The sequence below is a fragment of the Pseudomonas sp. LB3P31 genome (assembly GCF_054897945.1).
In genome coordinates this window covers 459,540-574,882 of the sequence record NZ_CM142710.1, presented here as the reverse complement: position 1 = coordinate 574,882, position 115,343 = coordinate 459,540, and the positions used below count along the sequence as shown (strand labels likewise).

At 59.6% G+C, this 115,343-nt stretch carries 96 protein-coding genes and 2 pseudogenes (2 of these 98 cut by a window edge); 45 read left to right on the top strand and 53 right to left on the bottom strand.

Features of this window, described 5'->3' with window-relative positions; translation table 11 throughout:
* From ACYZTK_RS02460 to ACYZTK_RS02450, 3 genes are all read right to left on the bottom strand, one after another.
* A protein-coding gene (locus ACYZTK_RS02460; RefSeq protein WP_462012973.1) for a DUF1345 domain-containing protein crosses the window boundary here: on the bottom strand, positions 1–143 show its beginning. The gene continues 499 nt to the left of window position 1, outside the view; the window shows 143 of its 642 coding nt (coding positions 1–143); it begins with the start codon at positions 141–143; its stop codon lies off the left edge, out of view.
* A 169-nt stretch (positions 144–312) separates the two neighbouring features.
* Positions 313–3,408 carry a multidrug efflux RND transporter permease subunit gene (locus ACYZTK_RS02455; protein ID WP_462012972.1) on the bottom strand — a complete coding sequence of 1,032 codons (3,096 nt, stop codon included), beginning with the start codon at positions 3,406–3,408 and terminating at the stop codon, positions 313–315.
* Between the two features lie 15 nt (positions 3,409–3,423).
* The gene (locus tag ACYZTK_RS02450; protein ID WP_462012971.1) at positions 3,424–4,581 is read right to left on the bottom strand and encodes an efflux RND transporter periplasmic adaptor subunit; all 1,158 of its coding nucleotides are present in this window, start codon (positions 4,579–4,581) and stop codon (positions 3,424–3,426) included.
* A gap of 294 nt (positions 4,582–4,875) precedes the next feature.
* Between ACYZTK_RS02450 and ACYZTK_RS02445 the strand changes: the two genes are divergently transcribed.
* Entirely contained in the window at positions 4,876–5,577 is a 702-nt protein-coding gene (locus ACYZTK_RS02445) for a response regulator (RefSeq protein ID WP_462012970.1), read from the top strand.
* Positions 5,578–5,581: 4 nt separating this feature from the next.
* The gene (locus ACYZTK_RS02440) at positions 5,582–6,883 is read left to right on the top strand and encodes an ATP-binding protein (RefSeq protein WP_462012969.1); all 1,302 of its coding nucleotides are present in this window, start codon (positions 5,582–5,584) and stop codon (positions 6,881–6,883) included.
* Between the two features lie 159 nt (positions 6,884–7,042).
* On the opposite strand, the gene ACYZTK_RS02435 is transcribed toward ACYZTK_RS02440, so the two are convergent.
* The 4 genes from ACYZTK_RS02435 to ACYZTK_RS02420 all read right to left on the bottom strand — a co-directional run bounded on the left by ACYZTK_RS02435 (position 7,043) and on the right by ACYZTK_RS02420 (position 9,729).
* A complete protein-coding gene (locus ACYZTK_RS02435; RefSeq protein WP_462012968.1) occupies positions 7,043–7,576 on the bottom strand; it encodes a tetratricopeptide repeat protein in 534 nt (177 codons plus the stop codon).
* Between the two features lie 149 nt (positions 7,577–7,725).
* Positions 7,726–8,751 carry an alpha/beta fold hydrolase gene (locus ACYZTK_RS02430; protein ID WP_462012967.1) on the bottom strand — a complete coding sequence of 342 codons (1,026 nt, stop codon included), beginning with the start codon at positions 8,749–8,751 and terminating at the stop codon, positions 7,726–7,728.
* Between the two features lie 97 nt (positions 8,752–8,848).
* Positions 8,849–9,283 carry a YqaA family protein gene (locus tag ACYZTK_RS02425; RefSeq protein WP_462015002.1) on the bottom strand — a complete coding sequence of 145 codons (435 nt, stop codon included), beginning with the start codon at positions 9,281–9,283 and terminating at the stop codon, positions 8,849–8,851.
* Complete coding sequence (locus tag ACYZTK_RS02420) at positions 9,283–9,729, bottom strand: DUF411 domain-containing protein (RefSeq protein WP_462012966.1); 447 nt, start codon at positions 9,727–9,729, stop codon at positions 9,283–9,285. Before ACYZTK_RS02420 ends, ACYZTK_RS02425 begins: the two co-directional genes overlap by 1 nt.
* Positions 9,730–10,064: 335 nt before the next feature.
* On the opposite strand from ACYZTK_RS02420, the gene ACYZTK_RS02415 reads away from it, so the two are divergent.
* Positions 10,065–10,253 (top strand): hypothetical protein, encoded by a 189-nt coding sequence (locus ACYZTK_RS02415; RefSeq protein ID WP_462012965.1) that lies wholly within the window; start codon positions 10,065–10,067, stop codon positions 10,251–10,253.
* 20 nt (positions 10,254–10,273) lie between these two features.
* On the opposite strand, the gene ACYZTK_RS02410 is transcribed toward ACYZTK_RS02415, so the two are convergent.
* Complete coding sequence (locus ACYZTK_RS02410) at positions 10,274–10,645, bottom strand: fe2+ zn2+ uptake regulation protein (protein WP_462012964.1); 372 nt, start codon at positions 10,643–10,645, stop codon at positions 10,274–10,276.
* 259 nt (positions 10,646–10,904) lie between these two features.
* Between ACYZTK_RS02410 and pvdQ the strand changes: the two genes are divergently transcribed.
* Positions 10,905–13,214, top strand: a complete 2,310-nt coding sequence (pvdQ, locus tag ACYZTK_RS02405; protein WP_462012963.1) for a bifunctional acylase PvdQ — start codon at positions 10,905–10,907, stop codon at positions 13,212–13,214.
* Here the strand turns inward: pvdQ and ACYZTK_RS02400 are convergent.
* Together ACYZTK_RS02400 and ACYZTK_RS02395 are read right to left on the bottom strand one after the other, a co-directional pair.
* Positions 13,211–14,215 (bottom strand): FecR family protein, encoded by a 1,005-nt coding sequence (locus ACYZTK_RS02400; protein ID WP_462012962.1) that lies wholly within the window; start codon positions 14,213–14,215, stop codon positions 13,211–13,213. The two genes, pvdQ and ACYZTK_RS02400, sit on opposite strands and share 4 nt — an antisense overlap.
* 149 nt (positions 14,216–14,364) lie before the next feature.
* Complete coding sequence (locus ACYZTK_RS02395) at positions 14,365–19,161, bottom strand: dermonecrotic toxin domain-containing protein (protein ID WP_462012961.1); 4,797 nt, start codon at positions 19,159–19,161, stop codon at positions 14,365–14,367.
* A 238-nt stretch (positions 19,162–19,399) separates the two neighbouring features.
* On the opposite strand from ACYZTK_RS02395, the gene ACYZTK_RS02390 reads away from it, so the two are divergent.
* Positions 19,400–20,431 (top strand): Ldh family oxidoreductase, encoded by a 1,032-nt coding sequence (locus ACYZTK_RS02390; protein ID WP_462012960.1) that lies wholly within the window; start codon positions 19,400–19,402, stop codon positions 20,429–20,431.
* Positions 20,432–20,618: 187 nt separating this feature from the next.
* Here the strand turns inward: ACYZTK_RS02390 and ACYZTK_RS02385 are convergent, their stop codons facing one another.
* Positions 20,619–20,936: an ElaB/YgaM/YqjD family protein gene (locus ACYZTK_RS02385; RefSeq protein WP_462012959.1), complete on the bottom strand. Its 318-nt coding sequence runs from the start codon at positions 20,934–20,936 to the stop codon at positions 20,619–20,621.
* Positions 20,937–21,100: 164 nt separating this feature from the next.
* On the opposite strand from ACYZTK_RS02385, the gene ACYZTK_RS02380 reads away from it, so the two are divergent.
* The gene (locus ACYZTK_RS02380; protein WP_462012958.1) at positions 21,101–21,352 is read left to right on the top strand and encodes a hypothetical protein; all 252 of its coding nucleotides are present in this window, start codon (positions 21,101–21,103) and stop codon (positions 21,350–21,352) included.
* A gap of 41 nt (positions 21,353–21,393) precedes the next feature.
* Here ACYZTK_RS02380 and ACYZTK_RS02375 read toward each other — a convergent pair whose 3' ends face one another.
* A complete protein-coding gene (locus ACYZTK_RS02375) occupies positions 21,394–21,867 on the bottom strand; it encodes an LEA/WHy family protein (protein WP_462012957.1) in 474 nt (157 codons plus the stop codon).
* A gap of 59 nt (positions 21,868–21,926) precedes the next feature.
* Positions 21,927–23,399: a nucleobase:cation symporter-2 family protein gene (locus tag ACYZTK_RS02370; protein ID WP_462012956.1), complete on the bottom strand. Its 1,473-nt coding sequence runs from the start codon at positions 23,397–23,399 to the stop codon at positions 21,927–21,929.
* Between the two features lie 215 nt (positions 23,400–23,614).
* On the opposite strand from ACYZTK_RS02370, the gene zapE reads away from it, so the two are divergent.
* From zapE to ACYZTK_RS02355, 3 genes are all read left to right on the top strand, one after another.
* Entirely contained in the window at positions 23,615–24,733 is a 1,119-nt protein-coding gene (gene zapE / locus ACYZTK_RS02365; RefSeq protein ID WP_462012955.1) for a cell division protein ZapE, read from the top strand.
* A 19-nt stretch (positions 24,734–24,752) separates the two neighbouring features.
* Positions 24,753–25,334 (top strand): DinB family protein, encoded by a 582-nt coding sequence (locus ACYZTK_RS02360; RefSeq protein WP_462012954.1) that lies wholly within the window; start codon positions 24,753–24,755, stop codon positions 25,332–25,334.
* Between the two features lie 178 nt (positions 25,335–25,512).
* The gene (locus ACYZTK_RS02355; protein ID WP_462012952.1) at positions 25,513–26,004 is read left to right on the top strand and encodes a GNAT family N-acetyltransferase; all 492 of its coding nucleotides are present in this window, start codon (positions 25,513–25,515) and stop codon (positions 26,002–26,004) included.
* Between the two features lie 45 nt (positions 26,005–26,049).
* On the opposite strand, the gene ACYZTK_RS02350 is transcribed toward ACYZTK_RS02355, so the two are convergent.
* The 3 genes from ACYZTK_RS02350 to ACYZTK_RS02340 form a co-directional block, all read right to left on the bottom strand.
* A complete protein-coding gene (locus ACYZTK_RS02350) occupies positions 26,050–28,290 on the bottom strand; it encodes a TonB-dependent siderophore receptor (RefSeq protein WP_462012951.1) in 2,241 nt (746 codons plus the stop codon).
* Between the two features lie 114 nt (positions 28,291–28,404).
* Positions 28,405–30,138, bottom strand: a complete 1,734-nt coding sequence (locus ACYZTK_RS02345; protein WP_462012950.1) for a phosphoethanolamine transferase CptA — start codon at positions 30,136–30,138, stop codon at positions 28,405–28,407.
* Positions 30,139–30,418: 280 nt separating this feature from the next.
* Complete coding sequence (locus tag ACYZTK_RS02340) at positions 30,419–30,592, bottom strand: DUF6026 family protein (protein WP_462012949.1); 174 nt, start codon at positions 30,590–30,592, stop codon at positions 30,419–30,421.
* A gap of 272 nt (positions 30,593–30,864) precedes the next feature.
* On the opposite strand from ACYZTK_RS02340, the gene gnd reads away from it, so the two are divergent.
* Both gnd and zwf read left to right on the top strand, forming a co-directional pair.
* Complete coding sequence (gene gnd / locus ACYZTK_RS02335) at positions 30,865–31,845, top strand: phosphogluconate dehydrogenase (NAD(+)-dependent, decarboxylating) (protein ID WP_462012948.1); 981 nt, start codon at positions 30,865–30,867, stop codon at positions 31,843–31,845.
* Positions 31,842–33,365 carry a glucose-6-phosphate dehydrogenase gene (zwf, locus tag ACYZTK_RS02330; protein WP_462012947.1) on the top strand — a complete coding sequence of 508 codons (1,524 nt, stop codon included), beginning with the start codon at positions 31,842–31,844 and terminating at the stop codon, positions 33,363–33,365. Before gnd ends, zwf begins: the two co-directional genes overlap by 4 nt.
* A 13-nt stretch (positions 33,366–33,378) precedes the next feature.
* On the opposite strand, the gene nhaB is transcribed toward zwf, so the two are convergent.
* The 3 genes from nhaB to ACYZTK_RS02315 form a co-directional block, all read right to left on the bottom strand.
* Entirely contained in the window at positions 33,379–34,881 is a 1,503-nt protein-coding gene (nhaB, locus tag ACYZTK_RS02325; RefSeq protein ID WP_462012946.1) for a sodium/proton antiporter NhaB, read from the bottom strand.
* A gap of 219 nt (positions 34,882–35,100) precedes the next feature.
* Positions 35,101–36,390, bottom strand: a complete 1,290-nt coding sequence (locus ACYZTK_RS02320; protein WP_462012945.1) for a delta-60 repeat domain-containing protein — start codon at positions 36,388–36,390, stop codon at positions 35,101–35,103.
* Positions 36,391–36,658: 268 nt separating this feature from the next.
* Complete coding sequence (locus ACYZTK_RS02315; protein WP_462012944.1) at positions 36,659–36,925, bottom strand: hypothetical protein; 267 nt, start codon at positions 36,923–36,925, stop codon at positions 36,659–36,661.
* 343 nt (positions 36,926–37,268) lie between these two features.
* Between ACYZTK_RS02315 and ACYZTK_RS02310 the strand changes: the two genes are divergently transcribed.
* Positions 37,269–38,594, top strand: coding sequence for a sigma-54 dependent transcriptional regulator (locus ACYZTK_RS02310; protein ID WP_462012943.1), 1,326 nt, complete (start codon positions 37,269–37,271; stop codon positions 38,592–38,594).
* A 152-nt stretch (positions 38,595–38,746) separates the two neighbouring features.
* Here ACYZTK_RS02310 and ACYZTK_RS02305 read toward each other — a convergent pair whose 3' ends face one another.
* From ACYZTK_RS02305 to ACYZTK_RS02265, 9 genes are all read right to left on the bottom strand, one after another.
* Positions 38,747–40,027, bottom strand: a complete 1,281-nt coding sequence (locus ACYZTK_RS02305) for a coiled-coil domain-containing protein (protein WP_462012942.1) — start codon at positions 40,025–40,027, stop codon at positions 38,747–38,749.
* 44 nt (positions 40,028–40,071) lie between these two features.
* A complete protein-coding gene (locus ACYZTK_RS02300; protein ID WP_462012941.1) occupies positions 40,072–40,875 on the bottom strand; it encodes a hypothetical protein in 804 nt (267 codons plus the stop codon).
* 33 nt (positions 40,876–40,908) lie between these two features.
* The gene (locus tag ACYZTK_RS02295; protein WP_462012940.1) at positions 40,909–41,589 is read right to left on the bottom strand and encodes a C39 family peptidase; all 681 of its coding nucleotides are present in this window, start codon (positions 41,587–41,589) and stop codon (positions 40,909–40,911) included.
* Positions 41,590–41,651: 62 nt separating this feature from the next.
* Positions 41,652–42,995, bottom strand: a complete 1,344-nt coding sequence (locus ACYZTK_RS02290) for a heme utilization protein (RefSeq protein WP_462012939.1) — start codon at positions 42,993–42,995, stop codon at positions 41,652–41,654.
* Positions 42,996–43,050: 55 nt separating this feature from the next.
* A complete protein-coding gene (locus ACYZTK_RS02285) occupies positions 43,051–43,623 on the bottom strand; it encodes an adhesin (RefSeq protein WP_462012938.1) in 573 nt (190 codons plus the stop codon).
* A gap of 1 nt (position 43,624) precedes the next feature.
* On the bottom strand, positions 43,625–44,062 hold the full coding sequence (locus tag ACYZTK_RS02280) for a hypothetical protein (protein ID WP_462012937.1): 438 nt from the start codon (positions 44,060–44,062) through the stop codon (positions 43,625–43,627).
* Positions 44,063–44,391: 329 nt separating this feature from the next.
* The gene (locus ACYZTK_RS02275) at positions 44,392–44,916 is read right to left on the bottom strand and encodes an AAA family ATPase (RefSeq protein WP_462012936.1); all 525 of its coding nucleotides are present in this window, start codon (positions 44,914–44,916) and stop codon (positions 44,392–44,394) included.
* Positions 44,913–45,476 carry a nicotinamide riboside transporter PnuC gene (pnuC, locus tag ACYZTK_RS02270; RefSeq protein WP_462012935.1) on the bottom strand — a complete coding sequence of 188 codons (564 nt, stop codon included), beginning with the start codon at positions 45,474–45,476 and terminating at the stop codon, positions 44,913–44,915. The genes ACYZTK_RS02275 and pnuC overlap by 4 nt, the downstream gene beginning before the upstream one ends.
* Positions 45,477–45,534: 58 nt before the next feature.
* Positions 45,535–47,169, bottom strand: a complete 1,635-nt coding sequence (locus tag ACYZTK_RS02265; RefSeq protein WP_462012934.1) for a methyl-accepting chemotaxis protein — start codon at positions 47,167–47,169, stop codon at positions 45,535–45,537.
* 301 nt (positions 47,170–47,470) lie between these two features.
* On the opposite strand from ACYZTK_RS02265, the gene ACYZTK_RS02260 reads away from it, so the two are divergent.
* Both ACYZTK_RS02260 and ACYZTK_RS02255 read left to right on the top strand, forming a co-directional pair.
* On the top strand, positions 47,471–48,301 hold the full coding sequence (locus tag ACYZTK_RS02260; protein ID WP_462012933.1) for an undecaprenyl-diphosphate phosphatase: 831 nt from the start codon (positions 47,471–47,473) through the stop codon (positions 48,299–48,301).
* Complete coding sequence (locus tag ACYZTK_RS02255) at positions 48,298–48,705, top strand: DUF1294 domain-containing protein (RefSeq protein ID WP_462012932.1); 408 nt, start codon at positions 48,298–48,300, stop codon at positions 48,703–48,705. The genes ACYZTK_RS02260 and ACYZTK_RS02255 overlap by 4 nt, the downstream gene beginning before the upstream one ends.
* Here ACYZTK_RS02255 and ACYZTK_RS02250 read toward each other — a convergent pair.
* Both ACYZTK_RS02250 and ACYZTK_RS02245 read right to left on the bottom strand, forming a co-directional pair.
* Complete coding sequence (locus ACYZTK_RS02250) at positions 48,702–49,061, bottom strand: MmcQ/YjbR family DNA-binding protein (protein ID WP_462012931.1); 360 nt, start codon at positions 49,059–49,061, stop codon at positions 48,702–48,704. The genes ACYZTK_RS02255 and ACYZTK_RS02250 overlap by 4 nt on opposite strands.
* Complete coding sequence (locus ACYZTK_RS02245) at positions 49,058–49,966, bottom strand: LysR substrate-binding domain-containing protein (protein ID WP_462012930.1); 909 nt, start codon at positions 49,964–49,966, stop codon at positions 49,058–49,060. The genes ACYZTK_RS02250 and ACYZTK_RS02245 overlap by 4 nt, the downstream gene beginning before the upstream one ends.
* A gap of 129 nt (positions 49,967–50,095) precedes the next feature.
* Between ACYZTK_RS02245 and ACYZTK_RS02240 the strand changes: the two genes are divergently transcribed.
* A complete protein-coding gene (locus tag ACYZTK_RS02240; protein ID WP_462012929.1) occupies positions 50,096–50,707 on the top strand; it encodes an FMN-dependent NADH-azoreductase in 612 nt (203 codons plus the stop codon).
* Positions 50,708–50,875: 168 nt separating this feature from the next.
* Positions 50,876–51,913, top strand: a complete 1,038-nt coding sequence (locus tag ACYZTK_RS02235; RefSeq protein ID WP_462012928.1) for an alpha/beta hydrolase family protein — start codon at positions 50,876–50,878, stop codon at positions 51,911–51,913.
* Positions 51,914–51,940: 27 nt separating this feature from the next.
* On the opposite strand, the gene ACYZTK_RS02230 is transcribed toward ACYZTK_RS02235, so the two are convergent.
* The 4 genes from ACYZTK_RS02230 to ku all read right to left on the bottom strand — a co-directional run bounded on the left by ACYZTK_RS02230 (position 51,941) and on the right by ku (position 56,957).
* Positions 51,941–52,384 carry a tail fiber domain-containing protein gene (locus ACYZTK_RS02230; protein WP_462012927.1) on the bottom strand — a complete coding sequence of 148 codons (444 nt, stop codon included), beginning with the start codon at positions 52,382–52,384 and terminating at the stop codon, positions 51,941–51,943.
* 158 nt (positions 52,385–52,542) lie between these two features.
* Complete coding sequence (locus tag ACYZTK_RS02225; protein WP_462012926.1) at positions 52,543–53,739, bottom strand: MFS transporter; 1,197 nt, start codon at positions 53,737–53,739, stop codon at positions 52,543–52,545.
* A gap of 276 nt (positions 53,740–54,015) precedes the next feature.
* On the bottom strand, positions 54,016–55,605 hold the full coding sequence (locus tag ACYZTK_RS02220; protein ID WP_462012925.1) for an ABC-F family ATPase: 1,590 nt from the start codon (positions 55,603–55,605) through the stop codon (positions 54,016–54,018).
* A gap of 479 nt (positions 55,606–56,084) precedes the next feature.
* Positions 56,085–56,957: a non-homologous end joining protein Ku gene (ku, locus tag ACYZTK_RS02215; RefSeq protein ID WP_462012924.1), complete on the bottom strand. Its 873-nt coding sequence runs from the start codon at positions 56,955–56,957 to the stop codon at positions 56,085–56,087.
* Between the two features lie 204 nt (positions 56,958–57,161).
* On the opposite strand from ku, the gene ACYZTK_RS02210 reads away from it, so the two are divergent.
* Together ACYZTK_RS02210 and ACYZTK_RS02205 are read left to right on the top strand one after the other, a co-directional pair.
* A complete protein-coding gene (locus ACYZTK_RS02210) occupies positions 57,162–57,518 on the top strand; it encodes a hypothetical protein (protein ID WP_462012923.1) in 357 nt (118 codons plus the stop codon).
* 39 nt (positions 57,519–57,557) lie between these two features.
* Positions 57,558–58,709: a PQQ-dependent sugar dehydrogenase gene (locus ACYZTK_RS02205; protein ID WP_462012922.1), complete on the top strand. Its 1,152-nt coding sequence runs from the start codon at positions 57,558–57,560 to the stop codon at positions 58,707–58,709.
* 20 nt (positions 58,710–58,729) lie between these two features.
* On the opposite strand, the gene ACYZTK_RS02200 is transcribed toward ACYZTK_RS02205, so the two are convergent.
* Positions 58,730–59,065 carry a DUF2834 domain-containing protein gene (locus ACYZTK_RS02200; protein ID WP_462012921.1) on the bottom strand — a complete coding sequence of 112 codons (336 nt, stop codon included), beginning with the start codon at positions 59,063–59,065 and terminating at the stop codon, positions 58,730–58,732.
* Between the two features lie 345 nt (positions 59,066–59,410).
* Between ACYZTK_RS02200 and ilvA the strand changes: the two are divergent.
* Positions 59,411–60,406: pseudogene (ilvA, locus tag ACYZTK_RS02195) on the top strand (threonine ammonia-lyase, biosynthetic); the annotation flags it as partial.
* A 23-nt stretch (positions 60,407–60,429) separates the two neighbouring features.
* On the opposite strand, the gene eco reads toward ilvA, so the two are convergent.
* Positions 60,430–60,912, bottom strand: a complete 483-nt coding sequence (gene eco / locus ACYZTK_RS02190; protein ID WP_462012919.1) for a serine protease inhibitor ecotin — start codon at positions 60,910–60,912, stop codon at positions 60,430–60,432.
* 307 nt (positions 60,913–61,219) lie between these two features.
* On the opposite strand from eco, the gene ACYZTK_RS02185 reads away from it, so the two are divergent.
* Positions 61,220–61,489: a DUF1652 domain-containing protein gene (locus ACYZTK_RS02185; protein WP_462012918.1), complete on the top strand. Its 270-nt coding sequence runs from the start codon at positions 61,220–61,222 to the stop codon at positions 61,487–61,489.
* 64 nt (positions 61,490–61,553) lie between these two features.
* Here the strand turns inward: ACYZTK_RS02185 and ACYZTK_RS02180 are convergent, their stop codons facing one another.
* From ACYZTK_RS02180 to ACYZTK_RS02165, 4 genes and pseudogenes are all read right to left on the bottom strand, one after another.
* Positions 61,554–61,820 (bottom strand): DUF2790 domain-containing protein, encoded by a 267-nt coding sequence (locus tag ACYZTK_RS02180; protein ID WP_462012917.1) that lies wholly within the window; start codon positions 61,818–61,820, stop codon positions 61,554–61,556.
* 125 nt (positions 61,821–61,945) lie between these two features.
* Positions 61,946–62,533: pseudogene (locus tag ACYZTK_RS02175) on the bottom strand (PfkB family carbohydrate kinase); the annotation flags it as partial.
* 49 nt (positions 62,534–62,582) lie between these two features.
* Positions 62,583–63,878 (bottom strand): glycosyltransferase, encoded by a 1,296-nt coding sequence (locus ACYZTK_RS02170; RefSeq protein WP_462012916.1) that lies wholly within the window; start codon positions 63,876–63,878, stop codon positions 62,583–62,585.
* A gap of 92 nt (positions 63,879–63,970) precedes the next feature.
* The gene (locus ACYZTK_RS02165) at positions 63,971–64,339 is read right to left on the bottom strand and encodes a response regulator (RefSeq protein ID WP_462012915.1); all 369 of its coding nucleotides are present in this window, start codon (positions 64,337–64,339) and stop codon (positions 63,971–63,973) included.
* Between the two features lie 259 nt (positions 64,340–64,598).
* On the opposite strand from ACYZTK_RS02165, the gene ACYZTK_RS02160 reads away from it, so the two are divergent.
* From ACYZTK_RS02160 to ACYZTK_RS02140, 5 genes are all read left to right on the top strand, one after another.
* Positions 64,599–68,093, top strand: a complete 3,495-nt coding sequence (locus ACYZTK_RS02160; protein ID WP_462012914.1) for a response regulator — start codon at positions 64,599–64,601, stop codon at positions 68,091–68,093.
* Positions 68,093–68,908, top strand: a complete 816-nt coding sequence (locus ACYZTK_RS02155) for a CheR family methyltransferase (protein WP_462012913.1) — start codon at positions 68,093–68,095, stop codon at positions 68,906–68,908. The genes ACYZTK_RS02160 and ACYZTK_RS02155 overlap by 1 nt, the downstream gene beginning before the upstream one ends.
* A complete protein-coding gene (locus ACYZTK_RS02150) occupies positions 68,905–69,486 on the top strand; it encodes a chemotaxis protein CheB (protein ID WP_462012912.1) in 582 nt (193 codons plus the stop codon). Before ACYZTK_RS02155 ends, ACYZTK_RS02150 begins: the two co-directional genes overlap by 4 nt.
* Positions 69,480–70,661, top strand: a complete 1,182-nt coding sequence (locus tag ACYZTK_RS02145) for a hybrid sensor histidine kinase/response regulator (protein WP_462012911.1) — start codon at positions 69,480–69,482, stop codon at positions 70,659–70,661. The genes ACYZTK_RS02150 and ACYZTK_RS02145 overlap by 7 nt, the downstream gene beginning before the upstream one ends.
* A gap of 77 nt (positions 70,662–70,738) precedes the next feature.
* Positions 70,739–71,116, top strand: a complete 378-nt coding sequence (locus tag ACYZTK_RS02140) for a response regulator (RefSeq protein WP_462012910.1) — start codon at positions 70,739–70,741, stop codon at positions 71,114–71,116.
* Between the two features lie 120 nt (positions 71,117–71,236).
* Here ACYZTK_RS02140 and ACYZTK_RS02135 read toward each other — a convergent pair whose 3' ends face one another.
* From ACYZTK_RS02135 to ACYZTK_RS02095, 9 genes are all read right to left on the bottom strand, one after another.
* Positions 71,237–72,889, bottom strand: coding sequence for a response regulator (locus ACYZTK_RS02135; protein WP_462015000.1), 1,653 nt, complete (start codon positions 72,887–72,889; stop codon positions 71,237–71,239).
* A 14-nt stretch (positions 72,890–72,903) separates the two neighbouring features.
* The gene (locus ACYZTK_RS02130; protein ID WP_462012909.1) at positions 72,904–74,406 is read right to left on the bottom strand and encodes an ATPase domain-containing protein; all 1,503 of its coding nucleotides are present in this window, start codon (positions 74,404–74,406) and stop codon (positions 72,904–72,906) included.
* Between the two features lie 304 nt (positions 74,407–74,710).
* Positions 74,711–75,766: a tetratricopeptide repeat protein gene (locus tag ACYZTK_RS02125; RefSeq protein ID WP_462012908.1), complete on the bottom strand. Its 1,056-nt coding sequence runs from the start codon at positions 75,764–75,766 to the stop codon at positions 74,711–74,713.
* A 260-nt stretch (positions 75,767–76,026) separates the two neighbouring features.
* Positions 76,027–77,448 (bottom strand): efflux transporter outer membrane subunit, encoded by a 1,422-nt coding sequence (locus ACYZTK_RS02120; protein WP_462012907.1) that lies wholly within the window; start codon positions 77,446–77,448, stop codon positions 76,027–76,029.
* Entirely contained in the window at positions 77,445–80,624 is a 3,180-nt protein-coding gene (locus tag ACYZTK_RS02115) for an efflux RND transporter permease subunit (protein WP_462012906.1), read from the bottom strand. Before ACYZTK_RS02115 ends, ACYZTK_RS02120 begins: the two co-directional genes overlap by 4 nt.
* Before the next feature lie 15 nt (positions 80,625–80,639).
* On the bottom strand, positions 80,640–81,893 hold the full coding sequence (mexE, locus tag ACYZTK_RS02110) for a multidrug efflux RND transporter periplasmic adaptor subunit MexE (protein WP_462012905.1): 1,254 nt from the start codon (positions 81,891–81,893) through the stop codon (positions 80,640–80,642).
* Positions 81,894–82,195: 302 nt separating this feature from the next.
* The gene (locus ACYZTK_RS02105) at positions 82,196–82,810 is read right to left on the bottom strand and encodes a Fic/DOC family protein (protein ID WP_462012904.1); all 615 of its coding nucleotides are present in this window, start codon (positions 82,808–82,810) and stop codon (positions 82,196–82,198) included.
* Positions 82,807–82,974, bottom strand: a complete 168-nt coding sequence (locus tag ACYZTK_RS02100; protein WP_462012903.1) for a YhfG family protein — start codon at positions 82,972–82,974, stop codon at positions 82,807–82,809. Before ACYZTK_RS02100 ends, ACYZTK_RS02105 begins: the two co-directional genes overlap by 4 nt.
* A 77-nt stretch (positions 82,975–83,051) precedes the next feature.
* A complete protein-coding gene (locus tag ACYZTK_RS02095) occupies positions 83,052–83,981 on the bottom strand; it encodes a LysR family transcriptional regulator (RefSeq protein ID WP_462012902.1) in 930 nt (309 codons plus the stop codon).
* A gap of 266 nt (positions 83,982–84,247) precedes the next feature.
* Between ACYZTK_RS02095 and ACYZTK_RS02090 the strand changes: the two genes are divergently transcribed.
* The 4 genes from ACYZTK_RS02090 (at position 84,248) to pgm (ending at position 90,433) form a co-directional block, all read left to right on the top strand.
* Positions 84,248–85,270: a zinc-dependent alcohol dehydrogenase family protein gene (locus tag ACYZTK_RS02090; RefSeq protein WP_462012901.1), complete on the top strand. Its 1,023-nt coding sequence runs from the start codon at positions 84,248–84,250 to the stop codon at positions 85,268–85,270.
* A gap of 564 nt (positions 85,271–85,834) precedes the next feature.
* Positions 85,835–87,289 carry a hypothetical protein gene (locus ACYZTK_RS02085; protein WP_462012900.1) on the top strand — a complete coding sequence of 485 codons (1,455 nt, stop codon included), beginning with the start codon at positions 85,835–85,837 and terminating at the stop codon, positions 87,287–87,289.
* Positions 87,290–87,294: 5 nt separating this feature from the next.
* Positions 87,295–88,686: an aminotransferase-like domain-containing protein gene (locus ACYZTK_RS02080; RefSeq protein WP_462012899.1), complete on the top strand. Its 1,392-nt coding sequence runs from the start codon at positions 87,295–87,297 to the stop codon at positions 88,684–88,686.
* A 100-nt stretch (positions 88,687–88,786) separates the two neighbouring features.
* Positions 88,787–90,433: a phosphoglucomutase (alpha-D-glucose-1,6-bisphosphate-dependent) gene (gene pgm / locus ACYZTK_RS02075; protein ID WP_462012898.1), complete on the top strand. Its 1,647-nt coding sequence runs from the start codon at positions 88,787–88,789 to the stop codon at positions 90,431–90,433.
* 65 nt (positions 90,434–90,498) lie between these two features.
* Here pgm and ACYZTK_RS02070 read toward each other — a convergent pair whose 3' ends face one another.
* On the bottom strand, positions 90,499–91,194 hold the full coding sequence (locus tag ACYZTK_RS02070) for a pirin family protein (protein WP_462012897.1): 696 nt from the start codon (positions 91,192–91,194) through the stop codon (positions 90,499–90,501).
* Between the two features lie 233 nt (positions 91,195–91,427).
* Here ACYZTK_RS02070 and ACYZTK_RS02065 point away from each other — a divergent pair, with 233 nt between their 5' ends.
* Positions 91,428–93,902: a UvrD-helicase domain-containing protein gene (locus ACYZTK_RS02065; protein WP_462012896.1), complete on the top strand. Its 2,475-nt coding sequence runs from the start codon at positions 91,428–91,430 to the stop codon at positions 93,900–93,902.
* 55 nt (positions 93,903–93,957) lie between these two features.
* On the opposite strand, the gene ACYZTK_RS02060 is transcribed toward ACYZTK_RS02065, so the two are convergent.
* Complete coding sequence (locus tag ACYZTK_RS02060; protein WP_462014999.1) at positions 93,958–94,230, bottom strand: DUF1652 domain-containing protein; 273 nt, start codon at positions 94,228–94,230, stop codon at positions 93,958–93,960.
* 257 nt (positions 94,231–94,487) lie between these two features.
* Here ACYZTK_RS02060 and ACYZTK_RS02055 point away from each other — a divergent pair, with 257 nt between their 5' ends.
* The 5 genes from ACYZTK_RS02055 to ACYZTK_RS02035 all read left to right on the top strand — a co-directional run bounded on the left by ACYZTK_RS02055 (position 94,488) and on the right by ACYZTK_RS02035 (position 98,887).
* Positions 94,488–95,303, top strand: a complete 816-nt coding sequence (locus ACYZTK_RS02055) for an AraC family transcriptional regulator (protein ID WP_462012895.1) — start codon at positions 94,488–94,490, stop codon at positions 95,301–95,303.
* A 49-nt stretch (positions 95,304–95,352) separates the two neighbouring features.
* Positions 95,353–96,759 carry an NAD(P)/FAD-dependent oxidoreductase gene (locus tag ACYZTK_RS02050; RefSeq protein ID WP_462012894.1) on the top strand — a complete coding sequence of 469 codons (1,407 nt, stop codon included), beginning with the start codon at positions 95,353–95,355 and terminating at the stop codon, positions 96,757–96,759.
* 28 nt (positions 96,760–96,787) lie between these two features.
* Complete coding sequence (locus ACYZTK_RS02045; protein WP_462012893.1) at positions 96,788–97,129, top strand: cupin domain-containing protein; 342 nt, start codon at positions 96,788–96,790, stop codon at positions 97,127–97,129.
* Between the two features lie 55 nt (positions 97,130–97,184).
* Positions 97,185–98,282, top strand: coding sequence for a polyamine ABC transporter substrate-binding protein (locus ACYZTK_RS02040; protein ID WP_462012892.1), 1,098 nt, complete (start codon positions 97,185–97,187; stop codon positions 98,280–98,282).
* A gap of 152 nt (positions 98,283–98,434) precedes the next feature.
* On the top strand, positions 98,435–98,887 hold the full coding sequence (locus ACYZTK_RS02035) for a hypothetical protein (protein ID WP_462012891.1): 453 nt from the start codon (positions 98,435–98,437) through the stop codon (positions 98,885–98,887).
* 79 nt (positions 98,888–98,966) lie between these two features.
* On the opposite strand, the gene ACYZTK_RS02030 is transcribed toward ACYZTK_RS02035, so the two are convergent.
* A complete protein-coding gene (locus ACYZTK_RS02030) occupies positions 98,967–99,191 on the bottom strand; it encodes a YgdI/YgdR family lipoprotein (RefSeq protein WP_462012890.1) in 225 nt (74 codons plus the stop codon).
* Between the two features lie 149 nt (positions 99,192–99,340).
* Here ACYZTK_RS02030 and ACYZTK_RS02025 point away from each other — a divergent pair, with 149 nt between their 5' ends.
* The 4 genes from ACYZTK_RS02025 to ACYZTK_RS02010 all read left to right on the top strand — a co-directional run bounded on the left by ACYZTK_RS02025 (position 99,341) and on the right by ACYZTK_RS02010 (position 105,937).
* Positions 99,341–101,023, top strand: coding sequence for a VRR-NUC domain-containing protein (locus ACYZTK_RS02025; RefSeq protein ID WP_462012889.1), 1,683 nt, complete (start codon positions 99,341–99,343; stop codon positions 101,021–101,023).
* A complete protein-coding gene (locus ACYZTK_RS02020; protein WP_462012888.1) occupies positions 101,020–103,299 on the top strand; it encodes an ATP-dependent DNA helicase in 2,280 nt (759 codons plus the stop codon). Before ACYZTK_RS02025 ends, ACYZTK_RS02020 begins: the two co-directional genes overlap by 4 nt.
* A gap of 76 nt (positions 103,300–103,375) precedes the next feature.
* A complete protein-coding gene (locus tag ACYZTK_RS02015; RefSeq protein WP_462012887.1) occupies positions 103,376–105,298 on the top strand; it encodes a hybrid sensor histidine kinase/response regulator in 1,923 nt (640 codons plus the stop codon).
* Positions 105,299–105,400: 102 nt separating this feature from the next.
* Positions 105,401–105,937, top strand: a complete 537-nt coding sequence (locus ACYZTK_RS02010; protein WP_462012886.1) for a hypothetical protein — start codon at positions 105,401–105,403, stop codon at positions 105,935–105,937.
* 115 nt (positions 105,938–106,052) lie between these two features.
* Here ACYZTK_RS02010 and ACYZTK_RS02005 read toward each other — a convergent pair whose 3' ends face one another.
* Complete coding sequence (locus ACYZTK_RS02005; RefSeq protein ID WP_462012885.1) at positions 106,053–107,396, bottom strand: cation:proton antiporter; 1,344 nt, start codon at positions 107,394–107,396, stop codon at positions 106,053–106,055.
* A gap of 226 nt (positions 107,397–107,622) precedes the next feature.
* Here ACYZTK_RS02005 and pssA point away from each other — a divergent pair, with 226 nt between their 5' ends.
* From pssA to ACYZTK_RS01975, 6 genes are all read left to right on the top strand, one after another.
* Positions 107,623–108,966 (top strand): CDP-diacylglycerol--serine O-phosphatidyltransferase, encoded by a 1,344-nt coding sequence (gene pssA / locus ACYZTK_RS02000; RefSeq protein WP_462012884.1) that lies wholly within the window; start codon positions 107,623–107,625, stop codon positions 108,964–108,966.
* Between the two features lie 227 nt (positions 108,967–109,193).
* Positions 109,194–110,210 carry an AraC family transcriptional regulator gene (locus ACYZTK_RS01995; protein WP_462014998.1) on the top strand — a complete coding sequence of 339 codons (1,017 nt, stop codon included), beginning with the start codon at positions 109,194–109,196 and terminating at the stop codon, positions 110,208–110,210.
* Between the two features lie 267 nt (positions 110,211–110,477).
* Positions 110,478–112,142 (top strand): AMP-binding protein, encoded by a 1,665-nt coding sequence (locus ACYZTK_RS01990; protein WP_462012883.1) that lies wholly within the window; start codon positions 110,478–110,480, stop codon positions 112,140–112,142.
* Between the two features lie 16 nt (positions 112,143–112,158).
* Positions 112,159–112,920, top strand: coding sequence for an SDR family NAD(P)-dependent oxidoreductase (locus ACYZTK_RS01985; RefSeq protein ID WP_462012882.1), 762 nt, complete (start codon positions 112,159–112,161; stop codon positions 112,918–112,920).
* Positions 112,921–112,932: 12 nt separating this feature from the next.
* A complete protein-coding gene (locus tag ACYZTK_RS01980; RefSeq protein ID WP_462012881.1) occupies positions 112,933–114,126 on the top strand; it encodes an acetyl-CoA C-acyltransferase in 1,194 nt (397 codons plus the stop codon).
* Positions 114,127–114,283: 157 nt separating this feature from the next.
* Positions 114,284–115,343, top strand: partial view of an acyl-CoA dehydrogenase gene (locus ACYZTK_RS01975; RefSeq protein WP_462012880.1) — the 5' portion only. Its footprint extends 68 nt past the window's final position; the window shows 1,060 of its 1,128 coding nt (coding positions 1–1,060); it begins with the start codon at positions 114,284–114,286; the stop codon falls past the right edge of the window.

Below are 115,343 nucleotides of genomic sequence, written 5' to 3'. Positions count from 1 at the left end.
AGCACAAGGTACGTCCAGACCCCGGCGTTCCAGCCGATGAGGATCTTGCTGATGATCGAATCGGCGGGGGCCAGGATGCCGGCTGCGATGCCCAAGGTGGCGGCGGCGGACAGGCGAGGGTGGGTGTGGGTGAGGAAGGGCATGACGGCTCACTGTGGCAGGGCATCAGTGCACCATAGCGCAGGCCATCACGCTTGCGTAGGAGCTGTCGAGAGAAACGAGGCTGCGATCTTTTGATCTTGATCTTCATAGGTTAAAGATCAAAAGATCGCAGCCTCGTTTCTCTCGACAGCTCCTACAGTTTTAGGTGCTTCAGGTCTTATGACGCTTGCGCACCAGCTTCATCACCACCACAAAAAACACCGGCACAAATATCACTGCCAGGGTCGCGGTGATCATCCCGCCAATCACCCCGGTGCCAATGGCTTGCTGGCTTGCCGAACTGGCGCCAGTCGCGATCGCCAGCGGTACGACGCCGAGGATAAATGCCAGGGACGTCATGACGATCGGCCGCAGTCGCAGACGCGCGGCTTGCAGGGTGGCATCGATCAGGTCGTGGCCTTCGTCGTACAGGCTCTTGGCAAACTCGATGATCAGGATCGCATTCTTCGCCGACAGGCCGATGATGGTGATCAGCCCGACCTTGAAGAACACATCGTTGGGCATCCCGCGCAGCGTCACGGCCAGCACCGCGCCGAGTACGCCTAGCGGTACTACCAACAGCACCGAAGTCGGGATCGACCAACTCTCGTACAACGCCGCGAGGCACAGGAACACGATCAGCAAGGACAACCCCAACAGGATCGGCGCCTGACTGCCGGACAGCCGTTCCTGCAGCGACAAACCTGTCCATTCCTGGCCCAAACCTGCGGGGCCTAGCGCGACCAGGCGCTCGATCTCGGCCATGGCTTCGCCGGTACTGTGCCCCGGTTTTGGTTCGCCGGAAATGCTGATCGCCGGATAGCCGTTGTAGCGGGTCAACTGCGCCGGGCCCTGGGTCCATTTTGCCTGGACGAAGGACGACAGAGGCACCATTTTTCCGGCAGTGTTGCGCACATGCATCTGCAGCAGGTCAGCGACCTGACTGCGCTGATCCCCTTCGGCCTGTACCACTACCCGCTGCATCCGCCCCTGATTGGGGAAGTCGTTGACGTAAGTCGAGCCGACGGCGGTGGACAACACGTTGCCGATTTCGGCGAACGACACGCCCAGGGCGTTGGCCTGCTTGCGGTCAACGATCAATTGCACCTGCGGCGCTTCGGCCAGGGCACTTTCGCGCACGTTCATCAGGATCGGACTTTTCTCTGCCGCCTCGAGCAACTCGGTGCGGGCCTGCATCAGCGTGGCATGGCCGAGGCCGCCGCGATCCTGCAGGCGAAACTCGAAGCCGCTGGAGGTGCCCAGGCCGTCCACCGGAGGTGGCAGCACCGAGAACGCCACGGCATCCTTGATCTGGCTGAGGGCGATGTTGGCACGGTCGGCAATTGAGCTCGCCGAGTCGTCGCTGCCACGCTCGGACCAGTCTTTCAACGTGGTAAACGCCAACGCCGCGTTCTGTCCGCTGCCGGAGAAACTGAAGCCGAGAATTACCGTGCTGTCGCCGACTCCCGGTTCCTTGGCGTTATGCGCCTCGATCTGTTCGACCACCGCCACCGTGCGGTTCTTGCTCGCACCCGGCGGCAGTTGCACGTCGGTGATGGTGTAGCCCTGGTCTTCAACCGGCAGGAACGAGGAGGGCAAACGAACGAAGCAGATTCCCAGGCCGATCAGCAGCACGCCATAGATCAACAGGTACCGACCTGTGCGCTTGAGCGCGTAGGCGACCCAGGATTGATAACGCTCGGTCAGACGCTCGAAGCTGCGGTTGAACCAGCCGAAGAATCCGCGTTTTTCATGATGCTCACCCTTGGCGATCGGCTTGAGCAAGGTCGCGCACAGCGCCGGTGTTAGGGTCAGGGCGAGAAACGCAGAGAACAGGATCGAGGTGGCCATCGACAGCGAGAACTGGCGGTAGATCACCCCGACCGAGCCCTGCATGAATGCCATCGGAATGAACACCGCCACCAGCACCAAGGTGATGCCGATGATCGCCCCGGTGATCTGCTGCATCGCTTTGCGCGTCGCCTCTTTGGGCGACAGGCCTTCGGTGACCATGATCCGCTCAACGTTTTCAACCACAACGATCGCGTCATCGACCAGGATGCCGATCGCCAGGACCATGCCGAACATCGTCAATACGTTGATCGAGAAACCCAGGGCCAACATGGTGGCGAAGGTGCCCATCAACGCGACGGGCACCACCAGGGTCGGAATCAGCGTGTAGCGGATGTTCTGCAGGAACAGGAACATGACCGCGAACACCAGCGCCATCGCTTCGACCAGGGTGTACACCACCTTGGTGATCGAGACCTTGACGAAGGGCGAGGTGTCGTAGGGAATCTTGTATTCGACGCCAGCGGGGAAGTAGCGCGCCAGCTCATCCATCTTCGCTCGCACCAGAGTCGCGGTGCTCAAGGCATTGGCGCTCGGCGCCAGTTGCACGCTGACGGCGGTCGACGGTTTACCGTTCAGGCGAGTGCCGAACTGGTACTCCTGGCTGCCGATCTCCACCCGAGCTACGTCGGCGATGCGCACGGTGGAGCCGTCGGGATTGGCCTTGAGTACGATGTCGGCGAATTCCTCAGGGGTCGACAGCTGGCCCTTCACCAAAATGGTCGCGGTGATTTCCTGGGTGGTGCGGGTCGGCAGGTCGCCGATGCTGCCGGCTGAAACCTGGGCGTTCTGCGCGACGATGGCAGCGTTGACGTCGGCCGGCGTCAGGTTGAAGCCGATGAGTTTCTGCGGGTCGATCCAGATGCGCATGGCCCGTTCGGCGCCGTACAACTGGGCTTTGCCGACGCCGTCCAGGCGCTTGATCTCGTTCATCACGTTGCGCGCCAGGTAATCGCTGAGCGCGGTCTCGTCGAGCTTGCCGTCGCTGGACGTCAGGGTGATCAGCAGCAGAAAGCCGGAGGAGACTTTTTCCACCTGCAAGCCTTGCTGGTTCACCGCCTGGGGCAGGCGCGATTCCACCACTTTGAGGCGGTTCTGCACATCGACCTGAGCCAGTTCCGGATTGGTGCCGGGCTGGAAAGTGGCCTTGATCGTGGCGCTGCCCAGGCTGCTCTGGGACTCGAAATACAACAGGTTGTCAGCGCCGTTGAGCTCTTCCTCGATCAGGCTGACCACGCTTTCGTCGATGGTCTGCGCCGAGGCGCCGGGGTACACGGCGTAGATTTCCACCTGTGGTGGCGCGACGTCGGGGTATTGCGCCACCGGCAGCTGGGGGATGGCCAAGGCGCCCGCCAGCAGGATGAACAGGGCGACTACCCAAGCGAAAATCGGGCGATCGATAAAGAACTGCGGCATAAACAAGCGTCCTGCTTACTGGCCAGAAACCTGGGCAAGTGGGAGAGGGGTGTCGTCGATCTGTACCTTTTCACCCGGACGGGCGTGTTGCAGGCCTTCGATGACGATGCGGTCGCCCGGTTTCAGGCCGCCGGTGACGATCCAGCGATCGTTTTGTACGGCACCCAGGTCGACCGGTTGCTGGCCGACCCGCAGCTCGGCGTCCAGCAGCAACACCTGGGCCACCCCCGCGCTGTCACGCTGGATGGCCCGTTGCGGCACGCTGATGCCTTGCTGATCGACGGCCTGTTCCAGACGCACTCGCACAAAACTGCCGGGCAGCAGGTCGAGGTCCGGGTTGGGGAATTCGCTGCGCAGAGTGATCTGGCCGGTGCCTGGATCGACGGTGATATCGGTGAACAGCAGCTTGCCCGGTAGCGGGTACAGGCTGCCGTCGTCCTGGATCAGCGTGGCTTTGGCCTGACCCTGGCCGACCTGCTGCAGCTGACCGGAGCGAAATGCGCGACGCAGGTCGTTGAGCTCGCGGGTCGATTGAGTCAGGTCGGCATGGATCGGGTTGAGCTGCTGGATCAAGGCTAGCGGCGTGGTTTCGTTCTGTCCGACCAGAGCACCTTCAGTCACCAGTGCGCGACCAATGCGCCCGGAGATCGGCGCGGTGACGGTGGCGTAGCCGAGGTTGAGCCTGGCGCGCTCGACCGCGGCCTTGTTGGCGGCGACGTCGGCTGCGGTCTGCCGCACGGCGGCCCGGGCGTTGTCGTAGTCCTGGCCGCTGATGGCATTGCCTTCGACCAGTTGGGCGTAGCGCTGCTCCTGCAACCTCGCCTGGAACGCATTGGCTTGGGCCTTGCGCAACGCAGCATCGGCGCTGTCGAGGTCGGCCTTGAACGGCGCGGGATCGATTCGAAACAGTACATCGCCCTGCTTGACGTCGCTGCCTTCGCGGAAGGTCCGTTGCAGGACCACACCGGGCACCCGGGCGCGGACTTCAGCCATGCGCGGCGCGGCAATCCGCCCGCTCAGTTCGCTGGTGATCGACAGCGGCCGCGCTTCGATCGTCTCGATGCGCACGGTGGCCTGTGGCGCCGCTTCTTCGGCGATCGACGCCTTGTCACAGGCGCCCAGCGTCAGCGCCAATGCGATCAGGCTGAGCTTGGCCCGCAGATTCTTCGACATGTAATACCCCAATATTGACCCCCGGCATCCTACGGGGAGGCGGGGAGAGTAGCGGTGAAGCTTTGTAGGTGCTGTGTGAAATTGTGTAAGGGTTTTACTCAGGGGTGGGTGCGGGCGTATATCCTTGACTGCTTGATTCCTATTGCGCCTGCCAGGCCGCCTTCGCGGGCAAGCCCGCTTCCACAGTGTTCAGTGGTGTGCACACTATCTGTGTCCAACGAAGGTCCCTGTGGGAGCGGGCTTGCCCGCGAAGGCAATTTGGCAGGCGCCACCGCACTTTCTGGAAACACCCCCATGCCCAACATCCTCTTGGTCGAAGACGACACCGCGCTCGCCGAGCTGATTGCCAGCTACCTGGAACGCAACGGCTACTCTGTCAGCGTGATCGGCCGCGGTGATCATGTGCGCGAGCGCGCGCGGCTTAACCCACCGGACATGGTGATCCTCGACCTGATGCTGCCCGGGCTCGATGGCCTGCAGGTCTGTCGCCTGCTGCGCGCCGATTCGGCGACCTTGCCGATCCTGATGCTCACTGCCCGCGATGACAGCCACGATCAGGTCCTGGGCCTGGAAATGGGCGCCGACGACTACGTCACCAAACCCTGCGAACCGCGAGTGTTGCTGGCCCGGGTGCGCACCCTGTTGCGCCGCAGCAGCCTCGGCGAGCCACAGACCGCCAACGACCGGATCCTCATGGGTAACCTGTGCATTGATCTGTCCGAACGCACCGTGACCTGGCGCCAGCAGCCAGTTGAACTGTCCAGCGGCGAGTACAACCTATTGGTAGTGCTGGCCCGGCATGCCGGAGAAGTGCTGAGTCGTGACCAGATCCTGCAACGCCTGCGCGGCATCGAATTCAATGGCACCGATCGCTCGGTGGACGTGGCGATTTCCAAGCTGCGCCGCAAGTTCGACGACAACGCCGGTGAAGCGCGCAAGATCAAGACGGTGTGGGGCAAGGGCTACCTGTTCAGCCGTTCCGAGTGGGAATGCTAAGTCGATGTTCAGACTCCTGTTTCGTCTGTATCTGGTAACGATCGTTTCCTACAGCGCGGCCATCTACCTGGTGCCGGACCTGGTGATCAAGCTGTTTCACGAGCGCTTCGTCAGCTACAACCTCGATTATTCCCGGGGGCTGCAAAGCCTCATCGTCAAACAGTTTCACGGGGTGCCACAGGCGCAGTGGCCGAGCCTGGCAGCGCAACTGGACAGGGAATTCGACCCCCTGCACATCGTGCTGTCGGCCATCGACGACGCTGATTTCAGCCAGGCCGAGCGCGATCGCCTGCAACGTGGCGAGAACGTGGTGCGCATCGGCGACTGGGGCTGGCGCACCCTGGCGGTGGCACCGCTGAATCAACAAACGGCGGTGCAGATGGTGGTGCCGCCGGACCCGCTGGACGTCAACCTGCTGTACTGGAGCATCAACGTGCTGATCGGTGCGACCATGCTCGGCTGCCTGTTGCTCTGGCTGCGTGCGCACTGGCGAGACCTGGAACGCCTCAAAGGCACTGCCGAACGTTTCGGCAAGGGGCAGTTGGGCGAGCGCACGAGGATCTCGCCGCGCTCCAATATCGGCAGCCTGGCCAACGTATTCGACACCATGGCCGGGGACATCGAGAGCCTGCTCAATCAGCAGCGCGACCTGCTCAATGCGGTTTCCCATGAGTTGCGCACGCCGTTGACGCGCCTGGATTTCGGCCTGGCACTGGCGCTCTCCGACGACCTGCCGGCCGCCAGCCGTTTACGCCTGCAAGGCCTGGTCGCGCACATTCGCGAGCTGGATGAGCTGGTGCTGGAATTACTGTCGTACAGCCGCCTGCAAAACCCGGCGCGTCTGCCGGAACAGGTCGAAGTCTCGCTGGATGAATTCATCGACAGCGTGCTGGGCAGTGTGGATGAGGAGCTGGAGTCACCGGACATCGTCATCGACGTGCTACTCCACGGCCAGCTCGAACGCTTCAGCCTCGACCCGCGACTCACCGCCCGCGCCCTGCAGAACCTGCTGCGCAACGCCATGCGCTATTGCGAAAAGCGAATTCAGGTCAGTGTGCAGGTGTTTGCCGCTGGCTGTGAAATCTGGGTCGATGACGATGGTATCGGCATTCCGGATGACGAGTGCCAGCGCATCTTTGAACCCTTCTACCGCCTCGATCGCAGTCGCGATCGCGCCACCGGAGGTTTCGGGCTGGGCCTGGCCATCAGCCGCCGGGCCTTGGAAGCACAGGGCGGGACGTTGACGGTGGAAGCTTCGCCGCTGGGCGGCGCCAGGTTCAGACTGTGGTTGCCGACGTCAGCTTGAGAATGACCAACGGGCGGGCCGTTCACATGACGATGGCTGTTTCAAGGTGGGGGACGAAGTACGCTACACGGTGATTATCGAGACAGCAGGCGAGCCCGCCAGGGCGCAAGACCTGACGAAACTCGAGCCTGCCCTCGCTTCAGACGATCTGCAGTGCTGTCAGGTTTTCGACGAGTCGTTGATCGCTTCGGCCAGGTCCTGATATTCCTCGCAGCGGGTGTCGCCGCAGATCGACTTGATCTGCTGCAGCTGCTCCTGGGCCAGGTCCAGGCGACCCTTGATCACATAGGCTTCGCCCAGGTATTCGCGCACTTGTGCGTACTGCGGATCGAGCTTCACCGACTGCAGGTAGTAGCCAATGCCTTCGTCGGTGCGACCAAGCTTGCGGGTGGCATAACCGCGATAGTTCAGCGCCTTGGCCGTATTGGGTTGTTTCAGGGTGTCGAGCAACGCCAGGGCTTCTTCGTAGCGACCGTCCTTGGCCAGGCGATAGGCATAAGTGGTGCGGTCGGCGTCGGGCAGCAGGCTGCTGTCCTGCATCAGGCATTTTTGCTGTTTGCTGTCCCACACCTGGCCCTTGGGACAATTAGGTTTGGCCGGCTCTTCGTCTTCGTCGCCGCTGGCGAAGGCAAAGGAGCTGGAAAACGCGACGGCCAGCAACAGCGGTGAGCACCAGGCAAGACGAGTATTCATGGGCCAATCCTCAGGGGTGATACCTATAGAACATCGCCGTGCGGGCAATTGTTCATTTCTTTGCAGCAGTCCATTCAAGGAAAGCTCAAATCGAGGTGTCCTGCTTGATCAGCCGACGCATGCTCTCTGTAGAAGCTGCCATCACCTCATCAAGGAACGGGGTTGGTCTTGCTCAACCAGTCGAGCAGGGCCAGGTGAAATTTTTCCGGCTCTTCCATCTGCGGTGCATGGCCCATGCCGGGGAACTCCACCAGGGTCGACTGCGGGATCAGTTTAGCCACTTGCTTGCCAAGCACTTGGTAATCACCGATTTTCGCCTTGACCTCGGGCGGCGCAATGTCCTTGCCGATGGCCGTGGTGTCGGCAGTGCCGATCAGCAACAGGGTCGGCACCTTCAGGTCCTTGAATTCGTAGTACACCGGCTGGGTGAAGATCATGTCGTAGATCAGCGCCGAGTTCCACGCCACCTGGATTTTTCCCGGGCCTTTGGCCAGGCCGGCGTACATGTCTACCCAACGGTCGTACTCGGGTTTCCAGCGACCATCATAGTAGGTGCTGCGTTCGTAATCGCGGATGCCCTGGGCGGTGACTTTGAGCTCACGTTCATACCATTGGTCCACGGTACGATAGGGCACGCCGAGGGCTTTCCAGTCCTCCAGGCCAATGGGATTGACCAGCGCCAGCTGCTCGACCTGCTCCGGATACTGCAGCGCATAACGGGTGGCGAGCATGCCACCGGTGGAATGGCCCAGCAGCGTGGCCTTCTGGATGCCCAAGGCCTTGAGCAGTTGCTGGGTGTTGGTGGCCAGCTGCTGGAAGCTGTACTGATAATGTGCTGGTTTGCTGGAAGTGCAGAAGCCGATCTGGTCCGGGGCAATCACCCGATAACCGGCCTTGCTCAGGGCTTTGATCGAAGTGTCCCACGTAGCGCCGCAGAAGTTCTTGCCATGCATCAGCACCACGCTGCGCCCGTTGGCCTTGCCCTCGGCGGCGACGTCCATGTAGCCCATCTGCAGGGACTCGCCCTGGGATTCAAAGGCGAAATGCTTGACCGTGTAGGGGTACTCGAAACCCTGCAGTTGCGGGCCGTATTCCGGTCCGTCGGCGTAGGCCAGAGTAGGCAATGCAGCACTCAGCAACAGGCCGGGAAGCCAGCGGGGAAGGGCGAGGGGCATGAATAAACTCCTTGGGAAATCGGCCTTTGGACATCGACCGATGCTGCAACGGCTTCATTAGGTCAACATTAAACAGGCAATGCCCAGCGATGATGGTTCAACTGGCCCAGCCCAGGGTCGCCAGGGCCAGCACCCCGTAACGAGCGCCCTTGGCGAGGGTGACGATCAGCAGAAAACGCCCCAACGGCTCGCGCATCACTCCGGCCACCAGGGTCAGCGGATCGCCGATGATCGGCAGCCAGCTGAGCAATAGCGACCAATGGCCGTAGCGCTGATAGTGCACCCGGGCTTTCTCCAGGTGTCGCGGGCTGACCGGAAACCAGCGCCGATCGCGAAAGCGCTCAATGCCGCGTCCCAGCCACCAGTTCACCAGAGACCCCAGGACATTGCCCAGGGTCGCTACGGCCATCAACGCCCAGAGCCAGTATTTGTCGCTAAGCAGCAGTGCGACCAGCAGGGCTTCCGATTGCAGGGGCAGCAAAGTGGCAGCACCGAACGCCGCCAGGAACAGCCCAAGGTAAGCACCAAAGATCACTTGGCCGGGTAGTCCGCCACCACCACGTCAGCGCCATCTTTCTTCAGACCGATCACCTGGTAGGCGTCGCTCATACCGTCCATTTCCATCCCGGGCGAACCCATGGGCATTCCGGGAGCGGCCACACCCAGCAGGTCATCGCGCTTGCTCAAGGCCAGGACCTGATCAGCCGGCACGTGACCTTCGACAAACTTGCCATTGATCAGGCCGGTATGACACGACGCCAGACGCGGGGGCACACCGTGTTTCTGCTTGAATGCGCTCATGTCGGCTTCGACGTGGTCCTCGACCTTGAAGCCGTTGGCTTCCAGGTGGCTGATCCATTTTTTGCAGCAACCGCAGTTGGCGTCGCGATGGACCTCGATCGGGATAAGTTCGGCGGCCTGGGCCAGGGATGAAATGAACAGGGCGCCCAGGGCAGCCAGTCGCAGATGGGTTCGCATGGAAAGTCTCGTGTCGAATTGCAGCCGAAAAAAATACATTCTGACCAATTTCGGCGGCCAGGCATTCAAGGAGTGTTTCGAAGTACTACAAACGCAGCGGCAAAATCATGTTAGATCAACGCTGACGGGAGGATGAGGCGCAGATGACAAATATGTCAGGCACGCTCCCTGTGGGAGCCGGCTTGCTGGCGAAGAACGATAACCCGGTAATCCTGCCCGACTGGGTGTAATGCTCGAAGAAAGTCGGGAGTGCTGTAACATGCTGGCCTGCGTGCAGTGCCACAGGCACGCACGCGGATACCAAACGAACAAATCTCCAAGTTCAGGAATTACCCATGACCCAGTCGCAACGTTTGAAATACTCGATTCTGATCTCGCTGGTCGTCCTGGCGATCATGTTCGGCTTGTCCTACCTGCAGAACACCGGCGTCATCACCGAGAAAATGTTCCAGTACGTCGCCATCGGCGTGGCAGTACTGGTGGTAGTGATCAACGGCGTGATGCGCCGCAAGGTCAAGCCTTGAGCGACGCATACGAGGCCTGATTATTCGCCGTGCAACGCGGCGAATGCCTGGGGATTGAGGCTATAGCTCTTGTCCGTGTTCAAGGTGATCACCCCTTCGCTGCACAAACGCTTCAACACTTCGCGCACACTGAGAAAGGACAGGGGAATATCCAGGTCCAGCAGCTGGCTGTGAACCCCGCGCACACCCAGGCTGCGCTCGTGCTCGGCGGCGTTCAGCAGGGCGTCGATGACTTTCAGGCGTATCAAGCTGGTGCGCAGGCCGAAGCTTTTCAGCAGCAACCTGATGCGTTCGTTGCCATGGCGATCGGTACGTTGATCGAAAACGCCGGTGCCCATGGAAGAACCCATTGGCGCAGTGCTACCGTCCGTTGGCAGTTGCGAGTTGTACATGCAAAAACTCCTGTTCCGAGCCTGATCCGGGAAATTATTGGTGCTCTCATTCAATAAGACGAATGAAGTGGGCAAATCATGAAGGCTGGAATGTAGAAATTTTGTCGATGCGATGTCGGCACGGCGTGAGAAGCCTTGGTTCCGGGGTTCTGCGGGCTAAATTTTTAGTCGTTTGTTTCGTTCTTGGGGAACACAGTCGAGTACGCATAACCTGATGGGCGCGTACGGTCCATGACTGATATTTCGATCAGGAGCGAGCGTGATTATTTCCAGGCAGTTAACCCGGTTGAGCCTTGCTGGCGTGATGGCCGTCGCGAGTTCTGCGGCAAACGCGCAGCCGACCCAGGCGACAGCGGATATCCGGCGCACCACCTTCGGCATCCCGCATATCCGCGCCGAAAACGAGCGTGGGCTGGGCTACGGCATTGGCTATGCCTACGCGCAAGATAATCTGTGCCTGCTGGCCAATGAGATCACCACGGTAAATGGCCAGCGTTCGCGTTACTTCGGCCCGGAACAACTGACCGTCGAAGAGCGGCAAAATCAGGTCAGCGATGTGTTTTTCACCTGGCTCAACACCCCCGAGGCAGTCGCTGCGTTCTGGCAGGCGCAACCAGCGCCGGTGCGTGATCTGGTCGAGGGTTACGCAGCGGGTTTCAACCGTTCACTCAAGGAAATTCGGGCCAACGGACTGCCGCAGCAGTGCCAGGGGGAATGGGTTCGGGATATCACTGCGCAGGATCTGGTCAAGGTGACTCGCCGCCTGCTGGTCGAGGGCGGGATTGGCCAGTTTGCCGAAGCGCTGGCCGGCGCCACGCCACCCCAGGCAGTCGCGGCCAAGACCAGCGGTCCTGCTGATTTCGAGCTGGCCGATACACGCCAGCAGCGCTTTGCCCTGGATCGCGGCAGCAACGCTGTGGCGGTAGGCAGTGAGCGCTCTTTCAATGGGCGCGGCATGTTGCTGGCTAACCCGCATTTCCCTTGGGTCGGCGGGATGCGTTTTTACCAGATGCACCTGACCATTCCCGGCAAGCTGGATGTGATGGGCGCCGCCTTGCCCGGCCTGCCGATGATTAACATCGGTTTCAACCAGCACCTGGCCTGGACCCATACCGTGGATTCGTCCAAACATTTCACCTTGTACCGCCTGCAACTCGATCCCCAGGATCCGACGCGATATGTGCTGGACGGAAAATCGCTGCCGATGAGCAAAAAAACCGTGACAGTGAACCTGAAAAGCGCCGACGGCCATGTCCAACCGGTATCCCGAGAGGTCTACAGCTCGCAGTTCGGGCCGATCGTGCAATGGCCTGGCAAGCTCGATTGGGATCAGCAATCCGCCTACAGCCTGCGTGACGCCAACCTGGAAAACGACCGGGTGCTGCAGCAGTGGTACTCGATGAATCAGGCGGGCAGCCTCGGCGAGTTGCAAGCGTCGGTGCACAAGATCCAGGGCATCCCGTGGGTCAACACGGTGGCCGCAGATGACCAGGGCCAGACGCTGTACATGAACCTGTCAGTCGTTCCCAACGTGAATGCGCAAAAGCTGGCTCGGTGCAGCGACCCCCGTGCCGGACTGGAGATGATCGTGCTCGACGGCTCCAGGAGCGAGTGTGCCTGGGATATCAACCCGCAGGCCGCGCAGCCGGGCATCTACGCTGCCGACAAGCTACCGCAACTGCTGCGCAAGGACTTTGTGCAGCACTCCAATGATTCGGCGTGGTTGGTCAATCCGGTACAGCCGCTGACCGGGTTTTCACCGCTGATCAGCCAGCAGGACCAGCCGCTGGGGTTGCGCTCGCGGTTCGCTCTGGAGCGCCTGAACGTGTTGCAGGAGTCCGGGAAGGTCAGTGCTGGCGACTTGCAGCGGATGGTCCTGGATGATGAGGTTTATCTGGCCGCGCAGGTGATGCCGGACCTGTTGCAATTCTGTGCTTCAAGCATGGCTGCGACGCTCAAGCCAGTCTGCAGCAGCCTCAAGTCCTGGGACCAGAAGGCGAGCCTGGACAGCGGCGTTGGCTTCGTACATTTCCAGAATGTGATGCAGACGTTCCAGGAATCACCTGATGTGTGGCGAGTGCCATTTGATCCGCAGGACCCGCAACACACGCCGCGTGGGCTGCGAGTGGAGGAGCCTGGGGTCGCCGAGGCTGTGCGTGCGGCAATGCTGGCCTCGGTGGAGCAAGTTGGCAAAATGGGATTGAACAACGACAGTCGCTGGGGCGAGATTCAGGTGGCCAGCAGCGGCGGCCAGCAAACGCCGATCCATGGTGGGCCGGGCACGTTGGGTGTCTACAACGCAATCCAGAGCGTGCCGAGGTCTGATGGAAAACTCGAAGTTGTCAGCGGCACGAGTTATCTGCAGGTGGTGACTTTTGACGAGAAGGGACCGCAGGCACAGGGGGTGTTGGCATTCTCGCAGTCCAGTGATCCGGCGTCGGAGCATTCACGGGATCAGACGGTAGCGTTTTCGCAGAAAAAGTTGAGTGTGTTGCCGTTCACCGAAGCGCAGATTGTGGGGGATCCGGCGTATCGGGTGCAGAGGATCAGCGAACGGGATGAACGCTAGATTTTTGGAGTTTGCTGGGGGATCGCATTAAGCACCGGGTTGCCGTCCTTATTGCGCGTGATGTACACCGGCAGCACTTTGGGCAACGAGGCCACCAGGGAGTTGAGTTCCTTGATGTTGTAGATGCCGCCGATGCGGATCGAGCCAGTGGTGTGGTCGGCAACCGCCAGTGGCTTGCTCAGGTAGCGATTGATCAGGGGCAGGGCGTTAGCCAGGGTCAGGTCATCGAGCACCAGCTTGCCGCTGCGCCAGGCCAGTGAGTTGTCATTGTCGTAGGTCTGGCTGATTCGGGGAATGTAGTCGCCATGGCCATAGCTTGCCTGCATGGCGGGGCCGAGGCGCAAGCCATCCCCTGGGAGCGCGGCGTTGCTGCTGACCAGCACCGAACCTTCGATCAGGTTGACCCGAACCTGATCTTCGTACATCCAAACATTGAATTGAGTGCCGGTGACCCGGATCCTGCCGTCAGCCGCCTTGACCACGAACGGGTGAGCCGCGTCATGGCTCACCTTGAAAAACGCTTCGCCCTTGCTCAAGGATACCCGACGCTGATCCTTGTAATTGGCGAAGGTCAGCTCGCTGCCCAGATTGAGTTCGACCTCGCTGCCATCACTCAAGGTGATGTGACGCACCGTGTCGCTCGCTTCGAGGTGCTCGTAGGCGTTGGGCAACCAGCCCAGGCTCCAGCCGCCGAAGGCAGCCATCGGCAGCACCAACGCACAGACCGCCGCCGCAATACCCAGCGAACGCCAAGGCGTTGCGGGTCTGAAGGGCGCATTGGCCACACCCGCCGCATTGGCGCGGGGCAAATCACCGGCAACGTCCCAGATCTCCAGCATCGCTTCGTACTCGAGCGCATGCAGCGAATGCGCCTCGCGCCACTGCTCAAACGCCAGGCGCTCCTGAGCGGTGCAGTCGTTCGCATGCAAACGCATGCACCAATGCGCAGCGGCATCGGTAATGGCGTCGTATTCGGCTTGTGAGTAGGGGGTGTCGGTCATTGACTCATCCTGATTTCCTGCATTCTACCCTTGCGAGGAAGTCGGCGAGAACACCGTCATGGCAATTACCCATCAAAGAGCAATGGTTTTCATTAAACACTTTGTTCAAGTGTCATTGCCAGCACCCCCGGTGGCCAATCAGGCGACACTCAGACCACAGGTTCGGGGTCCAGTTGCCGGCCCATTTCACTGATCAGCCGAGTGACTGAGTCGGCATTACGTAAAATAGTGTCAATGCGCACGTCCGCAGAGTTGTGGTCCAGGAAGGCATTACGGGCTTCGCTCAACGACTTGGTCCGAGTGGTACGCAGAACCTCTTTCGCCACATCGTAAGAATTCGGAATGGCGTCCAGGCTCACCCAGCTCGATAGCGAACTGTTCCAGTCGCGAAACAACTGACTGCGCGGGGTAGCCAGGGACAGTGCCTCTTTTTCAAATAACTCCTGGTCAGTTTTCATCTTTGCACCAAAAGCGGTTGCGGTCGTAATCAGGTCCGAGAACGGCCGTCGGGCCTCCAGATACGTAATATCGATCGTGTTGGCGAAATGGTGGGAAAATTCGTGGATGAGCGTGGTTGCCTGAGCGTGGCCGTCGACATCGAATGCCTCGGTCAATCCGGACTTGTACCAGTCCAGTTCCGGCTTGAAGAAGTGCTCTGAGAAGTAGACTCTTTTCTGTTGGTCCCGCTTGACGATAAATGCGATGAACTTGGAAGAACTCGATGAAGTGGAACCGACCACAAATCGGCGAGTATCAAGGTCGTCCAGTCCCGGATCGACGAGTGCAGTGCAGATAGGCACGATGACGTTGCGGATTTTATCCAGCACCCCGTCGTCAACGGTGTGAATATCAAAGAAAGATTTGAAAAAAGTGTCCAGTCGCGAGCTGTCACCGGCCTTGCGCATCTGTGCCAGGTTATGCAGGCTTTTTAAGGCGTAGAGCCTGGCAATGTCCAACGCTTGCACGATGATTCGTGCTTTCTCGGGATAATGCCGACGAATTTCGTCCATGCCCTGGGCTTCGATGTTGAGCTCATCCGATGCCTGCATCTGGGCGACGAGGTTGTTCGCAAATCGCGAGATTGCCTTGCCGTAGTGAACCGAATGCGGGTCGACCGCCATTACCAGTTGCGGGCCGGGCGCAAGGTCGAGAATCGGTCCCTTCTCGATACCGTCCGTCATGCACCATCTGCCGCTGTGTTGGGCGACGCGGTAAACCTTGCCGGCGACTGGCGCGAAGTGATGGGTAGTGGTGGTGTCGCGGTAGGTATTGCTGGCAGCGTTTTTCTGCAGCTTCTCCAGGTCCACGGTCGGCGCTTCGTAGGCTTGCGCTGCTGTTCGGGTGGCGGATGTGGTGTTGATCGTCGACCACTTCGGCGCGACCACGGTCTGCACATTGCTCGGCTCCACTGCGGTGGCAGCTTCAGAGATGGCCTCGGGGCTGGCGTTCATCATCCTGCCGATGGTGATCATCTGCGCCGCACCGGAAACGAAGGACTTCAGCGCGCGCTTCCAGTGATGATCCTGAAGTGCTTCGGCCGAATCCTTGAAGTCTTTGTAGGCCTGCCACAGAAACAGCAAGCAGGACAGCTTGCCGGGCAGGCAACTCACCACCAGGTGGATGCCGGAACTGAACAATTGCTTGGCTTTTTCCCAATCGGTTTGCGCCGTGGGCGTACTTTGGCAGCCGAGCATCTGCTTGAGCAGCAGGATATTGTCCTGGAACAAACGCTCCAGCACATTGCCAGGAATCGGATTGTCAGCAAGGGTGATCTCGGTGGTCCCGCCCAGCGATTCCGTGAACAGGTTGCGGAAGGTGGAACGGGATGATTCGGGCAAACGCCGCAGCAACAGATCCTGCAACGGCCCTGGCCGGTTGAGCGCGGCCACCAGGCTCGTTTCGCTGGCGAACTCGGTGAAAGGCGAGCCGACAAAGTAGGGCGCGTACAACACCTGCGGGCCGACTGCATCCTTGCCTGGGCTGATCAGGTACATGCCCAGTGTCGCGACCGGTGTGGCGCCTGCGGTGGAGATCAACTCCAGAGGGCGGATGATTGCATTGGCGCCTTCCACTGCTGCCCTGGCCGTCGCATTGGGCATGTCCAGCAGCTGCTGGATTGCATCGAATGCACTGGCCGACAGCTGTTCCTGCAGTTTGAGCGCATGCGCTTCCTGCAGCAGCTGCCAGGGCATCTGGCGGAAGTAGCGCAACTTGCGCGCCCGGGCGTCGTCGCTGTCGCCTGAGAGTTGTTGCGAGAGCAACTGTCCATACACGGACTTGATGTTCAACTGCAAAAGCAGTTGGCGAACAGCCCCTGGGGTCATGCCCTCGGGCAGCGCTTGCCGGCTGCTGGAGGCCAGGGTAAAGCTGGTGCCCTGGAGAAGGTTGATATGGTTGAGCGCGAACTCGGTGAGTGACTGGGCTGGGCCCGCGATGGCCAGCGCAGGCGTGACTTTGATGTCGTCCGGGTCAATGTAGAGGCCGTTGAATCGAGTTTTCTGCAAGGCTATCAACTGTTCGTGCACGTAGACGGCGAGGGTCTTGATGCCATGCAGATAGTCCTTGCCGTCGATGACACTGCGTCCATGCTGCTGGAGGATTTCGATGTGTTTCTGTTGCTCCAGCAGTGAGGCATTGCCCAGCCAGGCGGGCAACGACTGCTGGGTCGCGATGGCTTCACTGATGGACCTGGCGCGCTGCAGGTTGGTGGACAGCGGTTGGCGTTTGAGGTCATTCAGAGCGTGCGCAGTCTTGGCCTGCGGTAGTTTTAAGTATCTGACCTGCTCACACGAAGCGAGAAAATGCTCGATAGCCGACTGTTGTCGATGCAGCGGCACGCTGCCTTCGATCAGCCTGAATTGTCCCAGCGTGTAAAGCGTGTGGATCCCGCGCTGCGTTGCAAGGACGTTTTCAATCAGCCCAAGGCGCTTGACCGGGTCCAGCAGTCGCCGTTGCAATGCACGCCTGGCCGTTGCGACGGACTTGAAGGCCTCAAGCCCCAAGGCCGGCGTCCATAGGAGCGCTCGCCCGGAATGCTGCTCGTCCAGACCGCCGCGTTCGGTTAGCAGGAAGCAGTGGGCGACCATCAAGGAACTGGCGCTGCCAGCTTTTTCAAGGCTGAACCAGTAGGCGTCCGGACGGAAACCATTGAGCGCCTTACGCCCAGCGCGAGTGGGTTGGTCGGTAGCAAGCACACTGTCGACAATCGCAACATCGCTGGCAGACAAGCTGCGATTCAGCACTCGCATCCGGGCTTCGCCCAGGATACCCACTGCCATCGCATGGGCCAGCTTGGGTTTCAGGCTTTCGAGGCTGGTCCTCTGTTCCGCGCTGGTTTCATCGAGCTGCGACATCCATTCCACTTCAAGTGCCAGCCTGACACTTTCGAAAGTATTGCCGGCCGTCACTGCCTTGTCTGCCAGGACAATGGAGGGGTGCGATTGGCCGGTGATGATCGGGCTGGTACTCCAGCGGCCCCGAGTCGGCAGCGCAGTCAATGGGGCGTCGATCAGGCTGCGCACGTCCAGCGCCTTGTCGAACAGCGCCGCCATGTTGACCAGGCCATCGCTGTTGCGGAACACGCCCAAGGCGTATTCAACATTTTGCAGCTGTTTTGCGACGATCCTGTCCAGCAGCGTGTCGAACACTGGACCGGTAATGGGTTCACCCGATACTTGTGGTTGGTCAAATCCGAGAAACAGGTTGCGTTCCTGTTGGGTCAGCAACTCGTACAGCTCGTCCTCATGGCCCCTGCTACTGAATTTTGCGCGGACGGTTGCTACCAGGTCTTTATGGTCCTCGAGCAGTTGCAGGCCATTGACCGGGGTAAACAGATAGGCGTCGGGGTTAGCAATCATGAATGATCCCGCCAGCTCGACGTAATTGGCCGGGTACTCCCACAGACGCACTGCCTCAGGAATCAACGGCAACGATGCACTCCACGCTGCACTGCGCTCGAACAGCACCTCCAGTCCTCTGGCTTGCCCTGGAGTAATGATCGATTCCTGTCGCTTGAACAGGATGTCCGCCCGCGCTTTGTCGCTCATCGCTTGGGAAAATAAGATGAGGCGCGTCTGTCCATTGGGTAACAGGTGATTCCAGTACGCTTGCAGTTTTTTCCCAAGTAACCGGCTCAACCCTGCAGCAACGGTCCTCACTGCGTTGTGCCAGATTTCCTGGTCTGCATCGGCGGCCTTTCGCTGCGCATTGGAAAACTTAACGGTCTGGCCCGCCGGCCAGCCCTGGTGACGGTAAAAAAGCAGCAAGGCGTCGCTCAGGGACATGGCCTCTTCCACGACCGGCTTGACCTGCGAGTGGTCAACGAAGCTCACTCGGGTCTGGCTTTGCGGGAGTTGCGCAAACGATTCGCGCAGCACGTCAGCGAAAATTTCGTTGAGCAGGTCTGGAAGTAAGGGCAGCTGAACCAGCTGTTCCAGCAATCGCAGGGCGTTGTGTTGCTGATTAGCCTCTATGACGGTTTTCTGGTCCTCGAATATCCCATCCTGCATTATCTCGTGGGTCACCTCGGCAATCAGTTCACCGTCAAGCTGCGTGCGCTGGGCGTTCGAGAGAAAACGCAGCAGGACATCTCGCTCAGCCTGTTTTGACAGCCTCATTACCAGCTCCGCCTGAAGTAATTCAACAGTGTCGAACTTCTCGATGCCGCCATAGGGCGTGTAAAGAATGGCGGCACTGTCATCAGGTGTGGCTGACAACATGAAGCAGCCGGCCAGGCCGACCGCAGGTTTGCCCTTGACCTTGAGCAACAAGCGTTCGGCGGACATGGGTGGAGTGAGCGCCTGGCGACGTGCATCGGTTGCCAGATGAATGTGACCGAGCCAGGAAAAATCCTTGCTGGACAGCGAGTGTTGCTTGCCAAGTTCAGTGTGCGATCCAGGCTCATTGAGCACTTGAGGGAAAAACAGTGGAGAGGAAGCAGAGGTCATGGCAGTCTCGAAAATCGCCCTGGTGGCGTGCAGTGGATGGCCTGCCAACCTAGGTGATGCCACTACGCTTGCGGTGGTAAATAGTTATCGCGATATCCAGTCCGAGGTCAGTTACATTGAGACGGTTACGCACCCTGCAATCGAAAGATTGACAGCCCGCTCGGGTCGCGTTGTTTAATCAGTTTGTTTTAGTCCCCATGCGCTGTTGCCCCCTCCAATAATTAATCTGGAGCTTCAGATGTCTGCGCCACTTGATTCTGCTGTATCGCCCAATCTGACTTTTGCTGAACTGACTCAATTGCTGGAAAGGATATTCCTGCGCCATGGCACCTCTGCCGACGTCGCCCGGACCCTCGCGCTCAACTGCGCCGGCGCCGAACGGGATGGCGCGCACAGCCACGGCGTGTTTCGTATCCCAGGCTACGTCTCGACCCTGCAGAGTGGCTGGGTCAATGGCCAGGCCATTCCAGTGGTCGAAGATGTGGCTTCGGGTTTCGTCCGGGTCGATGCCGGCAACGGTTTTGCTCAGCCTGCGCTGGCGGCCGCACGTAGCCTGTTGGTGGAGAAGGCCCGCAGCGCCGGGATAGCCGTGCTGGCCATCCGCAATTCCCACCACTTTGCCGCGCTGTGGCCAGATGTCGAGCCCTTTGCCTATGAGGGACTGGTGGCGCTGAGCGTGGTCAACAGCATGACCTGCGTGGTGCCGCACGGCGCCGATCGGCCGTTGTTTGGCACCAACCCGATTGCCTTCGCCGCCCCCCGGGCCGATGACGAGCCGATTGTCTTCGACCTGGCGACCAGTGCCATTGCCCATGGCGATGTGCAGATTGCGGCGCGCAAAGGCGAGCGCTTGCCGGTTGGTATGGGCGTCGACAGCCTCGGGCAGCCGACTCAAGACCCCAAAGCCATACTTGAAGGCGGGGCGCTGCTGCCATTCGGTGGGCACAAGGGCTCTGCGTTGTCGATGATGGTCGAGTTGTTGGCGGCGGCGTTGACCGGGGGCAATTTTTCGTTCGAGTTCGACTGGTCGAACCATCCGGGAGCGAAGACCCCATGGACCGGGCAATTGTTGATCGTGATCGATCCGAGCAAGGCAGCGGGGCAAGATTTCGCCGAGCGCAGTCAGGAACTGGTGCGGCAGATGCATGGGGTAGGGTTGAAGCGTTTGCCGGGAGATCGGCGCCATCAGCAACGGGCAATGTCGCAGGCCAGGGGAGTTGAGCTGGATGCGCAGACAATCGCCAACTTGCGAGAACTGGCAGGTGACTGATGTTGAGTTTGTAGCAGCCGGACGCAGGCGGCCAGGTATGGCTGACAAGTCCAGCGATCACCTACGGTCCCTGTAGGCGTGAGCCTGCTCGCGATGGCGTCTGGTCAGTCGACAACATTTCTGCCTGAACCACCGCCATCGCGGGCAAGCCTTGCTCCCACAGAACTACAAAGAATCCAAAAATGGATTAACGACGACCGAGCAGCAAACCGACCACCAGGCCGAAACCGGCGGAGATCGCCACAGTCTGCCACGGATGGCCACCAATGTAGCTCTCGGTGGCTTCCACGGCAGGCTTGGTCCGCTCACGCACGTTGGTCACCGATTCCATGGCCTGCTGCAGTTTCTGAGCGACTTGCCCGCGCAGGGTTTCCGCCTCTTCACCGACCAGTGAAGCGCTGCTTTTCAGCAGTTTGTCCGACTCTTCGATCAGCGCCTGAAGCTCGCTGAACGCTTGATCCTTGATTTGATCTTGGGCAGTTTGCGCGGCAGTTTTCCGGGCCATTGAAGTACTCCTTGCTGATGGATAGACGTGAACAATGGAGTGTAGAGGACGCGGAAAAGTTGCAGTGATTTCAGCTGAAAATGTGATCCTTGGCGAAAATCCCGCGCAGGATATTTCCTACGAGGGTGTAAGATGTCGCCAATTTACACAGCAGGAAAAACCCCATGAGCTTCAATCTGGCCGACAAACCCCTTTCCGAGCGCGCCGCGCTTGAAGATGAAAAATCCCGTCTGTTCGATCTATGGCAAAGCAACCTGGGCAAAGCCAAGGGCGAAGCCGCCCGGTTGTTTGGCGAGCGCGCCAAACGCAAGGGTAAATGGGCCGAATGGGTGCGTTCCGAGCTTGACGGCATGTCACCCCCGGAATTCGCCAACATGGTGCGCAGCGAAGTCAATCGGCTGATGGCTGCCAAGTAATATCCGCCTGCTGCGGATGCGCGGTCTACCGACGCCCACACTTACCAGGTGCCGGAGACTGTTCCCGGCAGGCTGAGCTTGCCACTATCGACGAACCGCATCGTGCCGAACAAGCCACCGGCGAGTTTCCCGCGCAATACGTAGGGCAGGTTGTTCAGCGTCTGCGTCTGGCTCAAGCCGAGGGTCTGGCGCAATACCGAGAAGGCGGAAACGCTGACCGGTACCGTCAGCACGGTTTCTGAAAAGCGCGCAATCGAACCAGACTGATCGCTCACGCCAGAGGCGAGCGGCTGGCCGTTGACTTCGAGGTCCAAGGCCACGCCGTTGTAGTCGATGGGATTTTCATTGGGGTTCTGCACGCGGATTTTCACCGCGAAACGCACTTCCATGTCCTGGCTCTGCAGGGGTTCGATGCCCACCACATTGATGTTCAGCGGGTCACGACTGGGAAAGAGGGCGCAGGCGCTCAGGGAGAGCAGCAGCAGGGACAGGATGACGGCGTGGATACTGCGCATGGACAAGCTCTCTTCAAGTAAAAGGGCTGAACCGCCCCCGGCTCAGCCCTCTGGCCGTATCAGCGGTTCAACTGTGCGACCGCTGCGGCGGTTGCCGGTTCACCCTTTGGTGGCGTATCAGGATTTTCCATGACCTGAAGGATCGACGCTTCCGGGTCGAAATCGTCTTCTTCCAGCTCAATGAACTCTTCGGGAAGGAAGATATTCAACACGATAGCGCACAAGGCGCCAACGGTGATTGGCGATTCAAAGATGTTGTGCAGCGCCATTGGCAGCTCGCGCAACACTTCAGGAACGGCGGCGACGCCCAGGCCCATGCCCAGGGAAATCGCCACGATCAGCATGTTGCGCCGATGCAGACCGGCCTCGGCGAGGATCTTGATCCCGGCCACTGCCACAGTGCCGAACATCACCAGTTCGGCGCCGCCGAGCACCGGCTTGGGCATCAATTGCAGCACCGCACCGATCATCGGGAACAAGCCGAGCAGCACCAGCAAGCCGGCAATGAAAAATGCGACGTAACGGCTGGCCACACCTGTGAGCTGAATCACCCCATTGTTCTGGGCGAAGGTGACCATTGGCATGCTGTTGAATACCGCAGCCATGGCCGAGTTGAGGCCATCGGCCAGCAGGCCGGACTTGATCCGGCGAATATAGATCGGCCCCTTGACTGGTTGTCGGGAAATCATCGAGTTGGCCGTGAGGTCACCGGCGGCTTCCAGCGGTGACACCAGGAAGATCACCGCCACCGGGACGAACGCGACCCAGTCGAAATTGAAGCCGTACTTGAACGGCACCGGCACGCTCATCAGCGGCACGTCGGGCATGCTCGAAAAACTGACGTCGCCCATCAGCCACGCCACGAGGTAGCCGAGGGTCAGGCCGATGACGATCGCACCCAGGCGCAGAAACGGTACGTCGACCCGGTTCAACACCACGATGGTCCCCAATACCAGTGCCGCGAGAGCCAGGTGATGCGCGCCGCCGAGGTCGACGGCACCAAAGCCACCGGCAATATCGGTCATTGCCACCTTGATCAGCGACAGGCCCATCAGCGTGATGATGGTACCGGTCACCACGGGGGTGATCAGCATCCGCAGCTTGCCGATGAACTGGCTCAGCACCACTTCAATGAACGCCGCGAAAAAACACACGCCAAAGATGGTCGAGAGTATTTCGTCGGTGCCGCCGCCCCGGGCCTTGACCATGAAGCCGGCGCTGAGAATCACGCTGATGAAGGAAAAACTGGTGCCTTGCAGGCACAGCAACCCGGAACCGATCGGGCCGAAGCGCCGCGCCTGGACGAAGGTGCCCAGCCCGGAAACGAACAGCGCCATGCTGATCAGGTAGGGAATTTCACTTTGCAGGCCCAGGGCGCTGCCCATAATCAAGGTGGGCGTAATGATGCCGACAAAACTGGCCAGCACGTGCTGCACGGCGGCGAACACGGTGGCGGTTAGATGCGGGCGATCGTCGAGGCCGTAGATCAGGTCATTGTTGCGCGCAGCGGGGGCTTTTTCAGAGGCGGTCATGGTGATGTGCGTGCCGAAAGGCGGGCCGGGTCAGAAAATGGAGGCGCAGGATGCCAGAAAGTGGGCGAAACAGTAACCAAGGGTTGCATAAAACCCCCGCGATGGCGGCGGCACATCCGGCATTCCTGTGGCAGGCAGACCGCCATCGCGAGCAGGCTCACTCCTACAGGGGCCTGCGGTACTTGCCTCGGAGCGCTCATGGCATACTGCCGCGCATGACAATCGACTCGCCGCTTGGCGCCTGGCAGCAGGCCATCGAACACAAGGGTTTCGTCCAGGACGAAGCCCAGGAACACGCCGTGTGGGCGTTGCAGAAATGCTTCGAGGCCCTGCACGAGGGGCGCACGTCGGTGACAGGCGTGTATCTGTGGGGCCCGGTGGGTCGCGGCAAGACCTGGTTGATGGATCAGTTCTATCAGAGCCTTCGGGTCCCGGCCCGGCGCCAGCATTTCCATCATTTCATGGGATGGGTGCATCAGCGTTCCTTTCAGCTGACCGGTACCGCCGACCCGCTGAAAGCCTTGGCCCGGGAGCTTAGCGAAGAGGTTCGGGTACTGTGCTTCGATGAGCTGTTCGTCAATGACATCGGCGATGCGATCATTCTCGGGCGGTTATTCCAGGTGATGTTCGAGCAGGGCGTGGTGGTGGTCTGCACCTCCAATCTACCCCCGGACCAGCTGTACGCGGACGGCTTTAACCGCGACCGGTTCGTGCCAGCCATCGAGGCGATCAAACAGCACATGCAAGTGATTGCGGTGGATGGCGCCGAGGATCACCGCCTGCACCCAGGCACCGGGTTGCAGCGCTACTGGGTCACGCAACCCGGGCAGTCTGGCGCCTTGCAGGCGGTGTTCGAGGCGTTGACCGCCGGCCAGTCGGTCTCCAGTGAGCCGATCGAGGTCGGTCACCGCTCGCTGAAGGTGGTGCAGGCCAGTCAGCACGTGCTTTGGTGCCGTTACCCCGACCTGTGCGAGCAGCCATTCGCCGCCATGGATTTCATGACCCTGTGTGATTCCTTCAAGGCTATTCTATTAAGCGATGTGCCCAACCTCAGCGCCCAAAAGCGCGCCGGGCGCATCGCCAGAGGCACTGAGGACGGCGTCGAGCGAGTAGCAGCGGGTGATCGCGAGTTGCCGCAATTATCCGTGCATGACGACGCAGTGCGCCGCTTCATCGCGCTGGTGGACGAGTGCTACGACCGCAAGGTCCCGTTGTACCTCGAAGCCGAGGTGCCGATGGCGCAGCTGTACACCGATGGTTACCTGGAATTCCCGTTTCGCCGCACGCTCAGTCGACTACAGGAAATGCAGCTGCAACGTTTTGCCGAGGTTTGACCACAGGGGAGCCGCGAGCATGTCTAAAACGCTGTCGCATCATCTGCTGACCATGGCCTATCAGAACGCCTGGGCCAATCACCGCCTGGCCAAGGCCTGGAGTGAGTTAAGTGCCGGAGAGCTGACGGCGCCGCGGGTCAGTTTTTTCCCCAGTCTGCGTGCAACCCTGAACCATATCCTGACCTGCGACTGGTTTTATGTGGACGCCCTGGAACGCGAGCTGCGTGGCGACGATCCGCATTCGGACTGCTTCGTGTATTTCAACGTCGCGGAACCCTGCTCAACCGGGGCTGAGCTCAAGCATGAGCAAGCGTTGGTGGACCGGCGGCTGATTGCCTACTGCGAGCAGATGCGCGACACCGATCTGGGCAAGATCGTCACCATTGCCCGGGAAACGCCGCAGCACGACAGCCGCTTGCGCATGCTCTCGCACCTGTTTGAACACCAGATCCACCATCGCGGACAGGTGCACGCGATGCTCAGTGGAACCTCGGTGGTGCCGCCGCAGCTGGACGAGTTTTTCTGTGCTGGGGAGGCGGGTTTGCGGGCCGAGGATTTTGCCGAGCTGGGGTGGACAGAGGCGTTGATCTGGGGGCATTGATCGGGCACGCGGTCACTGTAGGAGCTGCCGCAGGCTGCGATCTTTTGATCTTGAAAGACAGATCAAAAGATCGCAGCCTGCGGCAGCTCCTACAGAGGGAGCGCGTTTCATCCTTTTGATTCGTGATAGCGCTTGATAGAGTCCGCTGCAGTTACTTCACGTGTCATCGAGGATGGAAATGGAATCCGCAGAAATTCTTGTGCTTCAGGCCAGCTACACCAATCCCTTGCATGCCGAGGCAATCTGCCTGGTGTTGAACCACTATGCCGAGGATCCAATGGGTGGCGGGCAATCCTTGACGGCAAATGTGCTGGAGCACTTGCCGGAAGAACTGGCCAGGCGCCCGCACGCGTTCAGTGTGCTGGCCTTTGTCGACGGTGAACCGGCCGGGCTGGTCAATTGTTTTGAAGGCTTCTCCACATTTGCCTGCAAACCTCTGGTCAACGTGCACGACGTCGCCGTGGTGAAGAAATTTCGCGGCTTGGGCTTGAGCCAGAAAATGCTGCAAAAGGTTGAGGACATCGCCCGCCAGCGTGGCTGCTGCAAGATCACCCTGGAGGTTCTGGAGGGTAACGCCATTGCCCAGGCGTCTTATGGCAAATTCGGATTTGCGGCGGGAATGTTCGATCCGGCCCATGGGCGGATGCTGTTCTGGACCAAACTGCTGTAACGCATGTGCGGCGGGGGAGCAGGCTCCCTCGCCACGCCTATGCACTTATAACTTCCAATCCAGGCTCAGGGTTACCGTGCGCGGGTCACCCCAGTAGTTGCCGTTGTAGAAGCCGACGTTCTCGTAGTACTTCTTGTCGAACAGGTTGTTGACGTTCAGCGAGGCCGACAGGTGTTGGTCGAACTCGTAGCGCGACATCAGGTTGACCAGGGCGTAGGCATCCTGCCGAATATTCTTACGCTCGGTAATGATTCTGCCTGCGGCGTTGCGTCCCACCGGACGACTCGCCGCGCGGTAGATTTCGCTCTGCCAGTTCAGTGCTCCGCCCACGGTCAACGCATGCCACTCACCTGGCAGCCGATAGGCGGTGGACAGGCGGAACATGTTCAATGGTGCGGTAGTGTTGGTGCGGTTCTTCTCACCATTCACCGAGTGGGTGTAGGTATAGCCGGCGGTCATGTTCCAGTCGGCCATGACCTCGCCCGACAGTTCGGCCTCGAAGCCCTCGACCTTGGTGCCCTTGCCGTTGGCCTTGTAGAACTCTTCGCCGGTCACCGGATCCGGCGGCACCGAATCGTCCAGTTCGGCAACGTTGTCCTGGTCACTCCAGAACAGCGCGGTTGCCAGGTTCAGGCGCTCCTCGAGCAGGCTGCCCTTGAGCCCCAGCTCATAGTTGCTGCCCACCACCGGTTCGAGGTACTTGCGGTTGGCGTCGCGATTGGTCTGTGGTTTGAAGATGTCGGTGTAGCTGACGTAGGCGGTGTACTCGGGAGTGATGTCATAGAGCAGCCCTGCGTAGGGCGTCCACATGTCGTTGTGTTTCTGGCTGGTATCGTCCACGCCGCTCAATACCTGATTGACATCATAGCTGTTGGTGGTGCTCGACGATTTCCAGCTGCCGTAGCGGCTGCCGAGCACGGCGTGCAACTCATCGGTCAGGCTCAGGCGCGTCGCGAGATAACCGGCTTTCTGCTCCGTACTGCTGGTGGAGCCGGTGAGACTGGTGACCGTGTCGGTGAATTTGTCGATGTTGCCCATGTACTTCCAGTCCGGCACATTCGCGTAGTCCGAAGCCATTGGGCCGTCGACGGTGTAGGGGTTGTCTTCGCTGCGTTCCGCTTCGCCATAGCCAATCATCAGTTCATGTTCGCGTCCCAGCAACGAGTAGGGACCGGAGACGTTGAAGTCATAGGCTTTCATCTTCTGCTTGCCGATCATGTGGCTGACGTTGGCGATCATGCCGCTGCGATCCGGTTCGGGGAAGCCGCCACCGGCGTAGTAGATCTTGCCGTCGGTATCACTTTCGCGGTGGGTGTACGCCGCTTTCAGCTGCCAGCCAGCGCCCAGTTGGTGGTCCAGGTTGGCGAAGGCGGTCTGGTCCTTGATCGGCCAGGAGCTCCAGGACGTCGCCATGTTGGTCGAGCGACCGAGTTTGGCCTTGCTGCCGTCGGCGTTCCAGTACGGCACGGTGCCCCAGGAGGTGCCCTGGACATGTTTGTTCTGGTAGTCGTAACCCACGGCGAGCGTGGTGTCGTCCGTCAGGTCGGCTTCCAGCACGCCGTAGCCGACTTCCCGTTGTTGCTGGTATTTGTCACGGAACGAGTCGCTGTCGCGGTAGGCCAGCACGCTACGCCCGCGCAGTCGACCGTCGAACGCCAGTGGTCCGCCGACGTCCAGGTAGGTGTAGTAATTGTCGTAGCTGCCGGCGCTGACGCCGGTCTTCGCTTCCCACTGTGAAGTCGGGCGCTTGCGCACCATGTTGATGGTGGCGGAGGGGTCGCCCGCGCCCGTGGTCAGGCCGGTGGCACCGCGCACGACTTCGATGCGGTCGTAGATGATGGTGTCGGAATCGGACTTCATGTAGCTGAAGGTGTTGAGCATCCCGTCAACCTGGAAGTTGTTGATCGAGTAGCCGCGGGAGGAATAGCTGACCCGGTCGGAGTCGTTATGTTGCACCACGATGCCGGTGGTCTGGCGCATGGCTTCGGACAGCGAGGTGAGCTTGAAATCGTCCATCTGCTGGCGAGTGACCACGGACACCGACTGCGGGGTTTCCTTGATCGACAGGTTCAGACGGGTGGCGCTGCTCATGGCGCCGGTGGTGTAGGACTGGGTGTTTTCGGTATTGCGGCCCAGGCCTTGGGCGGTGACGCTGGTAGCGGTCAGTTCCAGGGCGCCGGACACGGGTTGTTGATCCGCTTCGGTTTCGGCGAGCACCTGCGGGCTGAGCGCAATGCTGCACAGGCCGAGGGTAAAAGTCATGGAACGGGTGATAGGCGCGAACATCGCAGCCGACTCCTTGTCGTTGAGGGAAAAATTCCGTTAGCTCAAAGACGAAGGAGGGCGGCGATATTTAATCGTAAATGATAATTATTATTTTTAGTGGGTGGCAGGCAGTGGTTATTGCTGCACCACTTCAGCGACCTTGGGTTTCATCAGGCTGAAGTCGATCAACGGCCGCTGCTGCTTCTCGTAGGGGTTGCCAATCAACAGTGGTCGCGGCTTGAAGCTGTCGCTGACCAGGCTCTTGCTGCGATCCAGTTCATCGAAGCTCAAGCCTGCCATGTCCGCCCAGGTATGAATCAGGTGCGAGCTGCTGTACGGACGGTCCAGGTCACCGGCAAAATTCCAGTCATGGGACTCGCGCCATTTCGGCGAGGCCCAGGCCATGAACGGGATGGTGTACATCGGCGCCGTCGGCTTGTTTTCGTTACGCCCCAGGGTGCTGTGGCCGGGCGAGTCGAACACGTCTTCGCCGTGATCGGAGAGGTACAGCAGGAAGCCGTTCGGATCGGTCTTGGCGTAGTCCTTGATCAGGCTTGACACCACGAAATCGTTGTACAGCACCGCGTTGTCGTAGCTGTTGTAGGTCGGCACCTGATCGTCACGTACGCCGGCCGGTACGCCCTGGCGATCCTTGAACTTGTCGAAGGTGGACGGATAGCGGTACTGGTAGCTCATGTGCGTGCCCAGCAAATGCACGACGATCAGCTTGCGCGGCGCAGCGTCGGCCAGGGCCTTGTTGAACGGTTCAATCACGTCGCCATCGTACTGGGCAGCGTTCTGGTTGCGGTTGTTGTTGAGGTACACCTGCTCGTCGGCCTGCTCGGAGAAGGTCGTCAGCATGGTGTTGCGCTTGGTCATGGTCTGCTGGTTGGTGATCCAGAACGTCTTGTAGCCCGCCTGTTTCATCATGCTGACCAGCGACGGCGTCGACAGGTACAGCGCCGGGTTGTCCTCGTCAGCGAAGGTTAGCACCTGCTGCAGCGCCTCGATCGTGTACGGGCGCGGGGTGATGACATTATCGAACACCGCCAGTTGGTCCTTGAGCTTGTCCAGCTCCGGGGTGGTATCGCGCGGATAGCCGTACAGGCTCATGCGTTGGCGGTTGGTTGATTCGCCGATCACCAGTACCAGGGTGGCCGGCTGGTTGGCCGAGTTGTCGGTGAGGTTTTTCAGCGGGGCAATCTTGCTCGCGCTGTCCAGCATGTCCTGCATGCCGGCGAGGGTGTCGAGGTAGCGGTGATAAGCCACCGCCATCTGCCATGGCACAGCGGGTTCGATACGGGTTTCGAATTTTTCGAAGCCGTCGGCAAAACTGCCCGTACGCAGGGTTTGCTTGACCAGCGGGTAACCTATCACGGCCACCAGGATTGCTGTTGCGGCTACCAGAGCGCGGCCACGCGGCAGGTAGACCGGGCGCAAGCGAGTCCACAGGAAGTAGGCGAACAGGGTGTGGGCAAGGAATGCCGCGACCATCCACCAGGCGAAATACTGGGTCATGTACTCGCCAGCTTCAGAGATGTTCGATTCGAACATGATGAAGATGACGCTCTGGGAAAATTCCTGCTGGTAGATGAAGAAGTAGCCCAGGCTTGCCATCGAGCAGGCCCACAGGACTACGCCGATACAGGCGGCCATCACACGCGTCTGTTTAGGGAACAGCAGCATCGGCGCGAGCCAGATCGCGCTCATCAGGAAGGCCTGGCGGAAACCGGTGAAGCCGGAAGTGCCAGTCAGCTGGATCAGCAGTTGGGTAATGCCGGAGAAGTACCAGAAGAATACGAACAGCCAGGCAAACCCGGCCCAATCAAAACCTTTCGCAGTCGTGTTGCTGCGTTTGAACAAAGCCATTCAGCGCTCCAGCCTAGGGGGTCGTCGACCGTCGACAGCATGGACTCCCGTCGACGAACGGGCGCGGCACGCATACCGAGCGGCCACAATGGCGCCGGAGTATCCATGATCAGGTGTGAAAACTTTGTGAGCTGACATCTTGAACTTTACGAGCGAGCCTGCTCGCGATTGCGGTAAACCAGTCAACGCATCCGCTGACTGACACACCGCAATCGCGAGCAGGCTCGCTCCCACAGGTATCAGGCACCCACGTGACAATCGCGCGCGGGGAGAGGTGAGGTCAGGCGCGCTGAATGACAGCCGACGCCTGAGGCTGAAAGCCTTGGGTCAACACGCGCAGTTGCGCAAGTTCCTGCTTGAGCAGGTCGCGCTCTTCCTTCAACTGGCGCAGTTCATCACGACGGATCGTGACGTAAAGAGTTTGTGCTGGCCGTGCTGCTTGTACTGTGCCCATTGCTCACCTCGCAAATGGTTTGTTCAACTGTAAACCCGCGTCCGAGTTCGGACCCTGATTTACTATCGGCTGCAATTTTGATTTCTTTTACCGCCGAAGGGAACTTTTTTATTTTTCATGGTCGGTGTGTCTTCGCCACGTTTCCCGGCGTTATCAGTCTGGATCGGGCACAATGCACGGAAACTTCATGCCGACCTGTCTGACTAAGCTGAACAGGTCTCGTTGGGCTATAACCTTTGACACACATTATTTGCAACAAGGAGCATCAGCACATGCAACTCGGGATTATTGGACTGGGCCGCATGGGCGGTAATATTGCGCGGCGCCTGATGCTCAATGGGCATTCCACCGTTGTCTACGACCGCAATACCGCCTTTGTCGACAACCTGGCCGCCGAGGGCGCCAAGGGCGTCATCGACCTGCCGGCGCTGGTCGCAGGCCTGGCCAAGCCACGTGCCGTCTGGGTGATGCTGCCGGCCGGCGCGCCGACTGAAGACACCATCGACACCCTGAGCAATTTGCTCGAAGCCGGCGATACCATCATCGACGGCGGCAACACCTTTTATAAGGACGACATCCGTCGGGCCAAGAGCCTCTCGGAAAAAGGCCTGCACTACATCGACGTCGGCACCTCCGGCGGCGTCTGGGGCCTGGAGCGCGGTTACTGCATGATGATCGGCGGCGAAGCCGAGGTGGTCAAACGCCTCGATCCACTGTTCCAGAGCCTGGCGCCCGGCATCGGTGACATCCCGCGGACCAAGGACCGCAAGTCTGCCGACGACCGTGCCGAACACGGCTACATCCACGCAGGGCCAGCAGGTTCCGGGCACTTCGTGAAGATGATCCACAACGGCATCGAGTACGGCATGATGCAGGCCTTCGCCGAAGGTTTCGACATTCTCAAGACCAAGGCCAGCGAAAACCTGCCGGAAGACCAGCGTTTCGACCTCAACGTGGCGGACATCGCCGAAGTCTGGCGCCGTGGCAGTGTGGTTTCGTCCTGGTTGCTCGACCTGACCGCAGACGCGCTGGCCAGCGATCCGAAACTCGACGGTTACTCGGGATCGGTAGCTGACAGCGGGGAAGGTCGCTGGACTATTGAAGCGGCCATGGAGCAATCGGTACCTGTGCCGGTGTTGTCGAACTCGCTGTTCTCGCGCTATCGCTCCCGCGGCCAGGGTACTTTTGGCGACAAGATCCTCTCGGCCCAGCGCTTCGGCTTCGGTGGCCACGTGGAGACTTCGAAAAAATGACCGGCCTGATCCGCAATAAATCCAAGGCAGAACCAGCACCGCCTACCACTTTGTTCCTGTTCGGTGCCCATGGCGATCTGGTCAAGCGCCTGCTGATGCCAGCGCTGTACAACCTGAGTCGCGACGGATTGCTGGGGGATGGATTGCGGATCATCGGCGTTGACCACAACGCCATCAGTGACGAAGCCTTTGCGCAGAAGCTCGAGGATTTCATTCGAGCGGAAGCGGCAAGCAAGATCGGCAAGGGCGATGAAGCCCTTGATCCGGCCTTGTGGGCCTCACTCGCCAAAGGTATCAGCTACGTCCAGGGAGACTTCCTGGACGACAGCACCTATTCAGCCCTGGCGGCGAAAATCGCCGACAGCGGCACCGGCAATGCGGTGTTCTACCTGGCCACCGCGCCACGTTTCTTCAGCGAGGTAGTGCGCCGCCTCGGCGCCGCGAAACTGCTGGAAGAAACCCCCGAGGGCTTTCGCCGCGTGGTGATCGAAAAACCCTTCGGCTCCGACCTGCACACCGCAGAAGCGTTGAACGCCTGCCTGCTCAAGGTGATGTCGGAAAACCAGATTTATCGGATCGATCATTATCTGGGCAAGGAGACCGTGCAGAACATTCTGATCAGCCGGTTCTCCAACAGTCTGTTCGAAGCCTTCTGGAACAACCATTACATCGACCACGTGCAGATCACGGCGGCGGAAACCGTCGGCGTGGAGACCCGTGGCAGCTTCTACGAACATACCGGCGCCCTGCGCGACATGGTGCCCAACCACCTGTTCCAACTGCTGGCGATGGTCGCGATGGAACCACCTGCTGCATTTGGCGCGGACGCCGTGCGTGGCGAAAAAGCCAAGGTGGTCGGTGCGATTCGCCCCTGGTCCGTCGAAGAAGCACGGGCCAATTCGGTGCGTGGCCAGTACACCGCTGGCGAGGTCGGTGACAAGTCCTTGCCCGGTTATCGCGAGGAAGGCAACGTGGCGCCAGATAGCACCACCGAAACCTACGTTGCACTCAAGGTCATGATCGATAACTGGCGGTGGGTCGGCGTGCCGTTCTACCTGCGCACCGGCAAGCGCATGAGCGTGCGCGACACCGAGATCGTCATCTGCTTCAAGCCTGCGCCGTACGCGCAGTTTCGCGATACCGAGGTCGATGAGCTGCAGCCGACCTACCTGCGCATCCAGATCCAGCCCAACGAAGGGATGTGGTTCGATCTGCTGGCCAAGCGTCCTGGGCCGGCATTGAAGATGGCCAATATCGAGCTGGGCTTCGCGTACAAGGACTTCTTCGAAATGCAGCCGTCGACCGGCTATGAAACGCTGATCTACGATTGCCTGACCGGCGACCAGACGCTGTTCCAGCGCGCCGACAACATCGAGAATGGCTGGCGCGCCGTGCAGCCTTTCCTCGATGCCTGGCAGCAGGACGCCGCCGTGGAGGGATATGCCGCCGGTGAAGATGGCCCGCAAGCGGCCGAAGACCTGCTGACCCGCGACGGTCGGGTGTGGCACAGCCTCGGATGAGTGATGGGCTGCGCTACAACCAGTAACTCACCGCATACCACCCCAACACCCCCATCACCACCGTATACGGCAGCGCCATCCACACCATCCGTCCGTATGACAGACGGATCAGCGGCGCGATCGCCGAGGTCAGCAGGAACAGAAATGCCGCCTGGCCATTGGGCGTCGCCACGCTTGGCAGGTTGGTGCCGGTGTTGATCGCAATGGCGAGGGTTTCAAAATGCTCTCGGCTCATGTGCCCGGAGACAAACGCCTGCTTCACCTCGGTGATGTAAATGGTCGCGACAAACACGTTATCGCTGATCGCCGACAGCAAACCATTGGCAATGAACAGCATCCCAGGTTGCTGATCTGCCGGCAGCGCCAGCACCCATTGAATCAACGGCGTGAACAACTGCTGGTCATGGATCACTGCCACAACGGCGAAGAACACCACCAGCAGCGCAGTGAACGGCATGGCGTCCTTGAACGCGCTGCCGATGCGATGCTCGTCGGTAATGCCGGTGAAGGCGGTGATCAGCACAATCACCATCAAGCCGATCAACCCCACCTCAGCCACATGAAACCCCAGGCCGGCTATCAGGATCAGCGCCGCCACACCCTGGACGATCAGCGCCGCACGCTGGCGCGCAGTGCGCTCGGCGTTGTCTTGCGCGGCATAGTCGGCCAGCACGGCGCGCACGTTGTCCGGCAGCAGCGTGCCGTAGCCGAACCAGCGCAACTTCTCCAGCAGCACGCACGTCACCAGGCCCGCCACCAATACCGGCAACGAAACCGGCGCGACCTTGAGGAAAAATTCAGCGAAGTGCCAGCCCATCTCGTGACCGATCAACAGGTTCTGCGGCTCACCGACCAGGGTACAAACGCCGCCCAGCGCCGTACCGACCGCACCGTGCATCAACAGGCTGCGCAGGAAGGCACGAAACTGATTGAGGTCCTCGTGATGCAGTGGCGGCAGGTGACGATCATCGGAGAAGCCGCTGTCCTGGCGCGGGTCGTTGCCCGAAGCCACGCGGTGGTACACCGAATAAAAACCTACCGCCGCGCTGATAATCACGGCGGTGACGGTCAGGGCGTCGAGAAAGGCCGACAGAAATGCCGACAGGAAGCAGAACAGCAACGCCAGCAGCGCTTTGGACCGCACGCCCAGCAGCAGCCGCGAGAACAGGAACAGCAGCAGGTCCTTCATGAAGTAGATCCCGGCCACCATGAACATCAGCAGCAGGATCACCGGAAAGTTGTGCACCAGTTCGTCGTACAGCGCCTGGGGCGTGGTCATCTTCAGTAGCAGCGCTTCGATCAGCAACAGCCCGCCGGGCATCAGTGGGTAGCATTTGAGTGCCATGGCCAGGGTAAAAATGAACTCCAGCACCAGCAACCAGCCCGCCGCCACGGGGCCGACAGTCCACAACACCAGGGCATTAAGAATCAGGAAGCCGACAATGCTCGCCTTGTACCAGCGGGGAGAGTTCCCAAGAAAGTTGTGCGCGAACGCCTGGGCCATTGAACCGGACATCGGCTGCTCCTTGTTTTAAGAAGCGCGCAAGTTGCCGTAAGAAGGAAGGAATATCAAGCGTAGGAAAGGTCATAGCCCTGTGGAAGCACATCTGTGTAATCAAAGCTGGGAGAGCACACCTGTGGGAGCAAAGCTTGCTCGCGATGGACGTGAACGATCATTAGCGTTTTCAGGCAAAACTCAGTACACCCTCAAAATGCGCCGCCCATTACAAAAATCTCACCCCAAATACCGCGCCACCACCGCCCGATAACTCCCATCCAGCGAATACCCCCCCACGACAATTGCCCCATCCCCCTGCACGGCCAGCGAAGTCGCTGTATCCAGGCTGCGCCCCAACCGAGTGCGAACCCACCCAAGGCCATCGCCAAACTGCCGGTCCAGCTGTCCGTCAGGCAGATGCCGAGCCAATATGAAGTCAGCCTCACACCCGCCAATCGTCGCGCCGACTGTCATGCTGCGACCATCCGCCAACGCCAGGGCGGCAGTCCATTGGCAACCACTGTGACCGATTGCCAGCAACCGGGGCTGGCCGCCATGGCAATGAGCGTCCGGGCGCCCATTGCTGTGCAGCTGCAGAGACAGGCAATGCATCGGATCGCGGCTACTTCCTACGCAGAGCAAATCGGCATTAGCCTGTTGCACGACATGACTGACTTGAGTGCTGCGTCCACCGGAACTGAAACTCATGAAACCATCGACCGCGAAAGAGTCGTCGAGCTGCCCGTCGGCCTGGTAGCGGGCGAGCAAACCTTCCTCGGGAAAGTTGATCGAGCCACCCACCAGAATCCGCCCATCCCGTTGCACCAGCAGACTGCTGAGCCAGGTGTTCATCAGCAAGTGCCTGACAATCACAAACCCCCGGCCATTGAACGAGTCGTCCAGGGCGCCGTCGGGCCTCAGGCAGATCAGTAGACCGACATGGTCGGCCAGTTCGAAATGATGGTTGGCCAGCAGCAGTATTCGCCCGTCTGCCTGCAGTCGCACATCGCAGGCCTCGGCCCCCGGAACACCGGGCGGAAGCCAGGCATCACGCACGCCAATGGCAAGATTGCCTGGCAGTCGCACCACGCAACGGCCTTTGTCACCAAAGCTCAGCACCGGCTGCCCCTGGTGATCAAACAAGGCCAAGGCCGGAAGCGTGCGATGGCCGTTAAGGTAGTGCAGGCCGGCCAACAGAATACTGCCATCAGGGAGTAGCACCACTTTGCCGCCCATTGCCTCGAAGCCGCGCTCGAACTGGCCGATGACACTGCCCTGTGCACCGAAGGACAGGTCTGCCGAACCATCAGCCAACAAGCGCGCCAACCCGAAGCGGCTGCCATCCGCAGTGCCGACTTTGGCGGCCACCAGAATGCGCCCACAGGCATCGACAGCCACGTCGTTAGTCATGCTGGAAAGGCTGTCGGCGAAATACACCTGGGTCGTGCCGGCGGCGGCAAACGACAGGTCAAGCTGACCGGGCTGGGGGTGTGTTACAGGGATGGCAAAGGCAACCTGGCTTGACATTCACGCTCTCCTTGCGAGTCGTCGTCCAGAAGTTGGGGTGGCGACCTTTATAAGAACGACATTCAATCCCTGATTGGCCAAGTGCACAACTGGCAGAAATAACAAGCGGAGGGTCGCTGTGTGCCAGAACAGTGTCTTTTTGAACCATTGGCAAGCCTGCCAATTAATTAATGCATTCGGGTATTAAAGCTACCTGGCAATTAGCCGTCGCGTGTTATCAAGACAACCGGGGAGGTCGCGGACTACTGTTGAGTAATCCGCGATGCAATCAATGTGGCATCGACCACGATTCGAGGCGGTAACCGTCGCGGCTCAGTTCTTCACGAGCCTGCTGCAGTACGCGTTCGAGCTGTGCGGGATCGGTATAGGCGCTGCTCGGAATCTGCTTGCGGCCTATACTGCATTTGGTACGGTCAATCACCGTCAGGCTGAGTTCACCGTTGCCGTCTTGTAGAGCCCAGGCCACGCACTGGAAAGGCTGGAATGCGCGGTCTGCAATCAAAAGAGCTTCGTTGATACGGAGCGGGGCGTTCATGGGGTTCTCTCTCTATATGCCCAGTCAGGTGATCGGCCGACGGTCGGGCTTGCCGAGCGGCTGGTTACTTGTACTGATGCACGCAACCCGGTGCCGGGTCACACATGAACTGAGGAAATTTCAACTTTCTTTCACAAATCCACTTTTTAAGTCTGTTTGAAAGCTGGGTGAAAGGTTGAAGTTCGATAGGTAACTAACCAAGTAGTGTCTTATAACTGATTAGGCGGTAGCCCTATAGTCAATCGGTACAAGCACCTGTCAATTTATTGCTAATGTTACAGCCAAGTCCGCCAAATGACTGTTTTTACTAATATTTCAATGAATTTGGCGTCAAGGAACAGTCATGAATGAAGCGCCTGCCCTACGCCGTCTATTAGTGGTTGATCCTTGCGACGATTGCCATCGTTTACTGCCGGGTTTGCGAGCGATTGGCTGGGATGTCGACAGCTGTACGCTGGAAAATGCCTTGGACAGGACCTGTGACGTCGGGCTGTTGCGATTGCAACCCTTTCATCTTGAACGCCCTGACGCGGTCAAGGAACTGATCAGCCACAGTGGCACCGAGTGGATTGCCGTACTGAACCAGGAAGTGCTGCGCCTGCAGAATGTAGGAGACTTCGTATGCGAATGGTTTTTCGACTTTCATACCTTGCCGTTTGATGTTTCCAGGGTGCAGGTAACCCTTGGCCGCGCCTTCGGCATGGCCAGGCTGCGCGGCAAGGGCACGGTGCACATTGACCAGCCCGAACACGAGCTGCTCGGCGACAGCAAGCCGATTCGCGAACTGCGCAGGTTATTGAGCAAACTGGCGCCTACGGAGTCTCCGGTGCTGATTCGCGGCGAGAGCGGGACCGGCAAGGAACTGGTCGCCCGCACCTTGCACCGCCAATCCCAGCGCCACAGCAAACCCTTCGTGGCCATCAACTGCGGCGCGATCCCCGAACACCTGATCCAGTCCGAGCTTTTTGGTCATGAGAAGGGGGCTTTTACCGGCGCCCATCAACGCAAGGTCGGGCGGATTGAAGCGGCGAATGGCGGCACGCTGTTTCTCGATGAAATCGGTGACCTGCCACTGGAGTTGCAAGCCAACCTGCTGCGCTTCCTGCAGGAAAAACATATCGAGCATGTTGGCGGCAGCCAGCCGATTCCGGTGGACGTGCGGGTGCTGGCGGCGACCCACGTCGATCTTGAGGCGGCGATCGAGAAGAAGCGTTTTCGCGAAGATTTGTACTACCGCCTGAACGTCCTGCAAGTGGTCACCGCGCCGCTGCGTGAGCGCCATGGTGACTTGTCGATGCTGGCTAACCACTTTTCGCACTTCTACAGCCACGAAACCGGCCGCCGCCCTCGCAGTTTCAGCGATGACGCCCTGATTGCGATGGGCAAGCATGACTGGCCGGGCAATGTGCGCGAGCTGGCTAACCGGGTACGCCGTGGGTTGGTGTTGGCTGAAGGCCGGCAGATAGAAGCCCGTGACCTGGGGCTGATCAGTCAACACGCCGTTGTTACGCCGATGGGCACCCTGGAAGACTATAAAACCCGCGCCGAACGCCAGGCCTTGAGTGATGTGCTTAATCGCCATAGCGATAATCTGAGCATCGCGGCCAAGGTGCTGGGGATTTCCCGGCCGACGTTTTACCGGTTGCTGCATAAACATCAGATTCGTTAACTTAGGATCAAAAGATCGCAGCCTCGTTGCACTCGACAGCTCCTACGTTGGAATGCGATCCCCTGTAGGAGCTGTCGAGTGCAACGAGGCTGCGATCTTTTAACCCACAAAAAAACCGCTGCGATGTAAGTCGCAGCGGTTTTTTATGGTCCTCAGAAGTAGTAAGGGAATTTCAAACTAAACGAAAAGTCCGGCGAATCGTCCGTCAGGCCAATCGCCAGGTTGGGCACAATCGTCAGCTTATCGGTAGCCGCCAGGGTCATGCCGATGTTGAAGTTGGCCGCGTTGTAATCACTGTTGCTAATCGACTGCCAATCCCCGCCATCGGGCCTGATCTTGCTCTTGCGGGCGAACTGGTCGGTGAACGAGAACGACATACTCATCTTCTCGTTCAAGGCAAATGCAATACCGGCGCCGACCTGCCAGGAGTCGCCGAGTTTCACGTCGCCGCTGACCTTGGAGTCAACCTGAGGGCTGATGTCGCTGAACGAGTCCTGCATGTTGTAGGTGTAGGCCAGGCTGCCAAACAGCACGGCCGGGTCGAAGGTCTTGACCAGTGAGAGCCCAGGCGTGATCGACCAGACACCATTGCCGGTAGGCAAGTCCTCGGGTACCGAGAGGTTGTTGTTGGTTGGGTCGCTGATCAGCTTGATGCCGTAGGGGTCCTTGCCGGTGGGTGCCTTGACGCGCAGGGTAACGACCGCGTCGGGCAGGTTGGCCGACTCATCGAGGAATTTGTACGCCACGCCGACGTTGACGTCGCCGATGGTCGGGTCACGCGTAACGGTTGCGTCTGAAGACACCGGGCCTGCGCCACCCGCGCCGCCGGAGGAGTAAGTGGATTCGCGGTACACCACGGGAACGTTAATGTCGAACTGCCAGCGTTGCGCCAGGTTGTAGCGCGCGGTCAGGTCCAGGGTCCAGTTATCCGCCTTGATGCGGTCGAGGTTGATGTTGCCGAGGAAAATCGAGTCCAGGGCCAGGAAGCCGTTGAGCGTCAACGCACGAGTATCGTAGTGGGTATAAGTCAGGCCGGTTTCGACGCTGAACTTGCCGCCACCGAAGAAGCCGCTGGCTTCGTCGTACAGGTTGGAAACGCTTGGGGCTGGCTCCGAATCATCCTTGAGCGACTGGCCATACGAACTGCCGGTGGTTCCCGGCGCGCCGGCCGCCACCGTCTGGCCATTTTTGGGCGGTTCGGCGGGGGACCGGGTCAGGCGTTTGGGCGCAGGGGCTACGGGTGCTTCTTCGACTTGCCGAACGCGTTGCTCGAGTACCATCAACGCGTTCTGTTGTATTGCGTAGCTCTTTTTCAACTCCAGTAGTTCTTGTTTTAATGCTTCGACCTGGGGATCCGGTGCTGCATAAAGCAGTGTTGCCGGTGCCAGGCTACTCAAACAAACAATAGCTTTGAGCGTCAACGATCGGTGCATGGGTTAGCCGTCCCTTCTGACTACATAATGAGACTGAGCGTAGATCAGAATCCGGCAGTGCGAAGACCTTTGAGCTGGTCCAGGTTGCCGGTCAGTGACCCGCCCGTCGTCGCACTGTCACGCAGCACCACATTGAGGGAAGTCAGGTTGCGCACCTGGTTGCTGCTGCCGAGCAGAGTGGTGTTCTGCATCAGCACACCCTGGGCCAGGCGCTGCACGGTACTGCCCTGATTGTTGTTGGCCACGATGTTCAACTGCACACCTGTACCGGATGAGGAGACACTCAACGAGCCCGCGCCGTTGCTCCCTACCATTGTCGTGCCCGCGGTCAAGGCCTGACCTTGGGGTTGCTGCACTGCTGGCGCCTCGTTCGCCTTGGTGACATTGATGTCTACGTTGTTGTAGGCCGTGTTGTTGTCGCCGGCAGCGCGTACCACTTGGGTAACGCCTTCGGTGGTATTAAGGCCGCTGCCGCCAGTGACGGTACCGGTGCCGGTGGTTGCAACCGTGGGGGCTGGGGCGCTTGTGCCCGTGGCAGTGCTGGTAGCGGCGCCTTGCGGTTGCGCTGTGCCCCCGGTTTTTTTGTCGATCATCGACACATAAAACTGTGGCGTGATGGTCGATTTCTGGATTTGCATCGAGGTCGTTGCCCCGATCATTTCACCCTTGGCATTTTCCCAGGTGCTGCTCATGGCAATGCCGAAGCTGATGATCCGTCCTGGCATGACATAGCGCCCACGCAAGCTAGCCAGTTCCTGATCTTTGAGTTCAATGGGTTTGAACGTTTGAGCCTGGGTTGGCAGGCTGGCAGCCAGGCAGACCACGGCCAGCCAGATTGGAGTGTTCATTGGATGCTCCCGGAGCTTCTTGCTCCATTGTTATTAGAAGAAGTCGCTTTTTATAAACCCGAAATCCATCAGGTCTGCGTCTCGCACCGGGCTGAAGGTGTTAATGCGGTTTTTGGCAGTCAGTGGTACAGGAGGGTCGAGTAACGCATTGGCTTTGTCATAGCCCTGACCGATAACGGCAAAGATGATGCCGTTCCAGCCTTTGACAAAGTCTTCAACTTTGAAACGCTTGTGACCGAGTACCGGATCTCCGATATATACCCAGCCGTCGTGGACACGTTGCATGACCACAAAGTGTTTGTAGCCACGGATATCCAGCAGTACCACCACTGGGATTTTCACTTCGCTTAACGTCTCTGGTGCTACCCGATAACCACGGGCGCGCATGCCAAGACTCTCAACGTAACGCTTCATGTCGAGCATGGAGAAACCCTGGACCCGCACCAGATTCTGGTCGGAGTGCGCCAGCATGCCTTCTATGATCTGTTCTTCGTCGACGTCCAGCCAATAGGCCTGGCGCAGGATGGTTGCCAGCGCTGCTGCGCCGCAACTGAAGTCGGTTTTCTGTTGTACCAGGTCGGCAAATTTACGCTCGCGTACGCTCTGGATCGGCTTGTACACCACCGCGCCGCCAGGCAGAACGGCCAGCGGCATTTGTGCAGCCTCGATCACACCGGCCACGCAAAGCAAAAATGCCAAGGCGATAATGCGCATGTCAGGAAGCCTTCTGTTTGTGTTGAAAAAGGCCCCCATTCGGGGGCCTCAACAGACAACAATTAGAACGACTGGTTGGAAATGGCCAGCGAGTTGCTTTGTTGGTTGCCCACACCGGCAGCTACGTTGACGCCCAGGTTGCCGCTGCCACCGTTAACCGAACCACTGAGGGTTGCGGTGTTGGTCACAGGGTTGGCCCAGCCAGTTGGAGTCAGCACTTGATAAGAGAAAGTATTGCTCAAATCATATGCACTGCTCTCAGCGTAGCTCTTCGCTTTGTCATACGCAGACTCGGACGACTTGCTGCCCGATTTTTCGTAGGCAGAGGCCTGGGCTTTTTCGTAGGACTTGTCATACGCTTTTTCGAACGACGAATCGTGCGATTTGGTGTACGACTTGTCTACTGTCACATCCAGCGAGGCGTCGAGCGAAGCGTTAAGCGATGCGCTGGAAGACTCACTGCCGCTTTGCTCATAACGGCCATAATCACGGGTAAAGTCCCTGGCCGCTTCAGCAGCGACATCCAGAGTAGCGCTCAAGGTGGCACTCAAAGAAGCGTTCGAAGAACCGCTCGAGTCGCTGCTGTGGGAGCCGCTGGCATTCCAGCTACTTGATCCGCTAGCTGCGGAGGCTTTGGCACCGGCCTTTTCCCAGCTCGACGAAGCACTTTGGCTTCCGCTGGCAACCGACGCATAGCCTTGCGAGGCACTACCACTGGCCGTATTGGTAACGGTAATGGTATCCAGGCGATAAGTCCGATCAGCATTGTTGTTCACTGTCAGGCCAGGGCCGTTTTGAGTGGCAGAAGCAGTGGCGGTTGCGTTGCCGAGTGGAGCATTGGCATTGGCAATTGCCATGGTGTTTTTCTGCTGGTTAAGGTCGCCGCCGGCAATGTTGACACCCATGTTGCCGCTGCCGCCATTACCTGAGCCGGTCATAACAGCTGAGGAGGTGCTGCCGAAGTTGTTGACCGTGTTGTTGTTGCTGAACTGGTTCACGGTCGAACTCGCGGCGGCAGTGCCGAACACGAAGCTGTTATCGAGACTGGAGTCCGATGCAGCGTTGGCGATGGCGGCCGCATTGTCTTGTTGGTTGCCATTACCTGCAGCCACGTTGACGCCGACGTTGCCGCTGGTGCCGGTAGCCGAGCTGGTCATTTCAGCTTCGTTTACAGTCCCTTCATTGCGGATGGTGTTGCCGGTACTTCTTTGGTTATCGATTGCGTTGGCAGTTGCAAAGACAGGGATCATGGTAGGACGAGGAGGAGTTTGTGGGCCTCCGTTACCATTGCCATGGTGATGGCCGTTGTTATGACCATTGTTATCGTTTTGCCCAGCGTGTACAGCAACAGCCATGACCGCAGCAATTGCGAAAACCAGAGGCTTTAGTGCCATCGAAGGTTTCATGGTGATTCTCCGTACTTGTTTTAGGTTAAGTGTTGTTTTTTTTACCTTTTTTGGGTCAATCCGCGACCCGTATGCTCAGGGTGTTACCCATTCGGTTACCCACCCCGGCACTCTGATTCAACTGAATAACCCCACGACTACCGGTGAACGCCTGATCACTGGTAGTGACCTGGCGATAGCCTGATGTAGAGTCGGTTGGATCGGAGTTGTTGAGCAGCGCCACGTTCTGTTGCATGAGGACGCTGTCGTCGATGCTGAGCGGCTGGTCACTGACGCTGATGCGCAGTGCGTTAGCCTGCTGGTTGTTGGCGCCCGAGCTCTGGTTAACGCCCAGGGCACCGTTGCCGTTACTGAAAGAATTACCCTGGATGCTGGACTTGGCATCCCTTGCAGGGTCGGCCGGGGCGCCCAGCCGTTGGCGAACCTGGGTGGTCGCGCTGGCACCGTGACCCGCCGCAATGGCGCGGGCGTTGGCTTGCTGTTGCAGATCGCCAGCCGCCTGGTTAACCGACAGGTTGCCCTGGTATTGACTGCCCGAGTTGCTGATGTCGGCGTTATCGATCACCGGAGATTGGGCAAAGCTTGAGGCACTGCAAAACATGGCGAGAACGAGCAGCGTGCGATTCATCCTAACGGTCTCCCGTTATGATGTTTAAAGTGCCCAAGCCCTTGGCCATACTTGAATTGACCATGTTGGCAATGCCACCACCCGCATTTCCCGAGCGCCCGGCAGGCTGGTTGGACAGTTGGGTCTGGTTGTTGATATTGCCGCCCAGGTTGTTGGTGTTCTGTGTTACCAGGCGCGAGATGCTGGCGCCACTGGCCACGTTGGCAAAGTCACCGTCGCTCAATTCATTGGTTTGTTTGAGAATGTATTGGGACGGGTTGGCATTGACGGTGGTTGGATTCGGATCGGGGATCAGCGGAGGAATGACCGCGTTGCGTGTTTGCACATCACGTTTGATGGTAATGATGCCGTTGTCGGCATGTGCAGGCAGGGAGGCGCTTATGGCGAGTGCGCATCCGATGACCAACAATCCATAGATGCGTTTATCAAATGTCCCCACGGCGGCAACTCCTTCTGTTTGTGAAACGCTGGCCCTTATCAGCGTTGCGAAGGAGAGAGCAGAAGGTGTGCCGCTTTTAGGTATCCTTTTAAAAACAATGAGTTGCTTGAAAAGTCCACGATGCCGATTTGGAGCTTGTAACGCTGGCGAGACAGAGTTGGGGAATATTCCCCGTTATGCAGGCGTTATTGCTCGCTGAGGCCGCTAATCACTGGGTGTATCAGTGACTTAACAGTTTCGAGTGCTAGGGCGCGAGCCGCTTTAGCTCGTGGGTTCAGGCGGCAGGGGATGTTTCAGGAATGGACACTTTGAGCAGGGTTGCACCCCGTTCAGGCCTTGAGCAGGCGCGTCACTGCGGCGAACGCCTCGTGCTTGCGCTGCTCCCAGTCGCCTTGCAGTACCTGGAAAGGCTGGTGATGCAGCTCAAGCCACTGGCGGGTGGCCTGGAAAAACGCCTGGCGCTCTGCCAGTTGCGGCTGGCAGCGCTGGCCGTCGTTATGCCAGGCGACGATGTCCGGGCTTAACAACAAATGCAGGTCGTAGCGGCGTGCCAGCAATGCCGGCTCGATCCACGCCGGGCAAGCGCCGAACAAGGTCTGGCTCCACAGGATATTGCTCAACAGGTGCGTGTCGAGAATCAGCAGTGGGGGCTGCGCGGCGCGTGCTGCATCTTCCCAGCCCAGTTGGCCTTGGGCGATGGTCGTAATGTCTTCGTAGCAGGTTTCGCGAGCTTCACTGTCGATGAAATGCCGAACATACTCACCGACCAACAGGCCGCCAAAGTGGGCTTTAATCTCATCCGACAGCCAGCTTTTGCCGCTGGATTCAGGCCCTGTGAGCACTAGGATCTTCATGTGCGCAGTGCCGGATCGGCGCGCCATTCGCGCCAGCCCTGGATCGCGATCACGGTGAACAGTGCATAGAGCCCAGCGGTCAGGTACATGCCTTTATAAATGAACAGGCCGACAAAAATCACGTCCAGCACGATCCACAGCGGCCAGCATTGCACGCGCTTTTGCGCCATCCACAACTGCGCGACCAGGCTGAAACCGCTAAGCGCGGCATCCAGCCAGGGTTGCGCCGCATCCGTCCAGTGCGCCATGGCGGCGCCCAGTGCCAGGCTGCCGATCGCGCCCAGGATCAAACCCGATACGACAGGTGATGCTCCCAGCTGGCTGACCTGCCGCCCTTGCCGTGCTTCGCCGCCACGGGTCCATTGCCACCAGCCGTACAGTTGCAGCGCGGCGTAGATCACCTGCAGCAGCATGTCGGAGTAAAGCTTCACTTCAAAAAACACCCAGCTATAGAGCAACACCATGACCAGGCCGATCGGCCAGCACCAGGGATTCTGTTTGACCGTCAACCAGACGGCGATCACACCGAGGGCGGCGGCAAACAGTTCTAGCCCGGACATGGAGGTTCCTTAGGGGATGAGGAGGGGAGCGGATTGTACCGGATGGATCCGGGTTTGGTTACACCCGAAACTGCCCGAGCAACCCGTTCAACTGCTCACTCAAACCCTTCAACCGCACACTCGCCACGCTCGATTGTTCTGCCGCCAGCGCAGTGCTGTGGGACAAGCCCGCCGCCTGCGTGACGTTCTGGTTGATGTCTTCCACCACGTGCGCCTGCTGCAGCGTGGCGCTGGCGATGGAGGCGTTCAGGCCGTTGAGGTTGCGCAAGGCCTGGCCGATGGCACTCAGGCTGGCGCCGGCCAGCCCCGCCTGTTCGATAGTCAGCTGCGAAGCGCGGCTGCTGTCGCCGATGACCTTGACCGCCGCTTCCGAATGATTCTGCAAGCGCTCGATCATCGACTGGATCTCGGCCGTGGATTTTTGCGTGCGTTGCGCCAGCAGGCGAACTTCGTCGGCCACCACCGCAAACCCGCGACCTTGTTCCCCAGCCCTGGCGGCCTCGATGGCAGCATTGAGCGCCAGCAGGTTGGTTTGCTCGGCTATCGAGCGGATCACTTCGAGGACGGTGCCAATTTGTGTGCTCTCGGCCGCCAGCGTGCGGATGACCTCCACAGCCTGGTCGATAGTGCCGGACAACTTGTCGATCTGCTGCAAACTGCCATCGATGTTGACCTGGCCCTGTTGCGCCTGGGATTCGGCGTCGCGCATTTCGCTGGCGGCGTGCTCGGCATTTTTTGCCACGTCCTGCACGCCATACGTCACTTCATTGATCGCCGTGGCCACCAGTTCCATCTGCTGCGATTGCTGCTGGCTGCGCTGTTGCGCCTCGGCTGCGTCGTGCCCCATCGCGCTGGACGACTCACCCAGATCGCTGGCAGAGGTCTGTAATTGACTGATCACCAGGCGCAGTTTGGCGGTGAACGCATTGAAATGCTGGGCTAGTTGGGTCACCTCATCGCGGCCATGGGTATCCAGGCTGCGGGTCAGGTCGCTCTCGCCGCTGGCGATGTTGGCCATGGCGTTAACCGCTTCCTGCAGGGGCCGCACGATGCTGCGCGCGATCAGGATCACCAGCAGCGCCATGATCGCGGCGATGACCAGGCCCACCAGCGAAGCTTTCCATACCTGGCCGTAGAACTCGCCCTGCATGTCGTCGATGTACACGCCGGAACCGATCACCCAGCCCCAGGGTTCGAACAGCTTGACGTAGGAAGTCTTCTCCACTGGCGCGCTGGCTCCTGGCTTGGGCCAGCGATAATTGACCATGCCGGCGCCCTTGGCCTTGGCCACGGCAACCATCTCGTTGAACACCGCAAAGCCATCCGGATCGCGAATCGCCGAGAGGTTCTGGCCATCGAGTTTCGGGTTGGCCGGGTGCATGACCATGACCGGGACCAGGTCGTTGATCCAGAAATAATCATTCTGGTCATAACGCAGGCCCCGCACCGCCGTCAGCGCCTGCTTCTGGGCTGCTTCGCGGGTCAGGGCGCCAGTGGTCTCCAGGTTATGGTAATAGCTGAGGATGCCGCTGGCAGTCTGTACCACGTGCTGGGTTTTCTGCGCCTTGGCTTGGTACAGGTCGGTATGAATCTGCTTGAGCATCAACCCGCCCAGCGTCATCAGCATCATCACGGCCACGATCAGGATGAGCCACAGGCGGCGGCTGATCGACATAGTGCGCAAGCTGTTCATAAGGCGGTTACTCCGGTTTCTTGTTCTTGTCATGAAAGATCGCCAGCATTTCACCCCGATGGCAGGCACGGGTATGCACTCAAGTCCAATACTCGGCAGCGTAAAACGGACTTGTCTGATAGGATTTCGGCCCCGCGCGGGAAAACCTGAATCCGGCATGAACTTTTCACGCCAAGTGGCGGTTTATCCAGAGATTTAAGCGCGCGGCGGTTACAACCGGCACATCAGCCAGGCTGAGCGCATTACACGCATTGAAAATATTAACGGGGCATGCCGACGCGCATCGCTTCTTGGGGGATTGATGGATCTTTGGACCGCCTTTCAGGCATTGATACTAGGCGTTGTAGAAGGGCTGACGGAGTTTCTGCCCATTTCCAGTACCGGACACCAGATTATCGTCGCGGACTTGCTCAACTTCGGTGGTGAGCGCGCCATGGCGTTCAACATCATCATCCAGCTCGGGGCAATCCTGGCGGTGGTGTGGGAGTTTCGCCGCAAGATTCTCGACGTGGTCATCGGCTTGCCGACCCAGCCGAGCGCTCGCCGCTTTACCGCGAACCTGTTGATCGCGTTCATGCCGGCGGTGGTGTTAGGGGTGATTTTCGCCGACCTGATCCATCATTACCTGTTCAACGCAGTCACCGTCGCAACGGCGCTGGTGGTTGGTGGCTTCATCATGTTGTGGGCCGAGCGCCGCGAGCATGAAGTGCACGCCGAAACGGTCGACGAGATCACCTGGAAAGACGCCCTGAAAGTCGGACTTGCCCAATGCCTGGCAATGATTCCGGGCACTTCGCGTTCCGGCTCGACCATCATTGGTGGTTTGCTGTTCGGCCTGTCGCGCAAGACGGCAACCGAATTCTCGTTCTTCCTGGCGATGCCGACCATGGTCGGTGCGGCGGTGTACTCGGGCTACAAGTACCGCGCCCTGTTCGTTCCGGCGGATTTCCCGGTATTTGCCGTTGGCTTCGTCACCGCGTTCATCTTCGCGATGATTGCGGTACGCGGCTTGCTCAAGTTCATCGCCAATCACAGCTATGCCGTGTTCGCCTGGTACCGCATCGGCTTCGGCCTGCTGATCCTCGCCACCTGGCAGTTCGGCTGGGTGGACTGGAGCGCGGCCAAGCCATGATCGACAGCAGCGCGCGCCCAGGGAACATCCAGCACCCGCGAATCAAGTTGCTGGCGTTGGCGATCGTGTGCGCGCTGCCGTTGACCGGTTCGATGCTGATGTGGCTGCAGGGGATATCACTGATTCCCCTGTCGGCCTACGGCATCGTCAGCCTGCTGGCTTTTTTCCTTTACTGGAGCGACAAGCGCAAGGCTCGAACCAACAGCTGGCGAACCCCGGAAAACGTCCTGCACGCAGTGGAACTCGCTGGTGGTTGGCCGGGGGCTTTGGTGGCGCAGCAGGTGTTTCGGCACAAGACCCGCAAGATTTCCTACCAGGTCCTGTTCTGGGCCATCGTCCTGCTGCACCAGGTGTTCTGGATCGACCAGCTGTTCCTCGGCGCCCATCTGTTCGCGCTGTTCTAGAGCAGCAGTCCCACCTGGGTGCGCTTGGGCAACTTGCTCACGACCAGCTGGTGGGAACGTTGCAGCAAACCTTGCAGCTCTTCGGCGCCCAGCGGGTAGGGCACGTCCATGATGATCCATTGCGCACGGGCCAAATACGGCGCCGGATGAATGCCGGGGCGATCGCAGTGGCCCAGGAACAGATCCTTGTCGACCTTGAAGGCCAGCGAGTCGCCGCGCAGCCCCTGAAGCGCAAACATCTTGTTTCCGGCAATCGAAAACACCCGTACGCCACCCCACTTGTAGTCTTCCCGGGCACCCGGCAGGGCCAGGCAAAACTTTGCTACAGCCGCTTCGCTCATCCGTGTTGCACTCATAACAGGCGCTCCCCACAAGCGTTGAATGACTCGATCAAGTGATCGATCCAGGCGCGAACCGCTGGCATCACCCCGCGTCGATGCGGATAGACCGCCTGCAGCCAGCCGCCGGGCAATGACCAGTCGGGCAGCAGTTGTACCAGCGAACCGTCTTGCAGCTCCTGCTCGCAGTACATCATCGGCAAGAGGGTGAAGCCTCGGCCGGCGAGGGCGCAGGCCCTGCGCACGATGAAATCGTCGATACCCAGGCGCGCCTCCAGGGCCAACTCAACGCTCTTGCCGTGCTGGTCGAGCAGTCGGATGTGCATCAGACGGTCAGCCTCGAGAGCGCCAAGGGCAGGCAGGTTTTTCAGTTGTTCAGGGTGATTGATCTCGCGTTCGCGCAGAAATGCCGGACTGGCGACCAGCGCCGTTTGTGCCTGACGCAGCCGGCGGGTCACCAGCTGCGGGTCTTCATCGCCCAACTCGCGCACCCGCAGAGCCACGTCTATGCCTTCGGTGACCAGGTCGACCCGGCGGTTGAGCAGCATGACTTCCAGCTGAACCTGGGGAAACTTTTCAAGAAAGCTGCTGATAATGTCAGGCAGGATTTCATGGGCCAGTCCCACCGGACAAGACACCCGCAAGCGTCCACGGGGTTCGCTGGACATGCTGGCCACCGCTTCGTCGGCCATCTCGGCTTCCAGCATCATGGCCTGGCAATGCCGCAAGTAGCGCTCACCCACAGCGGTGAGGTTGAGCTGGCGGGTCGTGCGCTGCAGCAGTCGCGCGCCCAGGCGCTCTTCAAGTTCGGCGATGCGCCGGGACAGGCGTGACTTGGGAATGCCCAGCAAACGCCCGGCGGCGGCAAAACCACCGGCTTCCACCACCTTGGCAAAATAGTAGAGGTCATTGAGATCTTGCATGTCGAATTCCGATCGTTCTATCAGTGAGACGAATAATCGCATTATTCCTGACTAATCGACTATTGGTTTCACCTGTAGGATTAACTCCATCAGATCGCCGGCTGGCGATCCTCACCTTGGAGTTCCCTTATGAAACTGTTGCACATCGATTCGAGCATTCTGGGCGACAACTCGGCGTCCCGTCAGCTAAGCAGTGAAGTGGTCAACGCCTGGCAAGCCGCCGAAGCGGGCACCGTGGTGACCTACCGCGACCTGGCGGCCGATGCCATCAGCCACTTTTCCTCCACCACGTTGGTAGCCGCCGGCACCACCGCCGAGTTGCGCAATGCCGCGCAACAACATGAAGCCGAGTTGAGCGCCAGCACCCTGGCGGAATTCCTCGCCGCTGATGCCGTAGTGATCGCCGCACCGATGTACAACTTCACCATTCCAACCCAGCTCAAGGCCTGGATCGACCGCATCGCGGTAGCGGGTCAGACCTTCCGTTACACCGAAGCCGGCCCTGAAGGCCTGTGCGGTGGCAAGAAAGTGGTGATCGTTTCTACATCCGGCGGCCTGCATGCCGGTCAGGCAAGTGGTGTGGCTCATGAAGAGTACCTGAAGCTGCTGTTCGGCTTCCTCGGTGTGACTGACATCGAGTTCGTCCGCGCCGAAGGCCTGGCCTACGGTGATGAAGTTCGCACTAAAGCCATGAGCGACGCACACACACACATCAACGAGCAGTTGTTCGCCGCCGCGTAAGGCTTGCGTAAAGACATCAAACAGCTCAGGCAATCCCCCTAAAACTCTGTATTCTGGATGCGCAAGCACCAGATGCGGAGTTTTTTGTTTCTGGCTATGTCACATGTTGGCCCGGGTCATGCAGCACAGGGTTATCGTCACCGGTCGAGTAACAGGGTAGGGCGTTCCATGGTACGTCTTTGTGCAGCATTACTGATGGTCCTGCTCAGCAGCCTGAATTTGGTGCACGCTGCGCCCGGGCTGCATCCGCACTGGAGCGTCGGTTACCACGAGATGAGCTTTCTCGACCCCCTGGACCTGCAGCCGATGCGCGCCATCGCGTTTTACCCCTCAAGCGACAAGGAACATTCCAGCCGGCTTGAGGGTTATACGGTTGAGGCCGGTGAAGACACCCGGGTGGCCATTGGGCGTTTCCCCATGCTGATGCTGTCCCACGGCAACACCGGCACGCCACTGGGGTTGCACGACCTGATGACCTCCCTGGCGCGCAAGGGTTTTGTGGTTGTGGCGGTGATCCATCCCGGTGACAACTCCAAGGATCACAGCCGTCTTGGTACTTTGAGTAACCTGTACGGGCGGCCGATTCAGATCTCCGAAGCCATTACCGCGACCTTGGGCGATGCCATGCTCGCGCCTTTCGTCAATGCCGAGCAGGTCGGCGTGATCGGCTACTCGGCGGGCGGCGAGACCGCGCTGATCCTCTCCGGCGCAACCCCGGACCTGGATCGCCTGCGTCGTTATTGCCAGGAACGTCCGGACGACCGTGATGCCTGCAATACCCAAGGTGAGCTGATAGTAGATCGCGATGACCTGCAACCGGTGGCAGACCCACGCGTGCATGCCTTGCTGCTGATGGCGCCGTTAAGCCTGAAGTTCGGCCGCCACACCCTGGCCGACGTGCACGTGCCAGTGCTGCTTTACAGCGGCGACGGCGACAAGCTGGTGGCCTTCGACAAAAACGCCGCCGCCTTGGCGCGCAAACTGCCGATCGCCCCGGATTTCAAACTACTGGCAGGGGCCGGGCATTTTGTCTTCATGGCGCCGTGCAACGAGGAGCAGATAGCGGCGATGCCGGCACTGTGCACTGACGCCGACGGGGTCGATCGCGAGGATATTCATCGCAATATGATTGGCGAAGCAGGACGATTCTTCTCCCGTACTTTGGGCAAGGCTACGCGGGCCGGGATGCAAACCGCTGATCAATGAATGACGACCAGCGGATTTTGCAATCTGTTACTTGTCAGCCAAGGCTGTTTCCAGGGTTTGAACCCTGTTATTCAGTTCGCGCACCGACTCAATTAATGGTGCGACAAGTTTCTGATAGTCCACTTGCAGGTGATCGCCTTCAGTGCGAACCAGCTGTGGGTAGACCTTTTGTACATCTTGCGCGATCAGGCCAACGTCAGCCTTGTCGTTTTGTTTCCAGTTGAATGTCACGCCACGGAGTTTTAGCAGGTTCTCCGTCGAGTTTTCCAGGAGTTGGACATTTTGTTTCAGGCGTTCATCGCTGAATGGGCAGCAGTCGCCGCCAATTCCGCCACTGCCCGGCGGGCCGCCTACATCGTAGCAGACACCGTTATGGCAGATTTGCTGTTGAACCGAGCTTTGCGCGTGTGCAGTGGGAGATAGTAGAAGCATCAACGCTGGGGCAAGGAGTGTTATAGCTATTCGCATCATCTATTCTTCCTGAACAAAATTTAATGTAAGTGCGTCACCGGCGATTTTGTCGAAGTTGAGAATTAAAACAAAGATGGCACTCTGCATTAATTAATGCGTAATATTACTTATCGCTATATTCCGAAATACTTTTATGGTTGTTTATATTTAAGGTTTATTTAACTGGTCGGGCCAGCAGCCTGACGTGCCAACAACCAAGTGAGACAAAGTGCGGTCACAGACAACAACGCCGCACAAAAGAAAATCCACGAATACCCCAGGTTCAACGCAATCGCCCCCATCAACGGCCCCGCGATCGCCAGCGCCAGGTCGAAGAACACCGCATAGGCACTCAAACCCGCGCCGCGACTGGAGTTCGGCACCTGCCTGATCGCCTCGACGCCCAGCGCCGGGTACACCAGGGACAGGCCAAACCCGGTCAATCCCGCGCCGAGCAGGGCATAGCCGGTCGACGGTGCCAGCCACAGCAGCACCAGCCCGATCACCTCGATGCACATGCAGGCAATCGCCGAAGTAAACCCGCCAAAGCGACTGATGCTCGAAATGAACAGGATCCGCGCCAGGATAAAGCACACGCCAAATACGGTCAGGCAGTACGCCGCCCCCGTCCAGCCACGGTTCACGTAATACAGGGTGATAAAGGTCGTCAGCGTTCCATAGCCAATGGACGCTAGGCTCAGGCTGGCCCCGAATGGTGCGATGCGTCCGAACACCGCCCAGAAGGGCAGGCGCTCACCGCGAACCACCGGCACCGAGGGTTTGTTGCGAATCAACAGCAAGGCGGCCAGGGCCAGCAGCGACAGGGCGATCCCCAGACTGGCGAACCCCAGCTCACCGACCATCACCACACCCAGTGGCGCGCCAATGGCAATCGCGCCATAGGAAGCGATGCCATTCCAGGAGATCGACCGCGCAGTGTGTTCAGCGCCCACCTGGCCCATGCACCAGCTGATGGTGCCGACGCCGATCAGGCCCTGGGCAATCCCGAGCAGCAACCGCCCGGCAATCAGGATCGAAAGGCTCAGTAGCGGCATGCTCTGCAGCAGCGTCGACAGCAACGTCAACACGCCACTGAGGACAATGCCCGACAACCCATAGACAATCGCTCGCTTGGTGCCAATGGTGTCCGACATGCGTCCGGCCATGGGGCGGCTGAGCAGGGTAGCGAGGTATTGGCAGCCAATGACCAGGCCCGCGACAATGGCGCTGAACCCCAGCTGGTCGTGGACATAGCCCGGCAACACCGCGATCGGCAGGCCGATGCAGAGGAAGGCGACGAAGGTGTAGAACACAATGGAGACGATCTGCAGGGTGATCGCCATGGGGCTTTGCGGTGGCAGTTGCTGCGCAGACATGTGGGCTCATTCGCGGGCGGCGGGGGAGACCAGCATCATGGCGCGGGTGTGAAATAAATGAAAGCAGGCTAACTATATGGGTTTGAATTTTGCGTGGGACTGAGGGCCTCTTCGCGAGCAAGCCCGCTCCCACAATTTGGAATGCTTTCTACCTGTGGGAGCGGGCTTGCTCGCGAAGGTTTCCGCACCAATACATCTACGGGCCCTGAAACGCAAAAGCCCCGTCAACGACAGGGCTTTCACTTGCAGCTAACAGCTTGAAACTAACAGCTGCCCTTAAAACACCACCCCTTGGCTACGCAGGTAATCATCATAAGTACCGCTGAAGTCGATCACGCCGCTAGGGCTCAACTCGATGATGCGCGTCGCCAGGGACGATACGAACTCGCGGTCGTGGCTGACGAAGATCAGTGTGCCCGGGTAGTTTTCCAGCGCCAGGTTCAGCGCCTCGATCGATTCCATGTCGAGGTGGTTGGTCGGTTCGTCCATGATCAGTACGTTCGGCTTTTGCAGGATCAGCTTGCCGAACAGCATGCGACCTTGCTCGCCACCGGAGATGACCTTGACCGACTTGAGGATCTCGTCGTTGGAGAACAGCATGCGGCCGAGGGTGCCGCGAACGATTTGCTCGCCGCCCTGGGTCCACTGGCCCATCCAGTCGAACAGGTTGCAGTCGTCTTCGAAGTCGTGTGCGTGGTCCTGGGCGTAGTAGCCCAGTTCCGCGGCGTCGGTCCACTTCACGGTGCCGGCATCCGGAGTCAGTTCGTTGACCAGGGTGCGCAGCAGGGTGGTTTTACCGATACCGTTCGGGCCGATAATCGCCACGCGCTCGCCCGCTTCAACTTGGAAGCTGAAGTCCTTGAACAGCGGTTTGCCGTCAAAGCCTTTGGCCATGCGCTCGACGATGACCGCCTGGCGGTGCAGCTTTTTGTTCTGTTCGAAGCGGATGAACGGGCTCACGCGGCTCGAAGGCTTGACCTCGGCCAGCTGGATCTTGTCGATCGCCTTGGCGCGGGAAGTGGCCTGCTTGGCTTTCGAGGCGTTGGCCGAAAACCGGCTGACGAACGATTGCAGTTCGGAGATCTGCGCTTTCTTCTTGGCGTTGTCCGACAGCAATTGTTCGCGGGACTGGGTCGCCACGGTCATGTACTCGTCGTAGTTGCCCGGGAACAGGCGCAGCTCGCCGTAGTCCAGGTCAGCCATGTGGGTGCACACGCTGTTCAGGAAGTGACGGTCGTGAGAGATGATGATCATCAGGCTGGAGCGCTGGGTCAGGATGTTTTCCAGCCAGCGGATGGTGTTGATGTCTAGGTGGTTGGTCGGCTCGTCGAGCAACAGCACTTCAGGGTCGGAGAACAAAGCCTGTGCCAGCAATACCCGCAGTTTCCAGCCTGGCGACACTTCGCTCATCGGGCCAAAGTGCTGCTCGATGCCGATACCCAGGCCCAGCAGCAATTCACCGGCACGGGATTCGGCGGTGTAGCCGTCCATTTCGGCGAATTCGGTTTCCAGCTCGGCCACGGCCATGCCGTCTTCTTCGGTCATTTCCGGCAGCGAGTAGATGCGGTCGCGCTCGGCCTTGACCTTCCACAGCTCTTCGTGACCCATGATCACGGTGTCGATCACGGTAAATTCTTCGTAGGCGAACTGGTCCTGGCGCAATTTACCCAGGCGCACGTTCGGCTCGAGCATGACCTGGCCACCGGAAGGCTCGAGGTCGTTACCGAGGATTTTCATGAAAGTCGACTTGCCGCAACCGTTGGCGCCGATCAGACCATAGCGGTTGCCCGCGGCGAATTTGACCGAAACGTTTTCGAATAGCGGCTTGGCGCCGAACTGCATCGTGATGTTAGCTGTAGAGATCAAAGGTTTTTCCTGCGAAGCATTCAGAGTAGCTAGGGTTGCGGCAGTACCGATTCAGTACCCGTTTCCGGTATCCAAACCACGAGAAATTCATCCCGGTCAGAAGCGGAAGGTCCATCTGGCAATAAGTGGACAGCAGCATATGGAGCGCTTGGCCCGAGTCGAAGTGCGCTGACACGGGGTTCATTCCCGTCATCAACCAAGGGGGGCGCGTAATGTTTGGCGGCGATTGTACTGGTCTGGCTCTTTAAACGATAGGGCGTTGAGGCCAGTCGGACGCTTTGGCGGCATCAGCGGACAGTTTTTCACATGGATGGGCTAACTGCCGGTTAGGAACTGTGCGTGGAATGCCTGCTTTGGGCCTGATGCCGACAGGCATGGAATGCAGTTTGTTCACTCCTGACGTGTGACAATGTCCGCTGAAAAAGCCCTGTAGAGGTGAGCCTGCTCGCGATAGAGGTAAACGATCAGGCGGCTTGAAATCAACCGGTTGAGCGCTTGGAAGTCTTCTTCGCCGGCGCCGCCTTCGACGCCGGCTTGGCTTTCGGCGCAGGCTTGCTCGCTGCCTTCGCGCCCAAGCTGCGCTTGAGCAGCTCGGTCAAATCGATGACATCAGCCGTCTTGCGCTGTTCCTCGCCGGTCGCTGTTTCCACATCTTCAATCTTCCCTTCATTGGCCTTCTTCTCAACCAGGGCCATGATCTTGTCCTCGAAGCTGTCGCGATAGTCGTCCGGCGACCAGTCTCCGCTCATGTCCTCCACCAGACGCTTGGCCATCTCGAGTTCGCCCTTGACCAGCTTCGCCTCGGTCACTTCGCTGCCCAGCTCCAGGGTGTCGAGGCTGCGCACCTCTTCGGGCCAGCGCAGCATCACCAGCACCATCGCCGACTCCAGCGGCATCAATGCCGCCAGATGCTGGCGGGTGTGCAGGACCACATGGCAGAGCGCGACCTTATTGGTTTTGCTCAGGGTTTCGCGCAGCAGGGCATACACCTTGCCGCCGCGCTTGTCCGGCGCCAGGTAGTAGGGGCGGTCGATGTTCTGCAGCGGGATCTGTTCGCTGTCGACGAAGGAGAAAATATCGATGGTCTGGGTGGAAAGAGGATGCGCCGACTTGATCTCTTCCTCGCTGAGTACCACGTAGCGGCCTTTTTCGTACTGCACGCCTTTGACGATATTCTCCTTGGTTACCTCCTTGCCCGTGACCTTGTTCACCCGTTTGTAGCCCACCGGATCCATGCTGCGACTGTCCAGCCAGTCGAAATCCACCCCTTGGGAAGACGTCGCCGAGACCAGCGCCACAGGGATATGCACCAGACCGAAACTGATTGCGCCTTTCCAGATTGCACGTGCCATGGTCGTCTACTCGCGAGTGATGATCAGGTGACCCGCGTCGCCGGGCAAAAGTTTCAGCGCGTTGAGGCCCGGCCCGCCGACGCGCAGGGCGCAGAGGTCAACTGGTGTTACATCTTCTGCAGGAGGTTTTGGTTAACAAAACAGAACCCCGGGCGTAGCGTGGTATCGAAGACCCTATCCACGCTCACGTCGAGAGGTTTCCCGATGAACAGGTTTGTGCTGGTCACTACCGCACTGGCATTGAGTGGCGCGCTGAGCAATCTGGCCCAGGCCGAGGTCGCCGCAACGGCCGAGCCGATGCTGTTGGCGCAAAGTCCGACGGGCAGCTCCAGCAATCCCTACAACAGCCCCATCCGCCGGGCTAACCCTAATAGCATGCAGGGCACGCAACCCAGCGCGCCGGCGATACGCGGGCCCAACACCGTTCCCGTGCCCCGGCCGTCGACGCTGGACAACGGTGGAGTCGGTAATCGCTATCCGCAAAATCGCACCACGCCGGCCAGCCCTCCCAAGTTCATACCCAATCCACCCCATCGAGATGCCGATACCAGCAATCGGTAAGGGTTCGGCAAGTCATTTTGACAACATAAGGAATTGTGCATGTTGCGAAAAACCCTCCTGGCCAGCGTTTGCGCCAGCGCCATATTCACCACGGCCTCATTTGCCATTGCGGCGCCTGTTCAGGAACTGAAAAGCGAGCAGGGCACGCTCGAAGTGACCACTCTCGCGCAGGGGCTGGAACATCCCTGGGCCCTGGCGTTTCTTCCCGATCGCCAGGGTATGCTGGTGACCGAGCGTGCGGGCAATCTTCGAGTGGTCAACGCCGACGGCAAGCTGTCGGCACCGATCAGCGGTGTGCCGGACGTGTGGGCCAAGGGCCAGGGCGGCCTGCTGGATGTCGTCCTGTCTCCCGACTTCAAGCAGGATCGAACCGTCTACCTGTCTTACGCCGAGGGCGGCGGCAAAGGCGACAAGGCCGGGACCGCAGTGGGGCGGGGGCAGCTGTCTGAAGATTTGACGACCCTGAAAAATTTCAAAGTGATTTTCCGCCAGGAGCCCAAGCTCTCGGTTGGCAACCACTTCGGCTCGCGCCTGGTGTTCGACCGAGACGGTTACCTGTTTATCACCCTGGGTGAAAACAACGACCGGCCAACCGCCCAGGACCTCGACAAGCTGCAAGGCAAGGTGGTGCGGATCTATCCGGATGGCCGCGTACCGGACGACAATCCCTTTTTCGGCCAAAATGGGGTGCGCCCGGAAATCTGGTCCTATGGCCAGCGCAATCCGCAAGGCGCTGCGCTCAATCCCTGGACGGGCGTACTGTGGGAAACCGAGCATGGCCCGCGCGGCGGTGACGAGCTGAACATCATCGAGCGCGGCAAGAACTACGGTTGGCCGCTAGCCACCCACGGCATCAACTATTCAGGCCAGCCAATTCCGGAATCCACCGGTAAAACGGCAGAAGGCACTGTGGCGCCGCACCATGTCTGGGAGAAATCCCCAGGGCTGAGCGGCATGGCGTTCTACGACGCTGACCGTTTCAAGGAGTGGCAACACAATGTGTTCATGGGAGCGCTGGTGAGCCGTGAACTTATCCGCCTGCAATTCGATGGCGACAGAGTTGTCCACCAAGAGCGCTTGATGGGTGAGCTCGACAAGCGCATCCGGGATGTACGGCAAGGCCCGGATGGCTATTTGTATGTACTCACCGATGAGAGTGATGGTGTGTTGTACAAGGTGGGGCTTAAGTAAAAAGCGAAATTCGCGCTCTCTCACAAGGGCGCGTGTTGGCCAATGGTTTTCCTGCGATCCTGCAGGCCACGCACCACCAGGTACAGCAACGGCCCAATCGATACAAAAATCGCGGTGATCAACAGATAAGGCACTACTGATAACCGGGACTGGCCACGGCTCCTTGCATCCCGGTAGATCCAGATCCCGGCCAGCGTTGCCAGCAGGTAAAGGTCGATAACTACCTGTGCGGTGTCAGGGCGTGACATCAGGCTGATGCCGAAGTCGATCAACGACTGTTCGGCTTGCAGCATCACCGATACGGTATACCCGGCGAATGCGATCAGGGCGATGAGGGGCAGGGCGATGGACTTCATGGGTTCCTTCCTTGGGACGCTGATTGGACCCCAAGCCTACAATGGCCAAATGCAATTAGCCATTGACTTGGCACGGGTCGCCGGCTAGTTTCTGCTTATGACTTTGAACGTATCGCGCTGCCAGCAAAGCATTATTACCGCCATTCCTTATTTGGCGGGCTAGCTCACGACTGCAGCACCCAACCCGCCCTCGAGGCGGGTTTTTACTTTCTGTCTCCAGGGTTTTAAAGGTACCCCTGTAGGAGCTGCCGAAGGCTGCGATCTTTTGATTTTGATTGCTTACAAAACAAGATCAAAAGATCGCAGCCTTCGGCAGCTCCTACGGGGCGACCACCGGAGACGTTTATGAATTGCACACATTTGCAGCGAACATTGCTTGAGCGTTACGTCAAAAAGATCCTGGCTGCTCCCGTCTACGAACTGGCGGTACGCACACCATTGCAACCAGCGCCGGCGCTGTCTGAAGCCCTGGGCAACCACATCCTGCTGAAACGCGAGGACCTGCAGCCGACCTTTTCCTTCAAGATCCGCGGCGCGTACAGCAAGCTCGTGCAATTGAGCGATGAGCAAAAAGCACGTGGCGTGATCACCGCGTCAGCCGGCAATCATGCTCAGGGCGTAGCGCTGGCAGCGCGTGAGCTGGGAATTGCCGCGACCATCGTCATGCCCGCCACCACGCCGGAATTGAAGGTGCTCGGGGTGCGCAGCCGGGAGGGCGAGGCCGTGCTGCACGGGGATAGTTTTCCGTTTGCCCTGGCATATGCCCTGAGCCTGGCAGAACAAAGCGGTTGTACATTCGTTTCGCCGTTTGACGATCAAGACGTGATTGCCGGTCAGGGCACTGTCGCCATGGAGATCCTGCGTCAACACAATGGGCCGCTCGACGCGATTTTTGTCCCGGTAGGCGGTGGCGGCTTAATCGCCGGCATCGGCGCCTACGTCAAATACCTGCGGCCAGAAGTGCGCATCATCGGGGTGGAGTCGGAACACTCCGCGTGCCTGTCCGCAGCCTTGGCAGCGGGCGAGCGCGTGGTCCTGCCCAGCGTCGGTACTTTCGCCGATGGGGTCGCCGTCGCCCAGATCGGTGCCTACGGTTTTGAACTGTGCCAATTTTGCGTCGACGAAGTCATCACCGTCAGCAATGACGAGCTCTGCGCCGCGATCAAGAATATCTACGACGATACCCGCTCTATCACCGAACCTTCCGGTGCATTGGCCGTGGCGGGGATCAAGAAGTTCGTGGCGCAGACTGGCGTGCGAGGGCAGACGCTGGTGGCCATCGACTCCGGCGCCAACATCAATTTCGACAGTCTGCGCCACGTCGCCGAGCGCGCCGCATTGAGCGGCGCTACGGCTTGAGAGGGTTATTCCTGAACGGCTTTTTCGATCTTGCTGGACGCGGACCAGATTCGGTAGCGAACTTCGACGTCCTTGGGCACGTAGAGCACGATCGGCAGCTTGCTGTTGTAGCGCAGCATGAAGCCGTCACCGACGAACGGCACGAAGCCATTTGTCCTCTTGCCATCGGGGCAAGCCATTCGCGTGCTTATGGGACCTGTGACTCGTTCAAGCCGGTAGAAGGAGTAACCCCAACCTTCAAGGTTTTTCTCCTCGAGCATGCCGCCTAAACGTTGGAGGTTGCAATCAACGGTCAAGGTTTTACCGGCGAGGATTTCCACTTTGTAGTTGTCCTCATCCGTGTGCGGGGCCAGGCGAATGACATGGCGGGCGATGCCATTTTCGGCCTTGGGGAATTTGGCAGTGTCTTCGGACGGATTGGCCTGAGCCATTGTTGAGAGCCCGGCGATAATCAGCCCAATGGTAGTGTTACGGATCAATGAATCCATGATGCTTCCTTGCTTGGTGGTTAGTTCAGCGGATACTGAACCTGTGATGCGCCATTTTTATCGCAATGAGCCACTGATGCAAACGGGGAATCACAATGTTGCAATATGCAAGAGAGCAAGCCGTTGTTCTTGCAATTTGCACGCTACCGTCGGTCTGCATACCGGGTAAACCATTGATTTCACGATGAGCAACCGAGCGCATTTGCGGGCATGATTTATGCTCAATTAGTTCTCAAGCTGACCACGCAAGTTCATTGAGTCAGCGCCGCATTTTAATTGGCCATCTGACAATAAGGAGAGGGTCGCCATGTTTCTTTCTGCCTTGGAACTACGCAATATCATTGAAACCAGTTTTCTGCCCAAACGTTGCTTATGTACCTTGTCACCCGATCTTTCGATGACAATCAAGGTTTACTCGGACGGTGAAACGGATCAGGTTGATCTGTGCAAGTCCGGCATCGACGCGCGGCATCTCAATGGTCGTCGCGAAATCAATGAGTTAATCGTGGGGCTGCGTTCTGACATCAGCCAGCGAGCACACCTGCAAACACTGCACCCGGACCGCAAGGCATTTTAGGTGCCGACGCTCTGACGCATTCCTGAAAGGTTCTGGCCTGGCAACAGGCCAGACCCTTTTTTCGTCAGCTCTGCAGACTGCAGGCGTCCGACAATTTGCGATAACTGATCTGCGAAGGTTTGCCCGTGTTGTCGATGTATTTCATCTCGGCAGTGACCACTTTGCAGTCCATGGTCGAAGGCTCGGTCAGGGCAATCACCTTGGCTACATGCAGCGGCATTCCATAATGATACGGGACTACCTGGGTAGTAATGGTTTCATTGGCCTGGGCAAGCCCCATCGAGGAAAGGCTTGCAAGGGCGGTGGCGAGCAATAAGGTGTGAGTATTCATGAAGGTACTCCAGCGCAGACAGTCAGTCAGCCCGACCATCGAGGTCAAGCAATCCGCACTGGGCTGTCAGGCAAGCCTGCAGGCGTGCGGTCCAGTAATTCTTGGACCGCAGCGTTAACGGATGGTTAACCTGCCTGAATGCCACCTGTCGGGTGGAGCTGATGCCGATACGGCAGATCCGGCCCGGTCCTGGTACAGGTCAATGCAGCCGCCTGTACCGCAAACTTGAGCATCTCATCTATCTGCTCACGGCTCAGCTGCTGCAACCCCTGCACCCAATCCAGTTGCTGTTCCGTCAGCCAGGTAATCAATGCCGCCTGGAAGGTGTCCCCGGCGCCCACGGTATCGGCAATCTGCACGGCACAAGCCGGCACCGACCACGAACCATGGCGACGACTGAATACCGTCGCGCCCTCGCCACCGCGGGTCAGGAACACCAGCTGACAACGATGCTCCAGCCAGCTTTCGATCACCCGCTGCGGATCCTGCTCGGGGTACAACAGGCCGAGCTCCTCATCGCTGACCTTGATCAGGTCGGCGTGTTCGACCAGCGTCGCCACCCGGGACCGCCACAGCTCGATATTCGGCTCTGGATTAAGGCGCACATTTGGATCGAGGCTGATCAGACGCTTGCCGCTTTCCCGGCGAACCAGGGCTAGCAGAGTGTCGGCGATCGGCTGCACCACCAGCGAGAATGAACCGATGTGCAGGCCTACATGATTGTTCACTCTTCAAAGGGTTGCGACATGCTGTCGATAGCGGTCATTGAGGTTTGCGGTTTTTCGCTTCAATCCACTGCGACATGTACTGAGTGCTCTTGTGCTGATGATGGCGCAACATGCTGCCAGTAAAATTGTCCCTGCGGATCGTCGCCAGCTGTTCAAGACAGTGCTGCAGGCGCGCGATCAGTGCCGGGCCATGTTGCGCGTGGCGATAACGGCGCGCGAGCAATTCCAGGCCTCTGGCCTGTGCGTCAAGCCAGAGTACGCGGTCGTTGTGCAGTTGCACCGCGCTGTCCGCAAACGCCTGGGCGGTGCAAGTAACCGCCCCCGGCCAAGGCTCGTCGCCGTGCATGCCTTCAGCCCCGATCGGCGTGGTGACATTAGGTGTGCCGCAAAGCATCGCGTCCACCAGCTTGCCCTTGATCCCCGCGCCAAAGCGCAACGGTGCCAGGCACACCCTCGTGGCCGACATCACCTGCAAGGCATCCTCAGCCCAGTTCATCACATGAAAACCCTGGGCTGCATTATGCAAGGCAGTCGCCTTGGGGGGCGTGTAGGCACCATATATATGCAGCTGGGCGCCAGGTAACTGTTGGCGAATCAACGGCCAGATCGTGGTCTTCAGCCACAGCACGGCATCCCAGTTCGGCGCATGTCGGAAGTTGCCGATGCTGAGAAAATTAGCCCGATCTTCAAAGTCCACTGGCGGCTTGGACGCCGCCTCGACCATCAGCGGGCACCAGTGCAGTAATTCACCAGGCACCTTGAACTGTTCCACCAGCAACTCGATTTCCACTTCGGAAATCATCAGGGTCAGGTCGCAGCGATAGATCGCGGCGATTTCACGCTTGGCCAGGTCTTCCCCGGCCATGAGTTTGAATTCCTGGCGTAACGCAGGGGCAAACAATTGGTTGAAGTCATCCAGGTCTTCGCTGACCTTCAAACGCTCCTTGAGCCGTTGCTGCCTTGCGTGGCGCAGGCTCTGCAAGTCGGAGGTCTCCAGCACCCGCAGGGCCGCCGGGCAGTGTTTTTCCACGCGCCAGCCGAACTGTTCTTCCATCATGAACTGGTCGAACAGCACGATATCCGGGGCCAACTCGCTGACGAATGAGTCGAAGCTACTGTTATTGAGCTCGATTGGCACCTGGCGAATGCCCAGTGCCGCGAGGTCAGCCGGGTGTTCGCCGGCGCCAGCCGGGCTGCTGAAAGTGATGTCCCAGCCTTGCTGCAGGAAAGTCTCGAGGATTTGCATCACATGCCCGCTGGCCGCCGAAGAGCGCGGCTCGGGCCAAACGTAACCAATAACCAGGACTTTGGCTGCGCGGGGCTGACTCATGAAGGGTGGTTCCTAGAAGCGGGCAGGGGCAATGGAGGGCAAAAAAGCGCGCAATTAAACCACAACCAACCCCGAACCTGCTGCCGTAGGGGTTAGCGTGCCGCTTCCAGGATGCTCTTGACCTTGTCGCGCAACTGATCGATCGAGAACGGCTTGCCGATGACCTGCATGCCCGCAGGTACGTCGATGCTTTCGGCATAACCGCTGGCGAACAGGATGGGCAGCTGCGGCCGCAACTCTCGCGCCTCCTGAGCGAGCTCCCGGCCATCCATCCCCGGCAGGCCCACGTCAGTCATCATCAAATCGATGCGCTGCTCGGCTTTTGCGAGTTGCTCCAGAGCCTGCTCACTGCCATCGGCTTCCAGCACCCTGAACTCCAGTTCCTCCAGCACATCGACGATCAACATGCGCACGATGTCGTCGTCTTCGACTACCAGGATGATGGGCTGAGCGGAAAGCATAAATAGGTTCCCAAAGAATGAAGTGGCGAGGGCCGGTCGATCAAATCTGCCGGGGTCTTGCTTGAGTAAACGGCGGGACCCGACAAGTTCCCCCCGTTCTGCAAAAAAGCATAGACGCTCAGCACCGCAAGGATAACCGCTCCGTTGAGCTGGAGCAGCTGAATGTAGGATTTTGCTGATAATTGCGTCAGAAAATTGGATCACAGAGGCAGTTTTGGGGCAAACTCCGTGTTTTTTAATCGTTCGACAAGGCTCCCAAATGTCCACTGCGTCTTCGGTAGATGAGCAACGCTTTCGCAAACTGCTGAGCCGCAACGTCAGCCTGCCGCTGGGCGTAGGCGCTGTCAGCGCGGTGTTCTTTGTCGCGCTGATTACTTACCTGCTGTCGACCATTCAATGGGTCGAGCACACCGACCGGGTGATCAATAACGCCAATGAAGCGGTCAAGCTGACCGTCGATCTGGAAACCGGAATGCGCGGCTTTTTGCTCAGTGGCGACGAGAAATTTCTCGAACCCTATGAGACGGCTCGCCCGCGGGTCAAGGTCGCGCTCAACACACTGATTGAGCTGACCGCTGACAACCCGGTGCAGACCGACCGCCTGCGCCGCCTCGAAGCCTTGCAGACCGAGTGGGCAACCTACGCGCAGTCGATGATTGACTTGCAACGCGCCAGCGGCGACTTCCGTGGTGCGGTCAAGGCCGGGCGCGGCAAGCGCCTGACCGATGAAATCCGCAAGCAATTCGAAGACGTGATCGAGATGGAGCAGCAGTTGCGCACCACGCGCAACGAAGAGGTGCGCCGCACTACCGTCTGGAGCATCACCCTCTATCTGTTGTTTGTCGCCGGTATCAGCGGGCTGCTGGCCTACATTGGCCGTCGCGATCTGCTGAACCTGTCGCAGAACTACGCCGCCAACCTCGCCGCACAGCAATCCAGCGCTGATCGCCTGGAGCAGCAGGCCTGGCTACGCAATGGCCAGACCGAACTGGCCGAGCAGGTCCTGGGGCAGTTGTCGCTCAATGCGCTGGGGCGCAACATCCTGCAATTCTGTGCGCAGTACCTGGGCACGGCCGTCGCCGCCATCTATGTGCGCGAAGAACACGGCGGCCTCAAGCGCGTCGCCTCCTACGGTTTTTCCCGGGAACAGGAAGAGCGTGAGCACTACATCTACAGCGACGAAGGGATTGTTGGCCAGGTCGCCCAGCAGGCCCAGCTGATTCGCCTGGACAAGGTGCCGCAGGATTACTTCAAGGTCAGCTCGGCACTTGGCGAAGGCCTGCCCCACAGCGTGCTGGTGGTACCGACCAGCGATGACGAAACAGTCAATGGCGTGATCGAACTGGGCTTCCTGCGCCCGCTGAATGATCGCGATATCGAACTGATGCAGTTGATTGCCGGCAACATCGGCACCTCCATCGAGGCTGCGCGTTATCGCCAGCGCTTGCAGGAAGTGCTGGCGGAAACCCAGCAACTCAACGAGGAACTGCAGGTTCAGCAGGAAGAGCTCAAGACCGCCAACGAAGAACTCGAGGAGCAGTCACGCATCCTCAAGGAATCCCAGGCGCACCTGGAAACCCAGCAGGTCGAGCTGGAGCAGACCAACGAGCAACTGGCCGAGCAGGCGCAGATCCTTGCCGATCAGCGTGACGCCATGGACAAGAAGAACACCGAGCTCAACCATGCGCAGGTCCAGCTGGAAGAGCGCGCCGAAGAGCTGCAGCGTTCGAGCAAATACAAATCCGAATTCCTCGCCAACATGTCTCACGAGCTGCGCACTCCACTGAACAGCTCGCTAATCCTGGCCAAGCTGCTGGCGGAAAACCCCCAGGACAACCTCAGCGCCGAGCAGGTCAAGTTTGCCGAGTCGATCTATTCGGCCGGTAACGACCTGCTGCACCTGATCAATGACATCCTCGACATTTCCAAGGTCGAGGCCGGCAAGCTGGAGGTGCTGCCCGAGCACACCAGCGTGGCCCGCCTGGTGGACGGTTTGCGCGGCATGTTCCAGCCGTTGGCCACGGACAAGCAGCTGGATTTCCAGATTGAACTGCAAGCCGGCTCGCCGATGATGATCTACACCGACCGTCAGCGCCTGGAGCAGGTGATCAAGAATCTGCTGTCCAACGCGGTGAAATTCACTGAGAAAGGCACGGTCAGCCTGACAGTGACCAGCGCGCCTGGCGACGGGATTGCGTTCGTCGTGCGCGATTCCGGGATCGGCATTGCCGCTGATCAGCAGGAAAGCATCTTCGAAGCGTTCCGCCAGGCTGACGGCACCACCAACCGCCGTTACGGCGGCACGGGCCTGGGCCTGTCGATTTCCCGGGACCTGGCGGCATTGCTCGGCGGCTCCATCAGTGTCACCAGCGAACCGGGGCAGGGCAGCGTATTCACCCTGGTCCTGCCGCAGCAGTACGTCGAGCCGGGTGAAAGCCCGGTTGAGCCGATGGCTCCCGCACAGGTCGCGGTTTCGCATACAGTCGCAGCGCCTGCTGCCCCGGTGCCGTTGATCGCCCCGGTCGACATCCCGCGCTTCAACGATGACCGCAGCAAGGCACCGTTCGCCACCCGCTGCATCCTGGTGGTGGAGGATGAGCCGAACTTCGCGCACATCCTCTACGACCTCGCCCATGAACTGGGTTACCAGTGCCTGGTCGCCCATGGAGCTGACGAAGGTTACGACCTGGCCAGGGAGTACATTCCTGATGCGATCCTGCTGGACATGCGCCTGCCGGATCATTCCGGCCTGACCGTGCTGCAGCGCCTGAAGGAACACGCAGGCACCCGGCACATTCCGGTGCACGTGATTTCGGTCGAAGACCGGGTGGAAGCCGCCATGCACATGGGCGCCATCGGTTATGCCGTCAAGCCCACCACCCGCGAGGAGCTCAAGGACGTGTTCGCCCGCCTGGAAGCCAAGCTGACCCAGAAGGTCAAGCGTGTGCTGCTGGTGGAAGACGACGATTTGCAACGTGACAGCATTGCCCGGTTGATCGGTGAGGAAGACATCGAGATTACCGCAGTGGGCTTCGCTCAGGAGGCGCTGGAGCTGTTGCGTACCACCATCTACGACTGCATGATCATCGACCTGAAGTTGCCGGACATGCTCGGCAACGAGCTGCTCAAACGCATGTCCACCGAAGACATCTGCTCGTTCCCGCCGGTGATCGTCTACACCGGGCGCAACCTCACTCGCGACGAAGAGGCCGAGCTGCGCAAGTACTCGCGCTCGATCATCATCAAGGGCGCGCGTTCCCCGGAACGTCTGCTCGATGAAGTGACACTCTTTCTGCACAAAGTCGAATCGCAGCTGTCTCATGAACGGCAAAAGATGCTCAAGACTGCGCGCAGCCGCGACAAGGTTTTCGAGGGTCGCAAGGTGCTGCTGGTGGACGATGACGTACGCAATATCTTCGCCCTCACCAGTGCCCTTGAGCAAAAAGGCGCAGTCGTGGTCATCGGCCGTAACGGTCGGGAAGCGATTGAAAAGTTGAATGAAGTCGAGGACATCGATCTGGTGTTGATGGACGTGATGATGCCGGAAATGGACGGTTATGAAGCCACCATTGAAATCCGCAAGGACCCGCGCTGGCGCAAGCTGCCGATCATTGCGGTGACGGCCAAGGCGATGAAGGACGATCAGGAGCGTTGCCTGCAGGCCGGCTCCAACGATTACCTGGCCAAGCCGATTGACCTGGATCGCCTGTTCTCGCTGATCCGAGTGTGGTTACCAAAGATGGAACGCATTTAGTGGAAGCCAATACCGAAATCGAATTGCGCTTGTTGATCGAGGCAATTTACCTCAAGTACAGTTATGACTTTCGCGATTACTCCGGCGCTTCGATCAAGCGCCGGGTGCAGCACGCGTTGGGCCAGTTCGAGTGCGCGACCATCTCGGCGCTGCAGGAAAAGGTCCTGCACGATCCGACCGCGTTCATGCAGTTGCTGCAATTGCTGACGATCCCCGTCAGCGAGATGTTCCGTGACCCTTCGCACTTCCTCGCCATTCGCCGGGAAGTGGTGCCGTTGCTCAAGACCTACCCGTCCATCAAGATCTGGATTGCTGGTTGCAGCACCGGCGAAGAAGTCTATTCGATGGCGATCCTGCTGCGTGAAGAAGGGCTGCTGGATCGCACCATCATCTACGCCACCGACATCAATCCGCGCTCGCTGGACAAGGCCAAGCAAGGCATTTTCTCCATGGAGAACGTGCGGGCCTATACGGCCAACTATCAGCAGGCCGGTGGCCAGCGATCGTTTGCCGAGTACTACACGGCCGCTTATGGTTACGCGATTTTCGACAAGACGCTGTGCGACAACGTAACCTTCGCCGATCACAGCCTGGCGACGGACAGTGTGTTCTCAGAAACTCAATTAATTTCATGCCGCAATGTGTTGATTTACTTCAATAAAAAACTTCAGGATCGAGCCTTTGGCTTGTTTCACGAGTCGCTGTGTCATCGCGGCTTCCTGGTGCTGGGCAGCAAGGAAACACCGGAGTTTTCCGCGTTAGGCAAGCAGTTCGAGCCCTTGGTCAAACAAGAACGGATCTACCGCAAATCATGAGCAATCCTTCGATAGAAGCCATCGTGATCGGCGCCTCGGCGGGCGGTGTCGAAGCCTTGCTGAACATTCTTGGCCCACTGCGCCAAGGCTTCATCCTGCCGATCATCGTGGTGCTGCACTTGCCCGACGGGCGCCGCAGTCACCTGGCCGAGGTCTTCTCGCACCGGGTTTCCATGCCGGTGGTGGAGGCGATCGACAAAACGCCGGTGGTGCCAGGCACGCTGTATTTTGCAGCGCCCGGTTATCACCTGTCGGTAGAGCAGGATCGCACCTTTTCCCTGAGCCTGGAAGATCGCGTGCACCATTCGCGTCCCGCCATCGACTACCTGTTCGAGTCTGCGGCAGACGCCTATGGCGTCAACCTGGTAGCGGTGCTATTGACCGGCGCCAACCGTGATGGCGCCGATGGCCTGGCCCAGGTCAAGCACCGCGGTGGCCTGACCATCGTCCAGGACCCGCAAGAGGCGCAGGTCGCCACCATGCCCAGGGCTGCGCTGGCCACCCATCGACCGGACCACATTCTTCCCATCCACGGCATCGGCCGTCTGCTTGTCGAGCTGGAACGAATCGCATGCTAAGTAATATTCAAGCCAAACTGCTGATCGTTGACGATCTGCCGGAGAACCTGCTGGCGCTTGAAGCTTTGATCAAGCGTGAAGATCGCGTGGTGTACAAAGCCTTGTCCGCTGACGAAGCCTTGTCGCTGCTGCTGCAGCACGAATTCGCCATGGCCATTCTCGACGTGCAGATGCCGGGCATGAACGGCTTCGAACTGGCCGAGCTGATGCGCGGCACCGAAAAGACCAAGAACATCCCGATCGTGTTCGTCAGTGCCGCCGGTCGCGAGCTGAATTACGCGTTCAAGGGCTACGAAAGTGGCGCCGTGGACTTCCTGCACAAGCCGCTGGATATCCATGCGGTCAAGAGCAAGGTCAACGTGTTTGTCGACCTGTATCGCCAGAGCAAGGCCATGAAACAACAGGTCGAAGCTTTGGAGCAGAGCCGCCGCGAGCAGGAAGCGCTGCTCAAGCAACTGCAGACGACCCAGCAGGAACTGGAACAGGCGGTGCGCATGCGCGATGACTTCATGTCGATCGTCGCCCACGAAGTGCGTACTCCGCTCAATGGCCTGATTTTGGAAACGCAGTTGCGCAAGATGCACCTGGCCCGGGACAACGCGGCGGCGTTCACCCTGGACAAGATGCACGCCATGGTCGATCGCGACGAACGGCAGATCAAGAGCCTGATCCGCCTGATCGAGGACATGCTGGATGTCTCGCGGATTCGTACCGGCAAGCTGTCGATCCGTCCGAGCCGCGTTGACCTCTCGGCACTGGTGCGCGCCCTCCTGGAAAACTTCGCTCCGCAGATCGATGCCGCCGAATCCTCGGTGTCCCTGGAGGCCGAAGAAGCGGTCGTGGGCAATTGGGATGAATTTCGCATCGAACAAGTGATCTCAAACTTGTTGACCAACGCTTTACGGTACGGCGCCAAGAGCCCGATCGCGGTGAAGGTGTACAGTGACAATGGTCAGGCGCGGGTTGAAGTGCGGGATCAAGGCATCGGCATCGGTGAAGAAAACCAGAAGCGGATCTTCCAGCAGTTCGAGCGCGTCACGGCCAAGCATGCCGTTGCCGGTCTGGGCCTGGGCCTGTTTATTTCGGAACAGATTGTGACTGCCCACGGCGGTACGATTACCGTCGAGAGCCGGATTGGCGAAGGCGCCCTGTTTCGCGTTTGTCTGCCGCTGTAGGAAATCAGCCAGATAAACGCAACCTCTGGTCGACCCCACGGTCGTATCAGCAGCTATTGACCGAACAAAGGCTTCCCATGAGTGAAGATGCGCAAGATGTAGTACTCATCGTCGAGGATGACCCCTCGATATTGATGGTGTTGTCCGCTTATTTGTCGGGGGAGGGCTACCGCGTGCTGCAAGCCGAAAACGGCGAGCAGGCGTTTGCTATCCTCGCGAGCAAGCCGCACCTGGACATGATGATCACCGACTTCCGCCTGCCGGGCGGGATCTCCGGCGTGCAGATTGCCGAGCCGGCAGTCAAACTGCGACCGGAACTCAAGGTGATTTTCATCAGCGGCTACCCACAGGAAATCCGCGAGACCGACAGCCCGATTACGCGCAAGGCGCCGATCCTGGGCAAGCCATTTGACTTGGATGTGTTGCAGGAATTGATGCAGGAAATGCTGTCTTAGGGCTGGAATTTATACTGTAGGAGCTGCCGCAGGCTGCGATCTTTTGATCTTAAAAACAAAATCAAAAGATCGCAGCCTTCGGCAGCTCCTACGGGATGAATTCAGGAACCCCATCCCTCGTCAGATCCGGATCATCTCCCGCACCTTCGCCGTCAACAGATCGAAGGTGAACGGCTTGGTGATCATTTGCATGCCCGGGTCCAGAAAACCCCCACGTACCGCCGCATGTTCGGCATAGCCGGTGATGAACAAGACTTTCAGCTCCGGCCGATACTGTCGGCCTATCTCCGCCAGCTGCCGGCCATTCATCCCCGGCAAGCCCACGTCGCTGATCATCAGGTCAATGCGCTGACCAGACTCCAGGATGGGCACCGCGCTGTTCGCATCACCGGCCTCAACAAATGTATAGCCCAGATCGCCCAGCACAGTCCTGACCAACACCCGCACTGCCGGATCATCTTCAACGATCAGTACGGTCTCGCCTTTTTGCGCATAGGAAGCGAGAGGCGTGTCCATCGGCGAACTCAGCGGTACCTCGCCACCGAAGCGCGGTAGATACAGGCTCACAGTCGTGCCTGCGCCCACCTCACTGCTAATGGCGACATGCCCGCGTGATTGCTTGCTGAAGCCATAGATCATCGACAGGCCCAGGCCGGTGCCCTGGCCAATGGGCTTGGTGGTGAAGAAGGGGTCAAACGCGCGGCTGATGATGCTTTGCTCCATGCCGCAACCGTTGTCGGTAACACTGAGCTTGACGTAATCCCCCGGTGCCAGATTGGCGTGCGCTTCGGCGAAGTCTGCGTCCAGATGCTCGTTACTGGTCTTGACCACCAGCTTGCCGCCATTGGGCATGGCGTCCCGGGCATTGATCACCAGGTTAAGCAGGGCGCTTTCCAATTGATTGGGATCGGCCTCGGCAACCCACAGTCCGTTATCAAGCTGCATATCCAAGTGAATGCTTTCGTCGATGCTGCGCTTGAGCAGCTCGCCCATCGACACCACCAGCTCATTCATCTCCACGGGTTTGGAGTCGAGCGATTGCCGGCGCGAGAACGCCAGGAGGCGGTGTGTCAGGCCGGCGGCACGATTGGCCGAGGTGACCCCCAGGTCGATCAGCCCGTCCAGGTCATCGGTGCGGCCACGGGCCAGGCGGCGGCGCAGCAATTCCAGGCTGCCGATGATGCCGGTCAGCATGTTGTTGAAGTCGTGGGCGATACCACCGGTGAGTTGCCCTACGGCTTCCATTTTCTGCGACTGGCGCAGGGCTTCTTCGTTGTGGCGTAGCTGCGCGGTGCGTTCCTCGACCTGTTGCTCAAGGGTCTCAAGGATAGTCTGAAGGCGCAGCTCGCTTTGACTCAGGTCAATCAGCCGGTCCCGGGCTTCGTATTGTCGTCGACGCCCGCGCAGCGCGGTGGTCACCAGGCTGATCAAGGTCACCGGATGGAAAGGGCGCTCGAGAAACGTCACGTTGCCCAGTTGCGGGCCAAAGCGCGAGGCGGGGTTTTGCTCGGGACCGCCGTGGTAGGTCAACAGCACAATCGGCAGGTCCGACCAGGCCGGTTGTTGCTCGATGAGCTCCATCAGCGGTCCCAGATCTCCGCTCAGCAGCGCTTCCGAAGAAATCAGCAGCAGGCCTGCGCCCAATGCCAGCTCGCTGCATAGCGCAGGCAAATCACGACAGATGACTCCGGCGAACCCGGCTTCGCTGAGCATCATCAGCGCAATCTGGCCGTCACGTCCCAGCGGCGCGAGGATGAGCGCACGCTCGGACATTGCTTTCTGTGCCGTCACGGAGCTTCGTCCACCAGCAGTGGTTTACTGGCACCCACGTAGGTGGGCACGCCACGTAATACGCCCTGGAAAGAATCAAGCGGTTCGCCGATGTTCATGCCCTTGGCACTGATGCGATATTCACGAATCGTCGTCTCGTGGGTGCCGGTGCGCTTCTTGATGACGGAAATGGCACGTCGGACCTGGCCCAATGCTTCGAAATAGCGCAGCAGGATAACCGTATCCGCCAGGTAAGTGATGTCTACCGGCGCCTGCATGTCGCCGACCAGACCATGCTGGGCCACGGTCATGAACGTCGCAGCGCCCTGGCGATTTAGATACAGCAGCAGTTCGTGCATGTGCAGGATCAGCGCGTTCTCTTCCGGCATCGCCGCCTGGTAGCCGTTGATGCTGTCAATCACCACGGTCTTGATTCCGAGCTTGTCGACGCAACGGCGTACCCGATGGGAAAACTCCCCCGGCGTGAGTTCGGCCGCGTCGACCTGTTCGATCAGCAGGTTGCCGGTGTCCTGCAGGGCCTGGAGATCAATGCCCATGTTTTTCATGCGCTCGAACAGCAGCCCCAGTTCTTCATCGAAGATGAACAGCGCGGCCTTTTCACCGCGCATTACTGCAGCGGCGGCGAAGATCATCGAGAACAGCGATTTACCGGTGCCGGCGGGGCCCAGGACCAGAGTGCTGGAACCGGTCTCGATGCCGCCCCCGAGCAGCGCATCAAGCTCTGTAATGCTGCTGGTCAACTGGGTACGCACGTACTTGCCGCGATGTTCAGCGGCTACCAATCGGGGGAACACATGCACGCCATCACCCATGATGGTGAAGTCGTGAAAACCACCACGGTATTTCTGGCCGCGGAATTTGACCACGCGCACGCGACGGCGCTCGGCGCCATAGTTGGGCGTCAGTTCTTCGAGGCGGATCACTCCGTGAGCCACGCTGTGTACGGTCTTGTCGAGGGACTCGGTGGTCAGGTCGTCCAGCAGCACCACGGTGGCGTCGTAGCGCACAAAGTAATGCTTGATGGCAAGGATCTGCCGGCGATAGCGCAGGGAGCTTTGCGCCAGCAGGCGAATCTCGGAAAGGCTGTCGAGCACGACGCGGGTCGGCTTGACGCGTTCGACCACTTCAAAAATCTGCCGGGTGGCTTCACCCAGTTCAAGGTCAGAGGAGTACAGCAAACTTTGCTGGTGCTCGGCGTTGAGCAGGCTCTCCGGGGGAGTGAGCTCGAATATGTGGATGTTTTCATCCAGTTCCCAGCCGTGGGACAGTGCGCCCTGGCGCAGCTCGCGTTCGGTCTCCGATAAGGTGATATACAACGAGCGCTCACCGGCTCGCGCGCCGGCCATTAGAAACTGCAGCGCAATCGTGGTCTTGCCGGTTCCGGGCTCACCCTCCAGCAGGAACACATGTCCGCGGGACAATCCGCCGGCCAGGATGTCATCCAGACCTTCGATGCCGGTGGCGGCTTTTGCACTGTACAACTCGTTAGATGTAGACAAAAAAAGCCCTCTCATGACTAGGGGAAGCGAGGCCGCAGGCCTGAAGTGCCTGCTCGGACTGCCTGTTCACTTGACCTTGTGCCATCACGGCGGTTCCACACTTTTTTGTCAGTTATCACGAATTGTCGGTTTTCGAGTGGCTGCGCATCCCCTGAAGGAGAAGACATCTGCGGGAGATGATATCTGTGGGAGCAAAGCTTGCTCGCGATAGAGGTGTTTCAGTCACCATCAGATTTGAACACTCGGCCCTCATCGCGAGCAAGCTTTGCTCCCACCGGGTGCCACTGGGGAAATGTGAATAATCTCAAAGCCCCTGCTGCAAAGCAGGATCATCCGGGTTCATCTGCTCCAGCTGCGCCAGCAGGATCTGCACATTCTGCAGCTGCCCGCTTTCCTTCCAGTAATTGATCAACAACACTCGTGCACGGCGATCGGCAGGGTGGCGCTGGACTATTTCCTGCAACTGCTTCTGTGCCGCTTCCAGCTCCTGCTCATCGTGCAAGGTGGTCGCCAGGTCATAGCGGTAATCTTTGTTATCCGGCTCCAGTTCCACCGCCTTGGACAAACCCAGCACGGCGTATTCACTTTGCCCGTGATGCAACAACCACATGCCGAGCGCGTGTTGCAGGTAAGCCGAGTCAGGCTGGGCCTTGAGTTGTTTGGCCAGCAGCAGCCGGGCAGCGTCGCTCTGGCCTTGGCGGTCCAGGACGTCGATTTGCATCACCAGTGCCGGCAGGTTGGCGGGTGCCAGGCGCAACGTATTGTCCAGCGCTTGCTGCGCCTGTTTCAGCTCGCCATTATGCAGGTGTAGCCGAGCCAGCTGGTAATAGTTGTCAGCACTTTCCGGCTGGGCCTTCAGGTCCAGTTCCCAGGCATCGATTGCCTGTTCCAGCGGTCCGAAATACAAACCCAGATCATCCGGCGACAGCCCGAGCAAGGCGTTGACCGCAGTCGAACGCACGCGCTGTTCGCTGTCATCGAGCAACGGTCCGATCAACAGGCTGCGCTGGCCGTTGGGGACCAGGGCACTGATGCTTTTGATTGCCGCGACACGCACTTGCGGTGATTGATGCTGCAAGTCCGCGTCCGCCAGTTTCAGCGCGACCGAGCTTGGATAATTGGGCAGTTCGGCATGCAGCCAGATGCGTCGTTTATCCGAGATATCGGGGCGCGCCAATTGTTGGTAGAGCACACGCGCTGCGCCGGGTTTGCCGGCTCGCGCCTGCTCCAGCGCTTCGCTGTAACCCCGTTTGATCGCGGGTGGAACTTCAGGGGTGGTGCTGCGCAGGAAAAACCAGGCCAGCACGATGGCGAACAGCACGCAGAGGCTGATGATCAGGTAGCGGCGAGACTGGGGCATGCAGGAATCCATTGCTGACAAGCGAGTGCAAAGCCGTCAGCTTCGGTCAGGCAGGGCGCGGAGTCAAACCCTGCGATCGGCGCTTGAAAGCATCGCCCGACCCACGCAGGGATGTGCCACCGTCTTCGCGGGCAAGCCCGCTCCCACAGTGACTGGTGTAAACCCAACTTGCGCACAGGCAAAAAAAACCCCGCGACCGAATGAGACGCGGGGCTAAAAAATTGGTTGGTTGCGGCCAACCAAAGGAGCTCTTGCAACGGTTACTTGCTGGCGATCGTCTCCGGGGCCCAGCCACCCCCCAGGGCCTTATATATCGCGACAATGCCGCGATACAGATCCACCTCGGCCAGGGCCTGGGTGTCTTCCGCCGCCAGGCGCTCGCGTTGGGCGTCGAGCAGCACGAGGAAGTCCGAAGTGCCTTCGCGGTAGCGAATCTGCGCCAGGTCAGCGGCCGCGCGGCTCGACTCACTCTGACGAATCAGCGAGATCAGGCGTTGCTGGCGTTTGCCGTAATCGCTGAAAGCATTTTCCGACTCCTCCAGGGCCAGCAGCACTTGCTGTTCGTAGGTCGCCAGCGCGCCTTCGGCATCGGCATCGGCGCCGCGCAAACGGGCGCGCACGCTGCCCAGGTCAAACGCCGCCCAGGTGATGCTCGGGCCCAGCGCCCAGGCGTTGGCCGCCGAGGAGCCGATCTGCGAGCCACGCCCAGCGGTAAAACCGAGGAACCCACTCAGGCTTACCCGTGGGAACAGGTCGGCCTTGGCCACGCCAATGCGCGCAGTGGCCGAAGCCAGCTTGCGTTCGGCACTGAGAATGTCCGGACGGCGTTGCAGCAACTCACCCGGATCGCCGATCGGCAGCGCCTTGGCGATGGCCGGCAGGTCTTTGGGGCTCAGATCGACCGTTAGCTTGTCCGGACGCTCACCCAACAGGGTGGCGATGCGATTCTTCTGCCGCACCTGCTCGGCCTGCAACTGCGGCACGCTGGCTTCGACTGCGGCCAGGCGCGCATCGGCACGCTCGACGTCGAGTTGATCGCCGACGCCGGCATCCCGCAGGCTGATGGTGATCTTGCGTGACTCCTGCTGGTTGTCCAGGTTGGCCAGGGCGATCTTTTCCCGCAGTTGCGCACCGCGCAGTTGACCGTAGGAGTCGACCAGCTCGGCAATCATGGTGACTTGCAGCTGGTACAGATCGGCCTCGACTCCTTGCTGTTCGGCGTCGGCCGATTCCAGGTTGCGCTGGATGCGGCCAAACAGATCGATTTCCCACGCCATGTCCAGGCCCAGGTCATAGCGTTCACTATTCACCCGTTGGTTGGTCTGGCCCGGAATCTGGCCTTTGCCCAGCTCGCTGCTGGCGCGGCTGGTGATGGTCGGCATGGCGTCATTGCTGGCGTCGTCACGGATCGCCCGGGCGGCTTTCCAGCGAGCGAAGGCTACTCGCAGATCGCGGTTGCCTTGCAGCGACTGAACCACCAACTGGTTGAGCGTCGGGTCTTCGAACTGCTGCCACCAGATGCCTTCGAAGCGCGAACGATCGAAGTTCTTCTGGCCGGCAGCGCCATCGGTGGCGGCGCTGATGTGCGCCGGTTCCGTCGCCGGAGTCTGGTAGTCCGGGCCAACGGCGCAGGCACTCAGGGCCAGCACCAGCAAACTCGGGAGGAAGGCTTTCAGGCTCATTGTTGCGCCTCCAGTTTCAGGGTCTTGGCCGCTTTGCGCGCTTCACCGCGCTCCACGAAGTTACGAATCAGCACGTAGAACACCGGCGTCAGCAACAGGCCGAAGAAGGTCACCCCGAGCATCCCGGAGAACACCGCCACACCCATGGCGTGACGCATTTCAGCACCGGCGCCGCTGGAGAACACCAGGGGCACCACACCCATGATGAACGCGAAGGAGGTCATCAGGATCGGCCGCAGACGCAGGCGGCAGGCTTCGAGTACCGCAGCCAGCGGGCTCATGCCTTCTTCCTGTTTATCCTTGGCGAACTCGACGATCAGAATCGCGTTCTTGCAGGCCAGTCCCACCAGTACGATCAAGCCGATCTGGGTAAAGATGTTGTTGTCGCCTCCCGATGCAATCACTCCGACAATCGCCGACAGCAGGGTCATTGGTACGATCAGGATTACTGCCAATGGCAGGCTCCAGCTTTCGTATTGAGCCGCGAGCACCAGGAACGCCAGCAGTACACACAGCGGGAACACGAACAGTGCGGTGTTGCCGGACAGGATCTGCTGGTAGGTCAGGTCGGTCCATTCGTACGTCATGCCGTTCGGAAGTTCCTCCTTGAGCAGTTTCTCGATGGCTTTCTCGGCCTGGCCGGAGCTGTAGCCGGGGGCTGCCGCACCGTTGATTTCAGCGGTGATGAAGCCGTTGTAGTGCATCACGCGGTCCGGGCCCGAGGTGTCGCTGACCTTGATGAAGGTCGCCAGCGGGATCATCTCGCCCTTGTTGTTACGCACTTTGAGCTGACCGATCTGGTCTGGTTCGAGACGGAACTGCTGCTCGGCCTGGACGTTGACCTGGTAGGTGCGCCCGAAGCGGTTGAAATCGTTGGCATACAACGAACCCAGGTAGATCTGCAGGGTGTCGAAGATGTCGCTGACCGCCACGCCGTGGGTCTTGGCTTTTTCCCGGTCGATGGCAGCATCGACCTGGGGCACGTTCACCGTGTAGCTGGTGAACAGGCCAGCCAGTTCCGGTACGTTGTGGCTCTTGTTGATGATGTTCATGGTCTCTTTGTACAGTTCGTCGTAGCCCAGGTTGCCCCGGTCTTCGATCTGCAGGCGGAAACCACCGATGGTGCCCAGGCCCTGTACCGGCGGCGGCGGGAAGATCGCCATGTAGGCTTCCTGGATCCCGGCGAACTGACCATTCAACGCCCCGGCGATGGCACCGGCCGACATGCTTGGGTCTTTGCGTTCATCAAATGGTTTGAGCGTGACGAACACGATGCCGGCGTTCGGGCTGTTGGTGAAACCGTTGATCGACAGGCCAGGGAAGGCCACCGCACTGTCCACTCCAGGCTGTTTGAGGGCCAGGTCGGACATGCGCTTGATCACTTCTTCAGTACGATCCAGGCTCGCCGCATCCGGCAATTGCGCGAACGCCACCAGGTACTGCTTGTCCTGGCCGGGTACGAAGCCGGTAGGGGTGTTGGCGAAACCGAAGAAGGTCAGCACCATCAAGCCGGCATAGAGGATCAGGGCGATACCGCTGCTGCGGATAACCCGGGCAACAGTGCCGACATAACCGTGGCTCGCCTTGTCGAAGAAGCGGTTGAACGGACGGAACAACCAACCACCGAACAGCTTGTCGAGCACCCGGGAGAAGCGGTCTTTCGGTGCGTCATGGCTCTTGAGCAATACCGCCGCCAGCGCCGGCGACAAGGTCAGCGAGTTGAAGGCCGAGATCACGGTCGAAATCGCGATGGTCAGGGCGAACTGTTTGTAGAACTGCCCGGTCAAGCCGGAGATGAACGCAGCCGGGATAAACACCGCACACAACACCAGCGCCGTCGCGATGATCGGGCCGGTCACTTCACGCATGGCGCGCTTGGTGGCTTCGACCGGGGTCAGACCCAGGCCAATGTTTCGTTCGACGTTCTCCACCACCACGATGGCGTCGTCCACCACGATACCGATCGCCAGTACCAGGCCGAACAGTGACAGCGCGTTCAGCGAGAAGCCGAACAGGTGCATCACTGCAAAGGTGCCGATCAGCGAAACCGGGACCGCCACCAGTGGAATGATCGACGCGCGCCAGGTTTGCAGGAACAGGATTACTACCAGCACCACCAGGATCAGCGCTTCGAACAGGGTGTGAACCACCGCTTCGATAGAGCCACGCACGAAGATGGTCGGGTCATAGACGATGCTGAAGTCCATGCCTTCCGGGAAGTTCTTCTTCAGCTCCGCCATCTTGTCGCGGACCTGGTTGGAAATTTCGATCGCATTCGAACCAGGGCGCTGGAAGATCGGGATCGCCACTGCCGGCTGATTGTTCAGCAGCGAGCGCAGGGCGTACTGGCTGGAGCCCAGCTCGACCCGGGCGATATCCTTGAGGCGAGTGATTTCACCGTTTTCGCCGGAGCGAATGATGATGTTCTCGAACTCTTCCTCGGACACCAGGCGACCCTGGGTGTTGACCGAGAGCTGGAACGCCGTGGCATTTGGCGCGGGAGGCGCACCCAGGGCACCGGCGGCGACCTGGCGGTTCTGTTCACGAATTGCCGTGACCACGTCAGTGGCGGTCAAGTTGCGTGAAGCGGTCTTGTTCGGATCCAGCCAGACCCGCAGCGAGTAATCGCCCATGCCGAACAGCTGCACATCACCGACACCGCCCAGGCGCGCCAGCTCATCCTTGATGTTGAGCAGGGCGTAGTTGGACAGGTAGAGCATGTCGTAGCGCTTGTCCGGCGAGGTCAAGTGCACAACCATCGTCAGGTCGGGCGAGGCCTTGTCCACCGTGATACCGATGCGCGTCACTTCCTCGGGGAGCTTGGGCTCGGTACGGGTCACGCGGTTCTGCACCTGCACTTGGGCATTATCCAGGTCAGTGCCCAGGGCGAAGGTGATGGTCAGGGTGATCTTGCCGTCGGCGGTGGACTGCGAGGACATGTACAGCATGTTCTCGACGCCGGTGATGGCCTGCTCCAGCGGAGCCGCCACGGTTTCACCGATGACTTTGGGGTTGGCGCCCGGGAAGTTCGCGCGCACCACCACGGTCGGCGGCACCACTTCCGGGTATTCGCTGATCGGCAACTGGAACAGCGAGATTGCACCGGCAATCAGGATCAGCAGCGACAGCACTGCTGCGAAGATCGGCCGGGATATGAAGAATTGGGAAAAATTCATCGGAGTTGTCGTCCCTTAACCGCGTGGAGTCGCGGCAGCCACTTTTACAACCGATCCCGGCGCGACCTTGGCAGGTGCGACTTGGGGCAGGTTGCTGGCTTCCAGCGCTTGTCGTTGTTGGGCGAGTGCCGCGAGGGTTTGTTCGCTGGCCATCGGGATTACTTCAGGGGTGACCGGGGAGCCGGGGCGTACCCGTTGCAGACCCTTGACGATAACCGTGTCATCTTTAGTCAGGCCGCTGCGTACGATGCGCAACCCTTCGATCTTCGGACCCAGTTCGACGGAGCGGTACACCGTGTTGTTATCGCCATCCATTACCAGCACGAACTTCTTGCCCAGATCGGTGCCGACGGCTTCGTCGTTGATCAACACGGCGGAGTAGGTGCCGCTGCCGACCAGCTTCAGACGCGCATAAAGGCCCGGGGTGTAAGTGCCGTCGGCGTTGTCGAACACTGCACGGCCACGGATGGTGCCGGTTTGCGGGTTGACGCGGTTGTCGACGAAATTCATCACGCCCTGGTGCGGGTTGCCGTCTTCGTTGGACAGGCCGAGGTATACCGGAGTGGTCGCGCCGCGTTTGCCCTGGCGCGCCAGCTGGGTGTATTTGAGGAACACGCGCTCATCGGCGTCGAAGTAGGCGTAGACCTTGTCGGTGGAAACCACGCTGGTCAGCGCGGTAGTGTCGGCCGTGACCAGGTTGCCGGCGGTGATTTCCGCACGGCTGACGCGGCCGCTGATGGGCGCGGTCACGCGAGTGAAGCTGAGGTTGAGTTTGGCCAGGTCGAGCTGCGCTTGCAGGGCGCCAACCGCAGCGCGGGACTCTTGCGCAGCGCTAGTGCGCGAGTCGGCCAGCTCTGCGGAAATCGCATTGCTGGTACGCAGGCGCTCACCGCGCTGGGCTTCGTTTTCACTGCGGGTGGCATTGGCGCGGGCCTGTGCAACCAAGGCTTCAAGGCGGCGGACCTCGGCCTGGAACGGACGCGGGTCGATCTGGAACAGCAGGTCACCTTTCTTGACCAGCGCGCCTTCGGTGAAGGCTACTTCATCAATCTGGCCGGAGACGCGAGGGCGGATCTCGACGGTTTCCGGCGCTTCGAGGCGACCGGTGAATTCGTCCCATTCGTTGACGGGCTGCTCCAGCACCTTGGCGACACTGACCTTGGCCGCCGGCATGGCGGCCGCTGTCTCCGGCGTCTTACCGCAGGCGCTCATCACCAGTACGGCCAACAAGGCCAACGGGAAGCGCAAATGTTTAAGTGACTGTTCCATGGATGCATCCGCCAATGTATTGAGAATGGACGGATGATGAGCGGCGGGGTTGTATCGCACGAATCGAATGAGGCGAAGGTAACTATCATTCGGAATGATATAAGACTGAAGTTAGCCCTCTAGCATGCGCCTTTCGTTAGGGTGCTATCAATGTGCTTGATGGGAATTGTGTGTTGCAGGGAATGTAAAGGCCGGGCTTCAAACCAGGTCAGATTTAACTATCCGGATCCCCAAGCTGCCGCGTGAGTGGTGAAGGTGCCGGCGGCGACAAGCGCGAACCGAGCGCGCCCACTGGTCCGCTCTCAAGGGCAATTGGTTTCCTGAATCGGCGACCCTATGCACCGATTGAAAACGTGTTCGAGGTGGCCGTCATCACCAAGATAGGAACGGATGTTTGCACTAACCCATTCCTCCTGAGTGACTAACCCCCAATCAACTGAGTATCCGGCATTACCTATAATCCATTCGAAAAGTATGCGTTGGGTCCTTCCATTCCCTTCTCGGAATGGATGCGCAACGTTCAGAGTGCCATAAGACTGGGCAACTGCTGCTATTAACGAGTCTTTCGAATACCCTTCGAACCAACCGGCAGCGGCGATCTTAAAAAACTCTCTTGCAGCTTCCGCCTCAATAAATTCGGGACTGCAAAACCTCGTGTCGTTCTTGCTGATCGCCAAAGTTCGAATCTCTCCGGCCCAGGCATACACTTGAGAAAACAGAACACGGTGAATGTGCCTCATGGTACCAAGGCTGTAGGGTGGCTCCAGGAACTCAAGCCGTGCGGACACTACCTCCGTAATGTAGCGTTCGGCTTCTTCCAGGTCGTCGGCGTCATGCAAGTCGAGTAAGTTTATGAGTACGTCTGTGCCCGGATAGCAATCCGGGACTTCATCAGTGCCGTACTTGTCGCGGCTCAAGCCTTGATGTGCCGGACAGCTTTTAGTGCGGCTTCACGGGTAGGCAATTTAATTTCACCATCAGGAGACGGCACAAAACCTTCGAGGCGCATGCTGGCCGCGAAATTGGATCGACGTGTCTTGGCAAAGTGGGCCTTTTTGGCCTGTAAGCTCAGCTTTTCCATTATTGGGCACCTCACTGTACATGTATGACCATTATAGCTGATCTAGTGGCACCACTGAATAGCCAGAGGTCGGTTCTTCAAGGCCCCGGCTGCTCAAGACTATCCGGATCCCCAAAAAACATCTGAATCCGCGACCGCAACCAGCGCTCCCCAGGATCATTATCCTGCGAGCCACGCCAGGCCATGTGCAATTCAAAGCTGCGTACCGGCAGCGGCGGATCCTCAGCGCGCACACCACCCGCAGCAGTCAACGCTTCAGCAGTGTAATCAGGCACAGTCGCGACTATATCCGTCCCGGACAACAGCGTACTCAAGCCGTTGAACTGCGGGACCGCGAGCACCACATGCCGTTTACGCCCAAGCTTTTCCAGCTCTTCATCAATAAACCCACTGAGGTCACCAGCGAACGACACCAAGGCGTGGGGGCGGGCGCAGAAATCGTCCAGGCTCAAAGGCCCGGGCACCGTGTCCGCGCGCAGCAGTTTAGGCAGGCTGCGGCGCAGCACTTTGCGCTTGGCGTTGGCCGGCAAGTCGGCCGTATAACTGACGCCGATGGAAATCTCACCGGAGGCCAGCAGCGATGGCATCAGGATGTAATTGGCCCGACGCACCACCAATACGATCCCCGGCGACTCCGCGCGCAGGCGCTTGAGCAGCATGGGCAGCAGGGCGAACTCCACGTCATCCGACAGCCCGATGCGGAACACCGCCGTACTGGTGGCCGGGTCGAACTCCGCCGCGCGGCTGACTGCGGTGGAAATCGAATCCAGCGCCGGGGAGAGCAGGGCGAAGATCTCCACTGCCCGTGCGGACGGTTCCATGCTGCGGCCGGTGCGCACGAACAGCGGATCGTCGAACAGGCCACGCAGGCGCGAGAGCGCGGCGCTGATCGCGGGCTGGCCGAGGAACAATTTCTCCGCTGCGCGGGTCACACTGCGCTCGTGCATCAATGTTTCGAATACGATCAACAGGTTCAGGTCGACACGACGCAGGTCATTACGATTCATCTGGAGTCCTGGCAGAGTCTTGGCTTGACGAGGGCGGTCATATGGGAACAATGACCGGCATGAATCTTACGGGGAAAGGCTGGTACTCTGCACCGACTAATTCATTTTTAACGGTGCGCCTCACCCAGGTCAGACCCCCACCGTTGATCCTGTCGAGGGTGCGGAATCAATGACAGGCATGTCGACTATTAATAGCCACTGATAGTCTTGGCTACAAAGCCCATATAGAGTTCGGGGCATTAGAGGTTTCTTTGACGAGGTTTGCGATGTCACGCACGATCCGTTTTCACAAGTTTGGTCCGGCCGAGGTGCTCAAATGCGAAGAGCATGCGGCTGCTCTGCCCGCACCGGGCGAAGTGCAGGTGCGTGTCGAGGCAATTGGCATCAGCTGGTACGACATTCTCTGGCGCCAGAACCTGGCTTCGTCCCATGCTCGCCTGCCTTCGGGTCTGGGGCATGAAATGTCCGGCGTTGTCACGGCGCTGGGCGAGGGCGTGAATGACCTGGAAGTCGGCGACAAGGTCGCGAGCTTCCCGGCAGAAAGCCCGAATGATTACCCGGTGTACGGCGAGCAGATCGTGCTGCCACGCACTGCACTCACCCGTTATCCGGACGTGCTCACCCCGATTGAAGCCAGCGTGCACTACACGCCGCTGTTGATTGCCTACTTTGCCTATGTGGACCTGGCTCGGGTTAAACCGGGGCAGTTCGCCCTGGTGACTGACGCCAGTCACTGTGCCGGTCCGTCCTTCGTCCAGTTGGGCAAGGCGCTGGGCATCCGGGTCATTGCTGCTACAAAGAGCGCGGAAGAACGGGAAAACCTGCTGTCCCTGGGGGCCGAGAAGGTCATTGTCACCGAGGAACAGGACCTGCTGATGCAGATCAACAAGATCACCGACAACCGTGGCGTCGATGTGGTGTTCGATGGCCTGGGTGGTCCGCAGATGTCGTTGCTGGGTGATGTGCTGGCTCCCCGTGGCAGCCTGGTGCTGTACGGCCTGCAAGGGGGCAATCAAACGCCATTCCCGGCCTGTGCGGCGTTCCAGAAGAACATTCAGTTCTTTGTGCATTGCATCGGTAACTTCACCGGCAAGCCGGAGTTGGGGATCGTGCAGGACCAGGTGGCGATGCAACGGGCGTTGCGCGATATCAACCAGCTGACCGCAGACCGCGTGCTGCTGCCGCTCAAGACCCGGGTCTTTCCGTTTGCCGAGTTCGTCGAAGCACACCGCTACATGGACGAATGCCCATGCCGCGAACGGGTGGCGCTGCAGGTCGAACCTGTGTAGATCCAGCTGCTCTGAAAAGTCCGTGCCCGCACGGACTTTTTGTTCGTGTGTAAAAATCAAACACCCTCTCGCTCTTCGGGTGAATCAGTTCGGTAACTGAACTGGTTTTTACTCTGCATCTGTATCTTCTAATAAACCAGTAAGCCTTGATAATTGAATGATTGCTTTCATCTCAAGGAATGAGTCATGGCTGAGTATTCAGTTGATACCCTTCAGTACGCCCCGTTGATATACATCGAACTCCCTGTTCGAAGCTGTACGGTTGTCAGGAAAAACCTGGTGACTTTCTTCCTAACTTCTTGTGGTAATTGTCTGTGGGACGTTGTCGGACATTTCCTAGGATGTCTTGAGCACCCGCTGCGCGCGGTGCTTTCAGGCGGTTTGCGGCGATTCTCATCGAATCAACCGTGGGCGCGCTTTATTTATTTCAAATAAAGTCTCAAACACTAAAGTGTTAGCATTTGCAATTAGACGTCCGTCATTCAGGCGGGGTGGGCAAGGCGCAGCGCAGAACTTTCTGCGCTGTTCGCGATATAGATTATTTCCAGTATCAGGTACATACCTATGACCAGCATCCATGACCAAGCCATGAACCATGTTTACCAACAAATACTGCAACGGTTACTGGGTTTCTTCTCTCGCGCCGAGCGAACGGCATTACAGCTATTGATCCAGCGCCTGGTGGTTGCCGCCGGCGGCATGGAATGTCTGGCCAATTACAAGGTGCTGGTTATCCAGACCGGTTCCCGCGACAGTTGTTATACCTTGGCGCTGCTGCGGGCAGCGCAGTTGAGCATCGCTGGACGGGCACCGACTACCTTCCAGCTGCGGGTGGCGTCACTGCAGCAGAACGGCGTGAGCGCCATGGCACTGGATAACATCCACAACAGTTACAGCGCCTTGTTCCTCTATGACGACCCGCGGGTAGAGGTGCTGATGGTCGACAATCGCGAAGTTCTGCCATTTTCCCAGTCCACTCCGATGTGCGAGGCCGGCCGTGAAGTCAATCGGCTGAACACGCTGATGGTCGGACATCGCCGTACCGGTGAGCATGCTCTTGATCTGTGGGATAACGGCTTCCTCGCCACCGGGGATTTCTACGGGCAGATTGCCCGGTGGGACGGCGGGGTCGATGTGCTGGTCAGCAGCGAAACTCCACGCCAGCAGAAACAGTTTCTCGATGGCCTCAAGCGCGCTACCGCCAAAGCCGGATTCCTGCCTTCGCAACAGCCGGAAACAGGCTACGAGGACCTGTTTGCATTGCTCGATGAGTTGGGTGGTGAATGCTATCAGGGTTTCCAGCCAGAGCTCATCCAGCCGCAGTGGCGTCCTGCGGATAAATTTGAAATCTGCCGACGCACCACCTTTGTCGACATCCACGACATGCTGGTGAGCAATCTCGAAGAGCGTTGGCCGCTGTTGACCGAGTTTCTCGGTTTCCAGCCCGATGGGCTGATGGCTCAGGTCAGCGACAATGAATTTGTCAGCCTGGAGGTAAGTGCCCATCTCCGCGGGTTGCAGGCGTGCTTCATGCACGGCGGCAGCTACGATAGCGGGGTCGCCGAGTTCCACCAGCGGGTATTGGTGATGATGCGGCGCAAGCAGCTTCCGGAGCGCATGTGCCAGCAGGCTGAAGAGGTGTTCGGCAAGCGCCAGATGCAGGCTGAGCAGCGGGCCCAGGCCAGCGCAGAAACCCAGCGCAATCTTGGCCTGAGCGAGGCCCAGTTGGTGTGCCTGCTGTTCGCGCCCTTCGTTAACCGGGGGGCTGGGCTTGAACGTTTCCTGCGCCATTGCCACCCCGGCATGCTGGTGGGGATGCCTGACCTGCACCGCGCCATGCAAGGCCAGACAGTGCCGGAGCAGGTCCTGCAATGGATGGTCGACGTCAGCGGCATTCCAGTCGAGTTGATTGGCAAACTGTATCGCATGGAACCGGTGCTCAATGATCCGGCGGATTTGCTGCCAATCTCCGGTGACGTCGACCCCGCTGCGTCGGGTGAACGGTCAACGGGGCGTTGAATGGCGTGGGAGAACGCGGCTTTGCCTACCAGGCGGTCTATCGCTACCTGACCCAGCTGATCAACGAGTCGGCCAGGGATGCACGGGTGCGCCTGCCGTCATTGCGACACTTGGCCGAGCGCCTTGGCGTTTCGATCTCGACCATCCAGTACGCTTACTCGCTGCTGGAGAAAGAGGGCAGGGTCTACTCGCTGGCAAAATCCGGTTACTACGCGGTGCCCGTGTCGTCCATCGACACGTACGGCAGTGGTCACGATCTGCTCGAAACGGTTTACCTCAACGCCAGGCGTCCGGCCATGCTGGTGCTCAGCGCAGACGAACCAACGTTGCTGCAGCCGCTGGACAGTCCGCTGTTGCTGCTGGAGCGCGAGCTGTTGCGCCAGTATCCGCGACAGCCACAATCGAGCGCGCAACCCTGCGGCGAGCTGGAGCTGCGCGCGGCACTGGCGGCGCGTTACACCACCTCGCCACTGCGTTGCTGGCATGCCGATGATGTGTACATCGGCGCGGACCTGCGCGGAGTCCTGGAAATCCTCATAGAAGTGCTGTCGCTGCGACAGGCTACGGTGGTGGTTGAATCGCCGTGCGATTGGCCGCTCCTGCGCCTGCTGCAGTCCGCTGGCGTCCAGGTGGTCGAACTGGCGGTGCAGGCGAATGGCGAGCTGGATGTCGACTCGCTCGAGCGCACCCTGGCGCTGAAGACCGTGCAACTGGTGCTGCTGTCCTCGCGGTTGAACATGCCACGAGCGAGCCTGGCTGGGGAGGACAACCGCCGCGAGGTAGCGCGGTTGCTTGGAATGCATGGCTGTTGGGTTCTGGAAAACGACTGCCATGGAGAGCTCGGATTCGAGCCGGACGGTTTGCGCTTTCGTGATCTGCTGGACCCCGGTCGGTTGATCGTCTATTCGACCTTCGAAAAAATCATCGGCCCCGAAGCGCCCTATGGCTACGTGCTGTCGCGACATTTGCGGGCCGAGCTGCAACGGCACTTCCTGCTGCGTTCGTTCCGCTTGTCGCCGATTCGCCAGAAGGCCATTGCGCGCTTGTACATCAACGGCCGCATTGATCAGCACCTGCAGGTACTGCGCCGGTTGCTCAAGGAGCGCTCGGTGCAGATGAGCCAGTTGCTGCACGAGCGCCTGGGCGATGCCCTGGCTTTTGTCGAGCCCCAGGGCGGTGCGACGATCTGGGTGCGTTCATTACGCCAGGTGGACGTGCGCCGAGTGTTCCAGCGGTTGCTGCAGCGCCAGGTGCTGATCGCCCCGGGCGAACTGTTCAGCTTGCACGGCCTGCACAACCAGCACATGCGCCTGAGCCACACCTTCGGCGGTGACCATGACCTGGCGGCTGCGGTCGGTTTACTGGGGGACGCGTTGCGCCTGGAATCGCTCGATTAGGCCATGGCACAGTGCGCGTGGATCGATCTGATCGCCTTGCGGTCAAACTGCCAGTAAACTGCGTTCCAATTCCCGAACCAATCGATTCCAGAGGTTTTGCATGACACTCAATCCTTTTGCGGGCAAACCGGCACCGGCAGAATTGTTGGTCGATATCCCGCGACTGGTAACGGCCTATTACACCGGCCAGCCTGACGCCGCCATTTCCACCCAGCGCGTCGCGTTCGGCACCTCCGGGCACCGAGGCAGCTCGTTCGATTTGAGTTTCAACGAATGGCACGTCCTGGCCATCAGCCAGGCGATCTGCCTGTATCGCCAGGCCCAGGGCATCGACGGTCCGCTATTCGTCGGGATCGATACCCACGCGCTGTCCACACCGGCGGGCGCCAGCGCCCTTGAAGTGCTGGCGGCCAACGGCGTGACCGTGATGATTGCCGAGGGTGATGAATACACCCCGACACCGGCCATCTCCCACGCCATTCTTTGCTACAACCGCGGCCGTACGTCAGGCCTGGCAGACGGTATCGTCATTACCCCGTCGCACAACCCGCCGCAAAGCGGCGGCTACAAATACAACCCCACCAATGGCGGCCCGGCCGACACCCACATCACCAAGTGGATCGAAGCCAAGGCCAACGAATTGCTGGGCAACAAGCTCGCAGGCGTCAAGCGCATCAGCTACGAGCAAGCGCTGAAAGCCGAGACTACCCATCGTCACGACTACCTCAACACCTATGTCGCCGACCTGATCAATGTGATCGACTTCGATGCCATCCGCGCTGCCAAACTGCGCCTGGGCGTTGATCCGCTGGGTGGAGCAGGGGTGCGCTACTGGTCGGCCATTGCCGATCACTACAAGCTGGACCTGGAAGTGGTCAACAAACAGGTCGACCCGACGTTCCGTTTCATGACGGTAGATTGGGATGGCCAGATTCGTATGGACCCATCGTCCAGCCATGCCATGCAGGGCTTGATCGGACTTAAAGAACGCTTCGATGTGGCGTTTGCCTGTGACCCGGATCACGATCGCCACGGCATCGTGACCCCATCCGGAGGCCTGCTGGCGCCGAACAGCTACCTTGCAGTGTCGATCGACTACCTGTTCCAGAACCGTCCCCAGTGGCGCGCCGACGCTGCCGTGGGCAAGACCGTGGTCAGCAGTGGTTTGATCGATCGGGTCGCCAAGCGCCTGGGACGTCGCCTGTACGAAGTCCCGGTGGGCTTCAAATGGTTTGCCGACGGACTTTTCGACGGTTCCCTGGGCTTTGGCGGGGAAGAAAGCGCCGGCGCCTCGTTCCTGCGCAAGGACGGCGGAGTCTGGAGCACTGACAAGGACGGCTTGATTCCGGCCCTGCTGGCTGCAGAAATGACCGCCCGTACCGGTCGTGACCCGAGCCAGGCCTACCGCGCCCTGACCGATGAGCTGGGCGAGCCGTTTTCGGTTCGGGTCGACGCCAAGGCCAACCCGGAGCAGAAAGCTCTGCTGAGCAAGCTGTCGCCTGATCAGGTCACTTCGACCCAGCTGGCCGGCGAAGCGATCCAGAGCATCCTCAGCCATGCCCCGGGTAACGACCAGGCAATTGGCGGACTGAAAGTGATGACCGAAAACGGCTGGTTCGCCGCACGACCGTCTGGCACGGAAGACATCTACAAGATCTACGCCGAGAGCTTCGTCAGTGACGAGCACCTCAAGCAACTGGTTGCCGAAGCGCAGACGCTGGTGGATGGCGCTATTTCATCCAAGTAATACGAACGCATGAAAAAGGGGCGACCATTGCTGGGCGTCCCTTTTTTTGCCTGGCATTTACCCGATCAAGCCAGGTCTACCAGCACCACTTCACTGTCTTCAATAGCCGTAACGCGAAGCAGCTGCTCATCCGCAATCGCAACCCCGTCTCGAGCTTGTGCTTGCAAACCATTGACTTCTATACGTCCGGTTGCCGGTACCAGATAAGCCCGACGGCCACCGTCCAGGCGATACTCGGCGGTTTCCCCTGCTTTGAGGTTCGCTGCCACCAGGCGCGCATCGGCGCGAATCCGCAGGCTCTGGTCGTCACCGGCCTTGCCGCTGGCCAGGGTCACGAAACCTTCGCGTTGGCCTTTCGGAAACGGTTTGGCACCCCAGGACGGCGCCGATCCAGCCTCATTCGGGATGATCCAGATCTGGAAAATCCGCGTTTCGGTGGCTTCCAGATTGTATTCGCTGTGGGCGATCCCGGTGCCGGCGCTCATGACCTGGACGTCACCGGCTTCGGTGCGGCCTTTATTCCCAAGGTTGTCTTCGTGAGTGATCGCGCCTTCGCGGACGTAGGTAATGATCTCCATGTCGCGGTGCGGGTGCTTGGGAAATCCGGTGCCGGCGGCAATCACGTCGTCGTTCCAGACTCGCAGGTTGCCCCAGTTCATGCGCTTGGGATCGTGGTACTCGGCGAACGAAAAGTGGTGATGCGCATCCAACCAGCCGTGGTGGGCGCCGCCCAGGGAGCTGAAGGGTCTGAGTTCGAGCATGATCGTCTCCGCAAACAAGGTGATTGATGGCAATCATCATGTATCAGGCAATCATCGATAAAAAGCGTAAAAAGTCCGTCATTAATATCGAATAACTTGATGTTTAACGGGGGGCATGTCCTCTCACTCAAGCTTCAGTTCATCGCCTAAGCCGATGACCCGCAAGCATTTAGCTAGAACTGAAGGCCAAATAAAGCCACCATAGCGTCCCTCACAGCCTGGAGTCCATCCGAGTGCCGCAACACACCCCCGATCTGCCACCTGAACTGCGTCCCCTGGCTGACCTGCCGTTGCTCAAACGCCTGGCGGCCCGGTTCTTCGGCCACGGGCTGATACGCCTGCGTGCCCAGCACCGGGCATCCTGGCTGCACGGGCAGGCGGACGGCTTCCGCAGCGGGCATAGCGCAGGCGTGGACTACGGCTACAGGGAGGGCAAGCTTGAAGGTCTAGAGGAGGGCAGGCAGGTTTTGCTTATCCGCGACTCGCGCAGCACCGAGCATCGCCCACCGAATGTCGATGAGTACCTGTTCGACGACTGGCGCCTGCCCCTGAACGCAGAGCTCAAGAAACGCATGAAGGCCGATGTTGCGCGGCTGTTGCCGGCCCATGCCCAGCCCAGCGTGGCGCAGTGGAAGATGATCTTCAGCGACACACCGTCGACCTCGGTGATTGCTGGCGCCGGGGCTGGCAAGTCGACGACCCTGGTGCTGCGGATACTGTTGTTGACGCACTACCTGGGTTTCGAACTGGATTCCATGACTGTGGTGACCTTTACCCGGGAGTCACGCAAGGATTTCATTAATAAGCTGATCGAGCTGTTTGCACTCTGGGGTCGAGTATTGAGCCTGAAAGAGGCGCGGGACCTGGTGCGCACCTTCCACTCGCGCATCCTCCCTCTGGTGCGCAGCCTGCCAGGCTTTGAACGACTGCAAGCTTTCGAAAACCTTAGCCTGCGCGCAACCCATCAGGACGAGGACGCCGACAGCAACCCGTTTGACCTGCGCATCAACGACGCGCAGCGTCAGCAGCTGAATGCCTGCTATCACAGCCTGCACACCAGCGATGCACGATTTCGTGACCTGATAACCCCGCTGTCGCGCCATGCCTTGCAGCTTAAAGAGCTGGAGCGCGATCACCCGGACGTGCAAAAACGGGTTGCGGTAACCCAGCTGGCGGCCAATCGTGACGAAGAACTGAGCGATGCAATCGAAGACCTGTGGTTGCGTGCAGGTGCGTGGCCGATCAAGGGCATCGAGCCCAAACGCCAGACGTTCGATATCAATGGTTCGACCTTCCATTGTCATGGCTACATCCCCACGCTGGACGCCTGGGTAGTGCTGGGCTTCGACCCGAAGGAAAATGCCCAGCTGAGTCGTCCAGGTTCGAAGCTGTCCGTGCGCGCGGAATGGGCGGTAAAGCGCACCCTGTTTCAAGCTTTCTGCCGTAAGCCACTGATTTGGCTCGATACCTACGATTCATCCAAGCGTGTGCTCGCATCCCTTGCCGGTGATGCCAGCGCCGGGCCGGACTTCGACTACAAGGTAAAAGGTGAGCTGGCCTCTGCGCCGCTGCTCGACTGTTTCGTCGCCGCCGCTGGATTTGTTGAAAACCTCGGCCTCGATGTACCGACAGCCGTGGGCCAGATGAGCTTTGCCAAGGATGACCCGGACCGGTTTTTCTTCGAAGCACTGAGCCTTTATTGGCGGGCGCTGGAAGATCATCTGCTGGACCAGAAACCGCCGATCATGACCTATAACCGCATGTTTGCGCTGTTCAGCGAGCATTCGCCCGAGAACCTCAAGCTGCTCAGCAACGAACTGCTGCGGCCGATGGCGCACCTGATGATCGACGAATTCCAGGACGTTTCTCCGCAGATCGTCTCCTGGATCCGTGCCACGCTGGCCGAGATCCGCAGCCGCGGGCCAGCCATGCATGTCGGGCGGGGTGCGCAGCGCTCGTCGTTGCTCTGCGTAGGGGATGACTGGCAGTCCATCTACGGCTGGCGTGGCAGTTCGCCAACTTACTTCATGGAGTTCAACAAGGAATTTCCGTCGCCAAGCAGCACCAAGGTGATGCTCAGCGACAACTATCGCAGCCATCAATACATCATCGACGCTGCCGAGCACATTGTGCGGGCGGCTCCGGCCATTGCCGGCAAGAAGGCCAAGGCCAGCGGTGAATCCAGGGAACTATTGCCGGTCAACGTGCTGGATCGGGACGATCAGGGCATGGCCAATCGGTTGATGGAGCACTACCGGCAGGGCGATTCAATCTTGATGTTGTATCGAAAAAGTAGCGATAAGCTATTGATAGAACAGCATATTCAGTCTGTAGTTAATGCTGATTCTAGCTTGCCTTACGAGTCTCGTCGGTTGAAGCAATTGACTTACCACAGCGCCAAGGGGCTGCAGGCGGATGCCGTATTCCTGCTGGGCGATTGTCAACATTTGACCAGTTCACCCTACAAAAACCAGGTCTACCACATGGCCGGTTTGGGCAAGGCGGGCGACAACGAGGCCTACGACAACGCGCAGAAAGACGAAATTCTGCGCCTGGCCTACGTCGGCATTACCCGGGCAGTGAGCCATTGTTATTGGTACGTCGATGCCCATGACACTCAGGCGGCCAACTTGCCCAAAGCGTCCGACCGGGTAGGCAAAGGCAAGGCGTTTTTCGCCGATCACCGGACCGGCAAAACACCGGCGTGATCTGGCAGCCGTTAAAAAGCCCACATGCTGTGGGCTTTTTAGTCAGGATCTGCTTTCAGGCGTAACTCCTGAAAGACGCAGGTGGAATGAAAGCTTCCAGCTCATCCTCGACGGCTTCGATTATGCGCTCCACATCGGCGGCATTCATAACCGTGGCGCAGGGGATACCGGCAATGGCGATCATGGTCTCGCCACTGACTCGATCAAACAGACGGGCAATCATGCTGCCCGGCGCGTCCATGCTCGCCTCGAATCCCATGGGATGAAAATGCCAGCGCATCAGCTGGCAGGCGTTTGGGAAAGTGACCTTGCTGAAGCCTTTATTCATATGTTGCCCGCCTTCTTCATCGAGCGCTTCCATTAGCTCATGGTAGGAGGGAAGAGCCTTCACTGGCTCAACCTTTGACTGCCTCTAAAAGTAGCATCCGTGTGTGAAAATCTTGTGGTTTTTTCAAACCGTTTGGCGATTGGTTGGCATTTTTTTGATGTGGATCACGTTGGGGGGTTGTCGGCGCGAGTTCGCAAGATCGCCATTGATGCACAACCAGAACTTGGGCAAGCTCGGTTTTTTTCATTGAGTCCCTTATGCACCCCGATGATGACGGACCGCTGCAAACCCAGGTAACGGCCGAGACGGTCATGCGTTACCACTTGCGCTGGAAGCACCGGGACCTGGACGGGGTCATGGCCCTGTACCACCCGGACGTCCAGTACAGCGATTTCTTCCAGAACCGGGTGATGGGGCTGGGAGAACTGCGCGAGTACGTGCGCAGCAGCATGCCCCGAGACCCGGACGAAGCGCTGGAACATTCAGACCGGATCCGCCTGGACGGCAACACCGCGTTCATCCAGTACCGCATTACCCTGCGCGGCGGCGAGGGCCTGGTGTCGTTTCGGGCCAGCGAGGCGATCACCGTGCGCGACGGCTTGATCTGGCGGGTCAACGAATACGCCTCCCTGGTGCACGAACTGGCAGCAAGCAAGGCGGCCAGCAGCAACCGGCCAGCCGTGAGTCGACTCGGCCTGTCGCCACGTCAGTTGAGCTTCATGGCCGATGACCTGCAACAGTATTTCCAGCGCCAGCAACCCTACCTGGACCCGGAGTTGGATTTGCAGCGGGTGGCGAAGGAGTGCGGGTACAGCCGCAACCAGATTTCCTACCTGTTGAACCAGGTGCTCGGCCAGAGCTTCTATCGTTACGTCAACCAGGCACGCTTGCAGCATCTGCTGGCGGCACTGGACCGCGCCACGCCACCGCTGCGCATTGACGAGCTGGCGTTTGCCGCCGGTTTCAATTCGTTATCGGCGTTCTACAGCTGTTTCCGCCAGCACACCGGGCTGTCGCCCAAGGCCTACGTCAAACAAATTTCTTTGCGTGCACGCGCGCAAGACAGCCATTGAGGTCACGCACTAGGATCACGTCATCGAAGTTTGAGTGGCGGAGTCCTGCATGCCAGCGTGGCGCACTATTAGTTTATGGATGGATCAGCTTGATGATCCTTTGACAGCGCGTGCGGCGCTGGAGCAAGACCTGGATGTCGACGTCGCGATCATTGGCGCCGGCTATACCGGGTTGTGGACCGCGTACTACCTGAAGCGCCAGGCCCCCGGCCTGAATATCGCCATCATCGAGGCGCAAACCGCCGGTTTTGGCGCCTCGGGGCGCAACGGTGGCTGGTTGATGGGCAACCTGTTGGGTGAGGATCGGCTGCTGGCAGACCTGTCGCCGGTGCAGCGGCGTGCTTCATTCGATCTGCTGCACAGTATTCCTGATGAAGTGGAGATCGTCCTCGAACGCGAAGGTATCGACTGCGATTACCGCAAGGGAGGCGCGCTCTATTGTGCTGCACGTTATCCGGAGCAGGAAACCAGCTTACGGCGCTATCTGGACGGCCTTTATCAGCAAGGGCTCACCGAAAAGGATTATCGCTGGCTCAGTCCCGAGCAGTTGGCTCAGCAAATCCGCGTGGCCAAGCCCTATGGCGGCATCTATGCGCCCCACGTGGCCACCATTCACCCGGCCAAGTTGGTCCGGGGGCTGGCCCGTACCGTTGAACGCATGGGCGTCAGGATCTACGAAAACAGTCCGGTGACCCATTGGCAGTCAGGATCACTGCGTACGGACAAGGCCCTGGTGCGCAGCCGCTGGATCGTGCCTGCCGTAGAAGGCTACTCCGTCACCTTGCCGCCGCTGGGACGTTATCAGTTGCCGGTGCAAAGCCTGATCGTCGCCACCGAACCACTGTCCGCTGCGACCTGGAACGAAATCGGCCTCAGTCGCGGCCAGGCATTCAGTGAAAGCAGCCGCCAGGTCACTTACGGCCAGCGCACCGCCGACAATCGCCTGGTGTTTGGCGCGCGTGGCGGTTATCAGTTCGCCGGCAAGCTGCGCCACAACTTCGACCTGACTTCCAGCGAAGTGCAGTTGCGCCGCTACCTGTTCGGTGAACTGTTCCCGCAGCTGAAAAATGTGCAGATCACCCACGGTTGGGGCGGCAACCTGGGCATGTCCCGGCGGTTCCAGCCGCACATGTTGTGCGACCGCTCCAGCGGCATCGCCCTATCTGGCGGTTACGGCGGGGAAGGTGTGGGCGCCAGCAACCTGGGCGGTCGCACCCTGGCCGACCTGATCCTGCAACGCGACACCGAGCTGGTCCACCAGCCATGGGTGATGCCCCAAGCCGGGCTTAATGCATTGCGGGCCTGGGAGCCGGAGCCCTGCCGCTGGCTGGGCTACAACGCGATCATCCGCAGCTTCGTCAACGAAGACCAGACCCTGGCCAACCCGGCGACTGCGCCCTGGCGGCGCAAGCTGGCCAGTGGCGTGGCGGGTTTCATGGAAAGTTTCATGCACTGAACAGCGTTATTCATCGACAGGTACTCCCATGAGCATTACGCAATTCAAGAACACTGCAATCCTGGTCCTCGAAGAGTCGAACCCGGTCGCCGTGCCGCTCGGCACGCCAGTGGCGGTGGCCTCGACCACCAGCGTCGAGCGCGACGACGGGGTTGAAACCGGCGTCTGGGAATGCACCCCGGGCCGCTGGCGCCGACAGATCGTTGCCCAGGAGTTCTGCCACTTTATTCAGGGTCGCTGCACCTTCACCCCGGATGATGGCGAAACACTGCACATAGAAGCCGGCGATGCACTGATGTTGCCAGCCAACAGCCTCGGTATCTGGGATATCCAGGAAACCGTGCGCAAGACTTACGTTCTGATTTTCTAATTTTTTGATCTTTTGATTGCCTGCCAAAAACAACAACCCAAACAGGAATCGACTCATGCTCCGAAAGACCCTGACCCTGACCCTGACCCTGGCCCCCCTTGCACTGATCGCGTCGCTCAGCCAGGCGGCCGAGACCGTGAAGATCTACAACTGGTCCGAGTACATTGCGCCCGACACCACGAAGAACTTCCAGAAAGAAACCGGCATCGGCTTTACCTATGACGTATACGACAGCAACGAAACCCTCGATGGCAAGTTGATGACCGGCAAATCCGGGTACGACGTGGTGTTTCCGTCCAACCATTTCATGGCTCGGCAGATTCAGGGCGGGGCACTGAAAAAACTCGACAAGAGCCAGCTGCCGAACTGGAAGAATCTCAATCCAGTGCTACTCAAGGCGCTGCAGACCAACGATCCGGGCAATGAACACGGATTTCCCTATCTATGGGGCAGTACCGGCATCGGCTATAACATCGCCAAGGTCAAGGAGGTGCTGGGCGACAATGCCCCGGTGGATTCCTGGGACTTGATCTTCAAGCCCGAGTACATGGAAAAGCTGCAGAAGTGCGGCGTGGCTATTCTGGATAATGGCCCTGAGCTGCTGCCAGCAGCCCTCAATTACCTCGGCCTGCCGCACCACAGTAAAAATCCGGAAGACTATAAAAAAGCCGAAGCGCTGCTGATCAAGGTGCGGCCTTACGTCAGCTATTTCCACTCGTCCAAATACACCAGCGACCTGGCCAACGGCGACATCTGCGTGGCGGTCGGCTTCTCCGGGGACATCCTGCAGGCGGAGAACCGCGCCAGGGAGGCCAACAATGGCGTCGAGATCGGCTATGCGATTCCCAAGGAAGGCGCAGCGATCTGGTTCGATATGGTCGCCATGCCCGTGGACGCGCCGGACGAGAAGGCCGGCTACGCCTTTATGAACTACCTGCTGCGTCCGGACGTGATGGCCAGCATCAGTAACCACGTACACTACGCCAATGGCAATGAGCAGGCGGACAGCCTGATTGATCCGGCGATCAAGAACGACACCAAGGTGTACCCGAGTGCCGAGATGATGGGCAAATTGTTTGCGCTGGAGGCTATGCCGTTGAACATCGACCGGATTCGCACGCGGGTGTGGAACAAGATCCGGACGGGGAGTTGAGCGATATTTCATTATTCCGTGGCCATTGTTATCGCGCCCAACACAAATAACCTGTCAACTTTGACAGGTTATTTGCGCGCACTTTTCCTGTTTAATAATCACTCCCATTGCCAGCAGATCTCACTGCTGGAGATTATTAAAAGGAACTAGCGATGAGTAATGACGTTTCACCACCTTCCGCGGAGTCTTCTGGTTCGCTCGCTACTGGCAGCATGACGGGTACAATAACTTATTTACATGATTCTCAAGTAGTTGAGTTCAGCGCCCATCAAGTAATCAGGTCCGTTGTCGGTGGGTATACGCAGGTGTTTGCCCAGATGTCTGTGCCCGGACCGGATAATGCTTATAGAATTTATCTCAGATTTCCTGGTAATGAGCCGACTAGCGGTACCTACGCCATTGGTTCAGCCGACATAGCGGTGTTTGTAGATATTGCGAATGACGGTGGGCACCATGCCGCCAATTCGGGACACGTCTTACTGCAAAATCACATCCCAACCAGGACGCTTATAGGTTCGGCCGATTTCAAAACGATCCCGCGGGGCAATATAGAATACGAAATTCAAGTGGTATTTGAGATCTCGGATACCCTGAAAGGGGTTTAACTCACCGCAACTCATGAGTAGGATCGGCGCCAGAGAGCAAACTTAAACATAATCGTTTAATTTGCTCCCCTGCCGCTCATCAATCTTCCTCACGGACCGTAGCGACTTCATCAGCCCGGACTTTCACCTTCGACCCCGAAATATCCTCAAATTCATAAAAACCATCCTTGGTTTCGGTCTTCGGCATGTCCTTGGTCAGATATTGAGTGCCGTTCTGCAAGGTCACCACCGTGGCGGTCGAGCAACCCGCCAGCGCCAGAAGGGCCGCAACAGCCAGCGGCAGACTCAGGGTTTTGATGTTCATATTCACCTCTCGAATTTGAAAAAACGGCGTATCTCTATCGCCGTTGGTGCCGCAGATCGCTGGAAAGTTCGCCAGCCGCTTATCTTTTTCTATTTGCGCCAGACCGACCAGAACTGTTATCTGTACGCATAACCAGTACTCGTTCTGCCATGGCGCCTTTTTCTGTGACTGCTAATCCCCTCGACGATCCGTTCTATTACCTTAACAACTTCATGCAAGTGCTTGATTGGCTTGAGCATCGGTATGCGGACGTGTTGAGCGACGAGGAGCAGCGTTTCATTGGCGAATTCAACCAGCTGCCCCGCGAATCCCGCGCACTACTGGTGCGGCTGGTCATGCGCAAGGGCCTGCATTTTCGCGCCAGCAAATTGCAATACGCGGAAATCGGCGACATCAACCATGCGGCCGCCCACCTGATCACCTTGGGCTGGATAGACGAGCAACACCAGTTGCCCATTGCAGCGCTATTCGCGGTACTGCTCAAAACCGAAGTATTGCAGTGTTTCGGCGCCGCCATTGACCTGCCCAAGGGCAAGAAGAACGATTGGCTGCCAGCCCTGATCGAGCAATACCCCGAGCCGCAGTGCTTCAGCCACTGGTGTGCCGCCCTGAAAGATCGATTGTTCAGCCTGACCATCATGGACCTGTGCGATCGCCTGCGCCTGATGTTTTTCGGCAATCTGTATCAGGACTGGTCGGAGTTCGTCCTGGCCGACCTTGGCATCTTTACCTACGAGAAAATCGAGATCTGCGCTGAGTCCCGCGGCTTGCGCACCCGTGAAGACGTGGACGCCTGTCTGTACCTGCATGACTGCCAGATGCGTTTCGAGGCAGGCGAAGCACTCACGGAAATCGTCGAGCAGATCAACAGTCTCGTGCTGACCAATCCCTGGCTGATAAGACGCCGTGGCAAGTTGATGTTCCAGATGGGCCAACACTGCGAACGCATTGCCGATTTCAGCAACGCAGTGACGCTTTACCGCCACTGCACATACCCCGGCGCGCGAGTCAGGCTGATCCGCGTGCTGGAGCGCTGCGCCGAATATCAGCTGGCTGTCGATTTGGCCCTGTATGCGCAGCACTCGCCAGAGAGCGCCGCCGAAGCGCAACACCTGCTGAGGATACTGCCCAGGCTGCGCCGCAAGCTCGGCGGGCCGCCGATGAAGCGCGCGTCGCCACGAAAAATGCTCCGCCTGGACTTGCAGCTGCCAAGGCTCGATCCCTCTGTATCAGCGCAGGTAATGTCGGTAGAACGCTACGTCCAGGTGCATCTGGCCGAAGCAGCGGCACCGGTGCATTACGTGGAAAACAGCCTGATCAATTCGCTGTTCGGGCTGCTGTGCTGGCCGGCCATTTTCGCCCCTTTGCCCGGGGCATTTTTCCACCCGTTCCAGCGCGGCCCGGCGGATCTGCTCTACGAAGACTTTCATTCCCGTCGCGCCGAGCTGTTCGCAGCGTGCCTGGCGGAGCTGGAAGACGGTCGCTACACGCAGACCATACGCGAGCGCTACGCCAGCAAACGGGGAGTGCAATCGCCGTTCGTATTCTGGGGCGCCTTGAGCGAGGAACTGCTCGACCAGGCGCTGGAATGCCTGCCGGCCGAACACCTCAAGCACTGGTTCAATCGGCTGTTGCTGGACATCAAGGCCAATCGCACGGGCATGCCGGACCTGATCCAGTTCTGGCCGCAGGACAAGACCTACCGCATGATCGAAGTCAAAGGCCCCGGCGATCGCCTGCAGGACAACCAATTGCGCTGGCTGGAGTTCTGCCACGAGCACCAGATGCCGATTGCCGTCTGCTACGTGCAGTGGGCGGAGCAGGGCGCTTGAGCTACAGCATTGCAGTGCGGGCGTTATGCGAGTTCACCGCCAAAGTCGGCGATCTTGACCTGCGCTTCACTCCGTCGCCGACTGCGCTGGAAGGCATCGTCGGCCATCGTACCGTGGCCTCCCGGCGTAGCGAGGGATACCAGAGTGAAGTTGCGCTTGAGGGGCATTACCGAACCCTGCGCGTCAAGGGCAGGGCGGACGGCTACGATCCTGCGCAGAACTGCCTGGAAGAAGTCAAAACCTACCGCGGCGACCTCAGCAAGCAGCCGGCCAACCACCGCCAGTTGCACTGGGCCCAGGCGAAGATCTATGGCTGGCTGATGTGCGAGAAATCCGACCTGCAGCACATCAACCTGGCGCTGGTGTACTTCGACATCGTCAGTGAAAAGGAAACCTGCCTGGTCGAGCGCTTCAGCGCAGCCGAGTTGGCCCAGTTCTTCGAGCACCATTGCCAGCTGTTCCTGCACTGGGCCGAACAGGAAATGGCCCATCGCCAGGCGCGCAACCTTGCTGCCCAAGGCCTGGCATTTCCCCACGCCGGCTTTCGGCCGGGACAGCGGCACCTGGCCGAGTCGGTATTCAAGGCCGTCAGCACCGGTCGTTGCCTGATGGCCCAGGCGCCTACGGGCATTGGCAAGACCGTGGGCACCCTGTTCCCCATGCTCAAGGCGCTGGCGCCGCAGCAACTGGACAAGATCTTCTTCCTGACCGCCAAGACCCCCGGACGCAAACTGGCGCTCGACGCGGCACAGGTGATCATCGACAGTGCGGATGCGCCGCCCCTGCGGGTGCTGGAGATGATCGCCCGGGACAAAGCGTGCGAGCATCCCGACAAGGCCTGCCACGGTGAGTCCTGCCCTCTGGCGCAAGGCTTCTATGATCGCCTGCCGGCGGCCAGGCAAGCGGCCAGCGAGTGGTCCCTGCTGAATCAGGCAGCCCTGCGCGAAGTAGCGCTGCAACACGACGTCTGCCCCTATTACCTGAGCCAGGAAATGGCCCGCTGGGCTGACGTGGTGGTGGCTGACTACAACTACTATTTTGATTTCAGCGCGCTGCTGTTCGGCCTGGCCCAGGCCAACACCTGGCGAGTGGCGGTGCTGGTGGACGAAGCGCACAACCTGGTCGAACGTGGCCGCCAGATGTACAGCGCCACCCTCGATCAAGCGACGTTGAACAGTGTGCGCAAGACGGCGCCCGAGCCGTTGAAAAAGTCGCTGCACAAAGTCCATCGCGAATGGAATGCCCTGCACAATCAGCAACTCGGCGCCTATCAGGCCTACGACCGGGCACCGGAAAAGCTGCTGCAGGCGCTGTTTTCCTGCAGCGCGAGCATTGGCGACTACCTGAACGAGCATCCCCAGGGACTGGACAGCGCCCTGCAGAACTTCTACTTCGACATGCTGCAATTCAGTCGGGTAGCCGAGCTGTTTGATGAACAGTTCCTGTTCGATATCAGCAAGCGCGACCTGGAGCGCAAACACAACCTCTCGACCCTGTGCCTGCGCAATGTGGTGCCTGCGGGTTTCATTCGCCCGCGGCTGACGGCGGCGCGCAGCACCGTGCTGTTTTCCGCGACGCTGAGCCCTCGGCACTACTACGCCGACCTGCTGGGCATGCCGCCGAACACCGTGTGGATCGATGTCGAATCGCCGTTTCATGCCGATCAGCTGCAAGTGCATATCGTCAGCCAGATCTCCACTCGCTTTGTCCACCGCCAGGCGTCACTTGCGCCAATCGTCGAGCTGATGGCCAGGCAGTTCGAGGGACGCCCCGGCAATTATCTCGCATTCTTCAGCAGCTTCGACTACCTGCAGCAGGTCGCACAGTTGCTCGCACAGACCCACCCCCACATCAAGCTGTGGTCACAATCCCGTGGCATGGCGGAAGGGCAGCGCCAGGATTTTCTCGATCAGTTCACCCCCGACAGCCGCGGCATCGGTTTCGCAGTGCTGGGTGGTGCGTTTGGCGAGGGCATCGACTTGCCGGGTGCACGTCTGATCGGCGCGTTCATTGCCACCCTCGGCCTGGCGCAGTTGAACCCGGTAAACGAACAGTTGAAGCATCGGATGTCGGCGATTTTTGGTGCCGGGTATGACTACACTTACCTGTATCCCGGGGTGCAGAAAGTGGTCCAGGCGGCGGGGCGCGTGATTCGCACTCAGCAGGATCAAGGCGTCGTCATGCTGATCGATGATCGCTTCGGTGACAGCAAGGTCAAACAGCTGCTGCCAAGCTGGTGGGCAGTGCACCCGGCCCCCTGTTTCACTGGACCATAGCTGCCATCACCATTGCAGCTTTTCAAATTCGCCACATGTCCCATACTCTCGAAAACCAAATTCACGTGAGGGTTGAATGAGCGAGGATCGGAGGAAGGCCGGCGCGATCGAGGAGAAGCGCTTACGCTTGCTGATCGATGCGGTGATCGATTACGCGATCTACATGCTTGATCCCGACGGCATCATTGCCAGCTGGAACGCCGGGGCCAAGCGCTTCAAGGGTTATGAAGAGGCGGAGATCCTCGGTCAGCATTTCTCGCGTTTCTACACCGAGGCCGATCGGCTTGCCGGCATGCCTCAGCGCGCGCTGGACACGGCAAAACGCGAAGGGCGCTTCGAGGGCGAAGGCTGGCGGGTGCGCAAGGACGGCTCACGGTTCTGGTGCCATGTGGTGATCGATCCGATCCGCGACGCTGACGGCCAATTGCTCGGCTTCGCCAAGATTACCCGCGACCTCACCGACCGCAAGATGGCCGAGGAAACCCTCAAGCAGAGCGAACAACAGTTCCGTCTGCTGGTGCAGAGCGTCACCGACTACGCGATCTACATGCTCGACCCCCAGGGTCGCCTGACCAATTGGAACACCGGAGCCCAGCGCATCAAGGGCTACACGCCTGAAGAGGTGGTCGGCCAGCACTTTTCGATGTTCTATACCCCCGAAGATCGCGCCGCCGGTGAGCCGCAACGGGCGCTGGACACCGCGATACGCGAAGGCCGGTTCGAAAACAAGGCCTGGCGACTGCGCAAAGACGGTACGCAGTTCATGGCGCATGTGGTGGTCGACCCGATCTGGGGCGAGACCGGAACCCTGCTGGGGTTCGCCAAGATCACTCGCGACATCACCGAGGCGACCAATACCCAGCGCGCCTTGGAAGAGACCCGCGAGGCGTTGTTCCAGGCGCAGAAGATGCAGGCCATCGGCCAACTCAGCGGCGGTATCGCTCACGACTTCAACAACCTGCTGACAGTGATCCTTGGCAACCTGGAGATCATTCGCAAGCGCGCGGAAAACGAGCCGAGAATCACCCGCCTGGTGGACAACGCAACCCAGGGTGCCTTGCGGGGCGTGTCACTGACCCAGCGCATGCTCGCATTTGCCAGGCGTCAGGAACTGAAAACCGAAGCCGTGCAGGTGCCGGAGATGGTGCAGGGGATCAGCGGGTTGCTGCGCAGCGCCCTGGGGCCGGCCGTGCGCCTGGAAACGCAGTTCCCGCCAGGGCTTGAGCCTGCCCTGGCCGACCTCAACCAGCTTGAGCTGGCGGTGATGAACCTGGTGACCAATGCCCGGGATGCGATGCCCAAGGGCGGGAAAATCCTCATCAGTGCCCAGTCGGTGGAGATCCATGCGAAATCTACCTTGTCCCTGGCAGCCGGGCGGTATATCTGCCTGAGCGTCGTCGACTCCGGCGAAGGCATGGACGACGCCACGCTGGCCTCGGCGATGGACCCGTTCTTCACCACCAAAGGGCTGGGTAAAGGCACGGGTCTGGGGTTATCGATGGTGCATGGGTTTATCGAGCAGTTGGGCGGCCGTTTCATCCTCAAGAGCCAGAAGGACAAGGGCACCACGGCCGAATTGTGGTTGCCGGTGGCCTCCGCCGACAGGACCAGCCAACCGTTGGCCGATAGCGCGCCACCCGCGCCGGTTTCCCGCTTGTGCGTGCTGGTGGTGGACGATGACAGCCTGGTCCTGACCAGTACCTGCCTGCTGCTCGAAGACCTCGGCCATAAAGTCGTTGGTGCCAGTTCGGGAGCGAAAGCGCTGGAACTGTTCAGCGGCGACCAGGCGTTCGACCTGGTGATTACCGACATGGCCATGCCGCACATGAGCGGCGCGCAACTGGCCCATGCCATCCAGGTGATCAGCCCCGCGATGCCCATCGTACTCGCCACTGGTTACGCCGAGCGGCTGGAAGGTTTCGCAGCCAATCTGCCGCGGCTGTCCAAACCGTTCAATCAACTGAACCTGGTGGAGATCATCGCTTCGACCCTGAAGTAACGGGGCAGGGTGTTGGTCCGTAACTGGCGCCCGGCTTGAAACCCGGCTGAACTTGTCCTCAGCCGGATCTTCTAACCGTTTTTACTACCCTGCGTGACACCCGTGCCCAGAATACTCACCGAAGCCCCGGCTGAAGAAGCCTTGACCGAACACAATGCCAAGATGTTCGGCTCACCCAAGGAGCGTCTGGATTTCTATCGGCGGGAAATTCAGTACGAAACCAGCATCCTGGCCAACCGCACAGATGCCTACCTGGCCGCGCAGTCGTTTCTGGTAATCGCATTTGCGTCCTGCATGGCCAACCTGAACCCTGAGTGGGGCAAGTTGTTTACCCTGGTGGTACCAGCGTTTCTGGCGCTTCTGGGATTACTGAGCTCCCTGAATGCCTGGCCGGGCATTCGGGCGGCATACGACATCATCGATCACTGGCATTTCAAGCAGAGCGAACTGCTGGCCAGTGAACCGTTGATGGGCCTGGCGTACGATGAGTCGCCCTTGTTTGCCGAGATGGAGTCCACGCACAAGGGATACCGCAAATCCTTGCTGTTTTCGGTTAGAACTCCGTGGATTTTTGCGACGTTTTGGGTGTTGTTGGGGAGTTATGCGGTGTTTATTCAGGTGACGAATCCCGGGGGATGAGTCAGGGCTATCCGCATTCATGCGGCGTGCATGAGTCGGCAGATAGGGCCATGCAGATCGCGGCAAGGAATACCTGCCTGTAGCAGCGAGCTCTACCGAAATCGTTGCCCAAAAATCAATTTTTTCGCTTCTTGCGCTGTTCGTACCGAGCAAGGATCGGCTGGGTACTGATGCCATGGGCAAGGATGCTCAGTGCTACAACCGACAACGTCAGATTGGTGCACAGCGTCGCCACGGTCGGGCTCAGGCCGTGGTTCAAGGCGTAGAACAGGTAGTACAGGCTGCCGATCCCGCGAATCCCGAACCAGCCTATCAACAGGCGTTGCCGACCCTCCAGTAGTCCGCCCCAAGGCATGGCGAGCACACTCAGCGGTCGAATCACCAGAAACAGCACCGCGCCGATCAGCAGTGCTCGCCAGTCCCAGTGCGCGACCAGCACCACGCCCAGCAACGTCACCAGGAACACTTCCATGGCGCGCTCCACCAGCCCGCCAAAAGCGAGCATGTCGCCCATCATGATGCCGGCGGCCACCTGGGTGTCTTCGAGATTGTCGGTGTCCCCATGCACCGCGTGCTGCGGATCGACGTGCTGATGGCCCACGACCGGCTGCACCAGATGTTCGGCGGGAACCGGGGCGTCACCGGTGGATTTCACCTCTTCCTGGCGCAAACCCAGGCCGGCGGCGAACACCGAGAGGAAACCGTAGGCGTTTACCCACTCGGCGCCGACATACGCCAGGGCGATCAGGGCCAGGGCCAGGTAATCGTTGGGGGAGAGGGTGCTGTCTTCGTTGGCAATGCGCATGGACAAGGTCAGCCGGCCGATGCCGCGGCCCATCCAATAGCCGATCAGCAATCCCGCCGGCACGGCCCAGAGCATCCGGTCCAGGGCCCACTCGCCAAGCCACCCCGGGTGGGCGTCCTGTTGCAGCAGGAGCAAACCCAGAATCACGAACGGAAAAGCCACTCCGTCGTTCAGGCCAGCTTCGCCGGACAGGCCGAACCGCACGCTGTCATCGTCCCTGGCGTCGTTGACCTGCACCAATGACGCCAGCACCGGGTCGGTTGGAGCCAGGATCGAGCCAATCAGCACTGAAACGCCCCACGGCAACTGAAAACCGAAATGCAGCAGCAAACAGACGCCAGCAATGCTCAGCATCATGACCGGGCCGGCCAGTCCAATCGCCACCCGCCAGTTTTTCTGTTTAAAGGGCGCGCGCAGTTTCAAGCCGCAGACGAACAGCGAAAACAACACTGCAACTTCAGTCAGGTGTTCCATCCAGACGGAGGCATCGTCGACGTCGAGCTTCAGCACGCCCAAACCCGTAGGGCCGATGGCGATGCCTAGCACCAGACACACGGCCGAGGTAGTGACCGGCATCCAGCGCAGGTATGACGAGGTCAACGCCAGCGTCAGCAGCACCGCACCGAGAACGGCCACCCATATCGTAAAACTCATGTTTGTGTCCCGCAGGAGGGTCGCCGTGATAACACGCACAGAATGATCGAGTGCCCTACAGGTATGGAGCCGGTGGAGGGTCTCGGGTTCATTTTTTCCAGTTGATACGGGCGATGCGCACGCCACGTGGTGTCTGGCCCACCCCCATCACTGGCGGGCCGCTCCCACACAGGCAATCGATGGTGTAAGCTCTCGGGTTCTTCGGATTCGACCCTTTGCGAGCCCTATGCCGTCGCTTTTCAAACGCTCCCTGCTGCCCAAACTGCGCAGTTTCCCGCTGACCGCCGAGGCCGTCACCATCCTCCCGGGCGCCGCCGAGTTTCGTCGCTGCCTGCTGGAGCAAATCGCCAGCGCCACTCGCCGAATCTACATCGTCGCGCTGTACTTGCAGCAGGATGAAGCCGGCCAGGAAATCCTCGATGCCTTGCATGCCGCCAAACTGGCGCGTCCGGAACTGGACGTGGTGGTGGTCGTCGATTGGCTGCGCGCCCAGCGTGGCCTGATCGGTGCTGGCAAGCAGCCTGGCAACTCGGCGTGGTACCAGGAAGCGACCCGCACCCATGCCAGCGAAGTGCCGGTGTATGGCGTGCCGGTGCAGAGCCGTGAGCTGTTTGGCGTGTTGCACCTGAAAGGGTTTGTGATCGATGACTGCGTGATCTACAGCGGCGCCAGTCTGAACAACGTCTACCTGCATAAATTCGACAAGTACCGCTACGACCGCTATCACCTGCTGCACAACCGTGACCTGGCCGACTCGATGCAGCACCTGGTGCAGCACGGGCTGATCGCCTCCAAGGCGGTGAACCGCCTGGACCTGCCCAATCTGCCGACCACCCGCAGCTTGCGTAACGACATCGGCGACTTGCGCAGTCGCCTCAAGCACGCGGCCTATGACACCACCAGCGGCACCACGGACAAAACTGGGCTTTCGGTGAGCCCGCTGCTGGGCGTGGGCAAGAACAATCCGCTGAGCCGGGTGATCTGCGAGTTGATCGCCAGCACCCAGCAGCAGTTGACCATCTGCACGCCGTATTTCAACCTGCCGCTGGCCGTGACCCGGGAAATCAACCGGGCATTGGCGCGGGGTGTGAAGATCGACATCGTGGTCGGCGACAAGACTGCCAACGATTTCTACATTCCACCCAGCGAGCCGTTCAGGGTGATTGCGGCGTTGCCGTACTTGTACGAGATCAGCCTGCGTCGTTTCGCCAAACGCCATCAACGCTTTATCGACAGCGGCCAGTTAAACCTGCACCTGTGGAAGGACGGCGACAACACCTACCACCTCAAGGGCATGTGGGTCGATCAGCGTTACACCTTGCTCACCGGCAATAACCTGAACCCGCGGGCCTTCCGTCTTGATCTGGAAAACGCCTTGCTGATCGATGATCCCAAGGGCGAGCTGCTGGAACCACGCCGGGTCGAGCTAGGACAGATTTTCCAACACACCACACGTATTGGCCGCTATCAGGACCTGGAAACGCTGCTGGAATACCCCGCCGCGGTGGCCAAGTTTCTCAAGCGAGTGAGTCGAGTGCGCATTGAACGGTTGCTGTACCGGATCCTCTAATACCCCCCTGTAGGAGTGAGCCTGCTCGCGATGAGGCTCGCCCAACCGCCGCCGCAACCCAATTCGACAATTACCTGAGCGTAAGCTGAACAGATCAAAAGATCGCAGCCTTCGGCAGCTCCAACGGGGAAATGCATCCCAAACCGTAGGAGCTGCCGAAGGCTGCGATCTTTTGATCTTCCCGAGCTAACATGCCCACCACTCATGATCAGGACTCGCACCGCCCAATGTCGGAAAAAGACACCATCTCCATCCAACTGGTGCGCGAAGCCCTGTTGCAAAGCTGCGCCCCCGGCGCTGCCACAGCAGAAGTGCTGGACAAGGTAGGCATCGATCCAGCGTTGCTCGGCACCGCCACTGCACGGGTGCCGGCGACGGCCTATGCGCGGTTGTGGCGGCTGCTGGCCCGGCGCGGCGACGATGAATTTTTTGGCATGGACCCGCGTCCACTCAGGTCCGGCAGTTTCGAATTTCTCTGTCGCAGCGCCATGGCCCAGCCCAGCCTGGTGGCGGGGCTCACCAGTGGGTTGGATTTCCTGTCGCTGATGTTCGAACACCTGCCAGCGCAGCTGGTGCGCCAGCAGAGCCTGGCGGAAATCGTGCTGACCGAGGATGACCAGCCCGCCAAGCGTGCGTTCACGTATTTCACCTATTGGATGATCGTGCACGGCGTTGCCTGCTGGCTGGCCGGGCGACGGATACCGATCCTGGCGATTGAACTGCGTTGCCCGGCGCCGAATTTCCAGGATGACTACCAGGTGATGTTTTCCGACAACCTGCGGTTCGACCGCCCCCGCACCCGCATGATTTTTGCTGCCGACTGCCTGGACGTACCGATCCGGCGCAGCCCTGAGGAGCTCAAGCGCTTCCTGGCCCATGCGCCGGCCAATATCCTGGTGAAATACCGCGACCCGCAGAGCCTGGCGAGCCGGATCAAGCACGATTTGCGGCAACTGCCGGCCCAGGACTGGCCGGAAACCGAGGCGCTGGCGCAGCAACTGTGCATGTCGGCCTCGACCTTGCGCCGGCGCCTGGCGGAGGAAGGGCAGACTTATCAGGCGCTCAAGGACAGCGTGCGCAAGGAGCTGGCGATCGTCTGGCTGGCGGAACCGGCGATCAGCTTTGCCGAGATTGCGACGCGCCTTGGGTTTGCGGATGCCAGCTCATTCTATAAGGCGTTTCGCAAGTGGTCAGGGTCCAATCCTGGGCATTACCGCAGTCTTATCTTGAATGAGGCTGATTGATCAGGATTCTGTGGTGACTGGGCTGACCCCTTCGCGAGCAGGCTCACTCCTACAGGGTTGGTGTCTGTCTCGAAATATGCACCGCCTCTGTAGGAGTGAGCCTGCTCGCGATGAGGCCCTGCCAGGCACCACACCTTTAGAACCTTGGCCAAACCAGTCACACAACTTGATAACTTTGACCATTGTCCCGCCCCGCGCACAGAGCGACTATTTCTCCTGTTGATTACGGTTCCCCCAACCTAATAAAAATACAGAGGGATTCTGGCAATGCGCGACTACCTGTCTGCCACTTCACAGTTCGATTACCAGCACACCGTAGAGTCCGCACTGGCGGGCGACCTGACTGCGCTCAATGCCTGCGTCGAGTGTTGCGACCGTCACGCATTGCCGGGGCGCATCGCGCTGTTCTGGGAAGGCCGCGACGGCTCCAGCGCGACCTATACCTTTAAGGACTTGCAGGACAAGGCCGCGCGGTTCGCCAACTTCCTGCTGGCGCAAGGGGTACGTAAAGGCGACAAAGTCGCCGGCCTGCTGCCGCGCAATATCGAACTGCTGACCACCGTGTTCGCCACCTGGCGCATCGGTGCGGTGTACCAGCCGCTGTTTACCGCCTTTGGCCCCAAGGCGATCGAGCACCGCCTGGGCAGCTCCGGGGCCAAAGTGGTGGTCACCGATGCGGTCAACCGCAGCAAGCTGACCGAAGTCGAGAACTGCCCGACCATCGTCACCGTGACAGGGCCTAAAGGGCAGGGGATTGTCCGCGGCGATTACAGTTTCTGGGCCGAACTGGCGAATTACTCACCTGACTGCGAACCGGTATTGCTAACTGGCGAAGACCCGTTCCTGCTGATGTTCACCTCCGGTACCACTGGCCCGTCGAAAGCCTTGTCCGTGCCACTCAAGGCCATCGTCGCGTTCCAGAGCTACACCCGCGATGCGGTGGACCTGCGCCCGGAAGATGCGTTCTGGAACGTCGCCGATCCGGGCTGGGCCTATGGCATCTATTTTGGCGTGACCGGGCCGATGTCGATGGGGCACCCGATCACCTTCTACGATGGCCCGTTCACCCTCGAAAGCACCTGCCGGGTCATCAACAAATACGCCATCACCAATCTCACTGGATCCCCTACGGCCTACCGTTTGCTGATCGCCGGTGGTGATGAGTTCGCCCGGTCGATCAAGGGCAAGCTGCGCATTGTCAGCAGTGCCGGTGAGCCGCTGAACCCGGAGGTAATCCGCTGGTTCGCCGACAATCTCGGCGTGGTCATCCACGATCACTACGGCCAGACCGAACTGGGCATGGTGCTGTGCAATCACCATGGCCTGGAACACTCCATTCATATGGGCGCTGCCGGCTTCGCCTCGCCGGGCCACCGCATTGTGGTGCTGGACGACGCCCACCAGGAGCTGGGCGTCGGGCAGCCGGGCATCCTGGCCATCGATCGCAGCCAGTCGCCAATGTGCTGGTTCGCCGGCTATGAAGGCGCGCCGACCAAGGCGTTTGTCGGCGACTATTACCTGAGCGGGGACACGGTCGAGTGGAATCCCGATGGCAGCATCAGTTTCGTCGGGCGCAGTGATGATGTGATCACCACCTCCGGCTACCGGGTTGGCCCGTTCGACGTGGAAAGCGCGCTGATCGAGCACCCGGCGGTGATCGAGGCGGCAGTGGTCGGCAAGCCCGATCCGGAGCGTACCGAGCTGGTCAAAGCATTCGTGGTGATCAGCCCGCAGTACCGCGCCGACCCAGCGCTCGCCGAGGAGCTGCGCCAACACGTACGCAAGCGTCTGGCGGCGCATTCCTACCCCCGTGAAATCGAATTTGTCAGCGAGTTGCCGAAAACCCCAAGCGGCAAATTGCAGCGCTTTATCTTGCGCAACCAGGAAATCGCCAAGGCTCAAGAGGCCGCGGCGAAGAACGTTTCAGCTTGAATCCAAGGAAACTGTGATGCAGATCGAAAACAAGGTTTTTCTCGTCACCGGCGGTGCGTCGGGACTGGGTGCAGCCACCGCCGAAATGCTGGTGGGTGCTGGTGCCAAGGTGATGCTGGTCGACATGAACGCCGACGCTGTCGCTGCGCAGGCCCAACGCCTGGGCGCGCAGAGCGTGGTAGCGGATATCAGCGATGAAGCCGCAGCCGAAGCGGCCGTGCAGGCGACGGTCAAGGCCTTCGGCGGCCTCAATGGCCTGGTCAACTGCGCCGGCATCGTGCGCGGCGAGAAGATCCTCGGCAAGACCGGTCCGCACGCTCTCGCGAGCTTCAGCCAGGTGATCAACGTCAACCTGATCGGCACCTTCAACATGCTGCGCCTGGCAGCGGCGGCGATTGCCGAAACACAAGCCAATGAAGATGGCGAGCGGGGGGTGATCATCAACACCGCTTCGGCCGCCGCCTACGATGGCCAGATCGGCCAGGCGGCCTACGCCGCGTCCAAGGGCGCGGTGGTCAGCCTGACCTTGCCAGCCGCCCGTGAGCTGGCGCGCTTCGGCATCCGTGTGATGACCATCGCCCCGGGCATTTTCGAAACACCAATGATGGCCGGCATGACCCCGGAAGTCCGTGCGTCCCTGGCCGCCGGCGTGCCGTTTCCACCGCGCCTGGGCAAACCGGACGAGTATGCGGCGCTGGTCAGGCATATCATTGAAAACAGCATGCTCAATGGCGAGGTGATTCGTCTCGACGGTGCCTTGCGCATGGCCGCCAAGTAAGGAGAATTTGTCATGACTATCGCGAACGATCCGATCGTTATCGTCAGCGCTGCCCGCACCCCCATGGGCGGGTTCCAGGGCGAGCTGAAAAGCCTGACCGCACCGCAATTGGGGGCTGCCGCGATCCGCGCCGCCGTCGAGCGCGCCGGCATTGCGCCGCAATGGGTCGAAGAAGTGCTGTTTGGCTGCGTACTGCCCGCAGGCCTCGGCCAGGCCCCGGCGCGCCAGGCGGCCCTGGGCGCCGGGCTGGATAAATCGACCCGCTGCACCACCCTGAACAAGATGTGCGGTTCGGGCATGGAAGCGGCGATCCTGGCTCACGACATGCTCGTGGCCGGCAGTGCCGACGTGGTGGTCGCCGGTGGCATGGAAAGCATGTCCAACGCACCGTACCTGCTGGACCGCGCGCGCAGCGGTTACCGCATGGGCCACGGCCGGGTGATCGATCACATGTTCCTCGACGGCCTGGAAGACGCCTACGACAAGGGCCGCCTGATGGGCACCTTTGCCGAAGACTGCGCCGAGACTAACGGTTTCAGTCGCGAAGCCCAGGACGCCTTTGCCGTTGCCTCGACCACCCGCGCGCAGCAGGCGATCAAGGACGGCCGCTTCAAGGACGAGATTGTGCCCCTGACCGTGACGGTCGGCAAAGAGCAGGTGCTGATCAGCCACGACGAACAACCACCGAAAGCCAGGCTGGACAAGATCGCTTCGCTTAAGCCGGCGTTCCGCGAGGGTGGCACCGTCACCGCCGCCAACTCCAGCTCGATCTCCGACGGCGCCGCAGCACTGGTGCTGATGCGCCGTTCCGATGCCGAAAAGCAGGGACTGAAGCCGCTGGCGGTGATTCATGGGCACGCGTCTTTCGCCGACGCCCCGGGGCTGTTTCCGACAGCGCCGGTGGGAGCGATCAAGAAGCTGATGAAAAAAACCGGCTGGAACCTGGATCAGGTCGATCTGCTGGAAATCAACGAAGCGTTCGCGGTGGTCAGCCTGGTCACAATGGCCAAGCTGGAAATTCCTCATGAGAAGGTCAATGTGCACGGCGGTGCGTGTGCACTGGGCCATCCGATTGGTGCCTCCGGTGCGCGGATCCTGGTGACGTTGCTCTCGGCCTTGCGCCAAAAAGGCCTGAAGCGCGGCGTCGCGGCGATTTGCATCGGCGGCGGCGAAGCCACGGCCATGGCTGTGGAATGCCTGTATTAACTGAATGGACACAACCCTTGTAGGAGTGAGCCTGCTCGCGATGACGGACTGAAATTCGACCTTTTCGTGTCTGATACTCCGCTATCGCAAGCAGGCTCACTCCTACAGGGTATTCCGCCGGTTCAGCGCGTTGAGCCTCAATTTTTAAGGATCCCCCATGATTCCCAATGACGAACAAACCCAGATCAGCGACGCCGCTCGGCAGTTTGCCCAGGAACGCCTGAAGCCGTTCGCCGCCGAATGGGACCGCCTGCATCGGTTTCCCACCGAGGCCATCGGCGAAATGGCCGAGCTGGGCTTCTTCGGCATGCTGGTGCCGGAGCAATGGGGGGGCTGCGACACCGGTTACCTCGCTTACGCCATGGCCCTGGAAGAGATCGCAGCCGGTGACGGCGCCTGCTCGACCATCATGAGCGTGCACAACTCGGTCGGCTGCGTGCCGATCCTCAATTACGGCACCGACGAGCAGAAGGAACGTTTCCTCAAGCCCCTGGCCAGTGGCGCGATGCTCGGCGCGTTTGCCCTGACCGAACCCCAGGCTGGCTCCGACGCCAGCGGCCTGAAAACCCGGGCGCGCCTGGAAGGTGATCACTACGTGCTCAACGGCTGCAAACAGTTCATCACCTCCGGGCAGAACGCCGGCGTGGTGATCGTATTTGCCGTCACCGACCCGAGCGCCGGCAAGCGCGGGATCACCGCGCTGATCGTGCCCACCGACTCACCGGGCTACAAAGTCGCACGGGTCGAAGACAAACTCGGCCAGCATGCCTCGGACACCTGCCAGATCCTCTTCGAGGACGTCAAGGTGCCTGTGGCCAACCGGCTGGGCGAGGAGGGCGAGGGTTATCGGATCGCCCTGGCCAACCTCGAAGGCGGTCGTGTGGGCATTGCCTCGCAATCGGTAGGCATGGCCCGCGCGGCATTTGAAGCCGCCCGCGACTATGCCCGTGAGCGCGAGAGCTTCGGCAAGCCGATCATCGAGCATCAGGCCGTGGCGTTCCGTCTCGCCGACATGGCGACCCAGATTGCCGTGGCCCGGCAGATGGTGCATTACGCGGCGGCATTGCGCGATAGCGGCAAGCCGGCGCTGGTCGAAGCCTCCATGGCCAAGCTGTTCGCCTCGGAAATGGCCGAAAAAGTCTGCTCGGCGGCCTTGCAAACCCTCGGTGGCTACGGTTACCTGAACGACTTCCCGTTGGAGCGGATCTACCGCGACG

Bases quoted from the DNA above. Each gene is read 5' to 3' on its own strand.
- ACYZTK_RS02290 (WP_462012939.1), bottom strand. From the start codon at position 42,995: ATGAAACCTTCGATGGCACTAAAGCCTCTGGTTTTCGCAATTGCTGCG.
- ACYZTK_RS02245 (WP_462012930.1), bottom strand. From the start codon at position 49,966: ATGCAAGATCTCAATGACCTCTACTATTTTGCCAAGGTGGTGGAAGCC.
- ACYZTK_RS02135 (WP_462015000.1), bottom strand. From the start codon at position 72,889: ATGTCCGAGCGTGCGCTCATCCTCGCGCCGCTGGGACGTGACGGCCAG.
- eco (WP_462012919.1), bottom strand. From the start codon at position 60,912: ATGGATTCATTGATCCGTAACACTACCATTGGGCTGATTATCGCCGGG.
- ACYZTK_RS02250 (WP_462012931.1), bottom strand. From the start codon at position 49,061: ATGAGTGCAACACGGATGAGCGAAGCGGCTGTAGCAAAGTTTTGCCTG.
- ACYZTK_RS02185 (WP_462012918.1), top strand. From the start codon at position 61,220: ATGTTTCTTTCTGCCTTGGAACTACGCAATATCATTGAAACCAGTTTT.
- ACYZTK_RS02140 (WP_462012910.1), top strand. From the start codon at position 70,739: ATGAGTGAAGATGCGCAAGATGTAGTACTCATCGTCGAGGATGACCCC.
- ACYZTK_RS01985 (WP_462012882.1), top strand. From the start codon at position 112,159: ATGCAGATCGAAAACAAGGTTTTTCTCGTCACCGGCGGTGCGTCGGGA.
- ACYZTK_RS02255 (WP_462012932.1), top strand. From the start codon at position 48,298: ATGATCGACAGCAGCGCGCGCCCAGGGAACATCCAGCACCCGCGAATC.
- ACYZTK_RS02320 (WP_462012945.1), bottom strand. From the start codon at position 36,390: ATGTCAAGCCAGGTTGCCTTTGCCATCCCTGTAACACACCCCCAGCCC.
- pssA (WP_462012884.1), top strand. From the start codon at position 107,623: ATGCCGTCGCTTTTCAAACGCTCCCTGCTGCCCAAACTGCGCAGTTTC.
- ACYZTK_RS02050 (WP_462012894.1), top strand. From the start codon at position 95,353: ATGCCAGCGTGGCGCACTATTAGTTTATGGATGGATCAGCTTGATGAT.
- ACYZTK_RS02305 (WP_462012942.1), bottom strand. From the start codon at position 40,027: ATGCACCGATCGTTGACGCTCAAAGCTATTGTTTGTTTGAGTAGCCTG.
- ACYZTK_RS01990 (WP_462012883.1), top strand. From the start codon at position 110,478: ATGCGCGACTACCTGTCTGCCACTTCACAGTTCGATTACCAGCACACC.
- ACYZTK_RS02035 (WP_462012891.1), top strand. From the start codon at position 98,435: ATGAGTAATGACGTTTCACCACCTTCCGCGGAGTCTTCTGGTTCGCTC.
- ACYZTK_RS02385 (WP_462012959.1), bottom strand. From the start codon at position 20,936: ATGGCCCGGAAAACTGCCGCGCAAACTGCCCAAGATCAAATCAAGGAT.
- ACYZTK_RS02300 (WP_462012941.1), bottom strand. From the start codon at position 40,875: ATGAACACTCCAATCTGGCTGGCCGTGGTCTGCCTGGCTGCCAGCCTG.
- gnd (WP_462012948.1), top strand. From the start codon at position 30,865: ATGCAACTCGGGATTATTGGACTGGGCCGCATGGGCGGTAATATTGCG.
- ACYZTK_RS02085 (WP_462012900.1), top strand. From the start codon at position 85,835: ATGACCAGCATCCATGACCAAGCCATGAACCATGTTTACCAACAAATA.
- ACYZTK_RS02150 (WP_462012912.1), top strand. From the start codon at position 68,905: ATGAGCAATCCTTCGATAGAAGCCATCGTGATCGGCGCCTCGGCGGGC.
- ACYZTK_RS02275 (WP_462012936.1), bottom strand. From the start codon at position 44,916: ATGAAGATCCTAGTGCTCACAGGGCCTGAATCCAGCGGCAAAAGCTGG.
- pgm (WP_462012898.1), top strand. From the start codon at position 88,787: ATGACACTCAATCCTTTTGCGGGCAAACCGGCACCGGCAGAATTGTTG.
- ACYZTK_RS02395 (WP_462012961.1), bottom strand. From the start codon at position 19,161: ATGACCTCTGCTTCCTCTCCACTGTTTTTCCCTCAAGTGCTCAATGAG.
- ACYZTK_RS02210 (WP_462012923.1), top strand. From the start codon at position 57,162: ATGAACAGGTTTGTGCTGGTCACTACCGCACTGGCATTGAGTGGCGCG.
- ACYZTK_RS02060 (WP_462014999.1), bottom strand. From the start codon at position 94,230: ATGAATAAAGGCTTCAGCAAGGTCACTTTCCCAAACGCCTGCCAGCTG.
- ACYZTK_RS02090 (WP_462012901.1), top strand. From the start codon at position 84,248: ATGTCACGCACGATCCGTTTTCACAAGTTTGGTCCGGCCGAGGTGCTC.
- ACYZTK_RS02205 (WP_462012922.1), top strand. From the start codon at position 57,558: ATGTTGCGAAAAACCCTCCTGGCCAGCGTTTGCGCCAGCGCCATATTC.
- ACYZTK_RS02380 (WP_462012958.1), top strand. From the start codon at position 21,101: ATGAGCTTCAATCTGGCCGACAAACCCCTTTCCGAGCGCGCCGCGCTT.
- ACYZTK_RS02030 (WP_462012890.1), bottom strand. From the start codon at position 99,191: ATGAACATCAAAACCCTGAGTCTGCCGCTGGCTGTTGCGGCCCTTCTG.
- ACYZTK_RS02230 (WP_462012927.1), bottom strand. From the start codon at position 52,384: ATGATGCGAATAGCTATAACACTCCTTGCCCCAGCGTTGATGCTTCTA.
- ACYZTK_RS02115 (WP_462012906.1), bottom strand. From the start codon at position 80,624: ATGAATTTTTCCCAATTCTTCATATCCCGGCCGATCTTCGCAGCAGTG.
- ACYZTK_RS02260 (WP_462012933.1), top strand. From the start codon at position 47,471: ATGGATCTTTGGACCGCCTTTCAGGCATTGATACTAGGCGTTGTAGAA.
- pnuC (WP_462012935.1), bottom strand. From the start codon at position 45,476: ATGTCCGGGCTAGAACTGTTTGCCGCCGCCCTCGGTGTGATCGCCGTC.
- ACYZTK_RS02160 (WP_462012914.1), top strand. From the start codon at position 64,599: ATGTCCACTGCGTCTTCGGTAGATGAGCAACGCTTTCGCAAACTGCTG.
- ACYZTK_RS02445 (WP_462012970.1), top strand. From the start codon at position 4,876: ATGCCCAACATCCTCTTGGTCGAAGACGACACCGCGCTCGCCGAGCTG.
- ACYZTK_RS02430 (WP_462012967.1), bottom strand. From the start codon at position 8,751: ATGCCCCTCGCCCTTCCCCGCTGGCTTCCCGGCCTGTTGCTGAGTGCT.
- ACYZTK_RS02410 (WP_462012964.1), bottom strand. From the start codon at position 10,645: ATGTACAACTCGCAACTGCCAACGGACGGTAGCACTGCGCCAATGGGT.
- ACYZTK_RS02340 (WP_462012949.1), bottom strand. From the start codon at position 30,592: ATGGGCACAGTACAAGCAGCACGGCCAGCACAAACTCTTTACGTCACG.
- ACYZTK_RS02120 (WP_462012907.1), bottom strand. From the start codon at position 77,448: ATGAGCCTGAAAGCCTTCCTCCCGAGTTTGCTGGTGCTGGCCCTGAGT.
- ACYZTK_RS02145 (WP_462012911.1), top strand. From the start codon at position 69,480: ATGCTAAGTAATATTCAAGCCAAACTGCTGATCGTTGACGATCTGCCG.
- ACYZTK_RS02455 (WP_462012972.1), bottom strand. From the start codon at position 3,408: ATGCCGCAGTTCTTTATCGATCGCCCGATTTTCGCTTGGGTAGTCGCC.
- ACYZTK_RS02055 (WP_462012895.1), top strand. From the start codon at position 94,488: ATGCACCCCGATGATGACGGACCGCTGCAAACCCAGGTAACGGCCGAG.
- ACYZTK_RS02435 (WP_462012968.1), bottom strand. From the start codon at position 7,576: ATGAATACTCGTCTTGCCTGGTGCTCACCGCTGTTGCTGGCCGTCGCG.
- zwf (WP_462012947.1), top strand. From the start codon at position 31,842: ATGACCGGCCTGATCCGCAATAAATCCAAGGCAGAACCAGCACCGCCT.
- ACYZTK_RS02235 (WP_462012928.1), top strand. From the start codon at position 50,876: ATGGTACGTCTTTGTGCAGCATTACTGATGGTCCTGCTCAGCAGCCTG.
- ACYZTK_RS02265 (WP_462012934.1), bottom strand. From the start codon at position 47,169: ATGAACAGCTTGCGCACTATGTCGATCAGCCGCCGCCTGTGGCTCATC.
- ACYZTK_RS02165 (WP_462012915.1), bottom strand. From the start codon at position 64,339: ATGCTTTCCGCTCAGCCCATCATCCTGGTAGTCGAAGACGACGACATC.
- ACYZTK_RS01980 (WP_462012881.1), top strand. From the start codon at position 112,933: ATGACTATCGCGAACGATCCGATCGTTATCGTCAGCGCTGCCCGCACC.
- ACYZTK_RS02310 (WP_462012943.1), top strand. From the start codon at position 37,269: ATGAATGAAGCGCCTGCCCTACGCCGTCTATTAGTGGTTGATCCTTGC.
- ACYZTK_RS02040 (WP_462012892.1), top strand. From the start codon at position 97,185: ATGCTCCGAAAGACCCTGACCCTGACCCTGACCCTGGCCCCCCTTGCA.
- ACYZTK_RS02360 (WP_462012954.1), top strand. From the start codon at position 24,753: ATGTCTAAAACGCTGTCGCATCATCTGCTGACCATGGCCTATCAGAAC.
- ACYZTK_RS01995 (WP_462014998.1), top strand. From the start codon at position 109,194: ATGTCGGAAAAAGACACCATCTCCATCCAACTGGTGCGCGAAGCCCTG.
- ku (WP_462012924.1), bottom strand. From the start codon at position 56,957: ATGGCACGTGCAATCTGGAAAGGCGCAATCAGTTTCGGTCTGGTGCAT.
- nhaB (WP_462012946.1), bottom strand. From the start codon at position 34,881: ATGTCCGGTTCAATGGCCCAGGCGTTCGCGCACAACTTTCTTGGGAAC.
- ACYZTK_RS02025 (WP_462012889.1), top strand. From the start codon at position 99,341: ATGGCGCCTTTTTCTGTGACTGCTAATCCCCTCGACGATCCGTTCTAT.
- ACYZTK_RS02070 (WP_462012897.1), bottom strand. From the start codon at position 91,194: ATGCTCGAACTCAGACCCTTCAGCTCCCTGGGCGGCGCCCACCACGGC.
- ACYZTK_RS02375 (WP_462012957.1), bottom strand. From the start codon at position 21,867: ATGCGCAGTATCCACGCCGTCATCCTGTCCCTGCTGCTGCTCTCCCTG.
- ACYZTK_RS02355 (WP_462012952.1), top strand. From the start codon at position 25,513: ATGGAATCCGCAGAAATTCTTGTGCTTCAGGCCAGCTACACCAATCCC.
- ACYZTK_RS02125 (WP_462012908.1), bottom strand. From the start codon at position 75,766: ATGCCCCAGTCTCGCCGCTACCTGATCATCAGCCTCTGCGTGCTGTTC.
- ACYZTK_RS02240 (WP_462012929.1), top strand. From the start codon at position 50,096: ATGAAACTGTTGCACATCGATTCGAGCATTCTGGGCGACAACTCGGCG.
- ACYZTK_RS02200 (WP_462012921.1), bottom strand. From the start codon at position 59,065: ATGAAGTCCATCGCCCTGCCCCTCATCGCCCTGATCGCATTCGCCGGG.
- ACYZTK_RS02415 (WP_462012965.1), top strand. From the start codon at position 10,065: ATGACCCAGTCGCAACGTTTGAAATACTCGATTCTGATCTCGCTGGTC.
- ACYZTK_RS02005 (WP_462012885.1), bottom strand. From the start codon at position 107,396: ATGAGTTTTACGATATGGGTGGCCGTTCTCGGTGCGGTGCTGCTGACG.
- ACYZTK_RS02095 (WP_462012902.1), bottom strand. From the start codon at position 83,981: ATGAATCGTAATGACCTGCGTCGTGTCGACCTGAACCTGTTGATCGTA.
- mexE (WP_462012905.1), bottom strand. From the start codon at position 81,893: ATGGAACAGTCACTTAAACATTTGCGCTTCCCGTTGGCCTTGTTGGCC.
- ACYZTK_RS02045 (WP_462012893.1), top strand. From the start codon at position 96,788: ATGAGCATTACGCAATTCAAGAACACTGCAATCCTGGTCCTCGAAGAG.
- ACYZTK_RS02180 (WP_462012917.1), bottom strand. From the start codon at position 61,820: ATGAATACTCACACCTTATTGCTCGCCACCGCCCTTGCAAGCCTTTCC.
- ACYZTK_RS02390 (WP_462012960.1), top strand. From the start codon at position 19,400: ATGTCTGCGCCACTTGATTCTGCTGTATCGCCCAATCTGACTTTTGCT.
- ACYZTK_RS02285 (WP_462012938.1), bottom strand. From the start codon at position 43,623: ATGAATCGCACGCTGCTCGTTCTCGCCATGTTTTGCAGTGCCTCAAGC.
- ACYZTK_RS02295 (WP_462012940.1), bottom strand. From the start codon at position 41,589: ATGCGCATTATCGCCTTGGCATTTTTGCTTTGCGTGGCCGGTGTGATC.
- ACYZTK_RS02370 (WP_462012956.1), bottom strand. From the start codon at position 23,399: ATGACCGCCTCTGAAAAAGCCCCCGCTGCGCGCAACAATGACCTGATC.
- ACYZTK_RS02400 (WP_462012962.1), bottom strand. From the start codon at position 14,215: ATGACCGACACCCCCTACTCACAAGCCGAATACGACGCCATTACCGAT.
- ACYZTK_RS02225 (WP_462012926.1), bottom strand. From the start codon at position 53,739: ATGTCTGCGCAGCAACTGCCACCGCAAAGCCCCATGGCGATCACCCTG.
- ACYZTK_RS02350 (WP_462012951.1), bottom strand. From the start codon at position 28,290: ATGTTCGCGCCTATCACCCGTTCCATGACTTTTACCCTCGGCCTGTGC.
- ACYZTK_RS02440 (WP_462012969.1), top strand. From the start codon at position 5,582: ATGTTCAGACTCCTGTTTCGTCTGTATCTGGTAACGATCGTTTCCTAC.
- ACYZTK_RS02170 (WP_462012916.1), bottom strand. From the start codon at position 63,878: ATGAGTCAGCCCCGCGCAGCCAAAGTCCTGGTTATTGGTTACGTTTGG.
- zapE (WP_462012955.1), top strand. From the start codon at position 23,615: ATGACAATCGACTCGCCGCTTGGCGCCTGGCAGCAGGCCATCGAACAC.
- ACYZTK_RS02345 (WP_462012950.1), bottom strand. From the start codon at position 30,138: ATGGCTTTGTTCAAACGCAGCAACACGACTGCGAAAGGTTTTGATTGG.
- ACYZTK_RS02015 (WP_462012887.1), top strand. From the start codon at position 103,376: ATGAGCGAGGATCGGAGGAAGGCCGGCGCGATCGAGGAGAAGCGCTTA.
- ACYZTK_RS02450 (WP_462012971.1), bottom strand. From the start codon at position 4,581: ATGTCGAAGAATCTGCGGGCCAAGCTCAGCCTGATCGCATTGGCGCTG.
- ACYZTK_RS02420 (WP_462012966.1), bottom strand. From the start codon at position 9,729: ATGCGAACCCATCTGCGACTGGCTGCCCTGGGCGCCCTGTTCATTTCA.
- ACYZTK_RS02315 (WP_462012944.1), bottom strand. From the start codon at position 36,925: ATGAACGCCCCGCTCCGTATCAACGAAGCTCTTTTGATTGCAGACCGC.
- ACYZTK_RS02100 (WP_462012903.1), bottom strand. From the start codon at position 82,974: ATGGAAAAGCTGAGCTTACAGGCCAAAAAGGCCCACTTTGCCAAGACA.